Annotated in this window: 104 protein-coding genes, 1 tRNA gene and 1 pseudogene (2 of these 106 cut by a window edge); 64 read left to right on the plus strand and 42 right to left on the minus strand. The window is 59.2% G+C overall.

From position 1 onward, the window contains the following. On the minus strand, positions 1 to 205 hold the 5' portion of the coding sequence (gene hisI / locus ACIQT8_RS01125; RefSeq protein ID WP_400962490.1) for a phosphoribosyl-AMP cyclohydrolase. The gene continues 248 nt to the left of window position 1, outside the view; only the first 205 of its 453 coding nucleotides appear in the window; it begins with the start codon at positions 203 to 205; its stop codon lies beyond the left edge, outside the window. Positions 206 to 242: 37 nt separating this feature from the next. After that, the gene (gene folE / locus ACIQT8_RS01130) at positions 243 to 869 is read right to left on the minus strand and encodes a GTP cyclohydrolase I FolE (RefSeq protein WP_138793805.1); all 627 of its coding nucleotides are present in this window, start codon (positions 867 to 869) and stop codon (positions 243 to 245) included. A 275-nt stretch (positions 870 to 1,144) separates the two neighbouring features. Here folE and ACIQT8_RS01135 point away from each other — a divergent pair, with 275 nt between their 5' ends. Genes ACIQT8_RS01135 through thrS form a run of 5 tightly spaced genes read left to right on the plus strand, consistent with a single transcriptional unit; the run spans position 1,145 to position 4,634 of the window. Next, on the plus strand, positions 1,145 to 1,603 hold the full coding sequence (locus ACIQT8_RS01135) for an iron-sulfur cluster assembly scaffold protein (protein WP_138793804.1): 459 nt from the start codon (positions 1,145 to 1,147) through the stop codon (positions 1,601 to 1,603). 2 nt (positions 1,604 to 1,605) lie between these two features. Further along, positions 1,606 to 1,965 carry a membrane protein insertion efficiency factor YidD gene (yidD, locus tag ACIQT8_RS01140; protein WP_400962494.1) on the plus strand — a complete coding sequence of 120 codons (360 nt, stop codon included), beginning with the start codon at positions 1,606 to 1,608 and terminating at the stop codon, positions 1,963 to 1,965. Continuing rightward, complete coding sequence (locus ACIQT8_RS01145) at positions 1,962 to 2,504, plus strand: DUF1697 domain-containing protein (protein WP_400962497.1); 543 nt, start codon at positions 1,962 to 1,964, stop codon at positions 2,502 to 2,504. The genes yidD and ACIQT8_RS01145 overlap by 4 nt, the downstream gene beginning before the upstream one ends. Next, positions 2,501 to 2,638, plus strand: a complete 138-nt coding sequence (locus ACIQT8_RS01150; RefSeq protein WP_262522635.1) for a hypothetical protein — start codon at positions 2,501 to 2,503, stop codon at positions 2,636 to 2,638. Before ACIQT8_RS01145 ends, ACIQT8_RS01150 begins: the two co-directional genes overlap by 4 nt. Continuing rightward, positions 2,631 to 4,634, plus strand: coding sequence for a threonine--tRNA ligase (gene thrS, locus ACIQT8_RS01155; protein WP_400962500.1), 2,004 nt, complete (start codon positions 2,631 to 2,633; stop codon positions 4,632 to 4,634). The genes ACIQT8_RS01150 and thrS overlap by 8 nt, the downstream gene beginning before the upstream one ends. 113 nt (positions 4,635 to 4,747) lie before the next feature. On the opposite strand, the gene ACIQT8_RS01160 is transcribed toward thrS, so the two are convergent. After that, positions 4,748 to 5,728: a hypothetical protein gene (locus ACIQT8_RS01160; RefSeq protein ID WP_138793800.1), complete on the minus strand. Its 981-nt coding sequence runs from the start codon at positions 5,726 to 5,728 to the stop codon at positions 4,748 to 4,750. 124 nt (positions 5,729 to 5,852) lie between these two features. Here ACIQT8_RS01160 and ACIQT8_RS01165 point away from each other — a divergent pair, with 124 nt between their 5' ends. The 3 genes from ACIQT8_RS01165 to ACIQT8_RS01175 all read left to right on the plus strand — a co-directional run bounded on the left by ACIQT8_RS01165 (position 5,853) and on the right by ACIQT8_RS01175 (position 8,344). Further along, a complete protein-coding gene (locus tag ACIQT8_RS01165) occupies positions 5,853 to 6,449 on the plus strand; it encodes a nitroreductase (RefSeq protein WP_138793799.1) in 597 nt (198 codons plus the stop codon). Continuing rightward, the gene (locus tag ACIQT8_RS01170) at positions 6,449 to 7,060 is read left to right on the plus strand and encodes a flavin reductase family protein (protein WP_400962504.1); all 612 of its coding nucleotides are present in this window, start codon (positions 6,449 to 6,451) and stop codon (positions 7,058 to 7,060) included. The genes ACIQT8_RS01165 and ACIQT8_RS01170 overlap by 1 nt, the downstream gene beginning before the upstream one ends. Positions 7,061 to 7,177: 117 nt before the next feature. Next, positions 7,178 to 8,344, plus strand: a complete 1,167-nt coding sequence (locus ACIQT8_RS01175; protein WP_400964331.1) for a DUF2336 domain-containing protein — start codon at positions 7,178 to 7,180, stop codon at positions 8,342 to 8,344. A gap of 3 nt (positions 8,345 to 8,347) precedes the next feature. On the opposite strand, the gene ACIQT8_RS01180 is transcribed toward ACIQT8_RS01175, so the two are convergent. Next, positions 8,348 to 8,773 (minus strand): hypothetical protein, encoded by a 426-nt coding sequence (locus ACIQT8_RS01180; protein WP_400962507.1) that lies wholly within the window; start codon positions 8,771 to 8,773, stop codon positions 8,348 to 8,350. A 158-nt stretch (positions 8,774 to 8,931) separates the two neighbouring features. Further along, entirely contained in the window at positions 8,932 to 10,158 is a 1,227-nt protein-coding gene (locus tag ACIQT8_RS01185; RefSeq protein WP_262522630.1) for an AI-2E family transporter, read from the minus strand. 240 nt (positions 10,159 to 10,398) lie between these two features. Here ACIQT8_RS01185 and ACIQT8_RS01190 point away from each other — a divergent pair, with 240 nt between their 5' ends. Further along, positions 10,399 to 12,126: an ABC transporter ATP-binding protein gene (locus ACIQT8_RS01190; protein ID WP_138793797.1), complete on the plus strand. Its 1,728-nt coding sequence runs from the start codon at positions 10,399 to 10,401 to the stop codon at positions 12,124 to 12,126. 40 nt (positions 12,127 to 12,166) lie between these two features. On the opposite strand, the gene ACIQT8_RS01195 is transcribed toward ACIQT8_RS01190, so the two are convergent. Together ACIQT8_RS01195 and ACIQT8_RS01200 are read right to left on the minus strand one after the other, a co-directional pair. Next, positions 12,167 to 12,787, minus strand: a complete 621-nt coding sequence (locus tag ACIQT8_RS01195; protein WP_400962511.1) for a response regulator transcription factor — start codon at positions 12,785 to 12,787, stop codon at positions 12,167 to 12,169. Further along, positions 12,777 to 14,705 (minus strand): PAS domain S-box protein, encoded by a 1,929-nt coding sequence (locus ACIQT8_RS01200; RefSeq protein ID WP_400962514.1) that lies wholly within the window; start codon positions 14,703 to 14,705, stop codon positions 12,777 to 12,779. Before ACIQT8_RS01200 ends, ACIQT8_RS01195 begins: the two co-directional genes overlap by 11 nt. A gap of 257 nt (positions 14,706 to 14,962) precedes the next feature. Between ACIQT8_RS01200 and ACIQT8_RS01205 the strand changes: the two genes are divergently transcribed. The 6 genes from ACIQT8_RS01205 (at position 14,963) to ACIQT8_RS01230 (ending at position 21,168) form a co-directional block, all read left to right on the plus strand. Next, a complete protein-coding gene (locus ACIQT8_RS01205) occupies positions 14,963 to 15,688 on the plus strand; it encodes an alpha/beta hydrolase (protein ID WP_400962517.1) in 726 nt (241 codons plus the stop codon). 31 nt (positions 15,689 to 15,719) lie between these two features. Further along, positions 15,720 to 16,694, plus strand: coding sequence for an MBL fold metallo-hydrolase (locus ACIQT8_RS01210; protein ID WP_400962520.1), 975 nt, complete (start codon positions 15,720 to 15,722; stop codon positions 16,692 to 16,694). A gap of 118 nt (positions 16,695 to 16,812) precedes the next feature. Continuing rightward, positions 16,813 to 17,436: a pyridoxamine 5'-phosphate oxidase family protein gene (locus ACIQT8_RS01215; RefSeq protein WP_400962523.1), complete on the plus strand. Its 624-nt coding sequence runs from the start codon at positions 16,813 to 16,815 to the stop codon at positions 17,434 to 17,436. Beyond that, positions 17,433 to 17,906, plus strand: a complete 474-nt coding sequence (locus ACIQT8_RS01220; RefSeq protein WP_262522624.1) for a nuclear transport factor 2 family protein — start codon at positions 17,433 to 17,435, stop codon at positions 17,904 to 17,906. Before ACIQT8_RS01215 ends, ACIQT8_RS01220 begins: the two co-directional genes overlap by 4 nt. A gap of 355 nt (positions 17,907 to 18,261) precedes the next feature. Then, a complete protein-coding gene (locus ACIQT8_RS01225; protein WP_400962526.1) occupies positions 18,262 to 18,777 on the plus strand; it encodes a GNAT family N-acetyltransferase in 516 nt (171 codons plus the stop codon). A gap of 489 nt (positions 18,778 to 19,266) precedes the next feature. Next, positions 19,267 to 21,168: a diguanylate cyclase gene (locus ACIQT8_RS01230; RefSeq protein WP_262522622.1), complete on the plus strand. Its 1,902-nt coding sequence runs from the start codon at positions 19,267 to 19,269 to the stop codon at positions 21,166 to 21,168. A gap of 59 nt (positions 21,169 to 21,227) precedes the next feature. On the opposite strand, the gene ACIQT8_RS01235 is transcribed toward ACIQT8_RS01230, so the two are convergent. The 5 genes from ACIQT8_RS01235 to ACIQT8_RS01255 form a co-directional block, all read right to left on the minus strand. Next, positions 21,228 to 21,455, minus strand: a complete 228-nt coding sequence (locus ACIQT8_RS01235) for a hypothetical protein (RefSeq protein ID WP_400962530.1) — start codon at positions 21,453 to 21,455, stop codon at positions 21,228 to 21,230. Between the two features lie 90 nt (positions 21,456 to 21,545). Further along, positions 21,546 to 22,190, minus strand: a complete 645-nt coding sequence (locus ACIQT8_RS01240) for a hypothetical protein (protein ID WP_400962533.1) — start codon at positions 22,188 to 22,190, stop codon at positions 21,546 to 21,548. A gap of 133 nt (positions 22,191 to 22,323) precedes the next feature. Continuing rightward, positions 22,324 to 22,656, minus strand: a complete 333-nt coding sequence (locus tag ACIQT8_RS01245) for a DNA-binding transcriptional regulator (RefSeq protein WP_178340837.1) — start codon at positions 22,654 to 22,656, stop codon at positions 22,324 to 22,326. Then, positions 22,646 to 22,753 carry a hypothetical protein gene (locus ACIQT8_RS01250; protein ID WP_400962536.1) on the minus strand — a complete coding sequence of 36 codons (108 nt, stop codon included), beginning with the start codon at positions 22,751 to 22,753 and terminating at the stop codon, positions 22,646 to 22,648. The genes ACIQT8_RS01245 and ACIQT8_RS01250 overlap by 11 nt, the downstream gene beginning before the upstream one ends. Next, positions 22,744 to 22,923, minus strand: a complete 180-nt coding sequence (locus tag ACIQT8_RS01255) for a BrnT family toxin (protein WP_400962539.1) — start codon at positions 22,921 to 22,923, stop codon at positions 22,744 to 22,746. Before ACIQT8_RS01255 ends, ACIQT8_RS01250 begins: the two co-directional genes overlap by 10 nt. Positions 22,924 to 23,328: 405 nt before the next feature. Here ACIQT8_RS01255 and ACIQT8_RS01260 point away from each other — a divergent pair, with 405 nt between their 5' ends. Then, the gene (locus ACIQT8_RS01260; RefSeq protein WP_400962542.1) at positions 23,329 to 24,330 is read left to right on the plus strand and encodes a hypothetical protein; all 1,002 of its coding nucleotides are present in this window, start codon (positions 23,329 to 23,331) and stop codon (positions 24,328 to 24,330) included. Positions 24,331 to 24,423: 93 nt separating this feature from the next. On the opposite strand, the gene ACIQT8_RS01265 is transcribed toward ACIQT8_RS01260, so the two are convergent. From ACIQT8_RS01265 to ACIQT8_RS01285, 5 genes are all read right to left on the minus strand, one after another. Further along, positions 24,424 to 26,295, minus strand: coding sequence for a TniQ family protein (locus tag ACIQT8_RS01265; protein ID WP_400962545.1), 1,872 nt, complete (start codon positions 26,293 to 26,295; stop codon positions 24,424 to 24,426). Beyond that, a complete protein-coding gene (locus tag ACIQT8_RS01270; protein ID WP_400962548.1) occupies positions 26,292 to 27,353 on the minus strand; it encodes an ATP-binding protein in 1,062 nt (353 codons plus the stop codon). Before ACIQT8_RS01270 ends, ACIQT8_RS01265 begins: the two co-directional genes overlap by 4 nt. Positions 27,354 to 27,370: 17 nt before the next feature. After that, complete coding sequence (locus tag ACIQT8_RS01275) at positions 27,371 to 29,611, minus strand: Mu transposase C-terminal domain-containing protein (RefSeq protein ID WP_400962551.1); 2,241 nt, start codon at positions 29,609 to 29,611, stop codon at positions 27,371 to 27,373. A 71-nt stretch (positions 29,612 to 29,682) separates the two neighbouring features. Next, positions 29,683 to 30,528: a hypothetical protein gene (locus ACIQT8_RS01280; RefSeq protein WP_400962554.1), complete on the minus strand. Its 846-nt coding sequence runs from the start codon at positions 30,526 to 30,528 to the stop codon at positions 29,683 to 29,685. Positions 30,529 to 30,556: 28 nt separating this feature from the next. Next, positions 30,557 to 30,910 carry a hypothetical protein gene (locus ACIQT8_RS01285; protein WP_400962557.1) on the minus strand — a complete coding sequence of 118 codons (354 nt, stop codon included), beginning with the start codon at positions 30,908 to 30,910 and terminating at the stop codon, positions 30,557 to 30,559. 839 nt (positions 30,911 to 31,749) lie between these two features. Between ACIQT8_RS01285 and ACIQT8_RS01290 the strand changes: the two genes are divergently transcribed. Next, complete coding sequence (locus ACIQT8_RS01290; protein WP_400962560.1) at positions 31,750 to 32,433, plus strand: hypothetical protein; 684 nt, start codon at positions 31,750 to 31,752, stop codon at positions 32,431 to 32,433. On the opposite strand, the gene ACIQT8_RS01295 is transcribed toward ACIQT8_RS01290, so the two are convergent. Beyond that, a complete protein-coding gene (locus ACIQT8_RS01295) occupies positions 32,421 to 34,427 on the minus strand; it encodes a DNA cytosine methyltransferase (protein WP_400962563.1) in 2,007 nt (668 codons plus the stop codon). The genes ACIQT8_RS01290 and ACIQT8_RS01295 overlap by 13 nt on opposite strands. Before the next feature lie 177 nt (positions 34,428 to 34,604). Beyond that, entirely contained in the window at positions 34,605 to 35,234 is a 630-nt protein-coding gene (locus ACIQT8_RS01300; RefSeq protein ID WP_400962566.1) for a type II toxin-antitoxin system VapC family toxin, read from the minus strand. A gap of 108 nt (positions 35,235 to 35,342) precedes the next feature. Between ACIQT8_RS01300 and ACIQT8_RS01305 the strand changes: the two genes are divergently transcribed. The 3 genes from ACIQT8_RS01305 to ACIQT8_RS01315 all read left to right on the plus strand — a co-directional run bounded on the left by ACIQT8_RS01305 (position 35,343) and on the right by ACIQT8_RS01315 (position 38,470). Continuing rightward, positions 35,343 to 35,537 carry a hypothetical protein gene (locus ACIQT8_RS01305; RefSeq protein ID WP_400962568.1) on the plus strand — a complete coding sequence of 65 codons (195 nt, stop codon included), beginning with the start codon at positions 35,343 to 35,345 and terminating at the stop codon, positions 35,535 to 35,537. Positions 35,538 to 35,934: 397 nt separating this feature from the next. Further along, complete coding sequence (locus ACIQT8_RS01310; protein WP_400962571.1) at positions 35,935 to 36,561, plus strand: hypothetical protein; 627 nt, start codon at positions 35,935 to 35,937, stop codon at positions 36,559 to 36,561. A gap of 10 nt (positions 36,562 to 36,571) precedes the next feature. Beyond that, positions 36,572 to 38,470 (plus strand): AAA family ATPase, encoded by a 1,899-nt coding sequence (locus ACIQT8_RS01315; protein ID WP_400962574.1) that lies wholly within the window; start codon positions 36,572 to 36,574, stop codon positions 38,468 to 38,470. Positions 38,471 to 39,076: 606 nt separating this feature from the next. Here ACIQT8_RS01315 and ACIQT8_RS01320 read toward each other — a convergent pair. The 3 genes from ACIQT8_RS01320 to ACIQT8_RS01330 form a co-directional block, all read right to left on the minus strand. After that, complete coding sequence (locus tag ACIQT8_RS01320; protein WP_400962577.1) at positions 39,077 to 39,472, minus strand: hypothetical protein; 396 nt, start codon at positions 39,470 to 39,472, stop codon at positions 39,077 to 39,079. A 45-nt stretch (positions 39,473 to 39,517) separates the two neighbouring features. Next, positions 39,518 to 41,422 carry a DNA cytosine methyltransferase gene (locus tag ACIQT8_RS01325; RefSeq protein ID WP_400962580.1) on the minus strand — a complete coding sequence of 635 codons (1,905 nt, stop codon included), beginning with the start codon at positions 41,420 to 41,422 and terminating at the stop codon, positions 39,518 to 39,520. 206 nt (positions 41,423 to 41,628) lie between these two features. After that, on the minus strand, positions 41,629 to 42,663 hold the full coding sequence (locus tag ACIQT8_RS01330) for a LacI family DNA-binding transcriptional regulator (RefSeq protein ID WP_400962583.1): 1,035 nt from the start codon (positions 42,661 to 42,663) through the stop codon (positions 41,629 to 41,631). A gap of 165 nt (positions 42,664 to 42,828) precedes the next feature. Between ACIQT8_RS01330 and ACIQT8_RS01335 the strand changes: the two genes are divergently transcribed. The 12 genes from ACIQT8_RS01335 (at position 42,829) to ACIQT8_RS01390 (ending at position 56,549) form a co-directional block, all read left to right on the plus strand. After that, entirely contained in the window at positions 42,829 to 44,394 is a 1,566-nt protein-coding gene (locus tag ACIQT8_RS01335) for a sugar ABC transporter ATP-binding protein (RefSeq protein WP_400962586.1), read from the plus strand. Continuing rightward, positions 44,394 to 45,398 carry an ABC transporter permease gene (locus tag ACIQT8_RS01340; RefSeq protein ID WP_400962589.1) on the plus strand — a complete coding sequence of 335 codons (1,005 nt, stop codon included), beginning with the start codon at positions 44,394 to 44,396 and terminating at the stop codon, positions 45,396 to 45,398. The genes ACIQT8_RS01335 and ACIQT8_RS01340 overlap by 1 nt, the downstream gene beginning before the upstream one ends. A 111-nt stretch (positions 45,399 to 45,509) precedes the next feature. After that, entirely contained in the window at positions 45,510 to 46,433 is a 924-nt protein-coding gene (locus tag ACIQT8_RS01345; RefSeq protein ID WP_400962592.1) for a sugar ABC transporter substrate-binding protein, read from the plus strand. Positions 46,434 to 46,510: 77 nt separating this feature from the next. After that, the gene (locus tag ACIQT8_RS01350; protein WP_400962595.1) at positions 46,511 to 47,455 is read left to right on the plus strand and encodes a sugar phosphate isomerase/epimerase family protein; all 945 of its coding nucleotides are present in this window, start codon (positions 46,511 to 46,513) and stop codon (positions 47,453 to 47,455) included. A 24-nt stretch (positions 47,456 to 47,479) separates the two neighbouring features. Further along, complete coding sequence (locus ACIQT8_RS01355; protein ID WP_400962597.1) at positions 47,480 to 48,514, plus strand: Gfo/Idh/MocA family protein; 1,035 nt, start codon at positions 47,480 to 47,482, stop codon at positions 48,512 to 48,514. A 24-nt stretch (positions 48,515 to 48,538) separates the two neighbouring features. Beyond that, positions 48,539 to 49,444 (plus strand): sugar phosphate isomerase/epimerase family protein, encoded by a 906-nt coding sequence (locus ACIQT8_RS01360; protein WP_400962600.1) that lies wholly within the window; start codon positions 48,539 to 48,541, stop codon positions 49,442 to 49,444. Positions 49,445 to 49,455: 11 nt separating this feature from the next. Next, a complete protein-coding gene (locus tag ACIQT8_RS01365; RefSeq protein ID WP_400962603.1) occupies positions 49,456 to 50,481 on the plus strand; it encodes a Gfo/Idh/MocA family protein in 1,026 nt (341 codons plus the stop codon). Beyond that, positions 50,474 to 51,409 carry a DMT family transporter gene (locus ACIQT8_RS01370; protein ID WP_400962606.1) on the plus strand — a complete coding sequence of 312 codons (936 nt, stop codon included), beginning with the start codon at positions 50,474 to 50,476 and terminating at the stop codon, positions 51,407 to 51,409. The genes ACIQT8_RS01365 and ACIQT8_RS01370 overlap by 8 nt, the downstream gene beginning before the upstream one ends. A 141-nt stretch (positions 51,410 to 51,550) precedes the next feature. Then, complete coding sequence (iolC, locus tag ACIQT8_RS01375) at positions 51,551 to 53,458, plus strand: 5-dehydro-2-deoxygluconokinase (RefSeq protein ID WP_400962609.1); 1,908 nt, start codon at positions 51,551 to 51,553, stop codon at positions 53,456 to 53,458. Between the two features lies 1 nt (position 53,459). Then, on the plus strand, positions 53,460 to 55,301 hold the full coding sequence (gene iolD, locus ACIQT8_RS01380) for a 3D-(3,5/4)-trihydroxycyclohexane-1,2-dione acylhydrolase (decyclizing) (RefSeq protein ID WP_400962612.1): 1,842 nt from the start codon (positions 53,460 to 53,462) through the stop codon (positions 55,299 to 55,301). A 9-nt stretch (positions 55,302 to 55,310) separates the two neighbouring features. Further along, entirely contained in the window at positions 55,311 to 56,117 is an 807-nt protein-coding gene (iolB, locus tag ACIQT8_RS01385; RefSeq protein ID WP_400962615.1) for a 5-deoxy-glucuronate isomerase, read from the plus strand. A 21-nt stretch (positions 56,118 to 56,138) separates the two neighbouring features. Then, entirely contained in the window at positions 56,139 to 56,549 is a 411-nt protein-coding gene (locus tag ACIQT8_RS01390) for a tautomerase family protein (RefSeq protein WP_400962618.1), read from the plus strand. A gap of 153 nt (positions 56,550 to 56,702) precedes the next feature. Here the strand turns inward: ACIQT8_RS01390 and ACIQT8_RS01395 are convergent, their stop codons facing one another. Continuing rightward, the gene (locus ACIQT8_RS01395; RefSeq protein ID WP_400962621.1) at positions 56,703 to 57,605 is read right to left on the minus strand and encodes a LysR substrate-binding domain-containing protein; all 903 of its coding nucleotides are present in this window, start codon (positions 57,603 to 57,605) and stop codon (positions 56,703 to 56,705) included. 201 nt (positions 57,606 to 57,806) lie between these two features. Here ACIQT8_RS01395 and ACIQT8_RS01400 point away from each other — a divergent pair, with 201 nt between their 5' ends. From ACIQT8_RS01400 to ACIQT8_RS01440, 9 genes are all read left to right on the plus strand, one after another. Continuing rightward, a complete protein-coding gene (locus tag ACIQT8_RS01400; protein WP_400962624.1) occupies positions 57,807 to 58,919 on the plus strand; it encodes an ABC transporter substrate-binding protein in 1,113 nt (370 codons plus the stop codon). A 76-nt stretch (positions 58,920 to 58,995) separates the two neighbouring features. Continuing rightward, positions 58,996 to 60,738, plus strand: coding sequence for an ABC transporter permease (locus tag ACIQT8_RS01405; protein ID WP_400962626.1), 1,743 nt, complete (start codon positions 58,996 to 58,998; stop codon positions 60,736 to 60,738). Then, the gene (locus ACIQT8_RS01410) at positions 60,731 to 61,822 is read left to right on the plus strand and encodes an ABC transporter ATP-binding protein (protein ID WP_400962629.1); all 1,092 of its coding nucleotides are present in this window, start codon (positions 60,731 to 60,733) and stop codon (positions 61,820 to 61,822) included. Before ACIQT8_RS01405 ends, ACIQT8_RS01410 begins: the two co-directional genes overlap by 8 nt. Positions 61,823 to 61,939: 117 nt before the next feature. Further along, on the plus strand, positions 61,940 to 62,998 hold the full coding sequence (locus ACIQT8_RS01415; RefSeq protein WP_400962632.1) for an Ldh family oxidoreductase: 1,059 nt from the start codon (positions 61,940 to 61,942) through the stop codon (positions 62,996 to 62,998). Continuing rightward, positions 62,998 to 63,867: an oxaloacetate decarboxylase gene (locus ACIQT8_RS01420; RefSeq protein WP_400962635.1), complete on the plus strand. Its 870-nt coding sequence runs from the start codon at positions 62,998 to 63,000 to the stop codon at positions 63,865 to 63,867. The genes ACIQT8_RS01415 and ACIQT8_RS01420 overlap by 1 nt, the downstream gene beginning before the upstream one ends. Further along, complete coding sequence (locus ACIQT8_RS01425; protein WP_400962638.1) at positions 63,864 to 64,664, plus strand: 2-keto-4-pentenoate hydratase; 801 nt, start codon at positions 63,864 to 63,866, stop codon at positions 64,662 to 64,664. Before ACIQT8_RS01420 ends, ACIQT8_RS01425 begins: the two co-directional genes overlap by 4 nt. An 8-nt stretch (positions 64,665 to 64,672) precedes the next feature. Continuing rightward, positions 64,673 to 66,352, plus strand: coding sequence for a thiamine pyrophosphate-binding protein (locus ACIQT8_RS01430; RefSeq protein ID WP_400962641.1), 1,680 nt, complete (start codon positions 64,673 to 64,675; stop codon positions 66,350 to 66,352). Further along, on the plus strand, positions 66,349 to 68,040 hold the full coding sequence (locus tag ACIQT8_RS01435; protein WP_400962644.1) for a thiamine pyrophosphate-binding protein: 1,692 nt from the start codon (positions 66,349 to 66,351) through the stop codon (positions 68,038 to 68,040). Before ACIQT8_RS01430 ends, ACIQT8_RS01435 begins: the two co-directional genes overlap by 4 nt. Positions 68,041 to 68,044: 4 nt before the next feature. Next, entirely contained in the window at positions 68,045 to 69,478 is a 1,434-nt protein-coding gene (locus ACIQT8_RS01440; RefSeq protein ID WP_400962646.1) for an aldehyde dehydrogenase family protein, read from the plus strand. Positions 69,479 to 69,567: 89 nt separating this feature from the next. Here the strand turns inward: ACIQT8_RS01440 and ACIQT8_RS01445 are convergent, their stop codons facing one another. Beyond that, positions 69,568 to 69,957, minus strand: a complete 390-nt coding sequence (locus ACIQT8_RS01445; protein ID WP_400962649.1) for a hypothetical protein — start codon at positions 69,955 to 69,957, stop codon at positions 69,568 to 69,570. A gap of 947 nt (positions 69,958 to 70,904) precedes the next feature. On the opposite strand from ACIQT8_RS01445, the pseudogene ACIQT8_RS01450 reads away from it, so the two are divergent. Continuing rightward, positions 70,905 to 71,087, plus strand: a pseudogene (locus ACIQT8_RS01450) (DUF3606 domain-containing protein). A gap of 433 nt (positions 71,088 to 71,520) precedes the next feature. Here the strand turns inward: ACIQT8_RS01450 and ACIQT8_RS01455 are convergent. From ACIQT8_RS01455 to ACIQT8_RS01505, 11 genes are all read right to left on the minus strand, one after another. Continuing rightward, positions 71,521 to 72,552, minus strand: coding sequence for a serine/threonine-protein kinase (locus tag ACIQT8_RS01455; RefSeq protein WP_400962652.1), 1,032 nt, complete (start codon positions 72,550 to 72,552; stop codon positions 71,521 to 71,523). A 1-nt stretch (position 72,553) separates the two neighbouring features. Beyond that, a complete protein-coding gene (locus ACIQT8_RS01460) occupies positions 72,554 to 73,015 on the minus strand; it encodes a hypothetical protein (protein ID WP_400962655.1) in 462 nt (153 codons plus the stop codon). A gap of 311 nt (positions 73,016 to 73,326) precedes the next feature. After that, entirely contained in the window at positions 73,327 to 73,770 is a 444-nt protein-coding gene (locus ACIQT8_RS01465) for a hypothetical protein (RefSeq protein WP_400962658.1), read from the minus strand. A gap of 90 nt (positions 73,771 to 73,860) precedes the next feature. Then, positions 73,861 to 74,940: an SAVED domain-containing protein gene (locus ACIQT8_RS01470; RefSeq protein ID WP_400962661.1), complete on the minus strand. Its 1,080-nt coding sequence runs from the start codon at positions 74,938 to 74,940 to the stop codon at positions 73,861 to 73,863. 5 nt (positions 74,941 to 74,945) lie between these two features. Then, positions 74,946 to 75,413 carry a Mov34/MPN/PAD-1 family protein gene (locus tag ACIQT8_RS01475; protein ID WP_400962664.1) on the minus strand — a complete coding sequence of 156 codons (468 nt, stop codon included), beginning with the start codon at positions 75,411 to 75,413 and terminating at the stop codon, positions 74,946 to 74,948. Further along, positions 75,410 to 77,119, minus strand: a complete 1,710-nt coding sequence (locus ACIQT8_RS01480) for a ThiF family adenylyltransferase (protein ID WP_400962667.1) — start codon at positions 77,117 to 77,119, stop codon at positions 75,410 to 75,412. Before ACIQT8_RS01480 ends, ACIQT8_RS01475 begins: the two co-directional genes overlap by 4 nt. Then, a complete protein-coding gene (locus tag ACIQT8_RS01485) occupies positions 77,116 to 78,342 on the minus strand; it encodes a nucleotidyltransferase (RefSeq protein ID WP_400962670.1) in 1,227 nt (408 codons plus the stop codon). The genes ACIQT8_RS01480 and ACIQT8_RS01485 overlap by 4 nt, the downstream gene beginning before the upstream one ends. Before the next feature lie 364 nt (positions 78,343 to 78,706). After that, positions 78,707 to 82,516, minus strand: a complete 3,810-nt coding sequence (locus ACIQT8_RS01490; RefSeq protein WP_400962673.1) for a vitamin B12-dependent ribonucleotide reductase — start codon at positions 82,514 to 82,516, stop codon at positions 78,707 to 78,709. Between the two features lie 655 nt (positions 82,517 to 83,171). Further along, positions 83,172 to 83,669, minus strand: a complete 498-nt coding sequence (gene gpt, locus ACIQT8_RS01495; RefSeq protein WP_400962676.1) for a xanthine phosphoribosyltransferase — start codon at positions 83,667 to 83,669, stop codon at positions 83,172 to 83,174. Between the two features lie 206 nt (positions 83,670 to 83,875). Then, the gene (locus tag ACIQT8_RS01500; RefSeq protein ID WP_400962679.1) at positions 83,876 to 84,721 is read right to left on the minus strand and encodes a universal stress protein; all 846 of its coding nucleotides are present in this window, start codon (positions 84,719 to 84,721) and stop codon (positions 83,876 to 83,878) included. Between the two features lie 102 nt (positions 84,722 to 84,823). Continuing rightward, entirely contained in the window at positions 84,824 to 85,615 is a 792-nt protein-coding gene (locus ACIQT8_RS01505; protein ID WP_138793232.1) for a competence/damage-inducible protein A, read from the minus strand. 379 nt (positions 85,616 to 85,994) lie between these two features. On the opposite strand from ACIQT8_RS01505, the gene wrbA reads away from it, so the two are divergent. Next, on the plus strand, positions 85,995 to 86,594 hold the full coding sequence (gene wrbA, locus ACIQT8_RS01510; RefSeq protein WP_400964333.1) for an NAD(P)H:quinone oxidoreductase type IV: 600 nt from the start codon (positions 85,995 to 85,997) through the stop codon (positions 86,592 to 86,594). Between the two features lie 439 nt (positions 86,595 to 87,033). Here the strand turns inward: wrbA and ACIQT8_RS01515 are convergent, their stop codons facing one another. Further along, entirely contained in the window at positions 87,034 to 87,279 is a 246-nt protein-coding gene (locus ACIQT8_RS01515) for a DUF982 domain-containing protein (protein WP_138793211.1), read from the minus strand. A 101-nt stretch (positions 87,280 to 87,380) separates the two neighbouring features. Then, positions 87,381 to 87,671, minus strand: coding sequence for a hypothetical protein (locus ACIQT8_RS01520; protein WP_262522616.1), 291 nt, complete (start codon positions 87,669 to 87,671; stop codon positions 87,381 to 87,383). 566 nt (positions 87,672 to 88,237) lie between these two features. On the opposite strand from ACIQT8_RS01520, the gene ACIQT8_RS01525 reads away from it, so the two are divergent. The 5 genes from ACIQT8_RS01525 (at position 88,238) to ACIQT8_RS01545 (ending at position 93,762) form a co-directional block, all read left to right on the plus strand. Further along, positions 88,238 to 88,390 (plus strand): DUF3309 family protein, encoded by a 153-nt coding sequence (locus ACIQT8_RS01525; RefSeq protein ID WP_138793209.1) that lies wholly within the window; start codon positions 88,238 to 88,240, stop codon positions 88,388 to 88,390. A gap of 218 nt (positions 88,391 to 88,608) precedes the next feature. Then, positions 88,609 to 88,682 (plus strand) — tRNA-Cys (locus ACIQT8_RS01530). 240 nt (positions 88,683 to 88,922) lie between these two features. Further along, positions 88,923 to 89,594: a protein-L-isoaspartate O-methyltransferase gene (locus ACIQT8_RS01535; protein WP_138793208.1), complete on the plus strand. Its 672-nt coding sequence runs from the start codon at positions 88,923 to 88,925 to the stop codon at positions 89,592 to 89,594. A 203-nt stretch (positions 89,595 to 89,797) separates the two neighbouring features. Next, positions 89,798 to 90,763, plus strand: coding sequence for a PopZ family protein (locus tag ACIQT8_RS01540; protein ID WP_400962684.1), 966 nt, complete (start codon positions 89,798 to 89,800; stop codon positions 90,761 to 90,763). Positions 90,764 to 90,918: 155 nt separating this feature from the next. After that, positions 90,919 to 93,762 (plus strand): valine--tRNA ligase, encoded by a 2,844-nt coding sequence (locus ACIQT8_RS01545; protein WP_400962687.1) that lies wholly within the window; start codon positions 90,919 to 90,921, stop codon positions 93,760 to 93,762. Here the strand turns inward: ACIQT8_RS01545 and ACIQT8_RS01550 are convergent. Beyond that, positions 93,746 to 94,000 carry a hypothetical protein gene (locus ACIQT8_RS01550; protein ID WP_400962689.1) on the minus strand — a complete coding sequence of 85 codons (255 nt, stop codon included), beginning with the start codon at positions 93,998 to 94,000 and terminating at the stop codon, positions 93,746 to 93,748. The genes ACIQT8_RS01545 and ACIQT8_RS01550 overlap by 17 nt on opposite strands. A gap of 227 nt (positions 94,001 to 94,227) precedes the next feature. Between ACIQT8_RS01550 and ACIQT8_RS01555 the strand changes: the two genes are divergently transcribed. The 3 genes from ACIQT8_RS01555 (at position 94,228) to exoR (ending at position 96,865) form a co-directional block, all read left to right on the plus strand. Next, on the plus strand, positions 94,228 to 95,508 hold the full coding sequence (locus ACIQT8_RS01555; protein ID WP_400962691.1) for an outer membrane protein transport protein: 1,281 nt from the start codon (positions 94,228 to 94,230) through the stop codon (positions 95,506 to 95,508). A 219-nt stretch (positions 95,509 to 95,727) separates the two neighbouring features. Beyond that, on the plus strand, positions 95,728 to 96,069 hold the full coding sequence (locus tag ACIQT8_RS01560; RefSeq protein WP_246705216.1) for a hypothetical protein: 342 nt from the start codon (positions 95,728 to 95,730) through the stop codon (positions 96,067 to 96,069). 1 nt (position 96,070) lies between these two features. After that, on the plus strand, positions 96,071 to 96,865 hold the full coding sequence (gene exoR, locus ACIQT8_RS01565) for an exopolysaccharide production regulator ExoR (RefSeq protein ID WP_138793203.1): 795 nt from the start codon (positions 96,071 to 96,073) through the stop codon (positions 96,863 to 96,865). Positions 96,866 to 96,939: 74 nt separating this feature from the next. Here exoR and xth read toward each other — a convergent pair whose 3' ends face one another. Further along, on the minus strand, positions 96,940 to 97,737 hold the full coding sequence (xth, locus tag ACIQT8_RS01570) for an exodeoxyribonuclease III (RefSeq protein ID WP_138793202.1): 798 nt from the start codon (positions 97,735 to 97,737) through the stop codon (positions 96,940 to 96,942). A gap of 95 nt (positions 97,738 to 97,832) precedes the next feature. Further along, positions 97,833 to 98,162, minus strand: a complete 330-nt coding sequence (erpA, locus tag ACIQT8_RS01575; protein ID WP_138793201.1) for an iron-sulfur cluster insertion protein ErpA — start codon at positions 98,160 to 98,162, stop codon at positions 97,833 to 97,835. A 177-nt stretch (positions 98,163 to 98,339) separates the two neighbouring features. On the opposite strand from erpA, the gene ACIQT8_RS01580 reads away from it, so the two are divergent. From ACIQT8_RS01580 to ACIQT8_RS01640, 13 genes are all read left to right on the plus strand, one after another. Continuing rightward, positions 98,340 to 99,557: a deoxyguanosinetriphosphate triphosphohydrolase gene (locus ACIQT8_RS01580; RefSeq protein ID WP_400962697.1), complete on the plus strand. Its 1,218-nt coding sequence runs from the start codon at positions 98,340 to 98,342 to the stop codon at positions 99,555 to 99,557. Positions 99,558 to 99,638: 81 nt separating this feature from the next. Next, positions 99,639 to 101,396 (plus strand): arginine--tRNA ligase, encoded by a 1,758-nt coding sequence (gene argS, locus ACIQT8_RS01585; RefSeq protein ID WP_262522611.1) that lies wholly within the window; start codon positions 99,639 to 99,641, stop codon positions 101,394 to 101,396. A gap of 66 nt (positions 101,397 to 101,462) precedes the next feature. Next, positions 101,463 to 104,465: an SPOR domain-containing protein gene (locus ACIQT8_RS01590; protein ID WP_400962700.1), complete on the plus strand. Its 3,003-nt coding sequence runs from the start codon at positions 101,463 to 101,465 to the stop codon at positions 104,463 to 104,465. 96 nt (positions 104,466 to 104,561) lie between these two features. Continuing rightward, entirely contained in the window at positions 104,562 to 105,578 is a 1,017-nt protein-coding gene (gene nagZ, locus ACIQT8_RS01595; protein WP_400962703.1) for a beta-N-acetylhexosaminidase, read from the plus strand. Between the two features lie 58 nt (positions 105,579 to 105,636). Further along, positions 105,637 to 106,485, plus strand: a complete 849-nt coding sequence (locus ACIQT8_RS01600) for a ScpA family protein (protein WP_138793196.1) — start codon at positions 105,637 to 105,639, stop codon at positions 106,483 to 106,485. Further along, positions 106,475 to 107,212: an SMC-Scp complex subunit ScpB gene (gene scpB, locus ACIQT8_RS01605; RefSeq protein WP_400962707.1), complete on the plus strand. Its 738-nt coding sequence runs from the start codon at positions 106,475 to 106,477 to the stop codon at positions 107,210 to 107,212. The genes ACIQT8_RS01600 and scpB overlap by 11 nt, the downstream gene beginning before the upstream one ends. A gap of 134 nt (positions 107,213 to 107,346) precedes the next feature. Continuing rightward, a complete protein-coding gene (locus tag ACIQT8_RS01610) occupies positions 107,347 to 107,556 on the plus strand; it encodes a twin-arginine translocase TatA/TatE family subunit (RefSeq protein WP_138793194.1) in 210 nt (69 codons plus the stop codon). Between the two features lie 55 nt (positions 107,557 to 107,611). Continuing rightward, positions 107,612 to 108,334 carry a Sec-independent protein translocase protein TatB gene (tatB, locus tag ACIQT8_RS01615; RefSeq protein WP_400962710.1) on the plus strand — a complete coding sequence of 241 codons (723 nt, stop codon included), beginning with the start codon at positions 107,612 to 107,614 and terminating at the stop codon, positions 108,332 to 108,334. Continuing rightward, positions 108,331 to 109,134 carry a twin-arginine translocase subunit TatC gene (tatC, locus tag ACIQT8_RS01620; RefSeq protein ID WP_138793192.1) on the plus strand — a complete coding sequence of 268 codons (804 nt, stop codon included), beginning with the start codon at positions 108,331 to 108,333 and terminating at the stop codon, positions 109,132 to 109,134. The genes tatB and tatC overlap by 4 nt, the downstream gene beginning before the upstream one ends. 102 nt (positions 109,135 to 109,236) lie before the next feature. Beyond that, complete coding sequence (serS, locus tag ACIQT8_RS01625) at positions 109,237 to 110,520, plus strand: serine--tRNA ligase (protein WP_400962715.1); 1,284 nt, start codon at positions 109,237 to 109,239, stop codon at positions 110,518 to 110,520. Between the two features lie 147 nt (positions 110,521 to 110,667). Next, positions 110,668 to 111,438, plus strand: a complete 771-nt coding sequence (gene surE, locus ACIQT8_RS01630; protein ID WP_400962718.1) for a 5'/3'-nucleotidase SurE — start codon at positions 110,668 to 110,670, stop codon at positions 111,436 to 111,438. Next, positions 111,435 to 112,088, plus strand: coding sequence for a protein-L-isoaspartate(D-aspartate) O-methyltransferase (locus ACIQT8_RS01635; RefSeq protein WP_262522605.1), 654 nt, complete (start codon positions 111,435 to 111,437; stop codon positions 112,086 to 112,088). Before surE ends, ACIQT8_RS01635 begins: the two co-directional genes overlap by 4 nt. Before the next feature lie 342 nt (positions 112,089 to 112,430). Beyond that, the gene (locus ACIQT8_RS01640) at positions 112,431 to 114,011 is read left to right on the plus strand and encodes a peptidoglycan DD-metalloendopeptidase family protein (protein ID WP_400964334.1); all 1,581 of its coding nucleotides are present in this window, start codon (positions 112,431 to 112,433) and stop codon (positions 114,009 to 114,011) included. A 107-nt stretch (positions 114,012 to 114,118) separates the two neighbouring features. Here the strand turns inward: ACIQT8_RS01640 and mobB are convergent, their stop codons facing one another. Then, positions 114,119 to 114,634 carry a molybdopterin-guanine dinucleotide biosynthesis protein B gene (mobB, locus tag ACIQT8_RS01645; protein WP_138793188.1) on the minus strand — a complete coding sequence of 172 codons (516 nt, stop codon included), beginning with the start codon at positions 114,632 to 114,634 and terminating at the stop codon, positions 114,119 to 114,121. Beyond that, a protein-coding gene (gene mobA / locus ACIQT8_RS01650) for a molybdenum cofactor guanylyltransferase MobA (protein WP_138793187.1) crosses the window boundary here: on the minus strand, positions 114,631 to 114,656 show its 3' portion. It continues 604 nt past the right edge of the window; the window shows 26 of its 630 coding nt (coding positions 605-630); its start codon lies off the right edge, out of view; its stop codon occupies positions 114,631 to 114,633. Before mobA ends, mobB begins: the two co-directional genes overlap by 4 nt.

Here is a 114,656-nt window from a genome sequence, read left to right on the forward strand (position 1 = left end):
AGCGGCTGTAATAATGCGCAATGCCTGTTTCGAGCGTCAGTGCCAGGGCCTCGGCATTCATATGCGCGACCATCAGCAATTCGCCGTCGCGTGAGTCTGTCACCACTGCGGTGACAAGGCCGTTGGCGTCGAATTTTGGCGAGAAGGCGCCGGAATTTTCAAGGACTTCCTTGTCCGCGGATGCGGAGGCAAAGGTCAAGGACATGCTGATGAACCCCAGGGGAAGGGGCGGGAAGTCGCGTTCAGCGGTTCCGCGCCATGGTCATGAAACGTACCTGTTCTGCAGGGTCGGTCTTGAAAGCGCCGGTAAAGCTCGTCGTCAGGGTCGAAGAACCCTGCTTCTGCACACCGCGCATCGACATGCACATATGCTCCGCGTCGATCATAACCGCAACACCGCGTGGCTTCAGCGTGTCTTCCAGCGCATTGGCGATCTGTGCGGTCATGTTCTCCTGCGTCTGCAGGCGACGACCGAAAATCTCGACCAGACGGGCTATCTTGGAAAGACCGAGCACGCGGCCGGACGGCAGATAGGCGACATGCGCCTTGCCGACGATCGGTACGACATGGTGTTCACAGTGCGAGTAGAAAGGGATGTCGCGGACGAGAACGATGTCGTCATAACCGCCGACTTCCTCGAAGGTCGTGCCGAGTACGTCTTCGACGCTCTGTTCATATCCCGAAAACAGCTCTTTATAAGCCTTGGCAACACGCTTCGGCGTGTCCAGCAGTCCCTCACGCTCCGGGTTGTCACCGGCCCAGCGAAGGAGCACGCGTACGGCTTCTTCCGCTTCCGCCTGGGTTGGGCGTGCACCGGCCGCGTCAAGTTTTGCGCCAGCGGCTGGGAAGTTCTTCACGATCGCATCCATTCCGTATCTCCCGATGCGGGTAAAGGCCGCACCTGAAATTAAATCTCTCGGCGGAGCACGTCTTGCCCGCCTTCGTTGCTATCTGGTTGTTTTCCGGCATTTTGGCAAGACCGGCAGCGTTTTTTCGGCTCTGCTGCGGCGAAATTACGCCAACTTGATATCCAGATCAGTGGTTAGCATATAATGATATGCGTGGGCAGAAAAGCTTCACCGCTGTAGACGCAGTGTTTGAAAAAATCGACCTGTCTTACCTTGAGTGCACCGGATGGCTGACGATGGACGACATATATAATAACCGCATTCTCGAATTCGCCGGAAACATTCCGCTGATCGGCGTTCTCGACGATGCGGATGCCAGTGCCGAAAAACACTCCAAGCTCTGCGGATCGAAGCTCAAGGTCTATATCAAGGTCGACAACGACATCGTCACCGGCTTTTCGCATGAGGTGCGTGCCTGTGCACTCGGTCAGGCATCGGCATCCATCATGGCCCATCACGTCATCGGTGCGACCAGCGCCGAGATACGGCAGGCGCGCGAGGATATGCTTGCCATGCTGAAGCAGGGCGGTGAGGGGCCGACAGGTCGTTTCGCGGATATGCGGGTGCTTTCGCCTGTCAGGGACTTCAAGGCGCGCCACGCATCGACGATGCTGACATTCGAGGCCGTGGTCGATGCACTCGATCAGATCGAGGCCCGCGCAGCTGCCGCTCCGGCCATGAACGTCGCGGGCTGACAATGTGCGGTGAACCGGGTTGTCGCCACGATATCCCCAAAGGGAGACATCGGCAATCGCGCAACTGGCAGGGGTCGTTTGCCAAGACGCCCGGACGGCTTTTCGGCATGGGTTTCATCCGGTTTTACCAGCTCACGTTTTCCGGTTTCATCGGCAACTCGTGCCGCCATATCCCGACCTGTTCAGAATTCGGCTACGAGGCCATTGCCCGCCACGGGCTCTGGGCTGGTGGCTGGATGACGCTGTTTCGGGTCGGGCGTTGTGGTCCGGGCGGTACCAGCGGTCTTGATCCGGTGCCGGAGCAACTGTCGTCTCGCCACCATTGGGCTATGCCGTGGCGCTATTGGAGCCGTCACCGATGAGCGATTGCACTTATGTCGCTCTGCTGCACAGCGTCGTGCTGGGTGCTGGCAAGCGGCTCATAATGGCTGATCTGCGGGCGATGGCTGAGGCGCTGGGATTTGCCGAATGCAGAACGCTGGTCGCAACCGGCAATCTGGTGTTCCGCGCGCCTGAAGCTACTGTTCGCAATATCGAGGATATGCTTGAGCAGGCCTTCGAAACGCGGTTCGGAAAACATGTCGATATTCTGGTGCGTTCTGCCCACGACTGGCTGAGGCTTGTGGCGGACAATCCGTTTCCGTATGGCAACCCGCCGGATGTCTCCGTGCGGGTGATGCGGGAACCGCTGGGCAACGATGTTCTCGGATTGCTGGAAAAATATCGCGGGCGGGCAAAGCTCACTGTCGTTGGTGGCGACCTGTGGATCGATTTCTGCGGCAAGGCAAACGAGAGCAGACTTCTGTCGGTCTTGACCACGAAAAAGCTCGGGATCGGAACGACTCGTAATGCCAATACGGTCAATGGAATTTCCGCCATGCTCCGTGGCAGAACCTGTTGAATCGCCCTTCGCCTTTGACTGGAATGGCAAAAGCCTTTATCAGCCAGCGTGCCTGCGTCACGCAGGGCGATTATCATTCCAACACCACCCGCATTCGTTGGCGGGACTGGACAGGAGAAGTCTACAATGTCTGAATCCGTTTCCCTTACATTTCCCGATGGTTCCGTGCGCAGCTACCCAGCTGGCGCGACCGGCCGTGATGTGGCCGAATCCATTTCCAAGTCGCTTGCAAAGAAGGCCGTCGCCATTGCGCTGGACGGCACCGTGCACGACCTTTCCGACACCGTAACGGATGGCAAGATCGAGATCGTCACACGTGAAGACGGCCGTGCGCTCGAACTCATCCGTCACGATGCCGCTCACGTCATGGCCGAGGCCGTGCAGGAACTGTGGCCCGGCACGCAGGTGACGATTGGCCCGGTGATCGAAAACGGCTTCTATTACGACTTCGCCAAGAACGAACCCTTCACGCCCGACGATCTGCCGAAGATCGAAAAGCGGATGAAGGAGATCATTCAGCGCAACAAGCCGTTTACCCGCGAGATCTGGTCGCGTGACAAGGCCAAGGAAGTTTTTGCCGCCAAGGGCGAAAACTACAAGGTCGAACTCGTCGATGCGATCCCGGAAGGGCAGGACCTGAAGATCTATTATCAGGGCGACTGGTTCGATCTTTGCCGCGGTCCACATATGGCCTCGACTGGCCAGATCGGCACGGCGTTCAAGCTGATGAAGGTTGCAGGCGCTTACTGGCGTGGCGACAGCAACAACCCGATGCTGACGCGCATCTACGGTACTGCCTGGGCAACACAGGAAGAACTCGACAACTACCTGCACATTCTTGCCGAGGCCGAAAAGCGCGACCACCGTCGCCTCGGCCGCGAAATGGACCTGTTCCATTTCCAGGAAGAAGGTCCGGGCGTGGTGTTCTGGCACGGCAAGGGCTGGCGCATGTTCCAGACCCTGACGGCCTACATGCGTCGTCGTCTGGCCAACACCTATCAGGAAGTCAACGCGCCGCAGGTGCTCGACAAGTCGCTGTGGGAAACCTCCGGTCACTGGGGCTGGTATCAGGAAAACATGTTCGCGGTAAAATCCGCCCATGCCTTTACCCATCCCGATGACGAGGAAGCCGATCAGCGCGTCTTCGCCCTGAAGCCCATGAACTGCCCTGGCCACGTGCAGATCTTCAAGCACGGCTTGAAATCCTATCGTGAAATGCCGGTCCGTCTGGCGGAGTTTGGCAATGTGCATCGTTACGAAGCATCGGGCGCTCTGCACGGTCTGATGCGCGTGCGTGGCTTCACGCAGGACGACGCGCACGTCTTCTGCACGGAAGAGCAGATGGCGGCTGAATGCCTGCGCATCAACGACCTGATCCTGTCGGTCTACGAGGACTTCGGCTTCAGCGAGGTTGTCGTGAAGCTCTCTACGCGTCCTGAAAAGCGCGTCGGCTCCGATGACCTGTGGGATCGTGCCGAAAGCGTGATGACGGATGTGCTCAAGACCATCGAGGAGCAGTCTGAAGGCCGCATCAAGACCGGCATCCTGCCGGGCGAGGGCGCTTTCTACGGTCCGAAGTTCGAATACACCCTGAAGGATGCCATCGGCCGTGAATGGCAGTGCGGCACGACGCAAGTTGACTTCAACCTGCCGGAACGTTTCGGCGCCTTCTATATCGACCATAACTCCGAAAAGACGCAGCCGGTGATGATCCACCGCGCCATCTGCGGCTCGATGGAGCGTTTCCTCGGCATCCTGATCGAGAATTTCGCCGGCCACATGCCGCTGTGGTTCGCGCCGCTTCAGGTCGTCGTCGCAACGATCACCTCGGATGCGGACGATTACGGTCGTGAAGTCGCCGAAGCTCTGCGTGAGGCAGGCATGGCGGTCGAAACCGACTTCCGCAATGAGAAGATCAACTACAAGATCCGCGAACACTCCGTCACGAAGGTTCCCGTCATCATCGTATGCGGTCGCAAGGAAGCGGAAGAGCGTACGGTCAACATCCGTCGTCTCGGTTCGCAGAACCAGACTTCGATGACGCTGGACGAAGCGATCTCGAGCCTGGTCGAAGAGGCGACACCGCCGGATGTAAAGCGCAAGCGCGCTGCCAGGAAACAGGTAGCCTAATCAGGAACGGCCCCTTCGGGGGCCGTTTTCTTTTGTATTTCGTCTCGAGACAATGCGCTTCCCAAAAGCAGTCACGCTCAGGTTCAAAGCCGAACTGATGGAAATATGAGGGTTTATTCGAAGTCGCCGCTGACGTCTTCCGGCGCCTGGTCCTTCATCAGAACCTCGACATCAACATCGCGGCCAGAGGTGACCTTGAAGTTGCGCTGGTAGACCTTGTCCTTGTTGCGGGCAATGGCGGTATATTCGCCTTCGGCCAGAACCATGGTGGAGAAGGCGCTGACGCTTTCGTTGACGACGTCGCCGCCGCCGCTCAGAACCGACCATGCCGTATCGGCAATGGCTTCGCCGCCTTCTTCAGAGACCAGTTTGAGCGTGATCTGGGCGGCGTGGTGCTGCAAGGTTGCTTCGGTCAGTTTTCCAGCGTCAACCTGGATGTCGGCGCGGACGACGGCGTTGACATTGCCGTATTCGGAAACGACATGGTAGGTGCCGGCGTTGAGACGAACGATCGTGTTCGGCTTGATATCGGACATCACGAGGCCGCGTTCACCATCCGGTTTGACCTCGGAAGAATAGACCGCGAATTTGAGCTGTGTACCGGTGATCTGCTTGTCGGTACCGGCAACGGCGTTCAGCAGAAATCCGCCGGCGTCGAGAATCAGCACCTGTTTGTCGACATTGCCGGAATTCGGCACCTGCAGTTTCTTGGTCACGCCGGCACGTCCGAATGACACGTTGACGAAATATTCGCCGGGCACCAGATGGAAGGCAGCCGAACCGCCTTCGGAGCTCGCCAGCATCGGCAGCTTTCCGTCAGCACCGGGAATAGGGCTGAAAACGCGCCAGGACAGGCCTTCCTTGACCGTGTCGCCATCGTTGGTCAGCTTGGCTTCCATGACGATATCGCGCGTGGTGTTTTCAGGTGCGGCAATGACGGAGGGGGCGGAAAACGCATTGAGCTTCGGCATTTTCGGGGTGCCGCCAAGCTGCTTGAACTCCTTGAATGCGTCTTGCGAGAAGGCGGCTTCAGTGTGAATACCAAACGCGACCAACGCGATTGTGAAGCAGGTCGCGAACTTGATTGCCGTCATTTCTCGTTCCGATTGGCACTTGGCCGATTGACTTCCTGAGTTTCCGGGACCACTTCAAAACCAATGCCGTGGCTATTTCAAGGCCCATCTTTTCCCACGGCCCTAGAATGGAAGATTTTTGACTATGACGACTGACATCAAGCTTCTCGACTACCTCAAGGTCCGCCGCTCTACACCCGCTCTGCAACTGTCGGAGCCCGGCCCCGAAAAGGCCGAGATCGAAGATATTCTGCGACTTGCCGTGCGCGTGCCCGATCATGGCAAACTGGCCCCCTGGCGCTTTATCGTCTATCGCGGCGCCGAGCGCGAGCGTCTCGGTGAAGCGGCGCTGAGGATTGCGCTTGAAAAGAACCCCGAGCTTGGCGAAGAGCAGCAGAATGTGGAGCGCAGCCGCTTTTTGCGTGCGCCCGTCGTGATTGCCATCGTCAGCACGGCGCAGCCACATTTCAAGATTCCGGAATGGGAACAGGTCATGTCCGCCGGTGCCGTGTGCCTTAACCTTCTCATGTCCGCCAACGCGCATGGTTATGCCGCGAACTGGTTGACGGAATGGCTGGCGTTCGACGAAGCGCTTTGGCCGGAACTCGGCATCAAGAGTGGCGAGAAGGTCGCCGGCTTCATGTATATCGGCTCCACGACATTCCCGCCGGTCGAACGTCCCCGCCCGGAACTTGCCGATGTCGTTACCTGGGTTGGTGGTCCTGAAGACGGGAACGCGTGATGTTCTATACCACCGATACCAATAAGCATGGCCTGCCACACGATCCGTTCAAGGCGATTGTGGCGCCACGGCCGATTGGCTGGATAGGTTCGAAAGGCCGTGACGGCCATCTCAACCTTTCGCCTTACTCCTTCTTCAATGCCATATCCGACCGGCCAAAGCTGGTGATGTTTTCCTCAAGCGGCCGCAAGGACAGCTTGCGGAACGTCGAGGAAACGGGCGTTTTCACCGCCAATCTCGTCAGCCGCCACCTGGTCGACAAGATGAACGCGTCGTCCGCGCCCGTTGCCTACGAGGTGGACGAGTTTCAGCTTGCGGGCCTGACGGCCGTGGACGGCCGCGTGGTGGATGCGCCCTATGTCGGGGAGGCCTTTGCCGTGCTCGAGTGCCGGGTGACGGAGATCATGCAGCTCAAGGATGTGGAGGGCGAGCCTTCCGATTCGTGGATGGTGATCGGTCAGGTCATGGCGATCCACATCGATGAGGCTATCATTCGCGATGGCCGGATCGACATGGGTCTGGCGCGGCCTGTCGCCCGCATGGGATACATGGATTATTCCGACGGCGGCAGCGACGTTTTCCAGTTGGAGCGTCCCAAGGCTAAGGCCTGAGATATCAATCATGACCGATGCGTGTGTTATCGGTCATGGTTAAATTTTATGGTGAACCAAACGTAAACCTTTTCTGCCTAGAGTTTATCGACAGGGGCGGCGTTTGTGCTGCCCATTATGGTGGCGCACAGTTACGTCGAGGCTCGGGTGATCGTACAGGCATTTCTTCGCTGGTCTGAAAAAGCCGGTTCGAGCGAGCGGGCGAAAGCTGCCAAGATGCTTGGCCGGGCTTATCTGCAGTCGGAGATGGCACGCGAACAGCGCGACGCCGCCTATATGGCGATGACCTATCTACTTGATGATCCGTCGCCGCGCGTCAGGCTGGCACTGGCTGAAGCTTTGGCCGATGATGCCGATGCGCCGCGCGCCATTCTCGTTTCGCTGGCAGAAGATCAGCCGGAAATTGCCTGCACGGTCATTGCTCGCTCTCCGGTTCTGGGAGACGGCGATCTGGTGGATCTCGCCGGGCGAGGCGACAGCGTGACGCGCTCGTTCATCGCGGCGCGCCCGGAACTGTCGCGCGGTGTCTGTGCGGCTCTTGCCGAAATCGGCGATCTGCCTGAGACGATCATCCTTCTGGAAAATGCCGCGTCGCCCATCACGCCTTTTTCACTGCGCCGCATCGCCGAGCGCCATGGCGATAACGCCGACATACGCGACCTGCTGCTGCAACGGGACAATCTGTCTGCTGATGCCCGTCACCTGTTGATGGAGCGCGTCAGCGAGGCTCTGGCGGGCTCTGCGCTGGTCCACAACTTCATTCCTCGCAGCCGCGTGGAAAACATTCTCCGCGAAGCGGCAGATTCCGGCACGATCCTCATTGCGGCCGCCGTTTCGCCACGCGAATTGCCCGATCTGGTCGAACATCTGCGTTTGAAAGAAGAGCTGACGCCGGCGCTGCTTGTGCACGCGATCTCCTCCGGCAAGCTTGAATTCTTTACCGCGGCCATGGTCAATCTCTCGGGGCTCGATGAGCGCAAGGTCCGCTCGATGCTGGCAACGGCGCGTCCCCATGCGCTGAAGGCACTGTTCCAGTCGGTCGGTCTGTTCGGCGATGTCGCCGCCGTCTTCATCAAGGCGACACTGTTGTGGCGCAGTGCCGCGCAGTCGCATCTGCCCGATGCCGTGATCTCCGTGTCCGGGGAGTTGCTGGCGCATTTCTGTGACGCCGACGGGTCCGAGACGTTCCTTGATCTGCTGCACGCCATTCGCAGGCTGGCCGTTGCCGAGCAGCGCCAGAAGGCCAGACACTACGCGCGCACCGTGACCGTGGAAGCAGCCTGAGATTTATTTCTCGAAGCGCTTGGCGATCCAGGAATAGCTGTTTTCGACCATGCGCACCGGCGTTCCCAGAATATGTTTGACGCCTTCCGTCGAGGGAAGGATCTTGCTGACGCGGGTGATGGCCTTGCGTGTCAGGCTTTCTTCCTGCTGCTGTTCGCTAACTTTGGCGGCCGGTGGAGGGGCCTGGCTCGCATCCGGCTGCGCCGGTGCCGGGTTGCCAGCAGTCTGCGGAGCGGTTTCATCCGGTGTCTGGCACACGGCGACCACCACCGGGTAGGGGGCGTTGGCGTAGCTTTCCAGTTCCTTTTCAGAAACGGCATCGCACAATTCGATACTGGTCCAGCGCTGCTGCGACGTGGCGATGTAATTGCACTGCGTCGCGCTGTCGTCGCAGCCGAGAATGGTCATGAGAACGAGGGCTGTTTTCATGGTCTATCCGATGTCTCACCGATGATTCCGTTGTCAGACTCATCCATGCTGATTGTAGTGAGATTACGGCCTGAATGAAAACGAACGTAAACAGACGTTGCAATGCCGCTCGAAAAGCGGCGGCGGACGCTGTTTTCGCATCCGCCGGTCGTCGATTGTCAGGATGCGGCCTTTCGCAGCGGCGAGGATTCCTTTTCTGTCGCGGCGGGGCGTGTGTCGTCTTCCGTTTCGACCGGGACGGAAAGGGCATCACCTGCCGGGGCTGCGGAGAGTTCGACTTCACGCACCCATTCGCGCCAGATGGCGACAAGGAGGGCCATCAGCACCGGGCCGATGAACAGGCCGAGGAAACCCATGGTCTTCACGCCGCCGACGAGGCCGAAGAAGGTCGGCAGGAAAGGCAGCTTGATTGGACCGCCGACGAGTTTCGGGCGGATCGTCTTGTCGACGATGAAGAGTTCGACCGAACCCCAGACGAACAGGGCAAGACCGTGAGCGGGCGAGCCGCTGGCGACGAGATAGATCGAAACGAGCGTGAAGGAGAGCGGTGCGCCGCCCGGAATGAGCGCCATGACGCCAGTGAGAACACCGAGTGTCACCGGCGAAGGCACGCCAGCAATCCAGTAGGCGATACCGAGAATGATGCCTTCACCGATGGCGATCAGCGTCATGCCCGTGACGGTTGAGCTGATGGTGGCAGGCACGACGCGGGAAATGCGCTCCCAGCGCGTTGGCAGGATGCGCTCGCCGACGAGATCGACCTGGCGGGAAAAGCCCGCGCCGTTGCGGTAGACGAAAAACAGCGCAATCAGCATGAACAGCAGGGTCAGCATCAGATGGAATGCGCCGTTGCCGGCCGCGAGAATGGCGCGATAGATGTTGCCGATATTGGCGCCGCTGACGAGCTGAATGACTTCACCGATGGCACCAGGCGTGCCGACATATCTGACCCATTGTTCGCCGAACCAGGGGCCGACGGCGGGCAGGGCGGCAATCCAGTCCGGAACCGGTGCGCCTGTCTTGTTGACCTCGACGGCCCAGCCGAACCATTCGCGGATTTCACTTGCCGTATAGGAGGCGGCGATAAAAATCGGAACGACGAGGAAGGCGATGATGAGAACGATGGCGACGGTGGCGCCAAGAGTGGTGTTGCCCCCCACATGCCTCAGAAGCCGTGTGTAGACCGGCCAGCTCGCGAAGCCGATGACGAGGGCGGCTAAAACCGGAACGAGAAAACCGTGAAAGAAATAGATCCCGGCCAGAACGATCAGGACAAGCAGCCAGCGTGCCGCCGAAATCGGCGGTATCATCGCGATCCGCGTTGGGCTGGCGGGGCCAAGCCATCTTGGTTCGCCACTCGGCTTACGACTTTCAATGTTACTCACGGCAGGCTTCTTTCTCGCATTCTCCCCCACCAGGCTCCCGTGGGGCGCGTTCACTCTGTCACACGGATACATATAAGTGCAATATGACCCGTTCACATTACCGTTGTGTGTTTATCGCCTAGTCTATTGAACGATTTTGGTAAAAATAGAACATCGGCCTTGGCGGGCGCGCAGAAATATGACAATTGAACTCCGTTTTTATCGCGGTTCGCCTGCCGCCATGTATCCCCAGGTTGTCCCATGCTACGCCGTTTCTTTGCTTATTATCGCCCTTACAGGGGTCTGTTCATCCTCGATTTCTCGTGCGCGGTTCTGTCCGGCGTGCTCGAACTCGGTTTTCCGATGGCCGTGAAAGCGTTCGTCGACGTGCTTTTGCCGGGCGGCGAATGGGGGATCATTATTGCAGCATCGATCGGCCTGCTGATGATCTACGTGCTGAACACCGGCCTGATGGCGACGGTCACCTACTGGGGACACATGCTCGGCATCAATATCGAAACCGATATGCGCCGGCTTGCCTTCGACCATCTGCAAAAACTGTCCTTCCGTTACTTCGATAACCAGAAGACCGGCCATCTCGTCGGGCGCCTGACGAAAGATCTGGAAGAAATCGGCGAGGTGGCGCATCACGGTCCGGAAGACCTGTTCATTGCCATCATGACCTTCATCGGCGCGTTCCTGCTGATGCTGTCGGTCAATGTGCCGCTGGCGCTGATCACGGCTGCCGTGGTGCCTGTAACGGCCTGGGTGACCAGCCGTTACGGTGGTCGCATGACCAACAACTTCCGCCAGCTTTACGGCCGGATCGGTGCCTTCAACGCCCGTATCGAGGAAAATGTCGGCGGCATGCGTGTGGTTCAGGCCTTTGCCAACGAAGATCACGAGCGCGCGCTGTTCGAGAAGGACAACCAGAAATACCGCCAGACGAAGCTCAATGCTTACAAGATCATGGCGGCCAGCACCTCGCTCAGCTACATGAGCATGCGTCTGACGCAGATGATCGTGATGATCTGCGGCGCCTATTTCGTGCTGAACGGCAGCCTGACGGAAGGCGGTTTTGTCGGCTTCCTGCTTCTGGTCGGCGTGTTCTTCCGCCCGGTCGAAAAGATCAACTCGGTCATTGAAACCTATCCCAAGGGCATTGCCGGTTTCCGCCGTTTTACCGAGCTGATGGATACGGCCCCCGATATCGTCGATGCGCCCGGTGCGGTCGAAGCTCCGGCATTCCGCGGCGCGATCGAATATCGCGGCGTCGATTTCGCCTATGCGGAAGGCAAGCAGGTTCTGCGCAATATCGACCTGAAAATCAGGGCCGGCGAGACGGTTGCCTTTGTCGGTCCGTCCGGCGCCGGCAAGACCACGCTCTGCTCGCTGCTGCCACGCTTTTACGATGTTACCGGTGGCGCGATCACCATCGATGGCATCGACATTCGCGAGATGAAGCTTGCTTCGCTGCGCGCCCAGATCGGTATCGTGCAGCAGGATGTTTTCCTGTTTGGTGGCTCTATCCGCGAGAACATCGAATATGGCCGCCTCGGTGCGTCTGATGCTGATATCATGGATGCGGCGCGTCGTGCGCGGCTTGATGGTGTGATCGAGGCGATGCCGAACGGTCTCGACACCATCATTGGCGAACGTGGCGTCAAGCTGTCAGGTGGTCAGAAGCAGCGTCTTGCCATTGCCCGCATGTTCCTGAAAAATCCGCCGATCCTCATCCTCGATGAGGCGACCTCGGCGCTTGATACCGAAACGGAACGGGCAATCCAGCAATCGCTGACGGAACTGGCCAAGGGCCGCACGACGCTCGTCATCGCCCACCGTCTGGCAACGATCCGCGATGCCTCGCGCATTGTGGTGGTGGATCAGACCGGCATTGCCGAGACCGGCGACCACGCCGAACTCCTGGCCGCGAAAGGCCATTACAGCCGTCTGCACGACGCCCAGTTCGGCGCACATCTTCCGGCCTGACAAGACTTCGGCGTTTTTCGCCGAGGTCATCGGATCTGAATTACAAAAGGACGTCGGAAATCTTGACCAGATGAGCGACCGACGTTGCCTTCATCTTCCGCATCATGTGGCCCCTGTGAAGCTTTACCGTCGGCTCTGCAAGCTGTAGCTCTGCCGCAATCTGCTTGTTCAGTTTACCCGCGATAACCAGTTTCATGATCTGTCGTTCACGGTCGGTCAGGGTGAGGTATCTCGCTTGACTGCTGGCTCTCGCGGTTCTTTCCTCTCGGCGAGCGGCGTCACTGGCGATCGCACGGTTGACGGCTTCCAGCAGATCCTGCTCACGGACCGGCTTGCTGAGAACATCGATCGCCCCCGCCTTCATTGCCCGAACCGCCATGGGCACATCGACGTGGGCGCTAATCAATACGACGGAACGAGGAAAATCGCTTTTCGCCAACTCCTCCTGAAACTCCAGTCCGCCTTGGCCGGGAAGGCGGATGTCGAGGACGATACATCCGGCCTTTTCGGGATCGTCTGCAGCAAGGAACTCCTTGACGGAACCGTGGGTCTCGGCGCTAAGCCCAACGGACTCAAACAGTCCCTTTAGTGCTTCACGGACACCATGATCGTCGTCGATGACGACGACGGTGGGCTGCCTGTTCTTCCTTTCATCGATCAACGGCTATTTCCTTAAAGCTAGAGAGCGTGAAGGTGAATGAGCTTCCACCAGCATCACTCGTCGCCCAAATGCGCCCTCCATGAGCTTCGACAATGGAGCGGCAGATGGGCAGGCCCATCCCTATCCCGTCAGACTTCGTGGTATAGAAGGGCTCAAATACCTGGTCGAGCTGATCGGATGGTATTCCTCGTCCCGAATCCGAAACGCTGACCTCGACTTTGCCCTCTGGATACTCGGTGCATCTGATCGTCATCACTGCTTCATGGTCACGAGGCGTCGCTTCAGCGCTGTTCATTATCAGATTGAGCAGGACCTGCTGAAGCTGTGTACGGTCGCCGAGAACTTCGACGGGCTCAGGGGGCAACTCTGCGATGACCTCCAGACCGCGCGAGCGTAGTTCTCCGTGAAGCAGATCCAGAACATCTTTAAGCGAATGACTGAAATCCGTCCGCTGCATGCGAGCAGGCGTTTTCTGCGCCATGGAGCGAATGCTCGTCACGATTTCGCCGGCGCGATGGCCATCATGAACGATCCGCCCGGCGGCCAAACGCGCCTGCTCGACGTCCGTATGTCCCTCCTGCAACCACCGCAGACAGGTCCCAGCATTGGTCACGATCGCCATAAGGGGTTGATTGATCTCATGGGCAATGGAGACTGCAAGTTCGCCGATCGTCGTCATTCGGGTGACTTGGGCGAGTTGGGCCTGGCTTTGGCGCAGTGATTCTTCGGCGCGCTTGCGGTCTTCGATATCGACCACAATTCCGTACCACCGCACGACATTTCCGTCCGGGTCGAGGAGTGGGCTCTGCTGAAGATTGAACCACCTGTATTCGCCATCGAACCGTCTGATCCGTGCATCGACCGGATTTGGCTGTTTGGTCGCAACGATTTCCTCCCAACTCTCACGCATCCGTTCAACGTCCTCGGGATGGAACATGCGGTAGAAGCCGAATCCGACAATCTCTTCGATCGGGAGCCCTACATAATTGGTGAGATGCTGGTTCCAGTATTCGAGCTGCCCGTCGGGCGTGCATGACCAGGCCATGGCAGGGATCGTGTTGATGATGAGTTTCAGCTTGTGTTCGCTCTCCCTCAGCGCCGCTTCACTCTCTCTGAGGGCGAACTCGGCTCTCTGGAGGTTTTCGATGTCGATATTGACGCCAAACCAGCGTACGACGCCATTGGCATCCGTGAGCTTCCGCCCGGAAAAATAGAACCAGCGATACTGCCCATCCGCACCACGAATGCGGCCTCTCAATTGAGTGTAATCTGAATTCTCGAGGTCTCTCTTCCATATCTCGACCATTTCAGGGATATCGTCCGGATGGTAGAGGTCGAGAAAGCCCCATTCGAGAATCTGGTCGGCCGGCAATCCGGCGTAATCGAGCCAGCTCTGGTTCACGAAATCGGCGCTTCCATCCGGGCGTGCTGACCATACCAGCACAGGGAGCGAATTGATGATGAGCCTGAGGTTCTCTTCACTTGCCGCAAGTGCTGATTTTGCCTCTTTGAGCGCGTCTTCGGCGCTTTTGCGATCTTCGATATCAAGAACAACGCCGTACCATTTGACGACATTGCCGTCAGGATCGAGCCGGGGCTTTTGCCGAAGGCTGCACCAGCGATAAACGCCATCGGCGCGCCGAATTCGGCCTTCGACTTCTCGTCCCGCCTTGGAGGCCATGATGCTTCGCCATTCCGATCCTAAATGATCGACGTCATCTGGATGAAAAATCCGGTAGAAATTTTCGCCTGCAATTTCGGCAAGTGGCATGCCGATGTATTCCAGAAAATGCTGATTGGCGAAGTCGAGCATTCCATCGGACGTTGTCGCCCATGCCATTGCCGGAATGAAGTCAATGATCGCGTCGAAGTCCTGATTCTCCAAGTCTATTCCCTTCAGCGCATGGCGTCCCAGCATGGAACTCAAATCTACGCCCTTTCGCGCCTCCGCGTTAGGCATGATTCATAGACGATGGTCTATTTTCGCAGTGCCTTCGTCTAGTTGCATGCGACCTAGATCGCAATTGTGAGGCGACCTGAACCGACCTACACATTGACCCGAAATAACGTCTGAGCGTCAGCGCATGAATATGCGCGAGGACGCCGCCTTCGGCACTGATCAAGCAATTTTTCGAAATGACGAGCCCTTTTGACACAACCGGGTAGGTTAAGCTTATGACCCTTCAGGCACATACTGTTGGAGATACCAGCGACAAATCCATCACAGTCGTTCTCGTGCACGGAGCATTTGTTGATGCGTCCGGATGGCGTCAGGTTTTTGAGATCCTTTCGCGTGAGGGCTACGAAGTTCTTGTCGTTCAGAATTCTTCCGTCAGTTTGAGCGCTGATGTCGAGCGTACGCGGCAGGTGATCGCTGATGCGTCCAATCCGGTTGTTCTCGTCGGTCATTCCTATAGTGGAGCCGTGATCACTGAAGCCGGAACCGATGAAAAGGTACTGTGCCTGGTTTATCTGGCCGCCTTCGTGCCGGAGATCGGGGAGTCGGTATTCGATCTGGCCTCGCAGGCGGCTAATGGGGCGGAGAAAGCTCCCCTCTTGCCGCCGGCTGATGGATTTATCCGGGTGGATAGCGCGAAGTTTCCTGCCGCCTTTGCCGCGGATGTTGAACCCGCTCTGACGCATTTTATGGCCGTCGCCCAGCGACCTTGGGGGCTGGAGGCGGTGCAGGGAAAAATCAGTGCAACGGCTTGGAAAAACAAGCCTTCCTATTACCTGCTCGCCACCGACGATCGAATGATCCCCCCTGAAGCGCAGGAGAAGATGGCCGTGCGGGCAGGTGCGAAAATAGTGGAAGTGCGCAGCAGTCATGCGGTGATGCTGTCGCAGCCTGAAAAGGTCGCAGCCCTAATAACAACCGCGGCTGAAAACCAAGCAACTTAGAACATCATCGTCTGAAACGGAGCAAGACGCCATGCCTCAACTTTCACGCCGTGCCTTCGCCAGCGCTCTTCCTCTTGGCCTTCTTGGCGGAGGGCTGATCGGCAGCGCATTGCCAGGCCTCGTTGCAGCGCAGGAACCCGCCAGGGCACTGGCCAGCGTCACGCCGCTGGCGCAGATCCGCATCGGTCGCTTTACGGTGACAGCACTGACCGACGGTTATGCCGACATGCCCTACAACTTCTTTCCCGGCCGCAGCCCGGCCGATGTGGAGCACGCAGCCGTCGCCCAGTCTACCGCCCGGCCAAGCGGCGTGCGGTTCCTGTTCAACCAGTATCTGATCGATGATGGCCAACGCCGCATCCTGATCGATGCCGGGGCGGCAGGCTCTATCGGTGAGACCGGCAAGTTGCCGCAGGCACTTGCCACACTCGGCCTGAAGCTCGACCAGATCGACGCCGTGATCGTCACGCATATGCACCAGGACCACATGGGCGGTCTGATTGCCGGCGGCAGGAACAACTATCCGAAGGCCGAGCTTTATATCGATCGCCGCGACGTCAAGCACTGGACCGACCCGGCCAAGCGCGCCGGTGCACCGGATTACCTGCAGACCAGCTTCCAGATGGCGGATGAGGTGGTGCGCCTTTACCCCAGGCTGCAGGCGATTGACGGCGAACGTGAAATCGTCCCCGGCGTGTCGATCGTCGACCTGACAGGTCATACGCCCGGCCATATCGGCGTGCGGGTGGAAGACGGCGGCAAGAGCATGATCATGGTGTCGGACATGATTTTCCCGGTGGTGCATCCCGCTGCCACGGACGTATTCTTCCTGTTCGAGCAGGATCGTGACGCCGCCAAGGCGATGCGCGACCGGTTTTTCCCGCGTGCTGCCGCCGAAGGCGCGCTGATTGCCGCCACGCACATGCCTTTCCCGGGCCTCGGTCGCATCGTTTCCGACCGTGGGCAGACCCGCTGGGAAGTGGCAGACTGGGCCTTGCAGGATTAAGGTAAGCGCGCGGTTTGCGGGGTGAAATTTGTCGGCAACTGGTTTCGGCAGATAGAGGCAGGCCCGGGCTTGCGACGTCAGACGACAATACAGGCTCGACCGAGCAGGGAGATCAGATATGCCATATCATTTCCTTGAGGTTGCCGTGACGCCAAGCGTCAGAGCGGCTCAGGCGGACATGGGCGTGGACCAGATCTGGCTGGGCACCCACAACCGCCCGTCGGACGCCTTCACAGACGACGAGATCGCCTTCATTGCCTCACTTGACAGCTTTTACATGGCGTCGGTCTCCGAAACGGGTTGGCCATATGTTCAGCATCGTGGAGGAAAAATCGGCTTCCTCAAGGTGATCGACCGGCAGACAATGGCCTTCGCTGACTATCGGGGTAATCGTCAATACATCAGTGCCGGCAACCTTGCCGCCAACGATCGTGCCTGCCTGTTCCTGATGGATTATGTGCGGCGAGCCCGGCTCAAAATCTATGTGCATGTAGAGCGGCTGGCGCTTGATGCCGATCCGGAACTCACGGAATTGGTGTCCGACCAAACCTACAAGGGGAGGCCGGAACGGGTATTCAAGCTGCGGCTCGAGGCTTTTGACTGGAATTGCCCGCAGCATATAACGCCGCGCTACACGGAACAGCAGGTTGAGCAGGCAGTCGCTCCACTTCGTGAGCGGCTGCAGCGATTGGAAATCGAGAACGCGAACTTACGTGCACGGTTGGAGACCCCAGAGAGATGATCGACGCTGAACGACCGCCTTTTCCCCCTTTCACGTTTGAAAGCGCAGTTGAAAAGGTCAGGCTGGCTGAGGATGGCTGGAACAGTCGCGATCCTGCGAGGGTTGCCTTGGCTTACACCAGGGACAGCCAGTGGCGGAACCGTGCCGAGTTTGTCACGGGGAGGGACGCAATCGTCGCATTTCTTTCAGAAAAATGGCGACGTGAGCTCGATTACCGGTTGATCAAGGAACTCTGGGCGTTTGGCGGCAACCGAATAGCTGTCAGATTTGCTTACGAATGGCATGACGACAGTGGGAACTGGTTCCGGTCGTTCGGAAACGAGAACTGGGAATTCGACGATAGTGGCCTGATGCGAAAGCGGCATGCCTGCATCAACGACCTGCCCATCAAGGCAGAAGACCGGCGTTTCCAGTGGCCGCTCGGCCGCAGGCCGGATGACCATCCCGGTCTCAGCGAATTCGGTTTTTAGTCGACAATCGTCCACCTTTCTTCATTAGGGTTTCAAGGGGGCGGTGGCTCAGGAGCCAATCTTGAATCCTCAGTTTTCAGAACGCTCATTCCCAACGAAAGAAGACGCCATTGAGGCTGAGGCTTTCCTCAGTCTGCACAGGATCTCGGCTAGGGATCTGCGGCCCGAAGAGCATTTCGACTGCATTGCCATCAGCGGAGGGTGCGCGATCTCCCTGCCACGCGCGCCGGCGATCGGCCTAAATCGGGTGCTGTGACTAGGCGCTGTCGAGGATCTCGATCAAGTATATGGCTGGATGCGACGAAGGGCAGGCAACCGGTTCCTCCAACTGAATATGGATACTGCCTCGGATAAGGTGAAAAACTGGATTCAGGGCAGGGATCTGCATGAACACGGTCCCGGCTGGGCAAAGCTTACCTTCACCGCTGCCCAGCGCTTTCGCGCACCAAGTCCTGTCCGTACCCGAAGGGTGCACGTTCACGAGGCGTCGCAGTTCGGATCGATGATGTGTAGTGGCTTCAATTTCCCGCCATCCTTGATCCCTCTTTGGTCAGCCATTGTCGGCAAAGAGGGGTGGGGGTGTTTTTTTGCTCTCGATGGCGAAACGCCAATCGGCACCGGCGCCATTTTCACGTTTGGGAACTATGCGTGGTTGGGTGGCGGTACCACACATCCGGAGTTCCGGAACCGCGGCGTTCAAAAGGCGCTTATCCAGGCTCGCACTGATTACGGCATAGCAGAAGGCATTTCGACATTTGTCGTCGAAACAGAAGTGCCCACAGCTGGCAAACCCAATATTTCCTACGAGAACCTCAGGAAAATGGGGTTTGAGCACGCGTACGACCGTAAAAACTTCAAGTTCCAGCAATGATGTTATGGCGGGCCGTTTGTGGAGTTCGCCTATGAAATCTACAGCATTCTTGGCGATGGACGGTCCGCTTCCATGACAGCGCAACTGGGCCCCAAGAGGCAAGTCTTTTGACTGCGCTCAGAATTGCCATGGCAATAGAATGCCTAATGATTCCAAACTGCTATTAAGTGAGGTGCGTCTTTGCGACGTCAATTTGGCTTCGCCTCAAGTCACTGCTTTCATAACTCAGTAGCATACGTTATCCACGATAACTCATAGCTGCCATCGGCCGTGATACCCGCTAGAAAGTCTGTTCTAAGAAATTGTGAGTTCCTTACGTTTGGTTAGCCTCGGACGACCTGGGTAAGCGATTACGAAACTTCCAGTGTTTACAGTTACCTATAGGCGCATCCTCTGGATCATCAGTTATTGTGATCAAGCTGGCCATGAGCTTGCAAACCATGTCGTCATGCCATCTTGGCATTACGGAGCGAAAATGATGGACTATCGATGAGCCTCTGGCATCAACTCCTTCCGAATCTCGCTGTCGTCGCAATCACCACGTCAATCTGGACACTTGGCCATCGGCACGTCGAACAGCTCAGATGGGCAGCACGGACCACCATCTTCAGCGTCGTGATGGCGGGTGGCGTTCTTGCTACCATGGCACTCCCTTTTGAATGGCTGCCTGGGGTGTTGCTCGATGCGCGGTACACTCTGTTGGCGATATCCGCGTATTTCGGGGGTCCCTTTGCAGCCGTGTTGCCATTCGCAACGGCGGTTATCCGGCGACTGTCGATAGGTGGCACAGGCGTTTACACCGCTATTCCGCAGATCGTCGCTGCCTCCGCAGGTGGTGTCGTCCTGCATTACATGTTCAGAAATCACCTTGCGTCCACGCGCGCGACAGCCATCCTTGCTGTTTGGGCCGGTATAAGTGCGACGGCGGGTTTTTACGTTGTCTACCCGGTCGCCAACTGGCCTTCGCTTACACTCGACGCAACCGGGCCGCTGGCGATCATCGTCGCAGGCGCGACCCTTCTGTCGGGGCTCGCCATTGTGCAGGAACATCGCAGGCACGCGGCCACGGTCGAAAACCGTCGCTATCGGCAAGTGATCGAGGCGCTTCCGGATTGCTTGAACGCAAAGGATGAACACGGGCAGTTCCTTCTGGCAAACCCCGCAACGGCGAAGATGATGGGGACCGGGGTCAATGAACTGATCGGCAAAACCGATGCCGACTACTATCCATCCGAAACTGCGAATATGTTTCGCGAACCGGAAGAACTTGTGCTCAGGTCCGGTCGTCCGGTCACCGTGGAACAACAGTTCATAGGGCTGAACGGGTCGGAGACGTGGCTTTCGACACTCAAGGCGCCACTTCTCGACGTGAGCGGCAATATCATTGGCATCGTTACGCACAATCGTGAGATCACGGATCGGAAACGGCTCGAACAGAGGCTCGCACGCACGCAAACGACCCTAATCGACGCTATTGAAAGCATGGCAGACGGTTTGGCGATGTTTGACGGGAGCGGAATTCTTGTCCTCCACAATCGTCGATATCACGAGCTTTTTCCTTTGACTGCGGATGTTCGGGTGCCTGGCAAGTGTCTCAGGGAAATCATTCGGGCATCACTTGAGCGCGGCGAAGAGCCTGAGGCTGTCGGAAACATTTCTGATCTTGTCGAACGTACTGCCGACGTACTGATGCGCAATGGCGACCGCATCGTGAAACTCGCTGACGGTCGATGGATAGAGGCGAATTCACGCACTACCGAGGGCGGTGGCGTGATGATCGTGTATTCGGACGTTACGGTAAACCGCGACCGTGAGAACCGCCTGAGGGATCTGAATGAAAGACTGACCGCACTGGCGAGCACCGACAGTTTGACAGGGCTGGTCAACCGCCGCGCCTTCGATGACGCCATGCGCTCGGCAGTGTCGCACGCGGTGGCCAAGGTTGTGCCTCTTTCCGTGCTGATGATCGACGTTGATCATTTCAAAGCTTACAACGATGGCTACGGACACGTTGCCGGTGATGAGTGCCTCCAACAAGTCGCTGCGGCGTTGTCCCGTGTTTTCTTGCCGTTCGAAGGTGCGGTGACTGCCAGATACGGCGGTGAGGAGTTTGCCGTTATATTGCCACGTGCTCTCCCGCAGGAAGCGATAGCGATGGGCGCAATGGCCGTGGCCGCCGTTCGGGCTCAGGCAATCGAACACCATTTCAGTGAGAAGGGCGTCGTTACCATCAGCATCGGCATTGCGACGGATCGCGGTTCATCGGAAAAACCAGCCGAACTGCTAAAGTGCGCCGACGCAGCACTTTATGCCGCCAAGGCCGCCGGCAGGGACTGTGCGAGGACTGAAGAAAAGCTATCTCCCATTCTCATAGCCAATGGCGCTATCTGACGATGCTGCGAAAAGCTTTCTGATGGGACATGTTGTGGCGGTCGAAGGGCGTGCCTTGCCTAGCTTCCCTGCTCGATGCGCTGCTCTTCGGCAATACCGGGGTTCGGTTCCGCCTTGCCGGGGTGGCGGGTCACGAGATAGCCCATCGCAATGGCTGTCGAGAGCACGAACAGCAGAACAAGACCGCTGATCGTCAGCAGCCACTCGCGCGGTTTTCGCTCATTCACCGAAAACGGCGGCCATCGCCCCGGCTCCTGCATCAGCTTCAGTCTATCAAACGGCAACATCATCTACCCCAGACCTTGGTCGGTTATCGTCAAGGTCAACGCAGCGATGCGCGGGGATGTTCCTTTGATGACAAAGGCTTGATAAGCGCTCTAGCAGCCATTCTCCGCGCGAATTGACTGAATGAAATCTCTTCCGTCACGTTTCACTGTGGTGATCGCTGCGGAGCCGTCGCATGGCCGCTTTCCACTTGTGAAACGATAGCGAACGGAGAAGTGGGTCTCGTCGAGCCTGTTGATATCGATCAACGAGATTGGCTCGGACAACGATCCGTAGAAGCTGGACAGAGCCTGCGGGCTGAAGGCGCCTTTCCTTGTTTTCTCTGGCACCACGAATGTTGATGCAAGTTTGCCGTCGCCGGAATGCAGAGCCGCATAGAAAGCCTCGATCGTGGTTGCTGCCGTCCCGTAACTTTCGGTGATGTCGCGGGCAGGGGCGATTGCCTTTACCCAGGCGACAAGAGGCCGATGATGGTGTCCCGTCATTGCCGGCATTGGCTTGATGACGTCAACGAAGACATCAGTATCTCTCAGCCGTGCCATGTCCTTCCCGGTCGTTTCGTCGGGAACGAGTTGGACCTCATCAAATGTGCTCTCCGGATCGGCAAAGTCGTCGCCGGTAAGGCAGATCGGCTCATCAAGCTTCAGGACATAGCCGGGTTCCGGCGAGTCACCTTTCTGAACATCCTCGAAATTTGGCGGACCCGCGAAGATACGATGGGTAAGATGGCCGCTCAACGCAGAAGGCTCATTCTTTGAGACGTCGAAGCAGGCTGCCTGCGCAAAGGGTGCCCAGAACAATGAAGCCCCGACTACGCAAATTGAAATATATGGAGTCATCGTCTTAAATGTCGCCATAAACATGACAGGCTCAAGCTGCACCTTTTCTTAGCGCTGCGGCCGTTCCTTCTGGATCGACAGCAATAACTCTAAGATAAGCTCTGGTCGGCTGATCCGGTTCGCTACGGCCCTGTTCCCAGTCGCGAAGCGTTCCAAGCGGAATATGGTATCGGGCCGAAAACTCTTCTTGTGTCAGTTTCAATGCGCGTCGAATGATTTTTATGCGAGGCATTCTTTTTGCAGCGGCAAACTGTTCTGCGGAGAGAGGACGATTGTCGGGGTCGGCCAGAGCATTAATTTCCGCTTCTTCATCGGTCATCGCGTGAAGACGAGCCCAGTCGGTTTGATCTGTTTTACCACCCATCGTATTCATACTCCCTACGCTCTGCCCGCGTTGACTTTCGTGCTGAGATGATGCGGACTTTTTCACTGCGCTCCGTGTAAATGACGGTCAGCAGCAATCCATTGCCAAGTCCCAGGATACGCCTTCTGATTTCGTGGTACTCCTTGAACGTTCTTCAATATCGACTGCAAACGGATCGTTGAAGACATGCGACGCAGTTTCAAAGCTGACGCCATGCTTGGCAAGATTGGCGACTGCCTTCTGTTCATCCCACTCGAAATATAACATGCCGAACTACGGGTTTCCAGTAGATTTGAAATGGTGTGTCCGTCGCCGCTGTCCTGCCGACAATGGTGCGTTTCACGCAGCATTTTTGAGTAACCACGAGGACGCAGGCAGTCCATAGCGATCACCTACGAAAAATCCCCGCAGCGAGGCAAATCGCTGCGGGGATATGTTCAAGTCAACGTAAGTTTGTCGCGTCCAACGAAATGCGAGCCCCAGGCAACCTTTGTTCATTGATTTTTCAATGGGAATTTGAACGAATCCATCTTATTTGAGCGGCGTCCAAATAGGGTGATCGTGGATCTCCTTACCCCTCAGATGAGGCGGATATCATGCACCCTTTAGATGCTTCCGCGTTGACTTATCATGGAACTACTGATTGTGATCGGTGGGTCAGCGGAGGGGCCCATGGACGCGCTTTACTATCCTCGATTGTCATTGCCTTCGCCCTCCTGGACCAATCCCAATCTCCTGTTCTTCGATCGGATCCATGTGATTGCTCCTTCCGGGGGGCATAGGCAGTTGTTCGATCGGCGAACGCGAGCACTAATGGATCAAGACGTGGTTCGACCTATTAATCCGTCAGAGTTCGCGAGAGACGATGCGGCTGATGAGATTGTGTTGGGTTACCTAATCGGTCGAAGCCAGGGCATGCGGCGACGAGCGGAATTGGCGCGCATTCATTTTGGGAAGATCGCGTTCTCAAGGCTCGCGGTGGAGCTCGAGCGCGCTGGTCTTTTGCGGCGACTCCCGCGCGACCAGATCCCTAGACCAGGGGGAGATGGAAGCTGGATGGAGGGGCCAGCCTGGGTCATCGAGTATCTGATGAGCATGCTCGCAACCAGGATCGTCACCCAGATCGATGACCTTCCACTTATCACTGACGAGGAGAACGCGCGTGTTGCCGTGACAGGCGTGCGCAGTGCCGCTCGCAGCAACAACGCGCGCCGTTTGAAGGCCGTGACGACGCTGTTGCCTGCGGGACCGGACATTAGTCTGGACGATATTCTTCGCTTCCGAGAAGAACATCCTGAGGAACTCGCGAATTTCCGGCGGTTTGTCACCGAGCTCACTACCAGGAACTCGGCCGATGAGGATTTCGAGTATAGATTGAGAGCCGCCGAGGAAGTACGAAACCGCTTGGTGGCAAGGCTTGAGCAGGTTCCTTCAAGACTACCAGCAGCGGAGATTGTCCTAAGCGCGTCGGCCTTGGCGGCGCCTCTTGTCGAGAACAGCTACTATTCGGCAGCCGCCGCTGCACTGAGCCTCGGTCACCTCCTTCTACGGACGGCCGAACAAGCTCGGCAAAGTCGTCAGGTGAGACGGGCCGTCATGCAGGACAAACTTGTATTTGCGGCTTTGGCAGCGAAGCGGTTTGCGCCCGGATGGGGCGATGAAGTTTTAAGGTAATGCTGCAGACAATCCGCAATCTGGGGACCGGAACACAATCACGTTGCCAACAAGGGCTTTGAGCTAGTCGCGTCCGTCGCTCAGGCCTTCGCTCTACGCGAAGGCAAAGGAAATGTTCAGTGCCGCGAATTTAAATGCAGCGGCCCGGATGTCCGCCCATCGGTAGAAAGTCGCAGCGACCACCTCTTTCGTCAGCGCAGGGGCGACACCACCTGCCTCCAGGTTCTTTTTCGCCTCCTTGAAATGGATTCCCAGGCGTTTCGCGTAGTTGAATAGCGAAACGTATTCGGACTCGAACCTGTCAATCTCTCGAGGTCGGACGATCCGCTGGGGGCATCGGTTCACTGGATTGATAGCGACTTCTGCGGCGATGTATCCGCGATCGATCAGTTTCTCCAAGACCAGCGACTGCATGCCCATCGATTTGCCGGCGTCCACCAAGCTCAAGCCACCGTGATCCTCCAGCTTGGTCTTCTCCCTTACCTCCGCCAGGTCGACAACAATCGCTTCCAAGCCCGCCTTTTCCGAGTACGCCGAAGCATTCTCGAGTTTTCCGTCCAAAAGAAGCTCGATGATCTCGCCATACCGACAATTTGCCTTCTTGGCAGCGTCGAGGATGGATACCCATCCCGACGCTTCTGCATGGTCTGCCTTTGCTCCAGCACGAAGGCGCTCGAGAAAGTGGTCCAGGTCGGCTCTATGATAAAAAGGAGAGATGCCTTCGCTCCCTTCTGCCGATGAGATCGCGGGGGGGATGAAGCCTTCGTGACTCAAGGTGTTCCAGGCCGCCCGGCTGGCATTCATGTAGGTTCGTGCCTCGCTCCATCCGATGGCATCACGCGTGCTTTCGACGAATGCCTCCAGGTCACTTGCGTCGAAGAGGATCCGTTCCGCGGTAAGGTTCGCCATGTCGGCCGTGATCCAACCCGCACCTTGCAGAAGTTTTCGGAGCGTCTTCGGGTGGACTGACATTTCCTTTGAGACGGATTGGATCGAATGCAGCTTCCGGGTCGTCACTGGTCCGAACATCTCGTCACCGGGACCCATGGGAAGGTGTGCGATCGCGGTCTCGGTCATGATCATCCGGATTTCATCGAAGCCCGCGTCATCGGTTTCGTGCGCTAGCCGCTCGTAGAGCCGGCCGTAGAGCACCCTTCCTCCCACGTGGCTGCGTTTTTCCCAGAAGGTGTCGTGGAGTGATTTCAGGAAATCCACGAAGGAACTACGCCCTTTGCTCACGACGTCGAAGCCCGTCTGTGCCGCCTCCGACCACTGTGCGGGGCTTAGATCCTTGGCAATGAAGCGCTTGCCGAACATGATCGTGGCTCCGACCCACTCGCAAAGCCGTCCGGCAACGTACAGCGGAAGTCCGTCGATCCATGTCCTATCTGCGTTTCGCCGGCCCCAAAGCCGATCCGTGACATAGCGCTCGAACTGGGTGTGCCTTCCTTTGATCGAAGGATTGCGGTACCGGGGTTGGGCTTGCTCCGCCTCGATAAGCTTCGCATAGTCATGATAGATGCCGTCCCCACTGACGCCTTCCTGGAGCATGATGCCGTGCACTGGACAGGAGCGGACGAAGGAAAGAAGCCACTGCATCCGAACGTAGGGGCGTGCTTCTCGACGCTCCTGGCCCAGCCTGATGTCGTCCTCGAGGCAGCAGGGGCAATATCGCAGCCGGGACCGGACAAGGCTTGCCCTGTTCAATGTCTCGCCGTTGATCGTATGGAGCAGACGATCCGTGCTCACCACTCGATCCGCGGCGAGGTCAGGATCAATCCCGGCCATTGTCAGAAGGTGCGCCACCTCAGACCGGTCCCCGGCAACGATCTTCTGAAAGTCCATGCCGAGGAGACTGCAAAACTCGCGAGCGCTGAAGCTGAAGTTGGACATCGACAGGCGGCTTAGAAAGCTGGTCAGAACTTCGTCCGGATGAAATGGAACTCTGTTTCCGATGCCGCTCATCTTGGGCGCTCCCCTGGCTTTACCTTGTTTGCCGGAATTGCGGGCGGCTTGCCGGACTCTTCCTTCCCGATCTTCGCCTTCCCGCCTTCGAGTTCTGTCCAGTTCGCTACCTCAAAAAGGTTTGCCTCAGGTGTACAAGCGGTCCTGTGATGATAGGCCCTGGCAAAATCGGATGCTCTGATCGCCTGGCGGCCATCCAGGATCGCGAAGGTGGCGGCGGAGCGAACCATTAGGATGATTGATCCAACGTTCCCTTCACACGACCTGATGAGGCGTTCAGCATATTCGTGCGTAGGGAGGTCGCCCAGACCTAGCCCCGCGTGCTGAACTACAATCTCCTTCAGCCATTCCTCTACCCGGCCAGCAAGCTCTTCGGGCACAGGTTCGAAGCGCATGATCCGGGACCGGTTGCGCATCTGATTGTCCCTTTTTCTGAGCTGCTCGAGGTCTGGCACGCCGGTGAGGATCATGCGCATGGGCCAATCCTCCATCTCCACAAGGGTAATCAGGGTGTCCGAGACCTTCTGGATCTCGTAGTCGTTGTCGCTCTTCATTGTGCGCTGCGCTTCGTCGAGGACGAGAAAAAGCACGCGGCGTTGCTTGAGTTGCTCTCTCAGGATCGGCCACACGCGGCTCTCCGTGATGTCACCTCTCACCGGAAAGCCTAGATTTCGAAGACATTCCACAGCGATATTCCTGAGGGTGCAGGGCGTCGGCATCTTGAACCAGAGAAGCGGACGCGCCTCCCCGAATTCGTCGGAGTAGGGAGCCAGTCGGGACCTGGAGAGAACGTGCCCGAGGCACTCGGACTTTCCGCTGTCGGATTCACCCACGATGAAGAGAATCCGTCGCTCCTTGTCATTGTCGGAGGTCGCGGAGATCAGACTGCGCTTCATGTCGGCAATATGCTTCGCCAACTGATCGTCGCGCGCCATCACACAGTGTTGCGCCTGCATATGCGCAATGCGGTCAGCGACACCAAGCTCGTCCTCCGACATCGTTGCCCGGAGCCGGGCGATGGAGTCAAGACGTGCGCGGGAAGGATGATTGTCAGTCATGAATTGCTCTCCTGAAGTTAGAACTGGTCATAGAAATCGTCGGGCGCGGGGCGCTGCCCGTCGTCCTTGTCGCCAGTCGGGGAAGGTCCCGCCGGCTTTTTCCTTCGGGTTTTGCGCGCCAGTTCCTCGGCTTGCGCCTTCGCGATCTCGCTTGCGGGCACGTCGAGGTCGTCGGGCTCTGGCTCATCGCTCAGCCCCCAGGCTTCGGCGAGGAAGCTGGAACGGCTGAAGTCCTGGTTCCGAGCAGCGAGGACGTACTCGGTCTCCTCGACGACTTCGAGCGAACGCGTGATCTGCCTGTTGACGGAGTCGAAGTGCTTCGCTGTGGGAATGGGCGACCCCAGGTTCGTTTCCATGCGCGTGGCGTCTCCGGCCGAATCGACCCAGAGCCGTGCCTCGTCCACCTGTTCCTGCGTGCGTTTGGTGTTGGTCGCGTCGACGATTTCGAGGGTCACGGCCATCATCGTCCATGTCCAGTAGTCGCAGTTCTTCAGCCCGCCGATCCTCGCGCCCACGGTGTATGCGTATGGCCCATCGAAGACGGTGATCTCACTCAGGTCATAGAGATTGATGCGGATGCTGACTTCCCGGTCGACGTCGTTGCGACGCATGGCCTGGATCTCTAGGGACTGGTATCTGATTCCAAAGAGCCGGATGCCTTCACGCTGGATGACGCGGATGTAGTTGACACCGAAGACATGTCGCAGCAGTCCGCCGGAGAGCGGCGCGGGGATCTGTCGCTGGAGGCTGAACTGGTTCCATGCCTGCCGCGGCGTCATCCCCCCGAGCTTCCCGTTGTTGCGGGTCTCATGGTAGATGTCCACAAAGACGCGTACGAAGACCTGTGCCAGAAGGTCGATGTCTACCGCTGCTTCCTTGCGGGGATCGCGGTCGCCACGGACTACGACGTTGCTGAACGTTCGCCCGCTGAAGTTCTGCAGCGACAGCGACGAGATCGTGGCAAACATCCTTTCCACGGTCCCTCGCAATGGCGGGTTCGCGGCGGGTGGGTACGCGATCTGTGCTCCGGCATCGTTGATGGTCGCGCCGAAACCATCCGAGGTGTACCACACTGCCGAATCGACCCGGACTTCATTCAATCCGCCGTACTGATCCCAAGGTCGCCTGCACCCGGCCGCAATTGCGAACTTCGTCTTGTCCATGTTGGTCTGAATGAAGGCCGCAAGGGCGGTCTCGACCGAAGGCGCTCGCTCATGAAGCCGGAACCCGATGATGCAGGTGGTGGCGACGTCGGCCACGAGTGAGATCCATACGCGCTTCGATGCCTTGCGGTAGGCTTCCTGCTCCACCGGGTCGAGATCCTCCCAGATCTTGGCCAACTTCAGCAGGACGACCAGGTCGACCTTCCATTCGTCGGCTTCGACCAACTGCATCGGAAAGCCACGCTCCCGCCCGGTCACGATATAGAACCGCATCCGTGCCTGCTTGGCCCCCTCGCGGGCAATGTATTTCTGATCGTCGGGGAGGTTGTTGATGCGGATGTAGAAGGTGCTGCGCTCGCACACCTTGATGAGGTCGGTCCGACCGACAGCCCGGCGTTGGCGGTTGATCCGGCGCTCCATCGCCTTCATGATGCGGAACAGGTAGGCGGCGTTCGGCTTCGTGAAACTCAGGTATCGCTGGACCATGCGGCTCTCCAGCTCGAGGGACTCGTCCGAGAACATGCTCTTCTTCTCGCCCGATCCCCGGCCATCGATCAGCACGCGCCAGTCGTCGCCCGAGCGAGTGTACTCCCGGTGCCATGTTCTAAGGGTGCTCATGCCGATGTTTCGGAGACGGAATTCACCGTCCTCGTAGGTGTAGGCGGCCTTCCTGTTGGAGTTCTGACGGGCGACGGTCAGATCTCGTTCGAACTCATCTCGGATTTCGCGCATGATCGCCATCATCCGATCTTCGGGAATATTCCCCTCGCGGCCGCCCTTCGCACGGAAGCGCATGATCCATTCGAGCTTGAAACGGACCCCTGTCTGTGTCTTCTCGGACAGATCTCGGAGAAAGGGGAAGCGTTCGGTCAGCCGCAGCTTCTTCGGGTTGTACCGGTCCTTATGGATCTCAAGGGATCCATGATGGAGCATCGAAACGATGACCTCGTTGGAATAGAAGTCCGGACGCCCGGATTTATCCAGCGGCTCGAAAACCTTTCCATTCACACCGTCCTCAAGGAGGAGCATCTCCTTGTTGTCGATTGTGATGCGCGCGAAGGGCGGGATCGGGAAGGAAGGGGCGTTGTTAGCCATCGCCGCCCTCCGATCTACGCGCGTCTGCCATCAATCCGTGAAGGACATCGAGATTCTGCACGGCCGCGCCCCTAGTTCTGCCAATGGGCGCTGACGACCGAAGCATCCGTCAGCCTGTTTCCGGGCCGGTGGAGTCGCACGCTGCCGTCATAGATCAGGCACCGGGCGGCATCCATGACAGTCCAGGATCTGGGCATCGAGGCAATGAGCTCCCACAGCGCAACCCCCCGCCGCAGGCCTCGGATTGCATCCAGGAGGTCGTTGCAGTCCTGCTGGTTGCGCGTCTTGCGCGACGCATTGATCTCGACCGCATTCATTCCCTTTGCTCGGGTGATGTTGAGTTCGCTCAGAACGATGATGTTGTCGGCGGCCTTGGGAACGTTCTGCTTCGCGATCGCCATGGCCTTCGCCAGCGTCTGATCGGGACCGAGTTGAGAGGCGGGTTTGACGATGTACCCCTCGCGCCAGCCGTTCCGACTGGTTGCCCGGTAGTCGAGCGTGTGCTCGTGCCACTCACCTTCGAACCTGTAGGGAAGCGGGGATGGCTGGTCTTCCACAAGGGCGATGTCCGGGTTGGCGACCAGCATGTGTGCGAGGAACGCCTCGAGCACGCTTTCGAAGACCAGCACCTGGTTGCGGTTGATGTCGATCATGCTCCCGCGCACCGATCGCATGGACTTCTTGGCGGGCGTCCGGCTGGCCGTGGAACGACGAGGGGCCTCCCAGACAACGTCGGTTCGACCCCAGGCCTCTGCTTCGGTCAGCCCGGGATCATTGGCGGGCGTTACTCCGGGGATGATGAAGCGACCGGAAACAGGTCTGTCGCTCCAGCCGATCATCGGACGTTCGGGCACGGGCAGAGGCGCCAAGCCCCGCTCGCGCCGGATAAGTTGTTCAAGAATTCTTGCATCGCGCATGTCTGGATACCTTGCTGCAGCCCGTGGCTCACCAGTCGAAGTGACTGGACGTGGAGCGGTCGATTTCTCGGACGAAGTGGGAAAGATCGGATCCGCCGAAGCTGCGGGAACGCAGCGCTTTCGGGCCGGAGCGGACCTCAAGGAAATCTCCCGCCACCAGGATGTGCCGCTCGAAGCGGAGAACGCGTACAAGGCGCTGGAAGTCCCTGAGCGTAGGGGCGGGGATTTCCAACTCTGCGCAGTTCGTCTTCATCGCAGTGTAGTGCTGCCAGATCCCCTCGAGGTTTTCCTTCAAGCATTTCACTGCGAAATGCTCAGCTACGCTTTCGGTGGACGAGCCGACGTCGGTGTGATGTGGCTTGTACGTGGCAGTTGAGGGCATGTACGGTCTCCGTTCTTGCTGACTTTCGGACGTGCGCCGTCGCTCCTCGGACGCGGCCGAGGTGGAGGCAGAGCTTCACTGTGAGGATGCCGAGGCTTCGGCGGGGAGCCGGCTACGGCGGCGCTCGGGCTGCCTGGAGCACGATCTTCAAAAGTTGTTCAGGATTGAGTTGGGTCATGACGTATCCGGGAGCAGGGCACGAGTCGGCCTGTCCCCGGCGCACGTCCGTGGTGACAGATCTCGAATTTTGGGAGGAACTACGGGAGGGGGATCAAGCTATCGGCGATGCGGGTGCATGCCGACGCACCACGTCGCTGCCCAGCGGATACCCGCGCGAGCTCGCATTTGCGAATTGGTTGAATTCAGCCATCTGAGCAACTCCATCACCACAGTGGCAACCCATTTAGACCATCTCGAAGGATGATTCAGGTCCCTGTCTGAAAATTTCTGAAGATTCTTTTCCTGACTATCCGGCAGGGGGCGACGACATGGTCGTCAGGCCACGTGAGAGCTCTCTCGACCGCGTCGGTACACGGCTCTCGGGAGATCCTCAGGCCTCGATGGCCAAGGTGCATATGCTCTGGTGACACATCATCTTCGGTGTTCCCCGTGATGTAGGGCACTATGCACGAAGACCGCCGGGCGTCCACAGAAATTTTGTTAAGGCGCTTTCTGATGTAACCGGCGCAAACTTCTGAATCCTGTCGATAATTATGGAGGACCGAATCCTCAATCCTGCTTGCCCTATTCGCTGCTCTCCTCGCTGGATGGATTGAATCCTTCACCAATTGTGGCTTGCACGGCCGCACTCGATCCTTGGGCAATCTGGAGAGGTGACCATGGGCTACTATCGAAGCATTCTCATCGACATCAATAAAAAGCTCGGACCGGTGTTCAAGAAGCAGGGACTCGTCATGAGGGGAGAAGAGCGGCAGGGAGAGCTCCACGTGATCTTTCTCTCGACGGCCGACGAAACCTGGAGATCGCCTATCACCCTCGACATTAGCGGCAGCGGTGGCGAGGAGGCTTCCTGGCGTGACGTGACGATGGACGCTCAGCAATGGCACAAGTGCTCTGTTGGCAGCAGCGGATGGACGGCCTATGTGGACGACCACTACTTCCAGGAGCGCCATACAGGCGACGACGCCGCCTTCATAAAGACGATCAGGTCGTATTTCAGAGACATGGAGCCCGCTCCCTGGGATGAGGTAGAGCGACCCAACATTCTGTCCGGAAGAGCCTCGGATGTTTACGCGGCCATAGTGAACGCGACAGTTGACGAGCGGTACACCGACCAGGAAGTAGAGATAGATTTCTCTCGTGATGCGAGGGGCGAGACCCTGTCCTTCATCGACGGACGCGACAAGGTCCTGTCCTTCCTGGTGAAGCCCGACAGGGACACCATTCTTCATGTCAACGGCACGCCCGTGGAGACATTCCGCGGCGACGAGCGTGATTTCATCGCTGACAGACTGCGCTGCCACTACGCACCGATCGAGCGCAGCCGACGCTATTCGAGGTAGGGATGCCAATCGCCGGGGCTGAACGCACCCGGCTCGTCCGCCCACGTGTGCCTGTTCAAGTTCACCCGGCGGGGGCGTGGCCTGCCAATTAGGTCGTCGCTGATTACCGGCGTCTTCAGGCGTTCGACGACATCTCGCCTCTTTCCATCCAAGACGGTCATGATGCTCAGCCCCATCGCCATAGCCACTTGGGGAGGAAATGCATTCCCTATCTGCTCGAAGATGCTCCTCGGGTTGTCTCCGTGGAAATGCCACGCTTGAGGAAAACCCTGCAATTGACGCGCAACTTCGATCGTAAGGTGGGGCAGAACGTCGGGATCCGATATCTCCTCGGGCGTCAGCGCGGGCTTCATGAGCTTGGCTACGTCGATCTCGAATCCCTTTTCTCTCCAGTCATCTACGATTTTCGGCTGGGCGTCGGGAAGTTTCGCCAGGATGGTGTTCGATGGACGGTTCCCGAACTTCTCGAGCCAAGCCCTTGCCCATCTGTCATATGTTTCGTGACCCTTGTTCAGATGGGGGAAGAGCAAATCCCTCAGGTAGGCGACCCCTGGCTTTTCGGCAGGCAGGCCGATCGGGAGCTGGAAGGCGTTGGGCATGTCATTGCGCACGCCGACAATGACGATCCTCTTTCTCGTCTGTGCGAGTCCGAAATCGTTGGCGTTCAACCCGTGGATTTCGACGCGGTACCCGCTGCGCTGAAGCCGCCTGATGATCTCCGACCTGTACTCTATGAACTTGTTGTGCGTGAAGCCTTCGACGTTCTCGAAGAAAAACGTCTTCGGCTTGACTGCGCGCACGATGCGCACTGCCTCCTCGAACAGGTTCCTGTCATCGGCGGGGCCGCGCTGCCTGCCCACGCGTGAGTACGCCTTGCATTCGATGCCGCCGGCTAGGAGATCAATCCCACGATAGCGCCGAAGTTCTGCGTCCGTGACGTCCTGAAGCTTCTTCTCCCGGACATTCCACCATAGGTTCTTCTTCAGCGTGGCAGCCGCGACTGGAGCGGAGTCGTAGAGAGCAACCACGTCGAAGCCGGCACCAAGCAATCCTATCGCCTGCCCACCGGCCCCCGCGCATAGCTCCATTGCCTTCGGCTGTTGCCGCCGAGGCTCGTCGGTCGCCGGCTGCGGCAGTCCTTCGAAAGCTGGGAGCAGGAACTCGAGGGCGTCCTGAAGCTCGGTCTTCCACAAGTAGCCGGTTTCGAAGCCGAAGCCTCCGTCATAGGCGAAACTGCCTGCGGCGAACCTCTTCAAGGACTCATGCGCCAGCGCAAGCCTGTTTCGAGCGTCAGGGCTGCGCCGTGAACCGGAATCCTGTTTCGCCCCGAACACGTTCTCGAATTTCCTAAGGACATCCCTCGCGATATCCTGGATGCGCGCCTTCTCCGCGAGAAAGGTCTCGCTCAGATTCGGTTCCATGTCGGCCGGATTTCCGGTGGGTTCGTGAAAATACTGCCATGTGAACTCGTCGACGACAGCCAACAGGTCGGCGGCACGATCGGCCAACGCGTCCACGCCCGCACGCGCTCTCGATGACGCCAATGAATTGAGTGCGCGGCAGCGACGACGGTCGTCGAACGCAATGTCGCCCATGGATTCGCGCACGCGCCTGCGGGTCAGCAGCGCGATATCCGGCGTGTCCACGTTATGTCCGGCGGCGATCCGCAGGAGGGCCGCGGTTCTTGTCTCCTTCGAGGTTCTTGTCAGTGTCTTGATGACCGAGAAGGGAATCGCCTTGTCACGTAGAAGTGCCCCGTATTCGCCGAGTGACTCGTGGAAGTCGAGCATCGCCGCGACATCCTGTCTGGCAAGTCCGCATTCGACTGTCAGCAATGCGCGAAGGCTTTCGCGATCCATGCGGGGCTGCAGCTCACCCACAAGGCTGATGAGGTCGAGCTGCGCCTCGGCCACGCGCGACTTTACGGAGAGGATGCGGTCTTTCAGGTAGCCGGCATCATATGCTCCGCTGTACTTTTTTCTGACTTCCTGCATCGCGCTTCCCTCTCGATGCAACCGGTAACAGGCAAGTCCTGATGTCCCGGAAAGGGATTCGCTAAGATTCGAACTACTTCGTTCTGGGTGGGAATTGGTTTTCGGGATTGGGGCGCGTCCCGGACACAGCGGGGCGCAGGAGCCGGGTTGGCAGAAGTTAAGATGCTGAATGGTTTACTAAGGGGAGAGTACCTGATCGGGCTGAGGCGTAGCGCCATCTCCGCGAGGTTCGTGGTCAGCAGGCTCGATCTTCGGCAGCATCGTGTCTGAAGGATCAGGCAGTTCCGGGTCGAATGGTGGGAGAGGAACATCGAATGGCGGCTCGACATGCCAGCGTGCCTCCAAGGGATGATACAGTCCCGGCAGAGGGCAATATTCGTGGATCCTAAGATAGTCCGGGATGTTCGCTGTCAGAATTGGGAGCTGGTAGGTGATGGCAAGAGCAGCGATCATGACATCGTGGCCAAGCCGATTGCTCTTCTGTCGCTTCTGGATAGTCCATAGATGCTTGAGCGCTGGGATCGACGTCATCCGGGCATAGGTCGTGGCAGACGCATGGGACATTTCCGGCATCGGAAAGTTGGTAGCCAGGATGCGGTCGACCCATAGCGAAATTCTTGCAGCTCTTTCCGGATTGTGGCGCTCCTGCAGATGGGCGCCGCGCATAAGTTCTGCTACAACAGGATAGCTGAGACCCAGTCTGTTGATACCTACCCGGACAAGCCAAGGGCGCAAACCGGGAGGAGGCTTTTTCCGGCCCATGTAGCTGACGATGTCAGTATCCATAAGAAGCAGAATATCAGACACCGCGACTATCCTGTGAGTTCAGAAGCGTCTATCTCGTTTTCCAGTTCGCAATCCCAATGAGACCGCTATGTTATCGTTGGCCGTGATGCCGCCCTACAGAGGTTGCAAATGACTTATCAATGGCAGAGACACGACGCGGAAGTCCGCATCCGCGAACTGCTGGATGCGGCCAAGACCCGTGGCCCTCAGACCGTCCAGGACAAGGACGGAACTTTCAATATTGTCTACACGCCGAACAAGATGGGCTTAGAGCAACTGTTCTCGCAGCCGGGACCTTTGCGGGACGACGATCTCGATTTTTGAAATTGTATTCCGCCTAGCAGAAACGGACCGTAGCCGGTGATCGCGAGCGCAACAAGATAGTGCGGTAGAGAATCTCCAGGTGCTCTAGCTATCGATTTGAAGCTGCTTGCACAAAGTTGCACGCGGACCCGCGATCGACTGTTGCTTGTGGGCCTGCAGCATGTCGCACACACAGCTCCGATGCCTGCAGTGTCATCCGGGCCGACGTTGTGCCAAGCGATTGCTCAATCGCTCTTGAGCAGGATCCGGAATCATCGAAAGTGCTTGACGCCCGAAAGAGTGTTCTCTAATTGTTCCGGCATGAGCAACTCCAGAGCCCTCACTTTCCGAATAGGTTGACCGACTCCCGGGACGGATCCCGGAGCCGCCACTTTGCCTATTCTTTGGAGGGAAGGTCATGATGACCTTTACTGCTCTTGCCGCAGGCGATGAAGCTTGCGATCCCCCACGTCCCTATAAATCCCGCTTTCCCAGCGCCACGACGAAGTGCATCGGGCGCGCGGTGTACCGGTCGAAGGAAGCCGGCGACTACGCCTGCATTCTCGAGCTGGATCCCGAAGTGCTTTGCTGGCGCTGCGTGACGCAACCACTCGTCAATGACTCGGCGGCAAGGAAACCACGCCATCGCCACGTCGACTTCGCGGTTCAGACCGCCGACGAAAGCCTCCTCGTGGATGTCTGGCGAGGGGCTCCAGAAGTCATCGCCTGGATGCCGAGCGTGGCCGAACGGCTCGGCTACCGATATCAGGCGATCTCGATCTCCGAGGTGAACCCTATCCGTCTTCAGAACGCTCGGGATCTAGTGAGGTACGCGGGAAGGGATGCTGCGCTGGGCGATCGCATCCGCATCCTGGCAGGTCTCGATGAGATGGGTTCGCTGTCCCTGGCCGAGTGCCTGGGCGTCGTGCGGGAGGACGCTCCGATGAGAACGGTCGCCAGCATGATCCTGAAGGGCCATATCGAAGTCGATCTCGACGAGGCTCTGCTTGCTCCGGACACGGTCGTCCGGCGCGCGAAGTCGTAGGAGGCTCGCCATGGGATCTGCTTCTATCGACGAGCGCAGGAATGTGCTCGAGGTGGCGATGTATGCCAACTCCATGCGCGTTGCGCTGCGACGATCTGGAATTTTCCGAAAAGCTACGACCGACAGGGCCGTAGGTCTCATTCTTCCTCGCGATGCAGACTTCGAGGTGTACCGCGCCGCGGTAGTCATGGTCCTCAGGGATTCGGGGATTCTGCGCTACTCGGTGTCCAGTGTCCACGCCAACCCGAAAGGCGCGGCCGACTACAGCGACGCCCTTAAGACCTTGTCCCAGAATTCGTCCGTCGTCGTCCTGATTGAGCGTGATGCCGGGGTTCCAGATGAACTGAGGGTCTCCCTCGATCATCTGGTCGAGGTGGGCGGCGTCAAGCCGTATCATCTAGTGCTTGCCGCAAAGACCGTCCTCGGCATGATGATCACCCAAGAGGAGGTCGCAAAGCTCTTCCAGCATCCGTTGCCAATCATCCTTGCTGCCTTCAGGGCGAAGCGGCCGCTTGAAGTTACGATGCAGAAGCTAACCGAGGTTTCGCGTCAGACGAAGGGGGTCAAATGGGAGCCTCGGATCGAAAACCTTGCCGGCTATGGCAGAGCGGCAGACTGGGCGCAGGAACTGATTGAGGATATCACTGCGTGGAGACAAGGCTCGATCGATTGGAGTGACGTCGATTCCGGCCTGCTGCTAAGCGGGCCTCCGGGGTGTGGCAAGACGCTCTTCGCGAGCGCCGTCGCCCGATCCTGCGGTGCGGCATTCTTTGCCGCCTCGAGTGGCCAATGGCAGGCGGAGGGACACCTCGGCGATATGCTGCGCGCGATGAGAAAGAGCTTCCGCGACGCCATCGCAAACGCGCCTTCGATCCTATTCATCGACGAGTTCGATTCATTCGGATCGAGGACGAGCCTCCGCGGTGACAACGCCGCCTACGGATTGCAGGTCATCAATGCCTTGCTGGAGCTTTTGGATGGCGCAGTCGGACGCGAGGGCGTCGTGGTGATTGCGGCGACCAACCGTCCGGGCGACATCGACGAGGCCCTGCTGCGCCCCGGCCGTCTCGACAGGCACATTCAAATCCCACTACCGGATCTGGCTGCGCGGGCGCAGATCCTCCTGGCGCACTCGAGGTCTGACTTGCCCCAGGACGAGCTTCAGACTATCGCCTCCGCCACCAGCGGATACTCCGGCGCGGCGCTACGTCAGCTTGCCAGGGATGCCCGCCGCATTGCCCGGACGGAGAGGAGGGAGCTCCGCTGTTCGGATTTCATGACGATCGTGCCGCCCATCGCCTCGCTTACGCGCCGCGAGCGCTGGATTGCGAGCATCCACGAAGCCGGTCACGCAGTCGTCGGGCTTGAACTCGGCGTTGGGGAAATCGAGGCGCTCGTCGTAGCGCGGCAAGCCGCGCATCGGGATGACAGCTTCGCGCACGTGGAGTGGAGGCGTCCCCGCATGCGCAACCGGACCCTTCAGTCGTACCGCGACGAAATCGCGATGCTGCTGGGTGGGGTGGCCGCTGAGAGCGTAGTCCTAGGGGACATCCATGACGGCTGGTGTGGCGTCGAAGGATCCGACCTCCACCGTGCGACGGACATCGCGACCATTCTGGTTGCCAGCCACGGAGCAGGGGAACTCTGCTACTACAATGTCACCGGTCTGCGTAACCTGGAGGGGCTCAGGCGCAGCGACTCTTCGGTGCGGGAGCACGTGGCCGGAATGCTACTGGAAGAGCTGAACCGCTCAAAGGATATCGCACGTGCTAGGAGAAATGACTTGCTACTCCTAGCAAAGGCCGTCTTGCGCCGGGAGGTGCTGGATGGGGAGGAGATTGCCAGGCTTCTTCCCGGGCGAGCAAGTTCGTCCCGCTCACGGAAAGGACGCGCGGTCGGTTCGGAATAAATTCTGCGAAGCACCATCGTCGTTGGAGGCGGGTATGTCACGCAACAAAAAGGGAAATGCGGGGGACGCCACCGGATCTGGCTCGAACAGCGAAAGAGGAAGCAAGGCGGAGACGTTTGGCGAAGCTATGGGAAAGGTTGGATTCGAGCCGTCGAAGACGGGGCGAAAGCTCTTGGGGCAGGGAAAGTCCAGGGAAACGCTTAAGAAGTGGTCTCTCAAGGCTCCGGACAAATAGGCCGCCCGCGGGTCAACTGCTTGCGCCGGCAACTGATGCGCGCCACGCTTTACTGGATCGGGAGGCGCAGATGGAAGGGAAACATTCGGAACTCGTGGAAGCAAGCATCGAAAGAATGCTCCTGGCGCGAGATGCAGGCGATGCGAAGGCGTTCGAGGCGTGGATGCGGAAGACATCGTCATACGCGCAGAGTCGGGCTTCACCGAAGCAACTCGATGAGGTGAGGGCGCTCCAGCATCAGCTTGATGAAATTCGAGCGTTCGAGTCACGTCACGGGCCAGGGAGTGCACTCAACGTCTCGCATCCATCGGTGAAACGACTGATCAAGCGAGGCCACTACAGTGAGAGCGAAGTTCGCAATGCTCAGGCAGTCAGATCCTTGAAGTGTCCTCTGCAGGGAAACGCCTGAGCAGGAAATCCGAGGCATATTCGAAGGCGTCGACACCTAGCCTGTCATAGTCTGGGCCTTCGCAGAGCATCAGCCCAGCCTTTCCAGAATTGGCAAGGAACACGGCTTCTCCTCCATCCGCGTTCAATCGGAAGATGGCATCAGCCAATTTTTTGAGGAGTTCGCGGTCCATGATGACCCTCAATCCGGCGAGAGCTTTGTCAAGGGCGTCACGGCCGGTCCCATTGCCGATACACATGCCGCCAAGGTAAACCTCGAACTCGATGTCGGGGTTCTCGTTCTCGACATCGATCAAGATCCCGTCGAAGTTGATTGTAACAAACCTGTCGTCCCGGTCCGCGCGTATCACTACCGTCATCTCACTGCCTTTTCGGTTTTTTCGGGGATGTGAGAACTGCAGGCCTCAAGTCGCCGCAGATACAAAAGACTTAGCCGTGACTTCTTCGAACTCCAGCGGTGGCGCCGTCACACGCACTCGACGGCTTCTCTCGGGCCAAAGCATAGCCTCCCAGTCCCATGCCACATCCTTCATGGCGGCGAAGAGTGCTAGTCCGACGGATTGCGCCAGCCTCGGCGGAACAGCGTTGCCAATCTGATCGGCAACTGCCTGCTTACCCCCTGTGAACTGCCAGTCGTCGTCGAAGTCCTGAAGGCGAGCACGCATGCGCGCGGTCAGTGCGGGCATGAACCCCGGTTTCGAAGCCTGTTCCTGCGTCGGCGCCGAGTCGGGCAGGCCGGCGATGTCGACGCATTTCGCGCCCCAGCGAGCAGCTTCCTTCTCCCTTGGCAGGCCACGTCTCGTGACGATCGTGGAGGCGAGCGCGCCGTGAGCAACCACGTTGCCTTCGCGGTCCAGAATACGTTGTTCGCGTCGTGCTCGAGCCCACTCGTGGGCTCCCGTCCATCCGTTTGCAGCCATCAGATCAACGAGCGCGGTGCCTATGTCGAGGCGGCGCCCGGGGAAAGTTGGCGGCATCCTGAAGGCCCCTTCGAGATCGTTCCGCACGCCAATGATCAGCACGCGGCTGCGCTCCTGGGCGATGCCATAGTCTTCGGCTTTCATCCTGTGGATCTCCACGTGATAGCCGGCCTTTCTGAAGCCTCGCAGGAAGTTTGCGACATGATCGGCATGTCGCGCGTGCAGCAATCCATCCACGTTCTCGAACAGAAATGCGCGAGGCGAGACCTCGGATACGATCCTGACTGCGTCGGGAAGCAAATCCCGGGGATCATCCCTGCCCAGGCCGTATCCGTCGGAGGAGTAGGGCTGGCAGGGGACCCCTCCGGCCAGCAGATCAATGTCCATGTGCCGATAGGGTTTGAAGTCGACCTCGCGGATGTCAGCCTTGACCACGTTCCAGTCCGGCCTGTTCAACCTGAGTGTCGCGGCAGCGTTTCTCTCATACTCGAACAGGGCAACATGATCGAAGCCGGCCCTGTCCAGCCCGATCGCCATACCTCCGGCCCCGGCACATATTTCAATGGCCTTCAGCCTATGATGTGCGGGCGGCGGCGTGCGAACATTACGCAGTTCCCACTTGTAGGCGCTGGGCGAGCGTCCCGTGAATGTTTGCAGGGCGAGGAGGCCGGGATGACGATGCGCCTTGTTTCTCGGGGCGGCCAGGGTCCCATTTTCGAGGCTCTTCAGCGTTTCGCGCGCCACGGCGAATTCTACTGCCAGATTGCCGGGCTTGCTCGGGGCGACCACATCGTCACGCACACCAAACAAGGATTCGAATGCTTTCCGTATCTGCGCTGCCCCTTGGCGGACATCATCCGATACCATCGCCTTAGGATCGTTCATGAGTCCTTCGGAGAAGGCGTAGAGAACTTCCTTGAAGTTGTCGACGGCCTCGGTGGTATTCTTGCGCGCCGCAGTCGCCAGTTTTCTTCCATTCCGCTCCGCCAAAAGCTGATGCGGCGTGAGGGCTGCCTCCCTGAGGCGCTTGCGGATGCGAGATATCTCGTTGGTGTCGATCCGGGCGCCGATCTCCATTCGCTCCAGAACTTCCTTGCGTGTATCGTCGTCGGCCGCGACCAGCGCCTTCACGACGGGAAATGACGCACGTGAGTTCTCGAGCAGTTGCTCTCTGCCCTTCAGCGTGGTCCGGAACCGCGCGTAGGTCGACAATTCGGCGGCAGGCATATTACAGGTGACGCGCAGGAACTCGCGGGCTTCGCGTTCGGTTGTTGCCATGGCGAGCTTCTCAACTTCCGCTGCCATGTCCAGGATTCGTGCCGTCATCTGCTTCTGCAGCGCGATGATCCGCTTCTTCGCCGCTGCCAGTGCTTCTGCCTTGAGATTCATGATGTCCCGCAACGCTCATACTACCTGCGGTGTCTCGTACCGGTACAGGTCTTAAGAGCCCGGGAAGGGATTCATTCAAATTCGCTCGAAATGCACTTTCGGCCGACTCAGCCCAAGCCGGGCGACATTGCCGCTAGGGAACCTCGGCACCAGGGGGACACGGCTACCCCGTTCCACCAGGGAATATCCTCAGGGATTCCACACCTTCAGATATTGGCTGCAGTATAGATCTCGAACGGCAGCGTGTGCTGCGAGACAATGGGCGTGCGGTGAGTGTCCAGCGCCTCGGCCATTGCCTTCACAAGGGTGTCTGCCAGCAAGCGGGCGGGGTGGGAGAGGACGACCTTGATGATCCCCTCTGCCAGCCCGGCTCGCGTCTCATTCGTAAGTTCATGGGCGACGACCACAAGCCGCTTCGCCGCAGGACCTCCATCCTCGCGCAGCGCCCGCATTACTCCCGTTATCCCGCCGCCAGCCACGTAGAGACCCACCCAGTTGTCTTCAGATTTGAGCAGCCCCCGCGTCAGCTCGTACGCGATGTCTGGTTCCTCCTGAGTGCCGAGCGTCTCCATCATAAGGAATTCCCGCTGACTCTCGCGAAAGTAGGAGCGGAACCCCATTTCCCCTAGCTCCTGAGAAAGATACCGATGGCTGCCGACGAAGACGGCCACCTTGCCGGGTGCGGGATTCATGTTGTCTACGAACCAGGCCGCAGTCCGGCCCTTCTTCACGCAGTCATTTCCGACATATCCGGCTCGGCCGCGGGCGGTCAGGTCGGAAATCATGGTGAAGACTGGGATGCCCTCGGCCTCCAATCCATCCACCGCGTGGTTGATCTGGGGGTGATCCGACGTGATGATCCCGATTGCATCCGCGTCACGGCTTATGGCCAGCAACGCGTCGGCGGTGTTCTCCGGAGCGAGCTCGTCGACGAATCTCACGATCGCCCTGCCGTGTGCGTCGGGATAGGCCTCGACAGCTTTCGTCAGCACCTCCGACCACATTTGATAGAGCTTCCGATGGGACTGCTTCAGCAGGAAGCCGAACTTGATGACCGGCTTGTCGCCCTCAAGTCGTCGCTTGATCGCGGTGACACCGTGAAATCCTATTCGCTCTGCCGCCTCCAGGACGCGCTCCGCCGTCTGCGCTCGCACGGGATCTCTGCCGTTCAAGACCCTGTCCACAGTGGAAATCCCGACATTTGCGGCCTTTGCGAGGTCTGCGATCGTAGGTCTGCTCATCGTGATAGGCTCCCAGAAAATGAGAGACATTGTGGGAGAATTTGAGAGAAACGTCCAGCGTTAAATTGACAGGAACGGTCGAGATGTGGTGATTTCCATGCCGCTGGAGGAAACAGCTACACACGACAATTCGTCGGAAGCGACGCACTTGGGAGGAGAGGCGAAATGCCTGCGGCCAACGATACGGCGCGCCTGTTGGAGCGCGACGACCCCATTCACAAAGAGGGTTCCGAGCTCGTCCTCGAGATGCGGAACATCACCAAGGCATTTCCCGGTGTCCTGGCTTTGGACGGCATGAACCTCAAGGTCCGTGCGGGATCCGTCCACGTCCTGGTTGGTGAAAACGGTGCGGGGAAGTCGACGCTCATGAAGATATTGAGCGGCACCTACTCGATCGATGGCGGTGAGATACTCTTCAAGGGAGAGGTCCTTGGGGGGCAGGATACGTCGGCGGCACTGGAACGCGGCATATCCATGATCCACCAGGAACTGAGCCCGGTCCTCGACATGACGATCGCCGAGAACATCTTCCTCGGCCGGGAGCCTGCTCTGTCGGAGACAGGCGTGATGTCGCGCTTCGTCGATTTCGGAAGAATGAACTCCGAAACACAGGCGCTGCTCGACAGGCTCGGCCTGAAATACGGCCCTGAAACCAAGATGAGGGACCTTTCAATCGCCGCGATGCAGCTCGTCGAGATCGTCAAGGCGATCTCGCGCCAGGCGTCGCTGGTGATCATGGACGAGCCCACATCTGCGATCAGCGACACCGAGGTTGCGATGCTCTTCCGGCAGATCGCCGATCTCAAGGCCAATGGTGTGGCCATCATCTACATCACTCACAAGATGGACGAAATCTTTCAGATCGCCGATGACATCACCGTCATGCGCGACGGACAGTTTATCGCGGCAGCGCCTGCTAGTGAGTACGACGAGACGAAGCTCATCTCACAGATGGTCGGCCGGACGATCTCCAGCATCTTCCCAAAAGAGGATGTGCCGATCGGCGAGGTCGTGCTTTCGGTGGAGAATCTCACCCGCGAAGGTACCTTCGAAAACGTCAGCTTCAACGTGCGCGCCGGTGAAATCGTGGGACTCTCAGGTCTCATCGGGGCGGGCCGCACCGAGGTCGCGCGGGTGATCTTCGGCCTCGACGCCGCGACTGGCGGTCACGTCAGGCTGAACGGGCAGGTCCTCAGTCTAAGGTCGCCGAAGGATGCGATCTCCCATGGCATCGCGATGGTCTCCGAGGACCGGAAGGCGGAGGGCCTCGTGCTCTGCCGGTCCGTTGGCGAGAATATCTCGCTGGCCAACCTGAAGAAGTTCACTGCCGGGCTGTTTGTCAGCGAGCGGCAGGAAGAAACCGCCGCGCAGCGGATGATCAAGATGCTGCAGATCAAGACTCCGAACACCGCGATGATCGTCGAGAACCTCAGCGGCGGCAACCAGCAGAAGATCGTCATCGCCAAATGGCTGCTTGGGGATCTCAAGCTTCTCATCCTCGACGAGCCGACACGCGGCATCGACGTTGGATCAAAATCCGAAATCCATCGCCTGATGACCGACTTCGCCCGCCAGGGCCTGGCGATCATCATGATCTCGTCCGAGCTTCCGGAAATCCTCGGCATGAGCGACCGCGTGGTCGTGATGGCCGAGGGGCAAGTCGCGGGCGAACTGACAAGAAGCGAGGCCAATCAGGAAACCATCATGCGCCTTGCAACGGGAGGACACTAATGAACACCGAACCCCTGGCCGCGGGCGCTCCCGCCAAGGTAGCCTCGAAATCAGTTGGCGTGGACTTTGCTGCGATCTATCGCAAGTACGGAACCATCCTGATCTTCGTCGGAATCTGCATCCTGGCGTCGCTTCTGAGTCCGACCTTCCTGACTGAAGCCAACCTCACGAACGTCCTGCGCCAGGTCGTGGTCGTCAGCCTTCTTGCCTGTGGCGTGACTTTCATTATCATCCTCGGGCACATCGACGTGTCTCTGGGCTCCGTTCTGGCACTGTGCGGCGTCATCGCGGCGAGCGTGATGTCGATGACGGGCAGCATCACACTGGCGGTGGTTGCGGGTGTGGCGGTCGGGATCGCCACCGGGATCATCAACGGCTTCGTCATCACGTTCTTTCGTATTCCATCGTTCATCATGACGCTCGCGATGACGACTGTGGCGCGCGGCGCGGTGCTTCTCTACACGGGCGGCTCTCCGGTCACTGGCCTCGGCGACTTCAAGGTGATTGGCCAGGGCTCGCTCGGTCCGGTGCCGATTTCCGTCCTGATCCTTGCCGTCTTCGTCGTGATCTCCTGGATCCTGCTCAACAAGACGAAGTTCGGTCGCTACGTATATGCCGTCGGTGGCAACGAGCGTGCGGCACGCGCCTCGGGCATCAATCCGGACAGCATCATCGTCAAGGCGTTCATCTTCAACGGCATCCTCTGCGCGGTGGCTGGCATCGTCCTCATGTCGCGCATCAACTCCGGCCAGCCAGCGGGTGGCGTCGGCTATGAGTTCGACGCGATCACCGCGGTGGTCGTCGGTGGCACCAGCCTCATGGGCGGGACGGGGACGATCACCGGAACCATCATCGGGGCGATGATCATCGGCGTCATCAACAACATCCTCAACCTCATGAACGTCAGCTCGTACTGGCAGCAGATCATCAAGGGACTGATCATCGCGGTCGCCGTCATCCTTGATGTTTGGACGAAATCGGCCCGCAGCAAGAAGAAGGCCTGATCGAAACGTTCCCGCGCGATGCGAACGCGCTCGCGCGAAGGACCACCTGTGTGTCGACGCCTGTGCGTCGGATTGAAGACAACCTTGCATTTCCAACGGGAGGAGACCCCAATGAAACTTATCGCAAAGCTTGCACTCGCCTGCGCCGTATCCACCGCCGCACTTTCCGCCTCCGCCGCGTTCGCCGCTGACAAGTTCGTCGTAGGCTACGCAAACATGGCCGACACGGATGTCTTCGTGATGGCCCGAAAGAACGCCTTCATCGAGGCTGCGAAGTCCGATCCCGACGTCGAGATCAAGTTCACCGACGCCAACAACGACGCGAGCAAGCAGCTCGACCAGATCGACAACCTGATCGCCCAGAAGGTCAATGCGATCCTCGTTGTCCCGGTCGACTATGAAGGCATCGTGCCTGGCGTGGAGAAGGCGAACGAGGCAGGTATTCCGGTGATCGCGCTGGGCATCCAGTCGGCTGGCGGCAAATACACCTTCGTCGGCTCGAAGAACATCGATGCCGGCAAGATGCAGGCCGAGTACATGAAAGCCAATCTGCCGAAGGATGCGCAGATCCTCTACCTGCAGGGCACGCCCGGCCTTTACCACTCGCAGGAACGTCTCAAGGGCTTCGAAGAGAACCTCGGCCGTCCCGACGTAAAGATCATCGCGAACCTCTCCGGCAACTATGATCGCGCCGAAGGCATGAAGGTGACGGAGGACTGGATCCAGAGCTTCCCGAAGTTCGACGCCATCATTGCTGCCAATGACCAGATGGCCCTTGGTGCCCGTGAAGCCCTTCAGGGCGCCGATCGCCTGAAAGGCGTGATGATCTCCGGCGTCGATGGCGTTCCGGATGCGCTCAACGCGATCAAGGCGGGCGAGATGTCGCAGACCATCTTCCAGAATGCCGCCGGCCAGGCGAAGGCGGCCTTCGAGGTCGTCGAAGGCATCAAGAAGGGTGAGACGCCTCCGGCCGAGAAGCTTGTGCCGTTCGAGTCCATCACCAAGGACAATGTCGACCAGTACATGAAGAAGTAATTCCTCCCGAGATGCGTGTCGGGGCTGCGGTCCCGGCACGCGCACCCAATGCCACTGAATATCCTGGAGCTCATGAGATGATGCGCTTAAGTCTGGTAACCGACATCCTCGGATACCTTCCCTTTGAAGAGATGCTCGACACGGTGTCCAAGCTCGGTTTTGAATCCGTCGAGCTGGGCTGCGGAAACTGGTCGAAGGCTCCACACCTGCGTCTCGACGAGCTCCTCGGCAGCGCGCAAGCACGCACCGACTTCCTCGCCGCCCTTGAGCGCCGCGGCCTGACGATCTCGGCCCTCAATTGCTCCGGCAACCAGCTTCATCCGGGCGAGAGCGGCGCCGAGCATCGAGCCGTCGTCGAGAAGACCTTCCGGCTCGCAGAGAAGCTCGGCGTGAAAACTGTCGTCATGATGTCCGGCTGCCCCGGCGGAACGCCGAAGGACGAACTGCCAAACTGGATCACCCATGTCATCCTGCCGGAGCAGGTGGACGCGCTAGACTACCAGTGGAACGGTGTCCTCATTCCCTACTTCCAGAAGGCCGGGCAACACGCCAAGGATTGCGGCATCCGCGTCGCGATCGAGAACCTCGGCGCCACGATGATCCATAATCCAGCGAACATGCTGCGGCTGCGCGAGCATGTCGATCCCGTCATCGGGATGAACTTCGACCCCAGCCATCACATGTGGATGGGCGGCGATCCGATCGCGGCCGTGCGCCTGCTCGGCGACGCCATCCACTACATGCACGCCAAGGACGTCCGGCTGGAGCGCACGCTCGCGGATGCCAATGGTCTGATCGACACCTACTGGATCAACGACATCGCCAGGCGCTCGTGGAACTACGTGGCGCTCGGACATGGCCACGACGTCCAGTGGTGGAAGGAGTTCTTCGCGGTTGCCAGGATGGTTGGCTACGACGGCCCGGTCAGCCTCGAAATGGAAGATGCGGGGATGGATCCGCTTCTTGGCGTCAAGAAATCCCTCACAACCCTGAAGCTCGCTCTCCCACGCGACTTCGACTGACAAGCCCCATCAGGAACACGAAATATGACCCTCAAGATCGGTGTTATCGGAACTGGCGCGATTGGCCAGGAGCATATCCAACGCCTCCACAACAAGCTCGTCGGCTCGACCGTCGTCGCTGTCAACGATATCAATAAATCTCAGGCCGAGGAAGTCGCGCAACGTCTGACTCCTGCCGCGAAGGTGTTCGAGAACGGTCACGATCTCATCACCGACCCGAACGTGGACGCAATCGTTGTCACCTCGTGGGGACCGACCCATGAGGAGTTCGTTCTCTCGTCAATCGCCGCAGGCAAGCCGGTGTTCTGCGAGAAGCCGCTCGCGACCACCGCAGAGGCGTGCCTGAATATCGTCAATGCCGAAATCGCCAGCGGGCGCCAGCTCGTCCAGGTCGGCTTCATGCGCCGCTACGACAAGAGCTACCGTCTCCTCAAGGAGCAGATCACAAACGGCAATCTCGGCCAACCGATGATGGTTCACTGCGCCCACCGTAACCCGAGCGTTCCTGAGGTTTATGCGGGCGACATGGCGATCACGGATTCCTTCCCGCACGAGATCGACGTGCTGCGCTGGCTGCTCGATGACGACTACGTCTCCGCGCAGGTTATCATGCCAAGGAAGACGAAGCACACGCGCAAGGATCTCGACGACCCCCACATGATCCTTCTCGAGACGAAGAAGGGCATCCGGATCGACGTCGAGGTCTTCGTCAATTGCCCCTATGGCTACGACATCCAGTGCCAGGTCGTTGGCGAGGACGGGATCGGCTATCTGCCGGAGCCGATGAGCGTGCTGCTTCGCAAGGACGCCAAGCTCAGCCACGAGATCCTGCAGGATTGGAAGCTTCGCTTCATCGACAGCTACGATGTCGAACTCCAGGAGTGGATCGAGTCCGTCAAGGCTGGCGTCGTGCGCGGCCCGACAGCGTGGGACGGCTACTTTGCTTCCGTCACCGCAGACGCATGCGTCGAGGCGAAGCATTCCGGCAAGATCGTCCCGATCCAAATCGGGGAGCGGCCGTCGTTCTATGCGCCGACCGCGCTGAAGCCAGCCGCCTAACGGAAAATCGAGGAGGAGGAAGCCATGAAGATCGCTCTCGACCCGCATATGCATCGGCATCTGCCACTGAACGAGCTTTGCCGAAAGGCTGCCGAGCTCGGCTACGAACACATCGAGGTCTCGCCGCGCGACGACCTGCTTCCCTGGTGGGTTCGCCCGCGTGCCCACAAGGAACGCGTCGCGGAATTCAAGAAGGCGCTCAAGGACCACGGCGTCCAAGTGGCCTCCCTGCTGCCCATGTATCGCTGGGCAAGTCCGCATGAGGACGAGCGTAAAGCCGCGGTCGGCTATTGGAAGGAAGCCATCCAGCTCGCGGTCGACCTCGGCGTCGGCACGATGAACTCTGAATTCGGCCGCGGACCATCTCCCGACCGGGGTCATCGGTCGAACTGCTGCGGTGGCCATTTCACCCACGAGCACAGCGAAGCTGCATGGTGGCGTTCCATCGAGGAGTTGGTGCCCGTCTTCGAGAAGGAGGGTGTCACCCTCAACATGGAGCCGCATCCGGAAGACTGGTGCGAGACGTTGCATCCGGCGATCGACATGCTGAAGACGATCGGCTCCAAGAACGTCAAGTTCCTCTACTGCGCACCGCACACCTTCTACTTCGGTGACGACATGGCGAAGATGATCCGGGACGCAGGACCGCTGATCAACCATGTCCACGTTGCCGACACCTATAACCACAGGGCGTCGTCGGGTCTGCGCTACATCATCAACCCGCCCGGTGCGAAGGTGACGATCCACCAGCACATGGACATGGGGCAGGGCGAGATCAACTGGGATGTCTTCTTCTCCTCGCTCGCCGAGGTCGGCTTCGACGGCATCGTCACAGCCTGCGTCTTCGGCTGGGAGGATCGAGCCGATGCATCCGGACGCTTCATGCGGTCGGAGATCCAGAAGTATGTCGACAAGTACTGGAAGAAATAGGCGGTCGGGCTATGCGGTTGGGACTTGTTGGTTATGGCACCGGGGGCAGGCACTTTCACGCCCCTTATATCGCTGCCGCTAAAGGGATCGAGCTGGTCGGCGTCGTGGCACGGGCGCCGCAGACTGTCGCTCGTGTCCAGGAGGACATGCCGGGCATGCCTGTCTATGCAAGTCTGGCGGACTTGATCAAAGCAGGCGGCATCGATGCTGTGACGATCACGACGCCGCCGCAGACACGGCGCGAGCTCGTGCTCGAAGCTGTCGCGGCCGGACTGCACGTCGTAGCAGACAAGCCCTTTGCGCCGAGCGCGGCGGTCGCCCGAGAACTGGGTGAGGCCGCAAGGCGCGCAGGTGTCGTTCTTGCTGTCTATCACAACAGGCGTTTCGACGCCGATGTCCTCACCTTGAAGAAGGTCATCGACTCCGGAGAGCTCGGCAAGTTATGGCGTGTCCATTCCCGCATGGAGTTCGACGATCCGGCAACGCTCGAGGGCGGCGCCACCGGAGGCCTGCTTCGCGATCTTGGAAGCCATCTCGTCGATCAGATGCTTTGGCTGCTCGGCCCCATCAGGAGTGTAGCCGCCTACTGGGACATGGTCGAAACGTCCGATGGGAGGACTGATGCAGGCTTCGTCCTGAACTTGCAGCACGTCTCCGGCGTACATTCCCATCTCTCCGCTAGCAAGCTGAATAGGCTCACGGTCCGGGAATTCCGCGCCTACGGGGAGCACGGCAGCTATGTCTCGTCCGGCACCGATGTCCAGACGCAGGCGATCTTTGCGGGGATCCGCCCGGCCGACGACCTCCAGGGATGGGGATATGAGAAGCCGGACCTCTGGGGGACGCTCCGCACGCGGACGCGCGACGAGCGCATCCCCTCCGAGCAGGGACGCTATCATTCCTACTACGAGAGCTTCCTGCGCGCGGTGAATGGACAAGGCCCAGCTCCCGTGACTGCGGAAGAGGCCACGGCGACATTGGCCGTGTTGGATGCCGCAAGGATTTCGGCGCAGGAAGGACAGACGGTCGATGTGTGACCGGGTCGAGACGATGTCACCACACCAGTCGATCCGGGGAGCACTGAGCGCCGTGATCGGACGAGTGCCGGCATCTGGTGAGGTGCAACTCCTCCTCGCGTCAATCCTGGCGGGAAGCGGGTGGCTATTCTCCGTCAATGCTTTGAACGGCTTGCCACCGCTGTCGTTCATCGGCAGCCGTTTCATGCTTGCAGGGCTTATGATCTATCTGGTGATGGGGCTGCCCTCCCTGAGGGCGCTGCGGAGCGTATGGAAGAACCTTCTCCTTTCCTCCGTCGCGATGGCAGCCGCCATGACCCTCTGGATTGTCGGGTTGAAACACACCAGCCATATCGGCGTCGCTGCTTTCATAACGGCAACCGGCAATCTGATGGTGCCCCTCGCTGGTGTCGCCATGTTTCGCTGGCGGCTTGCCCGGCGTTCGCTGATCTCGCTCGCAGTGTCTGGATGCGGACTCGCGCTTCTTTTTCTCAACGCCGACGCCAGCTTCGCGGCTCCGGACGTCCTGTTCCTGATTTCGGCTGTCCTGTGGGCCGTTAGTCTGGTGCTTGTCAGAGAGAAAACCCGCGGCGTGAGTGCCGCCGCTACTTCCGCCGTGCAGCTCTTCTGCACAGGGGGCATCGTGTCGATCGGCGCTGCATTCCTTGAAGATCTGCCAACCGCGATCCCCACTGCCTCAACGCTTGGGTGGTTTCTAGCGAGCGTCGTTCTCTCCACCTGCCTTCGCTTCGTGCTGCAGTTCCAAGGCCAGAGCCGGACGGTGCCTGCCAAGGCGGGTATGATGATGATCTTCGAGCCTGTCTGGGCGATGGTGTTCGCATTCCTCTTCGTCGGGACGCCACTGTCCCCGGTTCAGGCCGTTGGATGCGCCATCATCTTCGCCGCTGTCGCACGCGAGGCGCTGGCGAAGAGCGCACCAGGCGGATGAAGCCATAGGGCCGGGCCGTGATTTGGGAGCGGATGGTCCACGTACAAACTGAATTTGGATGCTGATCCGTTCGCTGCGGCAACGGACGAGGGGCAAGCCGTGTCTCCATGATGGCGCGGCCCCCCATGGAAGGACAAAGGAATGAATAGGAAATTGGATGTCATCACCATCGGCCGCTCAAGCGTCGATCTGTACGGGGCGCAAATTGGCGGACGCCTGGAGGATATGGGATCGTTCCGGAAGTACGTCGGCGGCAGTCCCACGAACATCGCATGCGGCGCGGCGCGTCTCGGTCTGAAGAGCGCTGTGATCACTCGCGTCGGCGACGAGCACATGGGACGCTTCATCCGCGAGCAATTGGAACGGGAAGGGGTCGTGACCGATGGCGTCACGACGGATCCGGAGCGGCTGACCGCTCTGGTCATTCTCGGCATCCGGGACGAAGACCAATTTCCGCTGATTTTCTACCGGGAGAACTGCGCCGACATGGCACTCTCGGAAGCCGATATCGACGAATCCTTCATTCGTAGCGCGAAGGCCATAGTGGTCACGGGCACTCATCTATCGAACGCCCGCACCGAAGCTGCGGTCATGAAGGCCCTCAAGCTCGCCCGCGAGCACGATGTCAAAACCGCTCTGGATATCGACTACCGCCCGAACCTGTGGGGCGTCGCAGGCCACGGCGAAGGCGAGAGCAGGTTCGTGGAGAGTCGTGCCGTCACCGAGAAGCTCCAGTCGACGTTGAACCTGTTCGACCTGATCGTTGGTACGGAGGAGGAGTTCCATATCGCGGGCGGATCCACGAATACGATCGACGCATTGCGGGCCGTTCGCAACGCTTCGGACGCGGTCCTGGTTTGCAAGCGGGGCGCAGAAGGCGCCGTGGCGATCACCGACTGGGTTCCGAACAACCTGGATGCCGCAGAGAAGGGGCCGGGCTTCCCCATCGAGGTCTTCAACGTCCTCGGCGCCGGCGACGGATTCTTCGCTGGGCTGCTTAAGGGCTGGCTGGACGGCGAGCCGTGGCCCAAAGCACTCGAATACGCGAATGCCTGCGGTGCGTTTGCCGTGAGCCGTCACGGATGCACGCCCGCCTATCCGAGTCTCGAGGAACTGCAGTTCTTCCTGACGAGGGGAGTGAAGCGGCCAGATCTGCGAAACGACCAGGAACTGGAACAGATCCACTGGGCCACCAACCGCAGTGGCGACTGGTCGACCATGCGCGTCTTCGCGTTCGATCACCGCGTTCAACTCGAGCAGATGGAGGGGTTCACCCCCGGAAAGGGCGGTGCTTTCAAGGAGCTGTGCCTGAAGGCGGCGCTGCAGGTGCAGGACGGTCGGCCGGGCTACGGAATCCTTTGCGACAACCGCATCGGGCGTTCTGCTCTTCATGCGGCTTCGGGATCGGGGCTCTGGATCGGCCGGCCGTGCGAATGGCCGGCATCTCGTCCACTGACGCTGGAACCGGAACTCGGGCTGGACTGCGGCGGCTTGGAGGAATGGGCTCGTGAGAACGTCGTCAAGGTACTGTGCTTCTGCCATCCTTCCGATCCGCAGGACTTGCGTGCCAAGCAAGAGGAAACGGTGAAGCGCCTCTTCGAGGCTTCGCGCCGGAACGGGCTTGAGTTTCTGCTCGAAATCATTCCGTCCAAGGTAGGACCAGTCGATGACGATACGAACGCGATCCTGATCCGACAGTTTTACGAGATCGGCGTCTATCCTGACTGGTGGAAGCTGGAGCCGATGACCAACGCGTCGGCTTGGCAGATGGCCATCGCAGCGATCGAGGAAAACGATCCCAATACCAGAGGCATCGTCGTGCTCGGCCTCGACGCGCCAGAGGCAGAGCTCGCAGCGTCGTTCCGCGTCGCCGCAGCCTTCGATCTTGTGAGGGGTTTCGCAGTAGGCCGAACAATTTTTGGCGACGTCGCACGCAGATGGATGAAGGGAGAACTCGACGATGGTCGCGCGATCTCCGAAATGGCAGGCCGCTTCGAAAGCCTGTGCCGCATCTGGGACGAAGCGCGCCGGACGGCACAGGAGAAGTGAGATGTCTACAATTCGTTTGACCGCCGCCCAGGCGATGGTGCGCTGGCTGTCCGTGCAGATGACTGAAGAGGGCGAGAGATTCATCGAGGGGGTCTGGGCGATCTTCGGGCATGGCAACGTCGCGGGCCTCGGTGAGGCGCTTCATGGCATCGGTGAGGCGCTGCCTACGTGGCGAGGACAGAACGAGCAGAGTATGGCTCATACTGCCATTGCCTACGCCAAGGCCATGAAGAGGCGTCGTGTGCACGCGATCACCTCGTCGATTGGTCCCGGTGCCACGAACATGGTGACGGCCGCGGCGCTCGCCCATGTGAACCGCCTTCCAGTCCTTCTTATTCCTGGCGACGTGTTCGCGAACCGCCGCCCGGATCCGGTTCTGCAGCAGATCGAGGACTTTGAGGACGGAAGCATGTCGGTGAACGACTGCTTCCGCCCGGTCAGCAAGTATTTCGATCGCATAGTTCGGCCCGAGCAACTTCTCACCGCGCTGCCACGTGCCATGAGAACCCTGACCGACCCTGCATCCTGCGGACCTGTGACACTCGCGTTCTGCCAGGACGTGCAGGCCGAGGCATATGATTATCCTGAATCCTTCTTCGAGCCGACGACTTGGTACATCCGGCGTCCGGAGCCGGACCAGCGCGAAGTCGCCCGCGTCGTCGAGATGATCAGAAAGGCGCAGAACCCTGTGCTGATCTGCGGTGGTGGCGTGATCTATTCCGAGGCCGAGGAAGCGCTCGCGCAATTCGCGACAAAGCACGGAATTCCGGTCGTTGAGACGCAGGCCGGAAAGTCGGCTTTGCCCCAGGCGCACCCGATGAACTTTGGAGCGGCGGGCGTGGACGGATCCGCTGCCGCCAACCAGGTCTGCGAGGCCGCCGATCTGGTGCTGGGTGTAGGCACGAGATTTCAGGATTTCACGACGGGCTCATGGGCTTTGTTCCGCAATCCGTCGAGATCCCTCGTATCCATCAACATCCAATCCTACGACGCCCACAAGCATGGCGCGGCCAGCCTCGTCGGCGATGCCAAATCGTCTCTGGAGCGGATCTCCTCGGCGTTGGGCGAGTACCGGTCGGCATCATTCGATCCTAAATCACGCACCGAGTGGCTGGCGCGTGTGGACGCTCATTGTGCCGCTCCCGAAGTCGATGGCGGAAACGTGCTGCCAACCGACGCCCAGGTGATCGGCGCAGTACAGCGCGTCTCGACTGAGCGTACGATCGCGATGTGTGCAGCCGGAACGATGCCGGGCGCGCTGAAGCTGCTCTGGCAGCCCGCGCAGGGCGGATACCACATGGAATACGGATATTCCTGCATGGGCTACGAGCTGGCTGGCGCGATGGGGATCAAGCTCGCACTGCCCGATCGCGAGGTCGTGTGCTTCGTCGGCGACGGCAGCTACATGATGATGAATTCGGAACTGGCGACGGCGGCAATGAGGCGGATCCCTTTCACCGTCGTTCTGACCGACAACCGCGGCTACGGCTGCATCAACCGTCTGCAGATCGCCTGCGGGGGCGAAGAGTTCAACAACATGTACAAGGACTGCAACGTCGAGGAGCAGCCCGAGATCGACTTCGTCGCTCATGCGTCCGCGATGGGCGTCCACGCGGTTAAGGCGAAGGGCATATCCGATCTCGAAGCGCAGATCATCGCCGCCAGAGGCCGCGACCGACCGTCGGTCATCGTCATCGACACGGATGCCGTGCCGGGGCCGGGCGAAGGTGGCGGGGGCTTCTGGTGGGACGTTGCGGTTCCGGAGGTTGGGACCTCCGATAGGCTCAATGCCGCGAGGACGGAGTATGTCCGAAATCGCGATTTCCAGAAACTGGTGAACTGAGGATCTGAGATGTCACGTCTTCAAAGGAAGCCATTCGGAAGCCATGGGAAGGTGCATGAGATCACGCCACAGTCCGCTGGGTGGCGCTTTGTGGGATTCTCGCTCTACCGTATCCGCGAGGGCGAGCGGATATCGGAGGAGACCGGGGATCGCGAGGTCATCCTGGTCATGGTCGAAGGGAAGGCATCGTTCGTTGCTGCCGAGAAGAACTGGGGCGTGCTTGGCGAACGGATGAGCGTCTTCGAGAAGACACCGCCCCACTGCCTTTATGTTCCCAACGCCAGCTCGTGGGAGGCGGTCGCCGCGACCGACTGCGTCATTGCTGTCTGCTCGGCCCCGGGAAGGGGCGGGCATGCCGCCCGCCGCATCGGTCCGGACGGGATCTCGCTCGCAGAGCGGGGTAAGGGCACCAATACGCGATATGTGAACAACATCGCCATGGAGAACGAGGATTACTGCGACTCGCTGCTCGTAACCGAGGTGTTCACTCCTGCAGGCCATTGGTCGAGCTATCCATCGCACCGCCATGACGAGGATGACTTTCCACGGATTACCTATCTGGAGGAGACCTACTATCACCGGCTGAATCCTGCGGAAGGATTCGGGATTCAGCGCGTCTATACCGATGATGGTCAGCTCGACGAGACCATGGCCGTAGCCGACGGGGATGTAGTGCTCGTTCCTCGCGGACACCATCCCTGCGGAGCCCCTTATGGGTTCGAAATGTACTATCTCAACGTCATGGCGGGACCACTGAGAAAGTGGCGTTTCGTTCCAGCTCCCGAAGTGGAGTGCATTATGAAGCGGGACGCGTGACTGGACGACGGGAGAGACCATATGCCACTGATCAAAATCCATGTCCTCAAGGGACGAGAGAGCAACGAGATCGAAAAACTCCTCGGGGCGGTTCACGATGCGATGGTGCAGGCGTTCAATGTGCCGCAGAGGGATCTCTATCAGATCCTGACGGAACACGAACCGACGCACCTTCGCGCGCTGGATACTGGGCTCGATATTCCGAGAACGCGCGGGTTCGTGATGGTGGAAGTGGTCACACGCCCGCGATCGCGGGACGAAAAGACCGCGTTCTACAGCGGTCTGTGCCATATGCTTGCCGATCGATGCGGCATCCAGGCATCGGATGTCATGGTATCGATGACAGAGAATACGGACGATGACTGGTCGTTCGGTCTGGGTCGAGCGCAGTTTCTGACCGGGGAGCTCGCGTCGCATCGACCCGGCGGATAGCCGCGTGGCGAATGCAGGACCGCTTTGCTGAGGTCCCGTGATCGTCCGATGTGCGTCAGGCGCTGTCGTGAACGGCTTCGTTCAAGAGGACGGCCGGATCGACACTGATGACGGCGACGCCATCTCTTCGTCCGCACGGAGCCATTCCGAAACCTACACTCGTTCACTGCCCTGGATCTGCTCCAGGATCCATCGGCGAAACTGTAGTAGGCGGCCAGGAAGGGGGTCCCGATCATGATAGACAAGATAGAATGCGCCTTCAGCTTTCATGCTGAATTTGAGTGGTGTGGTGAGGCGGCCCGCCTCGATGTCTCGCTCGATGAAGCCCTTCCTGCCGAGTGCAACACCCAAGCCTTCGATCGCGGAATTGTACGCAACGTCCGCACTCGTGCACACGATGCGCCTCTTCAATTCCCTCGGCTGCGCGCCCGATGCCTGGTACCAAAGGCGCCAGTGATCCGAGCCCACGATGTTGTGCAGTAAGGCGTGATTGGCCAGATCTTCCGGTGCGTGAAGCGGGGCACTACGCGAGAGATATTCGGGGCTGCACACCGGGATGAGGTCGAGCCCGGTCAGATAGTGCGCGCGCATTCCGGGCCAGACACCGTTGCCGAAACGAAACCCCACATCGACCTCTGGCGGCATCGGTTCGCTCGACAACAACGAGGTGATCTCCACTTCCTGATCAGGATAGTCGGCATAGTAGAGCGACAGGCGTGGAATGAGCCAAAGTTGGATGAAGAATCGAGACCCCCAGATCCGCAGAGGCTGGGCGGCTGTCTGAACGATGATCTCCTGGGTGCTTGCTTCAAGGCGGGCGAGCGCTTCCTGCACGGAGAGCAGGTACAGTTGGCCGTGGCGGGTTATGCGGACATCCGACGGCGTGCGCACAAAGAGGCTGATTCCCAGGTGGTCTTCGAGCACCTTGATTTGCCGGCTGACGGCGCCAGGTGTCACGTTCAACTCTGCCGCTGCCTTGCTGAAGTTGCCATGCCGGCCGGCCGCCTCGAAGGTTCGGATCGCGTTGAGCGGCGGGAGACGGAGTCGGTTGGTCACTTTGAGTTTTTCTCAATACCTTTGGAACATTAGTCGTTTGCACGAAGGACGGCCGCTCCATAAATTGTCAGACATCGCAGGCAGACTTATGGAAATATCTCACAGATCTGAGGAGATTCAACGAGATATTTGCGCCGCGAATGGGAGCTGGCGAGTATTGGCGATCACCGCCACGAACCTCGCACATTGGGAGAGAACCACATGAAAAGACGTGATTTCGTCGTGCTGGCGAGCGCAGTTTCAATGCTCGCAGTAACAGGCGCGATTTCCTCCGCGGTTGCCGCAGACACCACTTATCCCGCTGATTATAAAAGCATTGTTGATGCTGCGAACGCGGAAGGCAGCGTTCTGATCTATCAGAACATGAACTCGGACGTGTGGGCGCAGGTCAAAGCTGGGTTTGAGGCAAAGTATCCCTCGGTCAAGGTTCAGACCCTAGATCTCGAAGCCAACGAAGTAATCGAGCGCTACCTCAGCGAAAAGGGTTCCGGCCGTCCGACGGGCGACCTGCTGGTAACGACCGGCCCCGATGTCTGGATCGGCCTCGAGAAGAAGGGCGAAGTCCTTCCCTATGAATCTCCGGAGGCCGTGGCCTACGAGAATTGGAGCAAGCCGTTCAAGGGCGTCTACACGATGACCGCGGATCCGATCATCTTCCTCTACAACAAGCTGCTGCTGAAGCCCGAACTCGTACCGACGAGCATGGCCGACCTCGTCGCCAAGGCACAGGCGAACCCCGACGTCTTCAAGGGCAAGCTGACGACCTACGCCGCGAACCTGAACACCTACGGCTACACCGTCCAGTATGCGATGGTGAAGGGGCAGGGCGACAAGATCTGGGATTGGTACAAGGCGCTTGCGCCGTTCACTCAGCCGGAGACGGGCGCTGGACCGATGACCGAAAAGGTCGCGTCTGGCCAGTATGTTCTCGCTTTCCTTACCGGTTCGGCCACGTCCTGGGTCGCGACGCGTGCACCCGGCGGCGACCAACTGCTCGGCTGGAGCTTCATCAATGATGGCACTCCGATGGTGCCGCGTTCGATGGCGGTCCCGAAGGGCGCTTCGCATCCCAATGCCGCGAAGCTCATGCTCGACTACATCCTGTCGCGTGAAGGCCAGCTCGCGTTTGCTGCGACCCACCGCACGATCATCCGTCCCGACATCACCCGCGAGGACGCGAAGGGCGAGTACACCTACGCCACCGTCGCCAAGGAAGTCGGCGCGGACAAGGTGCTCAACGTGCCGTACGATGACGATGTCATCAGCGGGTACGACGAGTTCGTGAAGAAGTGGAAGGCGACTTTCGGCGGCTGATCCTCCTAGCCACGCCTGAGGGATCCTCGCGCTACGGTGCGGGGATCCCGGCAAGAACTGAATTACCGAGGAAGAAATGTCAGACCTTTCAATCGTCAGCTATGCTGGCGCACCCGCGGCGCGAGGGACGCTGGGATCGCGGATCAACCGCTCCCTGCTTATCCAGATCGCAATCGCAGTCGTGACCATCGTCGTGGTGTTCGCTCCGATCATACCGTTGCTCTACCAGTCGTTCATCGACCGTCCACTGTACGAAAACGATGCGGTCCTCACCGGGAAGAACTACGTCAATCTCCTGTCGAGCCCGACGATTCTCGAAGTGTTCTGGAACACCACCCTCGTTGTTGTGCTGACAACCGTGATCGCGCAGGTGATCGGCACTGTTCTCGCCATCCTGATCGGCCGGACCGACCTGCCTGGCAGAAGCTTCCTGGGTGACCTTATCCTCCTGCCGATGTATCTGTCTTCGCTCGTGCTCGCATTCGGCTGGTTCATCGCCTATGGCCCCTCCGGCTACATTACGGCCTGGTTCGCGAGCAGCTTCGGCGGTGCTCCGTGGAACCTCTACTCCGTAGCCGGGATGGCATTGATCGGCGGCATCTCGCAGGCACCGCTTGCTTTCCTATACTGTCAGGCATCGACGGCGCTATCCGATCCGAGCCTCGAGCAGGCTGCCAGAAGCTGTGGTGCCGGACCGATGCGGACGCTGTGGAGCGTGACGATGCCGATGCTTCTTCCTGCGATCGTATCGAGCGGCATTCTCAATGCAACTTCGGCCCTGGAAGGTCTAGCGATCCCATTGATCTTCGGGCAGCCGGCAGGCATCACCGTCTTCACCACTTTCCTCTATGAGCAGGGCATCGTATCGCCTCGGCCGGACTACGGTCTTGTCGCAACGGCCGCGACGTTCATGCTTATCCTCGTCGTCGCGCTTGTGTTCCTGCAGAACCGCATCCTGCGTAATTCCTCCCGCTACATCAGCGTGACGGGAAAGGTGAACAAGCCGAAGATGTTCGAACTCGGGCCGTATCGCTGGCTGGTGTTCGCAGTCGTCGCAGGATATGCGCTGCTGTTCTGCGTGGCGCCGATGCTCTTCCTGGTCTTGCGTTCGCTGGTGCCCGTACTCTCGCCACTGATGCCAGTCTGGAAGTTTCTCACGCTGCAGTATCTCGTCGAGGTCTTCACCGTCGAGAACTACCAGCGCTCGATCGTCAACACGCTGCTCATCTCGTTCTTCGGCGGTGTTTTCGGCACGCTCTATGTTGCCCTGGTGGCACTGGTGAGCGAGCGCTCGGGCTTCCGCCTCGGCGGCCCCCTGAAGTACATCGCGCTGTTTCCGCGTGCTGTTCCAGGGCTGATCGCAGGCATGGGCTTCTTCTATGCTATGACGTTCCTGCCGGGCATGAGCCTCCTCCAGAATTCGATCTGGCTTTTGGCCATTGCCTATGTGATGCGCTACATCCCGACCGGGTACGGCTCGATCTCGCCCAGCCTCATGCAGATCGGTCCGGGCATCGATCGTGCCGCCAAGGTATCCGGTGCGGACTGGTGGACGACCACCCATGCCATACTGCTGCCGATTATGCGGCCAGCGCTGTTCGCATGCTTCTCACTGCTCTTCATCCAGTTCCTTAAGGAATACACCGTGGCGCTGTTCCTTTTCAGCCCGGATACCGAGGTGATGGGCGTCACTCTTCTACGCAGATGGGGGCAAGGCGAAGTCGCGCGTGTCGCTGCACTCTCGACCGTGCAGATGTTCATCACGATATCCGTCATCTACCTGATGCGCCGCATTTTTGGAGTTAAGTTCTATGGTTGATCTCGTTGTCGACAAGTTGATCCGGCGCTATGGCGCGCTCCAGGCGATCGACAATGTCAGCTTCACTGTCAAAAGCGGCGAGTTCCTCACGCTTCTCGGTCCGAGCGGCTGCGGCAAGTCGACCACGCTCGGCGCACTCGCGGGGCTCGACAAGCCAACCGAAGGGCTGATCAAGTTCGGCGACCGCACGATCTTCGACAGTGAGAAGAACATCTATGTCTCCGCGGAGGCGCGCAACTGCGGTCTCGTGTTCCAGAGCTACGCATTGTGGCCTCACATGACGATCGAGCAGAATCTGGCGTTCCCGCTGAAACTCCGCAAGGTCGGAAGTGCCGAGAGGGCGAGACGCATCCGGGAAGTCCTGACGCTCGTCGAGATGGAGGATTATGCCCAGCGCTACCCGAACCAGCTCAGTGGCGGCCAGCAGCAGCGCGTCGCGCTTGCCAGAACGCTGGTCTATCAGCCCTCAATCCTGCTGCTGGACGAGCCCTTGTCAAACCTCGACGCGAAGCTCCGTGACAAGGCCCGTATCTGGCTCAGCGAGCTGCAGGCCCAGGTTAAGCTGACCACGATCTATGTCACTCACGACCAGTCCGAGGCGCTCGCCCTCAGCGACCGGATTGCGGTCATGAACAAGGGCAAGATCGTCCAGCTCGGGACTCCACACGAGATCTACTCGCGTCCGGCCGATCCCTTCGTCGCTGACTTCATTGGCACCAGCACCTTCTTTCCGGGCCGCGTGCAGAACGCGTCGGGCGAATGCGCCACGATTTCTCTCACAAGCGGCAAGACCATCGCTGCCAAGAGCGTCAAGGCTCTGCGCGCCGGAGCAGACGTTGTCGTTGCCGTCCGTCCGGAAAACCTCAGGCTCTCGGCCGGGGAGGGTGCACGCACGGGCGATCGGGGAACGCTGCTCAACGGACGCATCGTGTCGCGCAGCTACCTCGGCGCAACCAACCAGTATCTGGTCAATATCGACGGTGTCGTAGCCAAGACCGAAACACCGGAAGATTTCTCTGTCGACACTGAGGTCAGTGTCTGGATCCCGGCGAGCGGCTCCGTCGTCTTCGCCAAGGACTGCTAAACGAAACATCCGCGCTCGGCGGTCAGTCCGCCGACACGACCGAACAAGAACGAACTGGGCGAGCCTACGTCCCCGGTAGCGGGATCGCTTTGCCTCCAATTACTTAGGAGCGAACACATGTCGACCAACGGTACTATCCCTGTCTCAGTGCTGCAGAAGCTTGGCACGGCGATCTTCGAGGCCAACGGCCTCCCGAAGGAAGATGCGGCCTACATCACGGAATGCCTGCTCTATGCGGATCTTCGAGGCGTTCAGTCACACGGGATCAACCGTGTCTCCAACTACACGCTGCGACTGAAGAAGAAGCTGATCAATCCTCATCCGTCGCTGGCCGTCGATGACGTGATGCCTGCGCTCGCACGCGTTGATGGCGACGACGGGATGGGTTTTCTGGTCGGCCGCAAAGCCATGCAGGAAGCCATCGACCGTGCTTCCAAGTTCGGCGTCGGCATGGCGCTCGCCTACAAGAGCAGTCACTTCGGCATGTCGGCGATCTATCTGCAGCAGGCAGTCGACGCGGGCATGGCCGCCATGGTGATGACGAATGCATCATCTGCGATGCCGATCTGGGGTGGCCGCTCGCCGTTCCTCGGAACCAGCCCGTTCGGTCTGGCGGCGCCCGGCGCCGACGTCCCGCTGATCCTCGACATGGCGACCTCCGTCGCGGCTCGCGGCAAGATCCGCCGTGCGTCGAAGCGCGGCGAGCAGATTCCGGAAGGCTGGGCGCTGGACGAGCAGGGCAAGCCGACAACGGATCCGGACGCAGCGCTGAAGGGTATCGTCCTGCCTCTCGGCGGACCGAAGGGCTCCGGTCTTTCGATGCTGATGGAAGCCATGGCGGGCGTTGCCTCGGGCGCGGCCTTCGGCGGCGAAGTCGGCAATCCTTACCTCGACCTCGATCGTCCGCAGTCGACGGGCCACCTTTTCATGGCCTTCAAACCAGACGCCTTCCTCGGCGCCGATGCCTATCGCGAGCGGATGAACGATCTCGTCGGGCGTGCCAAGTCCTCGGAACTGGCTGATGGGTTCAAGGAAATCCTGATGCCGGGCGAGATTGAGGCCCGCTTGGCGGCTGAGCGTGCCGTCGCTGGCTTGGTGGTTCCGCCCGAGGACGTCGCGATGTTGAATGCAGAAGCTGCCGCCGTCGGCCTCGAAGGACTGAAGGAGTTTGCCTGATGACCGTTACGATCCAACGTCAGAAATTTCGAGAATACCTGAAGGGTTCCCGCTGCTTCATCCCGGCGTCGGTCTATGATCCGATGTCGGCGCGTCTTGCGGAAAACCTTGGTTTCGAGGTCGGCATGTTCGCTGGCTCCGTCGCGTCGCTGGCCGTTCTCGGCGCACCCGACCTGATCGTGCTGACGCTGACCGAACTTGCGGAGCAGGCGCGACGTATCACCCGCGCGTCGAACCTTCCGATCCTTGTGGACGCTGACCACGGTTTCGGAAACGCTTTGAACGTGAAGCGAACTGTCGAGGAACTGGAAGCTGCCGGCGTCGCTGCCCTCACCATTGAGGACACGAACCTTCCGCAGCCGTTTGGCGATAACGGCAAGCAGAGCCTGATCAGCATCGAAGAGGGTGTCGGCAAAATGCGCGCTGCTCTCGCCGGGCGGTCTGATCCCTCGCTTGTGGTTATCGGTCGCACCAGCGCGGTGTCGATCTCCGACCTCGATGATGCGATTGCCCGGTGCAAGGCTTATGAGACAGCGGGCGTCGATGCCGTGTTCCTGACAGGTATCAAGACCCGTGCCGAGCTCGAAGCGGTCTGCAGTGCGGTGAGGATCCCGGTGATGCTTGGCCTTATCGGCAAGGAGATCAACGATCTCGAATACCTCGGCCGGACAGGCGTTCGCATCGGTCTGCAGGGACACCTGCCAATCATGGCGGCGATCCAGGCGACTCACGACACGTACGTCGCGCTTCGCAACGGCGCCGCCCCTGAAGCCGTTTCCGGCGTGAAGCCCGACGTTCTGAAGGTTGCGACGATCGAAGAAGCTTACAAGCTCTGGACCAAGGACTTCCTCGGTGGAGAGAAGTCATGATCGCCGCGAATGAAATCGCCCGTACCTTCGCATCGGCTCGCAAGTCTGGTCGATCGCTGCAGGACTTTCCGGTGACACAGCCGACTTCGCTCGCCGAAGCCTACGATGTGCAGGAGGCACAGATCCGGCTCTCTGGCGCTCCCGACGGCTGGAAGGTCGCCGCGATAAAGCCGGAACTGCGAGAACAGCTTGGGGCGGCGCGACTCGCAGGGCCGATCATGAAGCTCGTGGACGCGAGGACTGGCGTTAGCAGCGAGATCGATGTTGCGGTGGTGTCAGGTGGGTTCGCCGCAGTCGAAGCGGAGTTCGTGCTCAGAATTCGGAAGGATCTCCCGATCTCGAAGGAGTTCTATTCCGAGGCCGAACTGCTCCAGGCAATATCGTCAGTCCATATCGGATCGGAGATCGCCGGCAGCCCGCTGGCGTCGCTCAGTGATCGCGGTCCGACCGCTGTCATCTCCGACCACGGGAACAATGCGGCGGTAGTCGTGGGTCCGGAAGTCACTGACTGGCGCGACAGATCGCCTGAGAAGCTTTCGTCGAAGACAGTGATCAACGGCGACGTGGTCGGCGAAGGAGGGGCTTCCCGCCTGCCGACGGGCGGCATCCTGGGCTCGCTGGCATTTCTGGTCGAGAACCTCGCTCAGCGCGGCCGATTTCTGAAAGCCGGAGACTGGGTTGCGACAGGAGCAACGACGGGCGTCCACAAGGTAGAGCCCGGTGACAAAGCCCATCTAACGTTCGGCGCCGACGGCGAATTGGCGCTCAACATCATCGCACAGCAAATAATCGACTGAGGTTTCCCATGAACGCCGATCAACAAACGAAATCAGGTGCCGAGCACCTTGTGGACTGCCTGGTTGCACAGGGCGTGGACCGCGTGTTCTGCGTTCCGGGGGAGAGCTACCTTGCCGTTCTCGATGCGTTGTCGGACGTTCGTGAAAAGGTCGAGACGATAACGTGCCGCCACGAGGGCGGTGCCGCCATGATGGCCGAGGCCGACGGAAAACTGACCGGGCGGCCTGGCATCTGCATGGTGACCCGTGGCCCCGGCGCTACGAACGCCAGCGCTGGCGTCCATGTAGCCTTCCAGGATTCAACGCCGATGATCCTGTTCATCGGACAGGTCGGTCGCGATGCCATGGAGCGCGAGGCTTTCCAGGAGATCGACTACCGCCGTATGTTTGGCCAGATGGCGAAGTGGGTTGCCCAGATCGATGACCCGGCCCGGGTCCACGAGTTCGTCTCGAGAGCCTTTGCTGTCGCCACATCCGGGCGGCCGGGGCCTGTCGTCCTTGCACTTCCGGAAGACATGCTGGTCGAGAAAGCGTCCCTCGCAACTCCGAAGGTCGTGAAGCCGTTCGAGATATCTCCTTCGGACGCTCAAATGCAGGAGTTTGCGGCAATGTTGTCGGCCGCCGAACGGCCAGTGATTGTTGTCGGCGGTAGCCGATGGGACGAAGCCTCGAAGGCGGCAGTCGAGAAATTCGCTGCTGAGAACAGGCTACCTGTTATCGCCGCGTTTCGGCGGCAGGATAAGTTCGACAACGGTCATCCCGGCTATGTTGGTGAAATCGGCCTTGGGGTCAATCCAACACTCACCCGCCTGATGAAGGACGCCGATCTTGTTGTCCTCCTCGGCACGCGTCTCGGCGAGGTCGCGTCGAGCAGCTATCAGTTCCTCGCTGTTCCGGCGCCTTTGCAGAAGCTTGTCCATATCCACGCCGATGCTCAGGAACTCGGACGGGTCTATATCCCCGATCTTTCCATCAATGCCACACCACAGGGCTTTTCCTCGATGCTCCCGAACGTCTCCGTCGAGCGCAGCGAGACGTGGCAGGCGCGTACCGAGCAGGCGCGCGCGGACTATGAAGCCTGGCAGAAGCCGCGCCCGGTCCCCGGCGATGTGAACATGGGTGGCGTGATTGTCTGGCTCCGCGACAATCTCCCCGATGACGCGATCCTAACGAATGGGGCCGGGAACTTCTCTGCCTGGCTGCACCGGTTCTACCGTCATCGGAAGCTCAATACCCAGTTGGCCCCGACCAGTGGCTCTATGGGCTACGGCGTTCCGGCCGCTGTCGGTGCCAAGCTGCGCTTCCCGGAGCGCCCGGTTGTCTGCATCGCTGGCGATGGCGACTTCATGATGACCTGCCAAGAGATGGCGACCGCTGTCCAGTACGGTGCCTCGCCAATCTTCGTCGTCGTCGACAACGGCATGCTTGGCACGATCCGCATGCACCAGGAGACCCATTTCCCGGCTCGTCCCTTTGCGACGGAACTGGTCAACCCGGACTTTTGCGCGATGGCGGCGGCCTTTGGCGCGCATACCGAATTCGTCTCGAAGACCGAAGAGTTCGCGGCAGCCTTCGAAAGGGCATCCGGCTCGGGCAAGTTGGCGCTCATCCACGTGAAGGTCGATGCCGATGCGCTCACTGCAAACCGGTCCCTCACGCAGATCAGGGAGGCGGCGCTCGCGAAATGAACAATGACACCGTCAGCGGAGCAGAAGCGCTCGTCGAAATGCTTGCGGCGAATGGGGTCCGGCATGTCTTCGGTCTGTGCGGGGACACCAGCCTGCCGTTCTATGACGCGCTGCACAGGCTCGATCATGGCATGACGCACATTCTCGCCCGTGACGAGCGCAGTGCCGGCTACATGGCGGAGGCCTATGCGAAGGTCTCCGGCAAGGTTGGTGTTTGCGAAGGGCCGAGCGGAGGAGGGGCGACCTATTTGCTTCCCGCCGTCGTCGAGGCCAACGAGTCCTCGGTGCCCGTTCTCGGGATCACCTCCGACGTGCCCGTCACGTCGCGCGGCCGCTATCCGTTGACGGAACTCGATCAGCAACGCCTGTACGGTTCTCTGACCAAATGGAATGGAACCGCCGACCTGCCGAGCCAGGTCCCCGGCCTGGTCAGGGCGGCGTTCAGGGCGATGACCACGGGACGGGCAGGGGCGACCCATATCTGCATGCCCTATGACATCCAGAAGCAGAGGCTGGACGCTTCGGCACTCTGGGTTCAGCCCGGGCATGACAGCTATCCCGCATCCCGCTCGGTGCCTGCGCGCGCGGAAATCGTGGCGGCAGCGCAGATGCTTCGGAAAGCTGACAACCCGGTTCTGATCTGCGGTGGTGGCGTGATGCTATCCGGTGGCACGGCAGAGCTTGCGGCGCTTGCCGAGCTTCTCGACGCGCCCGTCTGTACGACGGTAACGGGCAAGGGCACGATCGCGGAGAGCCATCCGCTGGCTGGCGGTGTCGTTGGGGCGAACGGCGGTACTCCAGAAAGCCGCGCGATCGTCGAAGCAGCCGATCTCGTGATGTTCGTCGGTTGCCGTGCAGGCTCGACAACCACCGAGAACTGGCGCGTTCCCTCGAACAACATCCCGATCATTCACCTCGACATAGACGCTTCGGTGATCGGAGCGAACTACAAGGTGGCATCAATCCTCGTGGGCGACGCCAAGGCAAGTTTGAGCGAGCTGACCAATGCGCTCACGGATCACCGGAAACGGCACGGAAACACTGCCAAGGAGCGTGTGGCCGCTGCCCAGGCCGCAAAACGCAACCGTCTGGCCGCTCTGGCTGCAGACGAAACGAAACCGCTTGTACCAGAACGAATCCTTCAAGCGCTCAATCGGATTGCCACTCCGGAGACGATCGTCGTCGCTGATCCGGGAACGCCCTGTCCCTACGTTTCCTGCTACTTCGAGATACAGAAGGCAGGTCGCAGCTTTCTGACGAACCGTGCCCACGGAGCTCTTGGCTATTCGCTCTCCGCCGCCATCGGCGCATGGTATGCGAAGCCCGACAGCAAGGTCGTTGCTATCATGGGCGACGGCAGCTTCGGGTTCACGGTCGGCGAATTGGAAACGGTGGCTCGCCTCGGGATTCCGCTAGTGATCATCGTTGTCTCCAACGCGACGTTCGGATGGATCAAAGCGAGCCAGAAATCCGGATACGACGAACGGTACTTCTCTGTCGACTTCACCCTGACGGACCATGCCCGCATTGCGGCAGGCAACGGTATCGAGTCCTATACTGTCGCCGACCCCCTCGACCTGGAACCTCGGCTGCGAGAGGCGTTTGCGTCGGACCGTGCCGTCCTTATCGACATTTTAACTCAGCCGCTTCAGGACGCCGCGGCGCCTGTAAGCCAGTGGATGGGATGATCTCATGACCATATTCCAGAATTTGATCGCCGGAGAGTGGGTAGGTGCCCAGGCTTCCGAGAATATCAATCCGTCCGATACGAACGAAGTCGTCGGTCTCTACGCTCAGGCGAGCGCCGAGGATGCCAAGGCGGCAATTGCTGCTGCCAAGGCTGCGTTCCCGGCATGGTCGCTTTCCGGCATCTGGGAACGCCACGTCATCTTGAAGAAGGCCGGTGACGAGATCATGGCCCGAAAGGATGAGCTTGGCGCGCTTCTCGCTCGCGAGGAAGGCAAGACGCTTCCCGAAGCGATCGGCGAAACGATCCGCGCATCGCAGATCTTCGAATTCTTCGCTGGCGAAGCGCTGCGCCTTGCCGGCGAAGTGGTTCCCTCGGTGCGCCCGAACATTGGCGTCGAGATCACCCGCGAGCCGCTCGGTGTAATCGGCATCATCACGCCCTGGAACTTTCCGATCGCCATTCCGGCCTGGAAGATAGCGCCGGCGCTTTGTTACGGTAACACCGTCGTCTTCAAGCCGGCCGATCTCGTTCCCGGTTGTTCCTGGGCGATTGCCGATATCCTGCATCGTGCAGGCCTGCCGAAGGGCGTTCTGAACCTCGTCATGGGCAAGGGCTCGGTCGTGGGCCAGGCCATGCTCGACAGCCCCGACATCTCCGGCATCACCTTCACCGGCTCCACCGGCACGGGCAAGCGCGTCGCGACGTCCTCCATCGAGCATAACCGCAAGTTCCAGCTCGAAATGGGCGGCAAGAACCCGATGGTCGTTCTCGATGACGCGGATCTCACCGTTGCCGTCGAGGCTGCCGTCAATTCCGGCTTCTTCTCCACCGGCCAGCGCTGCACCGCCTCCTCGCGCCTGATCGTCACCGAAGGCATTCACGACAAATTCGTCGGCGCGCTCACCGAAAAGCTGAAGACCATCGTCGTCGACAATGCCATGAAGCCCGGCACCCATATCGGCCCGGTCGTCGATGCCCGCCAGCTCCAGACCGATACTGATTATATCAAGATCGGCAAGGAAGAGGGCGCCAAGCTTGCCTTCGGCGGCGAGCTCATCTCGCGCGACACGCCCGGCTTCTACCTGCAGCCGACGCTCTTTACCGAAGCGACGAACCAGATGCGCATCTCGCGCGAAGAGATCTTCGGGCCTGTCGTTTCCCTGATCCGCGTCAAGGATTACGAAGAGGCGCTGGCGACTGCCAACGACACGCCGTTCGGCCTGTCCTCCGGCATCGCCACCACCAGCCTGAAGCATGCGACGCATTTCAAGCGCAATGCCGAGGCCGGCATGGTGATGGTCAACCTGCCGACCGCAGGCGTCGACTTCCACGTTCCCTTCGGCGGCCGCAAGGGCTCGTCCTACGGCCCGCGCGAGCAGGGCAAGTACGCCGCCGAATTCTACACAACCGTCAAAACCGCCTATACGCTGGCTTGACGGAGCAGCGCTTCATCTACTGAATTGGAAGGTGACGGGGCATACGGTCGTCCGTCTCCTCTATCTTGAGCAAGAAAGACTTAAGACCGTTAGGCGGATTCCACTTGAAGGCCCTTCCGAGGCTCTTCATCGAACCTGATAGGTAGCCACATCCAGTTCCCTAGGCCTGGGGAGACGGGTAGCGGTGAGACACCGAGGTGTCGTTCATAGTGCTTCGTCATCGCCCTCAGTCGACGTTCGAAAGCATCCTTGTCGGGAGCTGCAGGATCATTGAACCTGTTCTCCCACTCAAGCGGGAAGGCCTTCAAGATCATCATTGCGGCGCGTCGATGGAACTCTCGCTGAATTGCTGATCTCATCGTCGGCCAGAAGCCGGGAATAGGCTTGAGGATAATGAGCCGATGGAAAACCACGATTGACCCGTAGTCGAGCGGGTGATCCCAGTCTTCGGACCAGCACTCGCCGACTACGGCAGCCATCTCGTAGTCTTCCTGGCTGTTGCTGTCCGCGGCGTCGAAGAAATCTGCGGCCTCCACGAAGCCGGGGCCGTCCCATTCGAAAAAGGATGCGTGCGCGGCAGGCGCTCCCTCACGGGAGAACTTGAGGGAAACATATCGCTTCTTGAACTCGGTCTCATCTATCCGGAAGGGTCGCCGCCGATCGCAGGATACGGTGACTCCATGCCCGAAGTCCTTGACCCATGCATATTGGGTCTCTCGTGCTTGAGAGTTTTCCGTCTTGCCGGGGAGCTGCGACCGCCGTTCTTCAAGCCACCTCCTGCGCCTTGTCCAAAGACTCCCTCCCGCTCACTCTCGAATGTCGTCGGTCAGACATGGAAACCTCGTTCCACATGTGTCGCCCTCGGTCCCAGCCCTGGCCTGGGTACCATCTATACTTTCCGAGCCGGAGGCAGGCGTCGCCCGCCCTGGTCGCGTTGGTGAGCATGCTCCGCTGTCGCTTGTAGGCTGCAGGACTCGAAACACTGAATCCTTTCGGGGGCGGGCCTGCGCCCTCGGCCTCAAGGTGAATCTCTCAGATCGCGGTCCGCGGCCAGACTTGCCCTGATTTTACACGAGCTTGGGACCAACGCGACGAAGTATGGGGCGCTCAGTGCGGATGTCGGCAGGGTGGACGTTACTTGCTCGATGGGCGTCGAAAACTTGATTATCGACTGGACGGAGAGGGGCGGCCCCATGGTGAACCCTACACCAGCCCGGAAAGGCTTCGGCACGCGCCTCCTGACCAGCTCACTCTCACGCGGGACGGGAACCGTCGAGGTTAACTTCGTGCCTTCCGGGCTGACGGCCCGCGTAACCCTCAATAGAAACCACCTCATCTGACTTCGAGTGATCTCCATCATCGACATCGGGAACCACCAGAATCCCTGCAAGTTTCTCCTGCGATATCCATTCAAGGGAGAAATACGATGGTAGAGAAGCAGACATCCCGAGGCCGTGCCCAAGACCGCGCCCGCGTCGCAGGCGGCCGGGATCACTAGGTCAAGTACGAAGCGACGAAGGAAGGCGTCTCGAAGGATACCGTTAAGAAGGCGGTCAAGAGCGCCGGGAACTCTCGCAAGAAGGTCGAGGCGGAAATCGGTCGTTACTGAATCCCTGTGCGCAATGGCCAAGGAAAACCACATTTTGTCTCGGGCGGTTGTTGCATGGTACCGGCATTACGGGGGCGAATGGGACGACTGCGCATCGTCGGTCCTATGCGAGGCCCATTGGTCGAAGCGAGTTGATTGATTCCGCAGTCATCTAGCTCGCCTTCGGCGATCTTGATTGACTGTTTACCTGTTCCCATTATGTTCGGAAATGCAACCGGAAGAAAATGATGGCGATCGCGATTCTATTCAAGACCTGCGAGCACTGCGGCTGCCCCCACGAGTGCGAGGGGGAAGATTTTTCGGCTGGCAGGTTCTGCAATACCTGTAGCGGCGACAGGAGAGCGATTGCCGCTGCGGTCCTGAAGACACGTCCGGTGACAAGGTTGGAAATCCTGGCTTCTGGGAGATATCTCAAGCGGTCGTCGCGCCGCGCCTAGCCGCCGAAATATTTTCGGAGCTGGCTGTCGGCCAGGCTCCTTGCCACGGGCCCGCCTGAACTTCCCAAAGTTTTCTTCGCCCCTTTGCCGAGCGGATGGCTCACTGCCGTCCAGCTCCAAAGCTTGCCGTGCCTAACAAGATCGACCTCAATCCTGCGGCGCTTGATCTCCCGGGTCCAGCGCACGCCGTCTTCATTGAGGGCGCAGTCCCATGTGGCTTCTCCTGCGATATCGGCGAGCGCATCGAGCGCTCGCCGACTTGTCGCCAAACGCGTTGCGGTATCGTCTGCAAGCATTGCTCGGATGAGGCGGCGCCATCTGCCGGAGATGTGGGGAAGCCACGTCAGCCTGTCGGCATAGCCGCCGTCCGCCACGCTGAAACGGGGAAGAGGACTCTGCCTGTACCAGTCGTCTCCGTGAAGAAGGCGGTACAGCGTCATCCCGAGAGCCCAGAAGTCGGACTTCTTGCTGGACAGCCCCGTTTCATGGGATTCCGGAGCAAGGTGGTCGGTGTAAGAGTAGCCGAGTTCGGCGTAACCCAGCACCATCTCGTCGGTCACGAGGCCGAAGTCGCCGAGCTTCACGGTGCCATCCTTGGTGACCAGGATGTTTCCAGGCTTAAGGTCGCGGTGGAGCATGTCCCGATCGTGCAGGGATCCGAGGCCATGGCAGATGTGCGTCGCTATACGGTGGACCTCGTTGGAGGGCATCGGACCGGCCTCGTACGGCTTCTGAAGCGAACCGCGCTCGCACAGTTCCATCGCGAGGTAGATCGCGTCCTCGGTCGTCGAGCGGTTCACGTAGTAGACCTGGACGATGTTGTCGTGGGTCGCTTTCTTGAGATTGGTGCCCTCCTTCACGAGGTTCTCTTTGCGCTCCTCCCACTTCTCGGGAGTATCGTCGTCCTTGGGGCGAATGACCTTGATGGCGAGCTGCTCGTGGATGTCGTCGCTTCCGAGGTGAACGTCGCCAAAATGACCATTGCCCAGCTTGAGCCCGATCTTAAGGTTGGAGGAGAACTCGTTCATGTCAGCGGGTCGCCAGTATCAGGAGGGCCGCCTCGCGGCTGCCGCTGCGCATGGCGACACCGTCGAGGTTTTCCTTCCAGAAGTCATTGTCCTTGAGATAGTCGTCGGCCTTGCGCTTGCCGAAACCCTTGCTGATGCGGGCCTTAGAGACCTGCTCGACCGAACAACCACAGGCGAGCGCGCAGATAGCCACGCCGCGTAGTTCCGCTGCCTGGAGATGCGCGAGGCCCATGCCGCGGGCGTTGGCAGCGCTCTCCTTGATCACGGCCTTCGCTATGCCCTTGTCGCGCACGTAGTCGGACAGGCGCTTGTAGATCGTCTGAAAGGCCTTGGGGCGATCACCCTTCTCGAGCTTCCAGGATTCGTCGGCAACGATGACTATAGGCCCGTCATCAGGAACCTCGGCATCGACTATGATCAGTCCGTCACCCGAGACATGCACACCGAGCCATCTGTCCGTCACTGCTTTCCGAGTCCTTCATCGCACCCGGATATCGAACGATGTCGGCAAACGCATGGGTGCTCTAGTTGATTGAAACTAGCGGAATAGTTGATGACGGGGATGATTCGGTCAAGGAGCGAGTAGCAAGGAACCGGCGAGGCGATAGGAACTACCGCGTAAGGCGACGATCGGCTTTGGCCGACATTTTCTCCATGACCAAATTCGGAATGTCATGCTCACCAGGAAGTGGGAGGTCGCGGGAGCTTCTCCTTGCCTCCGCAAACTTCGCACCTAGTGGATATCCGGCTCTTAAACCAAGCGGAATGCGGGGCCTATCCCAGCAAGTGATCGAGGACGATTGTTGCGTCTTCAAGCTTCGTTACACCGAGCCTCACAATCGCCTTGCTCGCAAACTGAGGATAGGCCGAGAGATTGCTATTGGCGCCGTCCCCCCTGTCATCAGTCCAGCCGCGCCCACGCGGCTCCTTGTCCGCTCGGCTGATTGTGTCCGGAAGAGAACGGGGCATTCCGAGAGTCGTCAGCCATAGATTCACTCGGTCCGCATGATCGAACTCAACGCCAATCGCGCGGCGGCCTCTCTTCGTTTCCCAGACCTCAAGGTGAGTCTTCAGGCTGCCCTCGCGTGCGGCTGGAACCGCCACGAAGTCTCGACGAAGTCGAACTCGGATCGCCCCTTTAAGATTTTCGATTTCCGACGAGGTCATGGCGTTGGCGTTCCTTTGCAAGTGATTGGCGATGGCGTTTTGCTCCTGCACGCCGCCCTTCGAATCGTCAACAGTGAGGCTTCCAAGAAGCTGCCGGAGCCGCCAGGCATCTTACTCGGTCTACCCGGTCGTGAATGGCCTTTATGTTCTGACGATCGACGGCACCGAAATGCCCGCGACGGGCATGCGCACGCCCCACGGAAACTTCTTCTCGCCGTTCGCCTCGTACTGATAGACGACGACACTGGGCAGATTGCGCTTGTCGTATCTCCGGCCCAGGGTGAATGCCACGCTGTTCTGGCATGCCAGAAGGAGATGGATGGTGCTGACGCCCCTTGCCTCAAGAAGCTTTGCAGTATCGAAAAGCTGCTGAGCCAGTGCGTTCTGCTTCACCTGCGACCAATGAGACGAGTTTAGGGCGGGCAGCGACATTCGGACTAGCGGGAGGTCAAACGTGGTACTGATATTCTCGTCCCTGACCTGATAGGACGCGGAAACAGCCAGCACGACGTCCTTCGAATCCTTCATCGTATCGAGGCCGTCGACGATAAAGCGTTCCCCGTCGTCATGACTGTCGAGGCTTCGCCAGACCTCGCGAGACCTGTCCCAGTCCATCACCACGATGCTTCCTTCGTCATCGAAGACGACGCCCGTCAGGAAGGTCATCGGAACCGACGTAAGGCCGCCATAGACCAGAGTGACGTCTTGCCGATCGTTTTGTTGCGCATACTGCTGAACAATGAGCCGTGTCGTCTCGACGTTTGGTAGGAGGCGATCCGGGTCTATGATCGCGCCATCCCTTTTTTGTCGGAGATCCAACGATACGCCGATCCTATGGCCGACGATCTCGGAAGGCACCGCCGCAGCGAGCGGAGAGCCGTCGTCGTCGCGAAGACCGCGGCCCTCGATCACGATCACCTTCTTCCTGTTGCGTAGCTCGTTCTCGCGGGTGAACCGCTTCCAGCCGATGACGAAGCATGAAACGAAGACCACGACGAAGATCGTCACCAAGGACCATTGAGCCGAGTCAGGAATGATATTGGTAGACCCGAATTCCACGGAGTAGTCGCCGTCGATGGTCGCCTTCACGAGCCAGTTCCCACCGAGTAGCGCTACGAGAACCGGGATGCACAAGGCCGCGACCTTGACCTCGAATCCCTTCGGCCTGAACAGGTATTTGATGAACTCGCGAAAGGCCCAATCGGCGGTATCTCGATACATTTCGGTCAAATCTCCGCTCTGATGTGGGCTGGCTCCGGGGGGGCTCCGCGTTGGTGGAAGGTGGATGTCGCAATAAACTCGGACGGCGTGTCGGAGCGAACGACGAGAAGGACAGCGAAAGGAATGTCGCGCTCTCCGTTGACGAGCTCTTCCATGGATTCGAGATCTGTGACGCTCGGAAGGATTGGGAGACGGGGGTGCGAGTGCCATTCGCCCACGTAGTTGAAATTCTCGTAGTCTCGTCCAGTCTTCTCGAAAAACGCATCGAGGAACTTGTTGTGGTAGACGTGATCGCGAACGAAATGAGCCCGCTCTCCAGAGATTTCATCTATCGAGAAATCCACGATCTCGAAGGTGCCGGCCACGATCTGCCGAGCCATCAAGACGCCCCCAATCTCCCGTTCGCCGGCTCGAGCGAGGACGCTCATCATCTTTTCGCGGACCTGTCGGGGCAGCACCAACTGAACCGTCACGAGGCGTTCTCGTCCGTAAGTTCGGCCATCAGATCAACGATCACGTCGCTGGACGCCGCTTCTGCCGAAGAATCCCAGGGCACCGAGGCGCGCAGCTCGATCGGCCAGGTATCGAAAGGTGCGTCGAAGATCCATGCCTTCTTCAGTCCGATCGCATAGGCGGAGAACGGGAAGGCCTGCCCGCCTTCAAGAATATCGATCGCAAAGCGCGTTGCATGGGCGGCGATGACAGTCACGTCGGCATCGTCGGCTACGAACGGCTCGCCCTCGTCAGGACCGGCCTCGTAGCGCCCTCGTGGCCTAGTCTCCCAAGGCTTCTCGTGGTCCTCGCACCAGGTCGTGATCTGGTTCCTGGATTCGAGGGGTGGCGGCTCGGCTTCGGGCCGGACCCTCGCCACGATTCCCCCGATGCCGCCGCCGAAGATTTCGGCCCAAACCATCGGTATTCGATTGCGCTTCGATACGCCGGCACAAAGATTGAACGACGTCGAATTCGCCGTCGCGTCAATGATGAGGTCGTATTCTCCCATCATCTCGAGAATGGAATCCATCGTCACCGCCGACGTCTGGCCGCCGAGCGCAACCTTCCGTGTGACGACGTCGGCGCTCCCAACGATCTGCGTGATCCTGTCGGAGAGTGCGTCGACCTTGTGCCAGCCGATGGCGCGCGCATCCAGATCGTTGCGAACGAGATTGCCTGTGAGGAAAACATCCTCGTCGATGAGGAGGAACTTCGAGACACCGGACCGTGCAAGTGACACCGCTATCTTGGAACCGATAGAGCCGCACCCGACGAGAGCCACACGCGCCTTCGACAGCGCATACCTGTTCGAGGCAGACCGTTTCGCCAGCTCGCCCTCCTCTACTATTCGATAGGGGATAAGAAGCGGAAGAACGTTCCTGCTCCACTGGACGTCGAAGGCGGTCCTACGTCCGCTCTTTTCCATGACGATAAGGAAGGGAAGCTCTTGCTTGCCAAGCAATGGTGCCAGTTCGGGAACCCGTTCCGCGATGTCCGGGAATTCTCCGCCGCGATGCTCAGCGAGCACGCTGAAGTCCTGCTGGGTTCGCAGGAGAAATCCAGTCCGCAACGCCGTTTTTGGAAAGGGCTGCGCCGACGTCCAAAGCTCGCTCCCATGCCCGCCGATCGCCGTTAGGTGCGCCACGCGATTGAGATTGCGCGCGGTCATCGCCAAAGATACCTCCACCACGATTTCCGGGAGGTGCCCGTCGAGCGAATCCCAAGCGCCTTCAGGAATCATGAGCCGCCACGTCTCGAACCGCAGCTCCGCAGCGAGCGACGTCAGATGGTCCGAGGGCACTGCGCCGGTCCTTCCGTCTGGCGGACGTTCGGTCGAGATGAGGCCGTAGGCACTCTCGACCATCATCGCACCCGTGACGGTGGTGTCCCAGTTGTCGGGCCGCCACTGAAGGCAAAGCTCTCCGCCTGCACCGTACTGGTGCTCCGAGAGCCGCCGCTCGCCATACGGCATGACGATCGGGGGAGTGTCCGGAAAGGTCGTGGGATAGATAACGGCAAGGGCGAATTTCTCGCCGCCGTGCATTACGTCGACATCTATGCATAGCTGGAGGTTGTCGAGGAACCGTATGCGCACGCTCGTCAGCCAATCGTGCTCCTCCTGGAGCGCGACGAGCGCCGACTTCTCGGCGCGCGCCCTTTCTTCGTCGGCCAGCCACCAGATCATGCGTAACCCTGTGGCTTGGTAGGCTGCCGCGCTGCGTTAGCGAAACTCGGCGCCGAAGCAGCACTCGCAGCGCCAGCCGAAGCCCCGCTTGCCGCGCGAAGAAGGCGGTTGCCACCCGTAAGGCGGTCTGCGGCCTTCGTGGCAAGCCTATAGCCCATCCTCGGAGTCAGGGCGTCCGCCATTTCCTGGACGGACACAGCCTGAGCAGCCGCTTGGAAATCGGCACGGGCGGTGCGAAGCCATCTGAAAAATGCATCGGCCTTCGCCGGTTCCGCCTGCCATTTGTCCGCAAAATTCTCGTAGGGGTCGGTTGGGTTCGCGATGACGTACTTCTGGCCGGCGTGCTGGATGAACTGATCCATCCGCTGCAGGATCGCGAACAGCGCGCCCGAAATGGTCTCCTGTCCCTCATAGGCGTGTGCAGCCAACGTGGTGATGATCACCGAGATCGGCCGAACGTCTGGCTCTCTCACGAACATGTTGTCTCGATGCCGCTTGAGGATCATGATCGCCGACTGCAGGGGCGTCTTCACCTTGAAATCGGGCATGTCCTCCACGCTTGCGCGGAAGCCTTGCCGATTGAGAGCTTCGACCTTCGCGCGCTTGCGGCGGACCAGGATTTCCGCCTGACGGGAGGCAAACCAGTGAGAATAGCCTTTCGGGTTCGAACGCGGCCAAAACGCCGTTCTCTCTCTATAGTTCGGCAGACGTCTGTCTGTGATTGCGATGGCCGTTTCTGACCAGCGGGCATCGTGCATGACCGCGGTGAGCAGACGCTTCTGCTCTGCCGCATTCGGTAGGGCAGGGACGATGTCCATGTGGAATTGGGCGCCGTCGGCATAGTCGAGAATCCAGCAACGGTTTCCTTCGCGCACCGGCTTCGTCATGTTCTGAGCGTCGTGGTACAGCTTGACCTCTGCGCCGAGCAGTTGCTTCAGATCGAACTGCGACAAGTGATCCTTGGTGAGTAGGCGGAGTTCGCACACCGAGTCAACGTCGTATTCTTCGTCTTCCGTGAGCGGCCGGATAGCGGTCCCAAGCCGGAAGGAACCCTGGCAGTAAACCTGCGGATCGAGGTGCCGAACCGAACTCTCTTCGCGATGGAGCCAGTCGCCGAACGACTTGAAGCTGCGATCTGCTTGCTCGTACCGATGCTCGGGGATTTCGAGTTCGGCGATCATCGCTTCCAGGAGTGCTTCGATCGTATTGACATGCACGTTCATGACTTCGACCTCGCTCGTACGCGGGAATTTCTAAGTGATTCCAACCCGCGCGCTTGTTTCGTGTTTTGTTCCTCTGACTACTTTCAGGCGGACTGGTCCGCCTGAAAGTAATCCTGTCCCAGTCTGAGAGGCGCTTTAGGTGGAGAACCCAGCCATACGCTTCCGGGAGACTGTTTCAATGGACGCGCTACTTGTTCCTTCCTGCACTTTCCGAGCACCTGTTGGTGCCGGGAAACGATCGCCGGGTCGACTGGCCCGAGAGGAGCCGCTCGACTATGATGGAAAATCCAGTCTAGTTGAGCGGTCGCTCACGTTTGGTTGGATGCGACAGACAAAGTGGCTTCACCACTTATCCCTGTATTTCTCAAGAGCAACCGCTCGTCGCGCCGCATGTGTCGCACTTCTCGCAGGTGCCGTTGCGCACCATGGTGAAGTTCTGGCACTCGGAGCACATGTTGCCCGTGTAGCCCTGTGCGATGGAGCGCATCCGGCGTTCGTTTTCGACCTTCTTGGCTTCCGTCTTGGCAGATGCGGCGTCGGCTGCTGCCTTGTCGGAGAAGAGGGCTGTTGCTGCCTGTTCGGTCTCGGTTGCCAAAGCTTCTTCGGCAATCTCTTCCGCCAGTTCCTTGGCGCGTTCCTCGTAGTCGCGCTTGAAGGCGACGATTTCGGAAGCCGAGGCTGCGATGACCGGTTCCAGCTTGCGGGCTGCATTGCCGGAAATCGAGGTTACGCTGGCCGAAGCGCGGGCAGGTGCTGCGGTTGCGGAACCTTTCGGCTCGGAAGACGAACGCTCGCTGCCGTTGCTGGAAACCAGCGTCGGCTTGTAACCACGGGTCCAGCCGGTGGAAACGAGGTTGGTCTTGCCTTCCTGGATGCCCTTGCCGAGTGCCGTGTTCGAGAAGTCCGACGTATCGACATGTGCGAGGTCGTGACGGCCGAGGTAGGAAACGGCGAGTTCACGGAACACGTAGTCGAGGATCGACGTGGCGTTCTTGATTGCGTCGTTGCCGATGACCATGCCAGCCGGTTCGAACTTGGTGAAGGTGAAGGCCTCCACATATTCTTCCAGCGGCACGCCGTATTGCAGGCCAAGCGAGATGGCGATGGCGAAGTTGTTCATCATCGCACGGAAAGCAGCGCCTTCCTTATGCATGTCGATGAAGATTTCGCCGAGACGGCCATCACCGAATTCACCGGTGCGCAGGTAGACCTTGTGTCCACCGACAGCAGCCTTCTGGGTGTAACCCTGGCGGCGGTTCGGCAGCTTTTCACGCTCACGGGTCACACGCTCGACAACACGCTCGATGATCTTTTCCGTGATGGTCACGGCCTGGGCTGCCTGTGGCTGAGCGATCAGCTCTTCCAGTGCATCCTCGTCCTCTTCATCTTCAACCAGCGAGGCATTGAGCGGCTGCGAGAGCTTGGAACCATCGCGGTAAAGGGCGTTGGCCTTCAGCGCCAGCTTCCAGGACAGCATGTAGGCTGCGCCGCAATCTTCAACGGTTGCGTCGTTCGGCATGTTGATCGTCTTGGAGATCGCACCCGAGATGAACGGCTGGGCAGCAGCCATCATGCGGATGTGGGATTCCACCGAGAGATAACGCTTGCCGATCTTGCCGCAGGGGTTGGCGCAATCGAAAACAGGCAGATGCTCGTTCTTCAGGAACGGTGCGCCTTCCAGCGTCATCGCGCCGCAAACGTGCACGTTGGCCGCTTCAATGTCCTTCTTGCCGAAACCGAGATGGTCCAGCAGGTTGAAGGTCATGTCGGACAGTTGCTCGTCGGAAACCTTCAGCGTGTCCTTGAGGAAGTCTGCGCCAAGCGTCCACTGGTTGAAGACGAACTTGATGTCGAAGGCGCTCTTGAGAGCAGCGTTGACAGCTTCGATCTTCTCGTCGGTGAAGCCCTTTGCCTTCAGCGTACCGGGGTTGACGCCCGGAGCCTGGTTCAGGTTACCGTGGCCAACTGCGTAAGCCTCGATCTCGGCGATCTGGCTTTCGGAGTAGCCAAGCGAACGCAGTGCATCGGGAACAGCGCGGTTGATGATCTTGAAGTAACCGCCACCGGCGAGCTTCTTGAACTTTACCAGCGCGAAATCAGGCTCGATGCCGGTCGTGTCGCAATCCATGACGAGGCCGATCGTGCCGGTCGGCGCGATAACGGTGGTCTGGGCGTTGCGGTAGCCGTGCTGTTCGCCAAGCTCGAGGGCGTTGTCCCAGGCAGCGGTTGCATGGGTGATGAGGTCTTGGTCCGGGCAATCAGCGTGGATCAGCGCAACCGGGTTCACCGACAGGCCTTCATAACCGTAAGCCAGGCCCTGCGCTGCACGGCGGTGGTTACGGATGACGCGCAGCATGTTGTCGCGGTTCGGTGCAAAGCCCGGGAACGGACCAAGCTCACCCGCCATTTCAGCCGAGGTCGCATAGGAAACGCCGGTCATGATCGCGGTCAGAGCACCGGCAATCGCGCGGCCCTCGTTGCTGTCATAAGGAATGCCCGACGACATCAGCAGGCCGCCGATGTTGGCGTAGCCGAGGCCGAGTGTGCGGTATTCGTAGGAGAGTTCGGCAATCTGGCGGGACGGGAACTGCGCCATCATGACCGAAACTTCGAGAACGATCGTCCACAGACGAACCGCATGTTCGTAATCGGCAATGTTGATGTTCTTGGTCGCGGCATCCTTGAACTGAATGAGGTTCAGCGAAGCAAGGTTGCAGGCCGTATCGTCGAGGAACATGTATTCCGAGCACGGGTTGGATGCACGGATCGGGCCGGCAGCCGGGCTGGTGTGCCAGTCGTTCATGGTCGTGTTGAAATGCAGGCCGGGATCTGCCGATGCCCATGCGGCATGCGAAATCTTTTCCCACAGGTCGCGCGCCTTCAGGGTCTTCATGACCTTGCCGTCGCGGCGTGCCGTCAGGTTCCAGTCGCCGTCGTTTTCGACCGCGCGCAGGAAGTCATCCTTCAGTGACACGGAGTTGTTGGAGTTCTGGCCGGATACCGTGAGGTAGGCTTCGGAATCCCAGTCAGTGTCATAGGTCTTGAACTGGATGTCCTTGTAACCCTGTTCGGCGAACTGGATGACGCGCTTGATGTAGTTTTCCGGAACCTGGTCCTTCTTGGCGGCGCGGATTTCGCGCTTCAGGGCAGGGTTCTTGGTCGGGTCAAAGCAATCGCCATTGTCGGCTTCGCAATTGACGCAGGCCTTCATGATCGCCTTCAGGTGACGGGCGACGATCTTGGAGCCGGTCACGAGAGCCGCAACCTTCTGCTCTTCGTTCACCTTCCAGTCGATGTAGGCTTCGATATCCGGGTGGTCGGCGTCGACAACAACCATCTTTGCGGCGCGGCGGGTCGTGCCGCCAGACTTGATGGCGCCAGCGGCGCGGTCGCCGATCTTGAGGAAGCTCATCAGGCCGGAGGACTTGCCGCCGCCCGAAAGCTTTTCGCCTTCGCCACGCAGGTAGGAGAAGTTGGAGCCGGTGCCGGAACCGTACTTGAACAGGCGCGCTTCACGCACCCACAGGTCCATGATGCCGCCTTCGTTGACCAGATCGTCCTCGACGGACTGGATGAAGCAGGCATGCGGCTGGGGATGTTCGTAAGCGGACTTGGACTTGGTCAGCTTGCCGGTGAAGGGGTCGACATAGAAATGGCCCTGGCCAGGACCGTCGATGCCATAGGCCCAGTGTAGGCCGGTGTTGAACCATTGCGGAGAGTTCGGCGCAACGCGCTGGGTGGCCAGCATGTAGGCAAGCTCATCACGGAAGGCGAGGGCATCTTCTTCGGACGAGAAATATTTGCCCTTCCAGCCCCAATAGGTCCAGGTGCCGGCAAGACGGTCAAAAACCTGACGAGCGTCGGTTTCAGAGCCGTAACGCTCACCTTCCGGAAGATCCTTCATGGCCTTTTCGTCGGCAACCGAACGCCACAGGAAGGATGGAACGTCGTTCTCTTCAACCTTTTTCAGGATCTTCGGAACGCCCGCCTTGCGGAAGTATTTCTGCGCGAGAACGTCGGTCGCAACCTGGCTGAACTGCGCGGGAACGTCGATATCCGCCAGACGGAACACGATGGAACCATCCGGGTTCTTGATTTCACTGACGGCCTTGCGGAAATCGATCTCCGCGTAAGGCGACTGGCCGGGCTTCGTGAAGCGACGTTCAATGCGCATTGGTTCCTGTCCTCGTCCATTGGGCGCCCGCAAAAGGGCGCAAAAGTTCGTTCCAGCGACGCGCAGTCTGCGTGCAGCCGGTTGTTGCCGATATGAATGGGATGTTCATCCGTAGATGTCATCCCTGTATCTCGTGGCGAATTTGGCTGCAAGCGAATTCAGCTACTAAATATAGTATCCACAGCTTGTCAGCGCCAGTCCCCGTATCATGTTTTTGGCGACAAAATCAGCGCGCGAAAACAGCTCGACGTTCCACCCCTCATGGCCGAAACGCAGGCAAACGCATCAACTGAAACTGGAAAGAACCGATGATCAGGACACCCGATTCCGTTGCCGCCGCAACATGACTGCCACTTTCCCCACACAGCACAGATTCGTCAAGCCATAGATTGAAAGGGTTTTTTAACCACAAGATATTGTGTGTAGGGCCTGTGGAAAACGGGGAAAGGAAAAGCTCTTAGAAAAATCAGTGACTTGGCGCATAAATTTGAAGCTTGCGCGAGGCTGGCTTTCCTAGCGGAATGCTGATTTTGCGGCTTTTGGGGTGCGACATATTCGTGACGCAATCATTTTTTCGGCCTTTTTTGCCGGATTGGAAAAGAACCTTTTCCCCAAAAAAAACCGCCCGTAACAGGCGGTTTTTGCTTGCGTGTGCTCAGCCGCGCGAACCCTTGGCGATCGGCTCCTGGTAGGTGAAGCCCATATCCCAGGGGAAGTAGATCCAGGTGTCCTGGCTCACTTCGGTCACGAAGGTGTCGATGGTCGGCACGCCCTTCGGCTTTGCGTAGACGCAGGCAAAGTGTGCCTTCGGCAGCATTTCGCGCACTTCAACGGCAGTTTTGCCGGTGTCCGTCAGGTCGTCCACAACCAGAACGCCTTCACCGCCATCGGCCGCAAGTTCCGGAGCAATGCCCTTCAGCAATACCGTCTCGCCCTGGTTCACATAATCGTGACGTGTGGCGATGCAGACGGTGTCGATCAGACGAATGTTCAGCTCGCGGGAAATGATGGCAGCCGGTACGAGGCCGCCGCGGGTAATACAGACAATGGCCTTGAACTCGCGGTCGAGGCCGGCAAGACGCCAGGCGAGTGCACGGGCGTCGCGGTGGAACTGATCCCAGGAAACGGGAAAGGCTTTATCGGGCAGGGACATCGTTTACCGTCCGGTCAAATTGGTGATGGGTTGGGCTAATAGCCGCAAGTCCAGCAAAAAGGCAAGCTTTGCGCTGCTGCGGCCACCATTTCACGGCAGTTCTGCAATGTTTGGGGCTGTGGACGATCCAAAACCGGAAAGAAAGGACGCCCCGGCTGAGAGTGACGGGGCGTCTGACTGTTGCCTGACGAGATGCGCGGCGACGATCAGCGCGACAGCAGCGTCATCGCCGTCATGGAATCGAGCAGCGTGCGCGTCACGCCGCCAAACAGCATTTCCCACCAGCGCGAGTGGCCGTAAGCGCCCATCACGAGCAGATCGATGCTGTTGTCGGACAGGCGGTTCTCGATTGCCGCCTGCGGCGAGATGCCGGCGATCTTTTCCTGCGAGGTGACGGTGACGTTGACACCATGGCGCGCAAGGGTCGCGGCAAGTTCCGCCCCGGCCATGGTGGAAGATTGCGTTTCGCTTTCAACCGGATCGACGGAGAAGATTTCGACACTTTCCGCTTCTTTCAGGAACGGCAGGGCGTCGAAGGTTGCGCGCGTTGCTTCGCGTGATCCGTTCCAGGCAATCAGCACTTTGCGGATCGGCTTCGGTTCGGTCAGGACATGCGGAACGAGAAGAACGGGGCGGCCGCTTTCATAAAGAAAACTGTCGATATCCGAGCGGCTGTCGGACAGTGCCGAGGTGCTGCTCTGGCGTGCAACGACCAGGTCGGCGCACCGCGCGCTGTCGATTGCTGCGGCGGAGGCGTAACCCACCGAGGTCACGAAGCTGCGCCACTCATGCGAAATGCCATTCGCCGAAAGCGTGCGTTCGAAAATCGAACCGATCTCCGTCGTTTCCTTGTGCGCCACATCCTGAATGGCCTGCACGGTTGCAGGATCTGGAATTTCCATTGGCGCCACGAGTGGAACCGCAGCAAGGGTTTCCATGTGCAAGCCGATCACATGGGCAGAAAACTGGTTGGCAAGGCTGACGACGAAATCGTCGAGCTTTTGCGTGTTCGCAACATTGTCGACAACGGCAAGTATTGTCTTGTAACCCATGCTATTCTCCTCGTTGGCCGACATGATATCGGCATTTTCGATGGTGAAGCGTGGTCCGGTTTTGCGGACATCACCTTGATATTGGTCAAACCGTTTTGCTGTTCAGGCGGTTGCATCGCCCTTGCTGGCAGCGAGCCTTTTCTCGCGACCGATGGCTTCGATCATTTCCGAAACGGCATCCGCCGCTGCCTTCAGAACCTGGGGGTCGCGGGCACGCACGACGATCTCCGTCGAGAAACGCTGGCCGTCATATTTCGGGTAGGAGCCGATGCTGGTTTCGGGGTGTGCTTTCTGGATCGCAGTCAGCGGCGTGCCGATATCGCCCTCGCCATAGGGGGAGCGCACCGCCTGCGACATGACCTTCGATCCCGTGCGCAATGTCGGCATCACGTTGTCGAGCATGGCCTGAAATACCTGCGGCACACCCGCCATCACATAGACGTTGCCGATGACGAAACCGGGCGCAACGGAGACCGGATTGGCGATATGGGCCGCACCTTTGGGCATGCGGGCCATGCGCTTGCGCGCCTCGGTAAATTCCATCTCGCGAACGCGGTACATGTCACCCAGGATGCGCAGCGCTTCCGCATCGTGTTCGCATGGCAGGCCAAAGGCTGCGGAGACGGCATCGGCAGTGATATCGTCATGGGTCGGCCCAATGCCACCCGAGGTAAAAACATAGTCGTAACGTGCGCGCAGCGCATTGAGCGCCTCGACGATCGAGGCTTCTTCATCGGCGACGATACGAACTTCCTTGAGGTCGATACCGGACATGGTCAGCACATCGGCGAGATGACCGATGTTCTTGTCCTTGGTGCGTCCCGAGAGAAGTTCGTCGCCGATTGCGAGCATGGCTGCGGTTACGACGGATTGGGTGGAGGAGGGGCTGGACATGGTTGTACTCGTCATCTGTTTCGCCCGACGTTAGCGCTCTGCCGTCGGAATGCAAAGCGCTTTTGGCTGAACTTATGGATAGGATTGATTGACGCTGGCGTTTCTCGTTCAATCATCGTGAACAGTGCGTTTGTCGAAGTCTGGCTGGTCGAGGGCCGGGCTCTTGGCTACCTTCCGTTCCATGCTTTCCAGGCAAGACGTGCAAAACTGTTGCACGGTTTTGCGATAACGGCAGGCGGCGAACAAGGATTGGAAGTGCCGTGCGCTCCCTTGAGAGATCGCAGCTTGCTTTCAGGGATATTCGCTTATGATTATCGAGTTTTTGAAACGGTTCCTGGCCGGCACGCCGGAAACCCTCACAGCAAAGGAAACAAAGAGAATGACCAAGGTTCTGGTGCTCTACTATTCGTCCTACGGCCATATCGAAAAAATGGCTTATGCCGTGGCGGAAGGCGTGAAATCGACCGGTGCGGAAGCCGTCGTCAAGCGGGTTCCGGAACTGGTTCCGGAAGACGTCGCCAAGTCTTCGCATTTCAAGCTGGACCAGGCTGCTCCTGTGGCGACCGTGGACGAACTGGCAGAATATGACGCAATCATCGTTGGCGCCGGCACGCGCTTTGGCACGGTCGCGTCGCAGATGCGCAATTTCTGGGATCAGACCGGTGGCCTGTGGTTCACCGGCAAGCTGGTCGGCAAGGTCGGCTCGGCTTTCACGTCGTCTGCCACCCAGCATGGCGGCCAGGAATCCACCATTCTCGGTTTCCTGCCTACCTTCCTGCATCATGGCATGGTCGTTGCCGGTCTTCCCTATGCATTTCAGGGACAGATGGGCGTTGACGAAATCAAGGGTGGTTCGCCTTATGGTGCGTCGACCATTACCGATGGTGACGGTTCGCGCCAGCCTTCCGAGATCGAACTGGAAGGCGCCCGTTTCCAGGGTGCACATGTGGCGAAAATCGCCGCCAAGGTTTCGGCCTGATCCTAGCCTCCTTCCAGAAAAGAAAATGCGGCCCGAAAGGCCGCATTTTTTCTACCGGGTTTACCGGTCCGAGACTGGGTAACGGATGAGGTGAGGAGCCGTCAGATCGGCAGGCTGACCATCATCAGGCAGCTCGCAATAACCACGCCAATCAATGAGATTTCCAGAACACCATTCAATCCGTCTCGCATGTCTCTTCCTCCTTGCATCGCGTGGAGAATGAACGAGAAATCCGTGTTGTGGTTCCGTTCGGGAATGCAAAATTTCCGTCAGGAACCGACAGCGTTATTCAGGTCGTCAACCGGAGATCACGAAAGCGACGACGAGGTGGCCGACGATACCGATGACGAGGCAGGAGAGAAGGGTAATGAACAGGGCTTTTTTCATGTGTCGGAAATCCTGTTTTCGCTGTGCAATAGAGCCGTAAAGTCGCTGCGCGTCACGCCTTGAAGTCCAGTCCAGCTTCGATCGCTGCGGCGACAAAGGCTTTTCTTGCATCTTCGGGTTTCTTTTTACCCGCATCGACGGCGGCGCAGACCAGCAGCGCTTTGTCCAGCGCATCGCCGTCTTCCACGGGCCAGTCCTCGATCAGCGCCCAGGAGGCTGCCTGTGTAGTGTCAATGGTCGTGTACTCGCCCGGCGTTTCAAACGCGATCAGGACGGGTTTTTGCCAGCGCGTGTTCATCGCTCATCCATGTCAAAATCTTGTGTCGGGCTCTAACCCAAGCGGCCGGGATGCGCAATCCCGTTCCGCGCCTCACGATGTCGCACGCAACCCTGCAGCCTTTAGTCGTCGCGTCCAAACATCGGCCAGTCGCGCACGATGCGGCGATTGATGAGTTGCAGCGAGCGATCCGGCGCGATGCGATAGGTCTCGATCGCCTTCGTGCTGCTGTCGATCCGGAACTCATGGCTGAACGTGCTGCCGATTGGCGACTTCGTCAACTTGGTGCGCGGTTGCCCATTATAGATGATGCTGCCGGGAATCGGTTCCACTTCATAGGCAGGCGCTGCGACGGTGCAGCCTGTCAGCCCAAGGCTCAGGACGATTGCTGCATAAGGCGCGATCTTGTTCATCATATCCTCCGAAGTGCGTCGTGGAAAACGCCGTGCGGGCAAACAGGTTCCCGATGCCCGGTGTCCAGCGCGAGCACTGGTTTGTCAACGAGGATAACGCCGCAGGACGGCTATTTCTTTTTTGGAGTCTGGATGTCCTTTGCGACCCAGCGGAAGAAGACATAGATGAACAGCGCGCAGATGAAGAGCGGAATGAGGTTCGCGAAACCGGACATGGAATTCTCGTTTTTTCTCCGGTCCGGATTTTTCAATCCGCGGGAGAAGGGGTGGTCAAGACGCGATCTGGCCGGTGCCGTTTACAGCGATACAAAACGCCGGTGTGACAGATGCGAGGCCCGAAAAAGGGCCGGTGGATTAAAAGAGACCCGGCGCACTGCCAGTGTTACCGGGTCTCTTCGCCTCCCGCCAGTTTCAGGGGACGGGCGACTTGATTTGAGTATGTACCATGCAGGCATCCCACATATAGGCCGAGAAATTACCTTGCAGAATCAGCATTGCCCCGCGGAACCTTTATCGCGCTCGACCATTTGAATCCGCAGGACAAATGCAACTCCAGGAGGGTCCAAATGCTCGGCACAATCCTCGTCATTCTTCTTATTCTTTTCCTCATCGGCGCTCTGCCGAGCTGGGGATACCACAATTACGGCTACGGCCCCTCGGGCGGCCTCGGTCTGGTTCTGGTGATCGTGCTGATACTCGTGCTCCTGGGCCGAGTTTAACCGATGGCACCACAGGCGTGTCTCTATGATGCAGCCTGTGGTGCCGTTTCGTTGCTTATCCAGAAATTGGGTCGTGGGCTTCCATCACAAAATGCAAAGAGTTCCGTGAATGACGTTGAGATGTTCACGGAAAAAATTGGCATTCTACTTTAACCCCCTTGCACCCAAAATGGATTCGTTCTAAATGCCCGCCATCGCTCGAAACGAAGAGCGTGTGAGGCCTCGTGGCGGAGTGGTGACGCAGAGGACTGCAAATCCTTGTACCCCGGTTCAATTCCGGGCGAGGCCTCCAAAAAAATTCAACCACACAGTGATGAATAGACAGCGCGCCTTTCAGTTGGTGCGGTCGTTTTCTGTTGTTCTCCCAAAATCCTCCTGCTCTTTTTCCTCGTTAGGCCTCATCGCGTGCTTGAAAGCACGGGCGCGGGCAATTATGAGATTATCGAAAGGCGAGGGGGAGCCCTGTGCCGCTTGAGAGCTTTGGAGCCGTGGCGTTTTTGCCCTGCATCCGTGAAATTGAGGCGATAACGATATGATGGATTTCGAAACCGCGCGCGCGAAGATGGTCGACAGCCAGTTGCGTACGACCGACGTGACGTCGCATTCCGTGCTTACGGCGTTTGCGAACGTTCCGCGCGAAGCTTTCGTGCCGGCTGGCGTCAAGCAGATTGCCTATGTGGACGAGGATCTGCAGGTCTGTCCCGCAAAGGACGGTCGTCCTGCGCGTTACGTCATGAAGGCCTCGCCGCTTGCAAAGCTTCTTCAGCTTGCTGCCGTGACGAAGGACGACGTGGTTCTGGAGATCGGCGGCGGTTCCGGTTATGCGGCTGCTATCCTGTCGCAGCTTGCAGGTTCGGTCGTTTCGCTGGAAAGCGACGAGCAGCTCGCTGCTGAAGCAACCGAAACTCTCGCTTCGCTTGGCTACGACAATGTTGCCGTTGTGACCGGGGACCTTGAAAAGGGTTATGCGGGCGAAGCTCCTTACGATCTGATCTTCATCAACGGCTCTGTCGAAGACGTGCCGGCTGGACTGCTCGGTCAGCTTCGCGACGGCGGACGACTGGTCGTCGTCGTCGGCTACGGCAATGCTGCCAAGGCAACCGTTTACCGCCGTGACGGCAACGGCACGTCCTCGGTCACGCTGTTCAACGCGTCGATCAAGCCGGTTCCGGGCTTTGCCAAGGCCAAGGATTTCGTTTTCTGACGAAAACCACATTTTTTTCATGAAAGCCGGGATGGTTCTTCCATTCCGGCTTTTTTGTTGGCGTAACAAAGCTGTGTACCGCTGCGAAAGTCGCTCAATCGGCGATTTAGTTCCTGAGTCGGCTGGCCTAAACTAGGGGTGATTCGGGGCGCGTGTGTATTTTGCCGCCCCGCATGGCCTTTAAGTGGAACTCGGGGATAGAAATGGCTCAGCCAAGCGTAGCGCGTGAACCGTCCATGGAAGAAATTCTGGCGTCGATCCGCCGGATCATCGAAAGTAACGAGCCTGGTCCTGCCGGCGCGTTTTCGGGGCAGTTGCCGCCGGTCTATGACGATGAAGACGAAATGGTTGCGGAAACATCCTTCGCGGCCGATACGTCCAGCCTTCCGACACGTGTTCCACCTGCGGCCAACCAGGCTTACGGCCAGCGCCCCGCACAGGATTTTGCCTCTATGTCCGAACAGCAGGAGAGTGCCGGCGAAAAGACCATGTCGCTTGCCGATGTGGCCGCACGCGTCAGAGCTGCTGCCGATCGCAATGCGGCCATGGGACCGCAGGCATTCGCCGCGCAGGCGCAGCAGCGCCGTGCAGAAGAACTGGCGCAGGCAGCAAGCCCGGTTGCACCCGCTCCGATCGAGCGTCCGGTCGCGCAGCGTCCGACCGACGTGCGTCCTTTGATGGTTGCCGCACAGCAGGAAAGCCGCGAGCAGCCGACCTTCGGTGCGGTCGAGGATCGCGCTGCCGCTGCCGCTATCGAAAACATTACAGTCGCCGAACCGCGTTTCGAAAATGTCGCCCTGCGTGGTGCTATCGAGACGCCTGTTGTCGAAGAACGTTTTGAGGCGCCGTCTCTGATTTTGCCGGAAATCGAGGAAGCACCGCAGTTTGAAGCTCAGATCGAGCCCATCCAGCAGCCGGAGGAGCCGCAGGCTGAGGGCATCTCCTCGCTCAACAGCCTGATTTCCGCTGCCGCTGGCGAGCAGATTGCCCGTTCCTTCGGTGAACTTGCCGAGGTTTTTGACGGCGTGGAGCGCCGTTCGCTTGAAGACATGGCGCAGGAAATGCTGCGGCCGATGCTGCAGGACTGGCTGGAAGACAATCTTCCGACGCTGGTGGAACGTCTCGTGCGCGAGGAAATCGAGCGCGTGGCGCGCGGTTCGCGCCGCTGATCAACGGATAAGGTTAGGTACAAAGGCCGCTCCGTTCCGGGGGCGGCTTTTTTGTTTGATAACCTTTGCCGTCGAAATGTCCGGTTTCTGTTGACTCTCAACCGGCCATCCTTATTTAAAAAATCAACATAGAACTCTAAAATTCAGGTCAGGAAATGCTCGAAAAGACCTACGATTCCGCATCCGTCGAACCGAAGATCGCCGCAGCCTGGGACGAGGCCAATGCCTTCCGTGCCGGCGCCAACGCCAAGCCGGGCGCGGAAACCTTCACCATCGTGATCCCGCCGCCGAACGTGACGGGCTCCCTGCACATGGGCCACGCGCTCAACAACACGCTGCAGGACATCATGATCCGTTTCGAGCGCATGCGCGGCAAGGACGTGTTGTGGCAGCCAGGCATGGACCATGCCGGTATTGCCACGCAGATGGTTGTCGAGCGCAAGCTGATGGAACAGCAGTTGCCGGGCCGTCGCGACATGGGCCGCGAGGCTTTCGTCGAAAAGGTCTGGGAATGGAAGGCCGAGTCCGGCGGGTTGATCTTCAACCAGTTGAAGCGCCTTGGCGCGTCCTGCGACTGGTCGCGTGAACGCTTCACCATGGACGAGGGGCTTTCCGAAGCCGTTCTCGAAGTTTTCGTATCGCTTTACAAGGATGGCCTGATCTACAAGGACAAGCGCCTTGTGAACTGGGACCCGAAGCTTCTGACCGCCATTTCCGACATGGAAGTGGAGCAGCTGGACGTGAAGGGGAACCTCTGGCATTTCCGCTACCCGCTGGAAAAGGGCGTTACCTACCAGTATCCGATTGCTTTCGACGAAGAGGGCAAGCCCACCGAGTTCGAAACGCGCGATTACATCGTTGTTGCGACGACGCGTCCTGAGACCATGCTCGGTGACACTGGTATTGCGGTCAACCCCGATGACGAGCGTTACAAGAGCATCGTCGGCAAGCACGTCATTCTGCCGATCGTCGGTCGCAAGATCCCGATCGTCGCGGACAGCTATGCCGATCCGGCTGCCGGAACCGGTGCCGTCAAGATCACGCCAGCGCATGATTTCAACGACTTCGAAGTCGGCAAGCGCGCCGGTCTGCGCGCCATCAATGTCATGAACATCGATGCGACGATCTCGATCAAGGACAATGAGGACTTCCTCGAAGGACTGAGCAACCCGGCCGCCCTGCATGGCGCGTGGGATCGTCTGGAAGGGCAGGACCGCTTCACAGCCCGCAAGATCATCGTTGAAATCTTCGAAGAAGCCGGTCTTCTCGACAAGATCGAGCCGCACAAGCACGTGGTTCCGCATGGCGACCGTGGTGGTGTGCCGATCGAGCCGCGTTTGACCGACCAGTGGTGGGTCGACAACAAGACGCTGGCCAAGCCGGCGATTGCTTCGGTTCGCGAAGGCCGCACCAATTTCGTTCCGAAGAACTGGGAAAACACCTACTTCCAGTGGATGGAAAACATTCAGCCCTGGTGCATTTCGCGTCAGCTCTGGTGGGGTCACCAGATTCCGGCCTGGTACGGCCCGGATGGTCAGGTCTTCGTTGAAAAGACCGAAGAAGAGGCTTTGGAAGCGGCTATCCAGCACTACATCGCCCACGAAGGTCCGTGGAAGGCATGGGTCGAGGAAAAGCTCGAGAACTTCAAGCCGGGCGAAATCCTGACACGTGACGAGGACGTTCTCGACACCTGGTTCTCGTCGGCACTCTGGCCGTTTTCGACGCTCGGCTGGCCGGAAAAGACGCCGGAACTGGCGCGCTATTATCCGACCAACGTGCTTGTGACCGGTTTCGATATCATTCCGTTCTGGGTCGTTCGCATGATGCAGATGGGTCTGCACTTCATGAAGGACGATGCCGGCAATCCGGTCGAGCCGTTCAGCACGGTCTACATTCACGCTCTGGTCCGCGACAAGAACGGCCAGAAGATGTCGAAGTCCAAGGGTAACGTCATCGATCCGCTCGACCTGATCGACGAGTACGGTGCGGATGCGTTGCGCTTCACGCTTGCCATCATGGCGGCGCAGGGACGCGACGTGAAGCTCGATCCGGCGCGTATCGCCGGTTATCGCAACTTCGGTACGAAGCTATGGAACGCGACCCGCTTTGCCGAAATGAACGGTGTGAAGCGCGATCCGCATTTCCTGCCGGAAACCGCTTCGCTGACGATCAACCGCTGGATTCTGACCGAGCTTGCCAACACCACGAGAGATCTGACCGGTGCGATCGAGAACTTCCGCTTCAACGATGCGGCAGGAACGATCTACCGCTTCGTCTGGAACCAGTTCTGCGACTGGTATCTGGAACTGCTGAAGCCGGTGTTCAGCGGCGAAGATGAAGCCGCAAAGAAGGAATCGCAGGCATGCGCTGCCTACGTTCTGGAAGAAATCTACAAGCTGCTGCATCCCTTCATGCCGTTCATGACGGAAGAGCTGTGGGCGCATACGGCAGGCGAGGGTGAAGAGCGCACCGATCTTCTTTGCCACACCGACTGGCCGACGCCGGAATTCCGCGACGATGCTGCGGCTGCAGAAATCAACTGGCTGATCGATCTCGTTTCCGGCATTCGTTCGGCTCGCGCTGAAATGAATGTGCCGCCGGGTGCGACGGCAGCGCTCGTCGTCGTCGGTGCCAACACGTCGACCGAAGCACGGCTTGATCGCCATGCGGCTGCGATCCGTCGTCTTGCGCGTGCGGACGAAATCCGCGGTGCGGATGTTGCGCCGAAGGGGTCCGCGCAGATCATCATCGGCGAAGCGACCATCTGCCTGCCGCTTGGCAACCTGATCGATCTCTCGGCTGAGGAGGCACGTCTTGAAAAGGCGATTGGCAAGGTCGAAGCCGAAATGGAACGTATCGACAAGAAGCTTGGCAACGAGAAGTTCGTTGCCAATGCCGATCCGGAAGTCGTGGCGGCAGACCGCGAGCGCAAGGCGGAGCTGGATGTTCAGCTTGTCAGCCTGAAGACCGCGTTGCAGCGGGTCAGCGAAGCCGGATAAACCGGCCTCCGACTACTGTGGCAATAAAAAAGCGCTCCTTGAAAAAGGGGCGCTTTTTTTGTGTTTTGCAAAGTTTCTTTTCCGGCCTTTGCTGCGCTGCAGCGACGAATCGTCCATGATCGCAAAGTGAAATGTTTCGTTGCCGTCGACACGGCGCGAAGGGGACGAAAACAGCGAAATATCCAATGAAAACGGCCTGATAACGGACTTTCTTTTGGAAAGTTTTCAGTGTTGTCATTCGGCGACATTTCCCATCCGGAGTGGGAATTTGTTTCGTTTTATGTCTGGTTTTTGCTGTGGGGTTAGAAAAATAGCCTAAAATGATTAGGCGAGAGGGCGAACATGAAAATCTTACGTAAAAAAATGGGACATTGTCGCAGAACTGCGCCAACTCGCGGCAGATTGTCATTTCCCGCGAACCACTTCAGTCTGTTGACGATCACATTGCCTTGATTGGGGAGAGAGATGGCAAAAACTGCAATTTTTCGCGGCGCGGTATGTTTTGCGGTCAGCATCGCAGCGGTAACGCCTTCGCTGGCTGGCGGCCTTGAGCGTGGCGGCTACAATATCGACCTGCTGTTCGATCCGTCCGACTATGTTCTGGATAGCTCTGCAACCTTCGTTGCGCCTCAGCGCGAAGTGAAGAACGCACGGGACAATCCGGTAAAGAGCGGTGGTCTATTGCCATCCTCCTGGTCCACAAGCGCGGACGATTCCGAAAATTACTGGTCGACCCGCGTTGGCGCCAAGGCAGCCATTGGCGATTTCGGCGACTGCATGTTCGACTATTCGGAGCCATGGGGTGCCCACCTCAAGCCAGGCATCTGGCAGGGCTCGAGCTACAACATCGAAACCAAGGTCAAGTCGCATAACTATGCCACGACCTGCCGCGTGAAGTTCGATCTCGGCAAGGGTGACTTCTCGATCATCGGTGGCGGCTTCTATCAGGAGCTTAGCGGTTACAAATATCGTCAGGTTGTTTCTCCGACCGCACTTGGCCCGGCATACCCTTCGCTCTACTCGGGCATCGGAAAGCTGGAGATGGAAGGTGACGGCTGGGGCTGGCGTGCGGGTGTCGCATACGAAATTCCTGAAATCGCGTTCCGTACCAGCCTGGTTTACAACAGTGCAGTCGATCACGATCTGAGCGGTACTGTCAGCCTGACCAGCGTTCCACCTGTTCCTGGCACTCCCTTGGCCGTTTACGGTGGGAAGAATACGCCGGTTTACGGTTCGGTTTCCATGCCTGACAGCCTTGAGCTCAAGGTTCAGTCCGGTATCGCGCCCGACTGGCTTGCGTTCGGCTCTGTGAAGTGGACCGACTGGAGCCAGATCCAGGTTGTGCCTTTCTGCCCGGTTGGCGTGTCTCCCTGCGTTCCGGGTGCAAGCTCGCTCAACACGCTTGATCTGTTCTACCGCGATGGCTGGACGATTTCCGGCGGTGTCGGTCACAAGTTCAACAATCAGTGGAGCGGTGCTGTCAGCCTGACCTGGGATCGTGGCACCTCGACCGTTATCGGCACGCAGACCGACACCTGGATGCTCGGCACCCAGTTGATCTACTCGCCGAACAAGAACATCGAGTTCAAGATTGCTGGCGCTCTGGGTCTCCTGACCTCGGGTAGCTCTTCGATCGCTGGCGCACGCTGTGGCTCTGGCCCCGCAACTTGCGGCGACGAAGCTGGCTACGATTTCGGCAACGATCTCGTTGCTGCGATCTCGACCGGTGTGAAGGTCAAGTTCTGAGGCGATCTGCCTAGGGTGACGTTTGGAAAGGTCCGGTTTACCAACCGGGCCTTTTTTCTTTTGTGACTGTGATTCCTGACAGACAAAATTTTTGGGCCTGTCTGTTTTGTGACGATTTCGCAACACTTTTCTGCAAGCTTCTAGTCGCGTTGGAATGTGGGCAGATTTGTCCATTTCCCGCCACAAACAAGGTGCTTGGCTTTGTTTACGGACGCGGGAATGGAAGAATATGCAGGCGTTTTTTATGGTCCTGTGGAATTGCGGAAAGTGAAAACGGATTTGGATTCAGGGTTTAAGCAAGTAACGAGGGAATTGTGCTCCCCGCACTTGTTTGGACCTGGCAAAAGAGCGGTGGGGCGCCGCGATATTGCCGGAAATTATGTCTATATCTGTCTCACTGAAAAACTTGAGCAGTTACCGCAACAGACCATCGGTGGTGCGCTGGAAAGTGCTGCCGGAAAGACGCAGTGTATTCGAAAAATCGCGACCCGGCGGAGTTTGGCTTTGCAGTATTCCGCAAGTATTGGCTATACGCCGGGTAGAGTGAGAGAAGTTCGCTGAAATGCTGAAATGTGAAGCCAACGTTATAAAGCCGCTCTTCCTGGGCATGTTGCTTGCGTCGCTCGCAATGCCTGCTGCGGCTTTTGATATCAATGCAGGCGTGACAAAGGAATCCGGCCCCTTTGATCTGTTCAAGTTTGGCTTCAAGGCCTACAAGAACGGCAACAAGGATGAGGCTGTCGAGGCCTACCGTTACGCTGCAGAAAAAGGTCACACCGGTTCCCGTTGGGCGCTGGCCAACATGTATGCCTATGGCGATGGCGTCGCCCAGAACGACTTCGAAGCTTTCAAGATCTACAGCGAAATCGCCAACCAGGGTGTCGAACCTGGCTCGGAAGATACCGGTTTTTTCGTCAACGCTCTCCTGTCTCTCGCCAATTATTACCGCCACGGCATTCCCGGCAGTCCGGTGAAGATGGACATGTCGCAGGCGCGTCAACTCTATTTCCAGGTGGCCTCCACCTTTGGTGTTGCGGAAGCACAGTTCAAGCTGGCGGAGATGATCCTGGCCGGCGAGGGCGGCCGCGCTGATGTGCAACAGGCGAAGAAGTGGCTCAACCAGGCGCGTCGACACGGCCATGCGGGCGCGATGTCGATCTTCGGCAATCTCCTGTTCCAGGAAGGCCAGACGACGCGTGGACTGGCGTTCATGACGGCGGCACTGGACAAGTGCGCGGCAGCCGATTGCACCTGGATTCAGAACATTCAGGAGCAGGCTTTCTCGCTTGCCACCGAGAACGATCGCCGCGCCGCCATTTCGCTCGCACAGAGCATGCGTGGCGAGGATCTGGACTGATCCGTTCGGACTTCATGACATCCTGAACATACCGGTTCGTTGCACTCGAACATGTCTGTTCGAGCGCTTATGCGTCAGTTGACCGGCGAGAAATCGAAGTAACCGCAGACGGGCACGTGGTCTGAAGGTTTTTCCCAGGCGCGAACGTGTTTTTCGATCATGACCGATTGCAGCCGGTCGGACGCTTCCGCCGAAAGCATCAGATGATCGATGCGAATGCCGTTGTTCTTCGGCCAGGCGCCAGCCTGGTAGTCCCAGAAGGTATAAAGACCCGCTGCATCGGTGGTCGCGCGTGCTGCGTCGGTGAGGCCCAGATGCTCCAGCTTGCGGAACGCGGTGCGGGTCTGCGGCAGAAACAGTGCATCGCCTTCCCAAACGCGCGGGTCATGGCAGTCGAACGGTTCGGGGATGACGTTGTAGTCGCCGGCCAGAATGAGCGGCTCTTCCAGTGCAAGACGATCTTCGGCGAAACGACGAAGACGCTCCATCCATGCCAGCTTGTAGGGGTATTTGACCGGATCGTCCGGCGGGTTGCCGTTCGGCAGATAAAGCGAGCAGACACGGATCACGCCGCCTTCGACCGAGAATACACCCTCGATGAAGCGGGCCTGTTCGTCGGCGTCGTCTCCCGGCAGGCCGCGATTGACCTCGTCGGGTTTCACCTTGGAGAGCAGAGCGACGCCGTTGAAGCCTTTCTGGCCGTGGGTCTCGACATGATAACCCAGCGCCTCAATCTCAAGGCGCGGGAAACCCTCGTCGACCGATTTGATTTCCTGGAGGCAAACGATATCGGGCGCGGAATCCTTCAGCCACTGGCAAAGGTTTTCGATACGCGCCTTAACGCCATTGATGTTCCAGGTGGCAATCTTCATCGGTAATTCCTTTTTACAGGAATCCTTTTACCCGATGCGGCAGTGATTGCCACCGTTTTCCCCCGGCGAGGGCGTGGTAGCGGTGGAAAGAAGGGTCAGATCGAGAAGCTGGTGCCGCAGCCGCAGCTTGCGACGGCGTTCGGGTTCTTGATCTGGAACGACTGGCCAAGCAGATTGTCGACGAAGTCGATTTCCGAGCCCGCCATATAGACCACGGACATGCTGTCGATCAGCACCTTGGCGTCGCCGCGGGCGATGACGATATCGTCGTCGGTCGGTTCGCCGTCGAGGTCGAACTTGTAGGAAAAGCCGGAACAGCCGCCACCTTCGACAGAGACGCGAAGAGCCTGTTTTCCAGCCTCGGCAGAGACAATCTGGGCGATTCGTTTTGCGGCGGATTCCGATAGTGTGATGTCAGTCGTCATGTGTTTTCTCCAACCGGGGTCAAGAACCGGCGAGTAAAGTTCTGTGCAAGACCGATTATAAACCAGTCAAATTGGCCGTCTATAGCGTTACCACACAGCGAACGTGCTTTGCGGCAACCTTCGCGATAGGTATGAAGGGTAGATGAAAAGGTCAATGGCCATATGGCAGGACAAGGCATGATAATCGATCAGCGTGCACTGGGGTTTGGAAGCGGAGAGCGTGCGGTTTTCGCCGCCGATCCATGGACGACGCGTGGGCGTCTGTTCCCGGAACCATCCAGTCTGACGCGATCCGAATTCCAGCGCGACCGCGATCGTATCGTCCACACCACGGCGTTTCGCCGGCTCAAGCACAAGACGCAGGTGTTCATCAGCCCGGATGGAGACCACTACCGCACACGCCTGACCCACACCATCGAGGTGGCGCAGATTGCGCGTGCGCTGGCGCGTGCACTGAAACTGGATGAGGATCTGGCCGAGGGCGTCGCACTCGTCCACGATTTTGGCCACACGCCTTTCGGTCATACCGGCGAGGATGCTCTGGATGAAGTGCTGAAGCCCTATGGCGGGTTCGATCATAACGCCCAGTCGCTGCGCATCGTCACCAAGCTGGAGCGCCGCTACGCTGAATATGACGGGATCAATCTCACCTGGGAAACGCTGGAAGGGCTGGTCAAGCATAATGGACCGCTGCTCGACGCCAGGGGCGAGGGCACGCATGGGCCGGTGCCTCTGCCGATCCTCGAATATTGCCAGCTACAGGATCTCGAGATCGGCACCTATGCAAGCCTTGAAGCGCAGGTCGCGGCCATTGCCGATGACATCGCCTACAACACGCACGACATCGATGATGGTCTGCGGGCCGGTTATCTGACCTTCGAGATGCTGGAGGAGGTGCCTTTCCTCAGCGGCCTGATGGCCGAGGTTCGGGAGAAATACCCGAAGCTGGATGAGGACCGTTTTGCCCATGAAATCATGCGCCGGCAAATCACCCGCATGGTGGAAGATGTCATCGGCGTTGCGCAGCATAATCTTGCCAGGCTGAAGCCGAAGAGCGCGGCCGATATTCGCGCCGCCGATCTGACGGTCGCAACCTTCTCGCCGGCGATGGCCGAAACCGACAAGCAGATCAAGAAGCTGCTGTTCGGCCATATCTACCGGCATCCGGAAATCATGCGCATCCGCGCAGGCGCAACACAGATCGTCACCGATCTTTTCCACCGTTATATGGAAACACCTGCCGAAATGCAGAGCCACTACTGGGTGGACAGTATTTCCGGCATGAGTGTCGCGGCCAAGGCCCGCCACGTCGGCGACTATTTGGCTGGGATGACCGACAGTTATGCACTGCGCACCCACCAGCGGCTGTTTGACCATACACCGGATTTACGATAGGGCAGCGGGCGATCGCGAACCCCCGACCGGTGACATATTGCCGGATATCAGAACAGAAAACGCTTCGCGCAGGTTGGAACGATGAATATTTTTGCCGATTTCGATACCAGGATCAAAAACGCGCTCGAGACAGTCGATCTCGTGAAACAGAACCGCGAAAATATCGATTTTGGACGAGTCACCGTCGAAGCGCCGCGTGATGCGAGCCACGGTGATGTGGCGACCAACGCCGCCATGGTGCTGGCAAAGCCGCTTGGCACCAATCCGCGCGCACTGGCGGAACTGATCGTGCCTGCGCTGCAGCAGGACCCGGATGTCGACAGCGTCAATGTTGCCGGTCCCGGCTTCATCAACCTCAAGGTGTCCGTTGGCTACTGGCAGCGCCTGCTGTCGGGCATGATCTCCGAGGGCACCGATTTCGGTCGCTCGAAGGTTGGTGTCGGTCAGAAGATCAACGTTGAATATGTGTCGGCAAACCCGACGGGACCGATGCATGTCGGCCATTGCCGTGGCGCCGTTGTTGGCGACACGCTGGCGAACCTGCTGTCCTTCGCCGGTTATGACGTTACCAAGGAATATTACATCAACGACGCCGGCTCGCAGATCGATGTTCTGGCGCGTTCTGTGTTCCTGCGTTACCGCGAAGCGCTGGGTGAGGATGTCGGCGTCATTCCTCCCGGTCTTTATCCGGGCGACTATCTCGTTCCGGTCGGCCAGGCGCTGGCGGACGAGTACGGCATCAAGCTGCGCACCATGCCGGAAGAAAAGTGGATGCCGATCGTCAAGGACAAGGCGATCGATGCGATGATGGTGATGATCCGTGAGGATCTGGCGGCCCTCAACGTCAAGCATGACGTGTTCTTCTCGGAGCGCACGCTGCATGCGGGCAATGGCGGCCCCATTCTGTCGGCCATCAACGATCTTACTTTCAAGGGCCATGTCTACAAGGGCACGCTGCCGCCGCCGAAGGGAGAGTTGCCGGACGATTGGGAAGACCGCGAACAGACGCTGTTCCGTTCTACAGAGGTCGGCGACGACATGGACCGCGCGCTGATGAAGTCTGACGGCTCCTATACCTACTTCGCGGCTGACGTGGCCTACTTCAAGAACAAGTACGATCGTGGCTTCAACGAGATGATCTACGTGCTCGGCGCCGATCATGGCGGTTACGTCAAGCGTCTCGAGGCGGTGGCGAGAGCTGTCTCCGAAGGCAAGTCGAAACTGACCGTTCTGTTGTGCCAGCTCGTGAAGCTGTTCCGCGACGGTGAGCCGGTGAAGATGTCGAAGCGCTCCGGTGATTTCGTCACTTTGCGCGATGTTGTGGATGAAGTCGGTCGTGATCCGGTGCGATTCATGATGCTCTATCGGAAGAATTCCGAGCCGCTCGACTTCGATTTTGCGAAAGTAACGGAACAATCGAAGGATAATCCGGTCTTTTACGTGCAGTATGCGCATGCGCGTTGCATGTCCGTGTTCCGGCAGGCGAAAGAAGCGTTTCCGGGGCTTGCTCCGACGCAGGAAGAGCTGGCTGCCTCTGCATCATTGATTAGTGATATCAATGAGTTGCAGCTTGTTGCTAAGCTTGCGGAATATCCGCGCCTGATCGAGTCTGCAGCGCTGACGCATGAGCCTCATCGCCTCGCATTTTACCTTTATGACCTGGCAAGTTTCTTCCACGGACACTGGAATAAAGGTAAAGACCAGCCGGAATTACGTTTTGTTAACGATAAAAACCGAGAATTGAGCATTGCCAGACTCGGGCTGGTGAATGCTGTCGCGAATGTTTTGAAGTCCGGACTTGCTCTTTTGGGAGCGGACGCACCTGACGAAATGCGATAACATATCACCATTATTTGCTCACAATACGCTGGCAAGAGCTGCAATGCGTAGATGGTGGAACACGTAATGGTCGAAAAAAATGTCGCGTATAACCGGGGCAACCGGTCCGAGGAATTCGCTGACAATGATCCTTTGGCAGAGCTGGCGCGTATCGTCGGCTTCGAGGATCGTCCTTCGCATGTGACGTCCCAGGCTACGCAGTCCGCTGCGTCGCCCGATGTCCGGCGCGAACCCGAATTCAATCTTGAAGACGAACTTCTGCGCGAGTTCGAGGTCTATGACGCGCCAAGCGCCGATCCGGTCGTTCTCGATCCGGCCAACGACGTGCGCGGCGGCATTCATGCCGGCGATTTCATGCAGCGCGTCGAATCCGTTTTCGCACGTCGCGAGCCGGAATTTGCGCCGGTCGAAGAGCCGCAGGTCAGGGAAGAGCCGCTTCCCGGCGCGGAGTTCGCCTATGCGCAGCAGGATGAGGGCGCACACGCCTTCGATATCCGCAATGATTTCCGTGATGATGCAGGCGCTGTCGCCGAAGTGTTCGACGTACAGCCTCGCGAGCCACAGCCGGTAGCTTACGAAGAGCCGGTTTACGAACAGGCCGCATGGCAGCCGGAGCCATCCTTCGAGCCGCAGCAGGCCGAATGGCATGAAATGCCTGCGCTGCCTGCCGATATTTCCTCGAGCGCACAGCCCTATGCACATGCCGAGGTCGCACAGGTTCCGACGTTCGATCTCGCCGACGAGGTCGAGCAGGCGGTTGCTGCAGAAGCGCCGGTGACGCCAGCGCCCGTTCAGCCGCATGTCGCTCCTTCCGTCCGCGCCCCGTCGCAGGTTGGCCGTTCGTCGTTGGAGTTCTCCGGCCTTCGTCTGCCGCTTGCCAATTTCGGCGCCCGCCGGGATGTGCCGGCTGCCGAACCGCGCCGTGTCGAGGCCCGTGTCGAGCCGACACCGGTTACAGTTCAGGCACAGGATGCTGCAGCCACCTTCGCGCCTGTCGCCGAGGTTGCGGCCACGCCTTCCGCAGACCAGCTTTCGCCAATGGACGAGCTGATCTACGACGTTGCCAAATACTCCATTCCGACCCGCGCGCCGGAAGCTCCCGCCGCGCAGGAGCCTGTTGCTGCCGCTCCCGTTCGCAGGGAACCGGTTGTTGAAGCCGTTGCTCCGAAGCCCGTCGAAGCGCCTGTGATGGCCGATTTTGACGGTTTCAACGACGACGATTTCGAACTGGCTCTCGATGATCTCGATCTGGATCTCGACCTGTCGGAAATCGCTTCCATCGATGTTGTCTCCGAGCCGCAGCCTGTCGCAGCCGCACCGGCACCAGTCGTTGCTGCGCAGCCGAAGCCTGCGCCTGTCGCGCCGCCGATCCCTGTTCGGGTCGCCACGCCGCCGGCACAGCGTCCTGCGACTGTCACGGTTGCTGCCGCACCTGTTGTTGCTGCTGCAAGCCGCGTTTCTGCCCCGGCTCCTGTTGTTGCGGCGCCTGCGCCCGTTGCCGTAGTACCGGCTCCGCGTCCGGCAGCGCCTGTTGCCGCAGCGCCGGCACCGCAAGTGGCCGAGCCCGCCTCGCTTGAAAGCCTGCCGTTCGATCCTTCGCAGATCGGCGAAACCGAGGAGCATCCGGAAACCATCACCGAGATGGATGTTCCGGAACTGCCGGTTGCCGCTTTCGAACCGAAGCCTGTTCGCCGTCAGGAAGAAGACCTCGACATCGACACTGAACTCGCGGCCCTGTTTGCGCCCGCAGTGACGGGTGGTCTTGATCGCCATAAACATGCCGAAGCCCGCGGAAACGCCCAGCAGGCACGTCCTGCCGCGCCGGCGCCGCAGGATGTCGACGAGTTCGAGCGCGCACTGGAAGAGGACTTCCGTCGCTCCATGCAGGAAGCCTCGGTGTCTCGCGGCAACCAGATGCAGGACGATGGTTATGCCGACCATCAGGCAGCTTATCGTGGTGAAGAAGAACGTTCCGGTCGCCGCTGGCTGATGCCGGTTGCGGCAGCCGTTGGCCTAGTGCTGATCGGTGGTGGTGTCTACGCTCTGATGTTCGGCGGTTCGTCGAGCACGGGCTCCGGCGGCGCGCCGGTCATCATTTCCGCCGACAACGATCCGACCAAAGTCGTTCCGGAAAATCCGGGCGGTCGTGTTGTCCCGAACCAGGACAAGGCCGTTTATGATCGCGTTGCCGGTGGCAGCGCTGCAGATCCGAAGCAGCCGTCGCTGATTTCCAGCAGCGAAGAGCCTGTCGATGTGGTTCAGCGTACGCTGATCCCCGAGCAGCTTCCGCTGGAAGGTGAAAACGACGGTGAAATGGAAGCCGCAGGTACGCCTGTTGGTGAAACCGAAGATCCGCGCCTCCTGTCTCCGCAGGAAAAGGCCGCACAGACGGAAACGGCTGCGACCCCAGGCGTTTCGCCGCGCAAGGTCCGCACGATGATCGTCAAGCCCGACGGCACGCTCGTTGCGCAGGAAATCGATGCTCCGGCAGCACCACAGCCGGCGGCTGACAAGGTTGCCGAGCTGGCGGCGCCGCCGGTGAACAATGCGGGTGAGGGTGCTCCGGCCGTGATCGCCGCATCGCGTGTTGCCGTCACGCCTGAACCGGCGCAGCCACACACGCCTGCTGCAACGACGGCTCCGGCTGCCAACCAGAACGGCGCTCCTGTTCCGTCGGCTCGTCCGTCCGCTCAGCCTGCCAACGTGGTTGCGACCGTGACCAATCAGGGCAATGTTCGCCCGACGACGCCGGCAACGCCTGCGCAGCCGCAGGCCACGCAGCAGACGGCTGCGGCGGCCCCGGCTGTCACGAACACGGCGTCTTCCGGTGGTTATTACGTTCAGGTTGCCTCCTTGCCGAGCCAGGCTGAAGCGCAGAAGTCCTACCAGAGCCTGTCCGCCAAGTTCGGTTCCGTCATCGGCGGCCGCGGCGTGGACATCAAGGCAGCCGAAATTGCCGGCAAGGGCACGTTCTACCGCGTCCGCATCCCGGCCGGTGACAAGAACGAAGCTGTAGCGTTGTGCGAACGCTACCGCGCTGCCGGCGGAAGCTGCCTCGTCGCACGCTGATACCAGACCCTTTCAAGACAAAAGCCGGGACCGACCACGCTCCCGGCTTTTTTGTGGCCTTCCTTCCCTTTCTGTTTCTTTTGCGGGCATGACATCATGACAGTTTCCAAAGCTATGATCCTTGGGTGCAGCGGTCTTGAACTGACGGCGGACGAAATCTCCCTTTATCGCGATGAGCGCCCCTGGGGCTTCATTTTGTTCGGTCGCAATATCGGCGAGCCGCAGCAGATTACCGATCTGGTCGCATCGATGCGTGACGCTATCGGCCGCCCGAATGCGCCGGTGCTGATCGATCAGGAAGGCGGACGTGTGCAGCGCATCAAGCCGCCGATCCTTCAGGCCTATCCGAACGCCCGCATTCTCGGCGAGATCTATGAGCGCGATCGCGAGGCGGGATTGCGTGCGGCCTGGCTGATGTCGCGCCTGCATGCCTTCGATCTGATGAGGTTCGGCATCAATGTCGATTGCCTGCCGGTGCTTGACGTGCCGGTGGAAGGCGCCAGCAACGTCATCGGCAACCGCGCCTATGGTTACGCGCCTGAGATGGTTGCGGAGATGGGGCAGGCGGCCGCCAATGGCCTGAAGGCTGGCGGCATGCTGCCGGTGATGAAGCATATGCCCGGCCATGGTCGCGGCATGGTGGATTCGCATCACGAGTTGCCTGTGGTCGATGTTCCTCTCGATGAACTGGATCGTCACGACTTCGTGCCGTTCCGCGCCCTCCGACACGAATTGATGGCGATGAGCGCGCATCTCGTTTTCAATGCCGTCGATCGCGAACGCCCGGCCACCACTTCTGCCAAGGTCATCGATGAGATCATCCGTGGCCGTATCGGCTTCGACGGTCTGCTGATGTCGGACGACAGCTCGATGAATGCGCTCAAGGGCACGCTTGGCGAGCGGGCGGCGAATATTGTTGAGGGCGGCTGTGATATAGTCTTGCATTGCAACGGCGTGATGGGTGAAATGCTTCAGGTCGTGAAGGAAGTTCCCGTCCTTTCCGGCCGCGCCCTGGAGCGCGCACGCGCCGTCGAGATCGGCTTTACGGTCGCGGATGCAGCCGATGAGGCGGAACTGAGAGCCGAATTCAACGCCATGTGGGCCGTTTCCTGAAAAACAGTCGGCGCCATCTGGGTAGGGACGACAGGCCGGAAACCCGGCGGATGGAGCAATGGCGGCAGACAAGTCTCGCAATTCGACACCGATGGAGAAGCTCTGGCAGGATGTGACGCCAGAGCGGCTGACCGGCGAAGCTGCGTTTGTCATCGACGTGGCCGGCTTCGAAGGTCCACTCGATCTGCTGTTGCATCTTGCCCGGACCCAGAAGGTCGATCTGTCCCGCATCTCGGTGCTGGCGCTGGCCGAACAATATCTGCAGTTTGTAGAAAGCGCGCGTCGGGTGCGCATCGAGCTTGCCGCCGACTATCTGGTGATGGCGGCGTGGCTTGCCTTCCTCAAATCCAAGCTTCTCATTCCCCAGCAGGCCAAGGACGACGGTCCCTCGGGTGAAGAAATGGCCGCGACGCTGGCTTTCCGGCTGAAACGTCTGGAGGCGATGCGCGATGCGGCGGAGAAGCTCGTCAATCGCGACCAGCTGGGCCGCGATGTGTTTGCCCGCGGCGCCCCCGAACATATCCCGCATGTCAGCCGCTCCTCTTATGATGCAAGTCTCTACGACCTGCTCAGTGCTTACGCCAATCTCCGGCAACGTCAGGCCATCACGCAGGTCACGATTGAAAAACGCCAGGTCTGGTCCCTTGTGGAGGCCCGTGAGCTTCTGACCAGCCTTCTGGGCGATGTTGGTGAATGGACGGCCCTCGATCATTATCTGCTGCGTTATGTGCCGGACCCGGCAATGCGCGTAACGGCGATTGCCAGCGCTTTTGCGGCCTCTCTGGAGCTGGTGCGTGAAGGTTCGCTGCAGATCCGGCAGGAGGGGGCGTTCCAGCCCATCTACGTGCGCAAGGGCGAGCGAGGCGGCGAGGCTGATGCAGCCGAAAGGACCAGGAATGACGTCTGAGCACAATACTGGCGATGAAGCCGTTTTGATGACGGACACGGTCGGCGACGACCCGGCGGTGTTTTCCGAGCGCCAGCTAAAAGAGGCCGAACGGATTGCCGAGGCGCTGGTGTTCGCCTCTGCCGAGCCGGTTTCGGAAGCCTTCATTGCCGAGCGCCTGCCGCGTGGCATGGACGTGGCGGCGCTGATGTGGAAGCTCAAGGTGTTCTACAATGGCCGTGGGGTCGGTCTCATTCAGGTGGGCGGCAACTGGGCGTTCCGCACGGCGGGCGATTTGTCCTTCGTGATCCGCACCGACGAGAAGGAACCGAAGAAGCTGTCGCGTGCAGCGCTGGAGGTTCTTGCCATCATCGCCTACCACCAGCCGGTGACCCGCGCCGAGATCGAAGAGATTCGCGGTGTGCAGACCTCACGCGGCACGCTCGACGTGTTGATGGAGGCGGGCTGGGTGCGGTTTCGCGGGCGCAGGCGCACCCCCGGCCGCCCGGTCACGATCGGAACGACGGTCGAATTTCTCGATCATTTCGGGCTTGAGGAGCTGCGCGATCTTCCAGGTCTCGAAGAGCTGAAGGGGGCAGGGCTGCTCTCCGGCCGCATCCCCTCCAATTTCGGCGTCCCGTTGCCGATGATGAGCGACGACCTGCGTGAAGACGAGGACCCGATCACCCAGCTCGATCTGGAAGAGCTCGGATTGCTGGCACCAAGCGGTGGCGACGGCGACGATTGATCGACTTGTGCTTCTGCACGGAAATTGTGCGGAAAAAGATTCTGCGCACTCATTGTTGAAGAGGCGATTTGCTGTTTGAAAAACCACGTCAAACATCTTACATCGTCTGAAAGCGAAATTCAGGAGTTTCAGTTATGGGTTCTTTTAGTGTGTGGCATTGGCTAATCGTGCTGGTGATCGTTCTCGTCCTCTTCGGACGTGGCAAGATCCCGGAACTGATGGGCGATGTTGCAAAGGGCATCAAGAGCTTCAAGAAGGGTATCGCTGACGAAGATCAGACGCCGCCGCAGTCTACCGATGCAAATTCGAAGACTGTCGAGCACAAGGCTGACGAGATCAAGTAAGCAGGGTTTTCCCTGTTTGCTTTGAGATTGCCGAACCGGTTTCGGGAGCGTTTTGATGTTAGATATCGGCTGGAGCGAGCTTCTGGTGATTGCGGTCGTGTTGATCGTGGTCGTCGGACCCAAAGACTTGCCGCCCATGATCCGCGCCTTCGGCAAGACGATGGCGGGTCTTCGAAAGATGGCGGGTGATTTCCGCACCCAGTTTGATGAGGCCTTGAAAGAGGCCGACATGGACGACGTGCGCCAGACCATATCCGACGTCCGCAATCTCAATCCGACAAACTCGTTGCGCGACGCGATGAACCCGCTGCGCCAGCTTGGCAACGACATCAAGTCGGACCTGCAGAAAGCGGCGACGCCTGCCGCAACCTCTGCACCCGCGACGAGCGAGCCTGTTGCACCGCTCGTCAGCGTGCCAGAACCGGACATGAAGCTGCCGGATACGCCTCCGGTCGAGGCTGTCGGCCCGGCCACGTCGGCTCCTGCCGTTGCAACGGCATCTGAAGCTGGCGAGACCAAGCCGAAGCGCAGCCGCGCCAAGAAGGTACTGGCTGCCGACACTGTCGCGACAGCAGATGTTCCGGCACCAGCGGCTCCGGTTGCTGCAAAGCCGAAGCGCGTTGCGGCAAAGAAAGTGCCGGCAAGTGCAGAGACCGTTGCGGCCGCACCGAAGAAGGCCGCAGTCAAGAAGCCGGCTGCGCCAAAGGACGGCGTCAAGGCGGCCGCGGCAAAGACGGCAAAACCAAAGGCTGCAAAGGCCAAGAAGGATGAAGCATGAGTGAGGAAATCGAGGATAAGCCCCAGCCGCTTATCGAACACCTCATGGAACTGCGCACGCGACTGATGTGGTCGCTCGGTGCGTTCTTCGTTGCCTTCATCGCCTGTTTTGCCGTTGCCAAGCATCTCTTCAACCTGCTTGTCATTCCCTATAAGTGGGCGGTTCTGTGGGCTGGCCTGGACGTGACGAAATCGTCGCTGATCTACACGGCGCCGCAGGAATTCTTCTTCACGCAGATCAAGGTCGCCATGTTCGGCGCCATGGTCATCGCGTTTCCGGTTATCGCCTCGCAGCTTTACAAGTTCGTGGCGCCCGGCCTTTACAAGAACGAGCGTGCAGCATTCCTGCCGTTTCTGGTCGCATCGCCGATCCTGTTCCTGATTGGTGCGGCGCTCGTCTACTTCTTCTTCACACCCATGGTGATGTGGTTCTTCCTGGCCATGCAGCAATTGCCTGAGGACGGTGAAGTCGCAATTTCGCTGATGCCGAAGGTTTCGGAATATCTCAGCCTCATCATGACGCTGGTGCTGTCTTTCGGTCTGGTTTTTCAGTTGCCTGTCGTAACGACCCTGCTTGCCCGTGTCGGCATTCTGACGAGCGACTGGCTGCGGGAAAAGCGCAAATTCGCCATCGTGCTGGCCTTCGTGGTTGCCGCGGTGCTGACGCCCCCCGATCCGATGTCCCAGATCGGTCTTGCGCTGCCTGCGATCATTCTCTACGAGATTTCCATCTACATGGCTCGACTCGTGGAGAAGAAGCGCGCTGCGGAATCCGCAACCACGGAGCTGGAAGAAACCTGACGTTCAAGGCTCTTTCCGCTTCAACGACTTCTACACGCCGGGTCTTCGCCCGGCGTTTTGCTGACATATTGCCGGCGACGCAAACAACGGTCTGGAACGACGATGCACGACATTAAATGGATACGTGAAAACCCTGAAGCTTTCGATGCGGGCCTTGCTCGCCGTGGCGCCGAGCCTGCAGCCGCAGGCCTGATCGCTCTCGATGAGAAACGCCGTTCCGTCATCCAGTCCCTGCAGGACATGCAGTCGCGCCGCAACGCGGCGTCGAAGGAAATCGGCGCTGCGATGGCGCAGAAGAATGCCGAACTGGCCGAGAAGCTGAAGGCGGAAGTTGCCGCCATCAAGGAAAACATGCCGCGCGCCGAGGAGGAGGACCGTCAGGTCACCGCCGAGCTCAACGATGCCCTGTCGCGCCTGCCGAACATTCCGCTTGAGGATGTTCCCGAAGGCAAGGATGAGCATGACAACGTCGTTGCCCGCGTTGTTGGCCAGAAGCCTGGCTGGAACCACGAAGCCAAGGAACACTTCGACATCGGCGAAGCGCTTGGTTACATGGATTTCGAGCGTGCCGCGAAGCTTTCGGGTTCGCGCTTTACCGTTCTGACCAGCCAGCTCGCCCGTCTGGAGCGTGCGCTCGGTCAGTTCATGATCGACCTGCACACCGGTGAGCACGGTTATACGGAGGTGTCGTCGCCGCTTCTGGTGCGTGACGAGGCGATGTTCGGTACCGGCCAGCTTCCGAAGTTCTCGGAAGACCTGTTCAGGACAACCGACGGTCGCTGGTTGATCCCGACGGCTGAGGTGACGCTGACCAACCTGGTTGCCGCCGAAATTCTCGACGGTGAAAAGCTGCCGCTGCGCTTTACCGCGCTGACGCCGTCCTTCCGTTCGGAAGCGGGCTCTGCAGGGCGCGATACGCGCGGCATGCTGCGCCAGCACCAGTTCTGGAAGTGTGAACTTGTTTCGATCACCGATGCGGAAAGCTCGATTGCCGAGCACGAGCGCATGACGGCCTGCGCCGAGGAAGTTCTGAAGCGTCTTGGCCTGCATTTCCGCACCATGACGCTGTGCACCGGCGACATGGGCTTCGGCGCCCGCAAGACCTATGACCTTGAGGTCTGGCTGCCGGGACAGAACACCTACCGCGAAATCTCGTCCTGCTCGGTCTGCGGTGATTTCCAGGGCCGTCGCATGAATGCGCGTTATCGCAGCAAGAACGACAAGGCCACGAAGTTCGTTCACACGCTGAACGGTTCGGGCACCGCTGTCGGCCGCTGCCTGATCGCCGTTCTCGAAAATTATCTGAACGAAGACGGTTCTGTCACAATTCCTGACGTGCTGCTCCCCTATATGGGCGGCCTAAAGCGGATCGAAAAAGCGGCCTGAGTTTCACGGTCAGTTTCCGATTTCGTCATTCCGGCGTCGAGCCGGACCTGTCAGCCCAGGAATTTGGGCTGACAAAGGGCATTCCCGCCGCGGTAAGGCTGGCGGAGAGGTTCGAAGCGCGAATGAAACGGGTTGCGGGGGATTGATATGCGGATTCTGTTGACGAATGACGATGGCATTCATGCCGAGGGTCTGGCGGTGCTGGAGCGGATCGCCCGCACGCTGTCCGACGATGTCTGGATCGTTGCGCCTGAAACCGATCAGAGCGGTCTGGCGCATTCGCTGACACTGTCCGAGCCGCTGCGGCTGCGCAAGGTTTCCGACAAGCATTATGCGCTACGCGGCACACCGACCGATTGCGTCATCATGGGCATTCGCGAAGTCCTGCCGGAAAAGCCTGACCTCGTTCTGTCCGGCGTCAATGCCGGTGCCAACATGGCCGATGACGTGACCTATTCAGGCACGATCGCCGGTGCCATCGAAGGCACGTTGCAGGGCGTTCGCTCCTTCGCGCTCAGCCAGGCGTTCAACCATGCTGAAGGCAGTGTCACGCCTTGGGAGGTCGCCGAGACCTATGCGCCGGATCTCATCCGCAAGCTGATGAATGTCGACCTGCCTGACGGGACATTCCTCAACCTCAATTTCCCGAATTGTGCACCGAAAGATGTGCAGGGCGTTTCCGTAACCGGGCAGGGTAAGCTCGATTTCGGTCTGACAGTGGAAGAGCGCAAGGACGGCCGTGGTTTTCCTTATTACTGGCTGCGCTTCGGCGAGCGTCTCGGCACGTTCCGCGAAGGCACGGATATCCACGCTTTGAAACACGGCAAGATTTCGGTCACACCGTTGAAGCTTGACCTGACGGACTACACGGTCAAGGATCGTGTTGCACAGGCACTGGGATTCGGAGTCGCCGATTGAAATCTGCAATGGTCGAAAAGGAAGGTTTTGCTGCTCTCGTGCTTCGGCTGAGGGGCGAGGGGATTTCCGACCTCGATCTCCTGACGGCTGTGGAACAGACCCCGCGTTCCAAATTCGTGCCGGCACAATTCGCCGCCGACGCCTATTCCACCCGCACGATCCCGCTTGACTGCGGTTCCTTCATGGAAGGGGCTGACATGGCAGTCAAGATTCTTGCCCGCCTGCAATTGAAGCCGGGACAGCGCGTTCTGGAAATCGGCACGGGCAGCGGCTTCATGACGGCGATCATGGCGCGGCGTGTCGAGCGGGTTTTCTCGCTCGAGCGTTTCAAGACGCTGGTTCAGGCGGCGCAGAACAATCTCGACGACCTCTCGATTCGCAATGTCGTCATCCGCCAGGCGGATGGCAGCAATGGGCTCGTGGGTGAGGGTACGTTCGATCGAATCGTTTCGACGGCGGCGTTCACCACCATGCCCCGGTTTTTCGCGGAACAGATCGTCTCCGGCGGCATGATGATTGCGCCCGTCATCACCGAAGACGAGCGCTGTGTCATGACGCGCTTTTCCAAGACCGGCAGCCGATTCGAGCGGGAAGAGCTGTTCGAGACGCCATATCTGCCTCTGGCAACCCACATTGCGCGTCATTTGTGACAAAATGAAATTTTCGAAGACGGTCCATGTCTGTCTTCGAATGTGCTGATTTACCGCAAGCTTCTGATTTTCAATCATATTGTTGTTTCTTCGTGGCACATGTCGTGTTCGACATGGTTATCGAAGTGTCAAAAAAGCGCCAAACGGCTTAACGTTTTAACGGCGTGGTAACACTAACGCGCTTTAATCATCTCCATAGACGCATGGCTTTCCTGTTCAGGAAAGATGCCTTGCAAAGAATGAAGTTGCGCCGGATCGATCGTGATGCGGCGGGTTGGCGTCAGTGTAGATCGAGTCATGCGTATGAGTAATTCGTCTCAAATCGGAAAATCAGTCGCAAAAATGTTCGCAGCGGCATTGCTGGCAAGCGTCGCAACGGGCTGTAGCTCGGATGCATCGCGGTTCAGCGGCCTCTTCTCCAGTGGACCGGACCAGATGACGACGGCATCTATCCCTAACCGACAAGGCGCAGGTGCGTACGGGCAGGTTCCCGTGCCGCAGGGCGACATGAATGGCGGTTATGCTTCGGCTCCGCAGGGTGGTTATGCCAACCAGAACATGGCCTCCAATTCGGGCATGGGTGGTCAGGCCTATCCGCAGTCCGGCGGTTATGGTGGTGGCGTTCAGCCGTCGATGGCCCGTTCGGCCTCCGCATCGCCGGTCCAGCGTTCGGAACTCTCCGCGCCTGGTGCTCCTGCGAGCCGCGAACCTTCAACCCGCAGCGAAGCGATGGCGCAGCCGTTCCCGTCGGCTGCTCCCAAGGCCGCCCAAACTCTGGCGCCGCCAACCCAGCAGGCTGCGGTACGTCCCGATAACATCACCACGTCCACCATCAAGGCGGACAATAACGGCTGGCACACGGATGGTGCATCGTCGGTGACCCTGCGTGCCGGTGAAAACATCAAGACGCTTTCCAACCGCTACGGCGTTCCGGAAAAGGAACTGCTGCGCGTCAACGGTCTGAAGAGCGCTTCGGCAGTACAGCCTGGTCAGTCGATCCTCATTCCGAAGTTCGGCCAGTCCCGCAATCCGGCCAAGGCCGCTGCTGACAACATCGCGCTGAACGGTAATGGCGATCAGCCGACGCCGCTTCGTACGCCGGATCAGAACGTTGCCGTTCTGCCGTCGCAGGGCGCCGCCCGTGACAAGGTTTCTGCTGAAAACGGCAAGCTGACACCTCCGGGTGGCAAGCCGCTGCCTCCAACTGGCGGCTACAAGGTTCAGCCGGGCGACAGCCTCGCCAAGATCGCCCGTGAAAACGGTGTTTCGGTTGCAGCGCTCAAGGCTGCTAACGGCATTTCGAATGAAAACATCCGCGTCGGACAGACCTTGACCATGCCGGGTGCCGCGACTGACTCGATCAAGACGGCATCGGTTCCTGCCAAGGAAGCCGCACCTGCCAAGCCGGTCGAAACCGCATCTGCCAAGCCTGAGCCCTACAAGGCACCGGCTGCTGCTGCCGCACCTTCGGCTCCGGCTGCTTCGGCAAGTGTCGCCGACATTGAGAAGAAAACCGACGTTGCCTCCATCGCTCCGGAATCCACCGGCATCGGCAAGTATCGCTGGCCCGTCCGTGGCGCCGTCATCAACAGCTTCGGCGACAACGTCGATGGCAGCCGCAACGATGGTATCAATATCTCGGTTCCCGAGGGTACGCCGATCAAGGCAGCCGAAAACGGTGTGGTTATCTACGCTGGGAACGGTCTGAAACAGCTCGGCAACACCGTTCTGGTTCGCCATGACGACGGTAAGGTCACCGTTTACGGCAATGCCGCCAATCTGGACGTTCAGCGCGGTCAGAAGGTCCAGCGTGGCCAGACAATCGCCACCTCCGGCATGACCGGCAGTGCAAAGCGTCCGCAGGTTCACTTCGAGGTTCGCAAGGATGCGACGCCTGTGAACCCATCAGGTTTCCTTGAATAGGTATTGCGTCTCAAGGAATGAAGAAGCCGGGTCAAAAGCCCGGCTTTTTCATTTTGTGGCATCTTGTTTTGTCGAATGGCGGGTGGCGGAAATCGTCCGAACCAAGTTCATGGCCTGACAAGGCCGACCGTCTTTTCGATGAAGTCGGCTATCGTGTTCGTGTCGTCGAGATCGAAGGCGGGAAGCGCGCTATCGGTGACCGGATGGTCGGCGGCAATGGCGATGATGTGCGGATCGGTCGGTGCCAAAGGCTCAGACTTGGCCGCTTCCAGACGCCGGGCCTCGATCTTGGGCACCGGCTCGTATTTGTATCCTTCGATCAACACCAGATCGCATGGCTCGATCCGTGCGAGTATGTCTTCGAAAGAGGGTTCTGGCCCACCGCGCAGCTCATGCATGATGGCGAAACGCGTGCCGGAGACGATGGTGACCTCATGCGCCCCGGCCTGCCGGTGTCGCCAGCTATCGGCACCGACCTTATCGATATCGAAATCATGATGGGCGTGCTTGATCGTCGAAACCTTGTAGCCTCGGGCGGTGAGTTCGCTGACAATGCGCACTGCAAGTCCGGTTTTTCCGGAGTTCTTCCAGCCGGCGATGCCGAAGACTTTTTGTCCGCTCACTGTTCCATGCTCTCGAGATAGG

Source organism: Agrobacterium sp. NPDC090273 (assembly GCF_044772305.1).
In the GTDB taxonomy this organism is placed as follows: Bacteria; Pseudomonadota; Alphaproteobacteria; order Rhizobiales; family Rhizobiaceae; genus Agrobacterium.

Bases quoted from the DNA above. Each gene is read 5' to 3' on its own strand.
- ACIQT8_RS01320 (WP_400962577.1), bottom strand. From the start codon at position 39,472: ATGACGGTAGTGATACGCGCGGACCGGGACGACAGGTTTGTTACAATC.
- ACIQT8_RS01325 (WP_400962580.1), bottom strand. From the start codon at position 41,422: ATGAATCTCAAGGCAGAAGCACTGGCAGCGGCGAAGAAGCGGATCATC.
- ACIQT8_RS01255 (WP_400962539.1), bottom strand. From the start codon at position 22,923: ATGTTATATTTCGAGTGGGATGAACAGAAGGCAGTCGCCAATCTTGCC.
- serS (WP_400962715.1), top strand. From the start codon at position 109,237: ATGCACGACATTAAATGGATACGTGAAAACCCTGAAGCTTTCGATGCG.
- folE (WP_138793805.1), bottom strand. From the start codon at position 869: ATGGATGCGATCGTGAAGAACTTCCCAGCCGCTGGCGCAAAACTTGAC.
- ACIQT8_RS01400 (WP_400962624.1), top strand. From the start codon at position 57,807: ATGAAAAGACGTGATTTCGTCGTGCTGGCGAGCGCAGTTTCAATGCTC.
- ACIQT8_RS01335 (WP_400962586.1), top strand. From the start codon at position 42,829: ATGCCTGCGGCCAACGATACGGCGCGCCTGTTGGAGCGCGACGACCCC.
- ACIQT8_RS01445 (WP_400962649.1), bottom strand. From the start codon at position 69,957: ATGGCTGCCGTAGTCGGCGAGTGCTGGTCCGAAGACTGGGATCACCCG.
- ACIQT8_RS01470 (WP_400962661.1), bottom strand. From the start codon at position 74,940: ATGTATCGAGATACCGCCGATTGGGCCTTTCGCGAGTTCATCAAATAC.
- ACIQT8_RS01215 (WP_400962523.1), top strand. From the start codon at position 16,813: ATGCCATATCATTTCCTTGAGGTTGCCGTGACGCCAAGCGTCAGAGCG.
- xth (WP_138793202.1), bottom strand. From the start codon at position 97,737: ATGAAGATTGCCACCTGGAACATCAATGGCGTTAAGGCGCGTATCGAA.
- ACIQT8_RS01550 (WP_400962689.1), bottom strand. From the start codon at position 94,000: ATGACAACACTGAAAACTTTCCAAAAGAAAGTCCGTTATCAGGCCGTT.
- yidD (WP_400962494.1), top strand. From the start codon at position 1,606: ATGTGCGGTGAACCGGGTTGTCGCCACGATATCCCCAAAGGGAGACAT.
- nagZ (WP_400962703.1), top strand. From the start codon at position 104,562: ATGACAGTTTCCAAAGCTATGATCCTTGGGTGCAGCGGTCTTGAACTG.
- ACIQT8_RS01490 (WP_400962673.1), bottom strand. From the start codon at position 82,516: ATGCGCATTGAACGTCGCTTCACGAAGCCCGGCCAGTCGCCTTACGCG.
- ACIQT8_RS01520 (WP_262522616.1), bottom strand. From the start codon at position 87,671: ATGAACAAGATCGCGCCTTATGCAGCAATCGTCCTGAGCCTTGGGCTG.
- ACIQT8_RS01500 (WP_400962679.1), bottom strand. From the start codon at position 84,721: ATGGGTTACAAGACAATACTTGCCGTTGTCGACAATGTTGCGAACACG.
- exoR (WP_138793203.1), top strand. From the start codon at position 96,071: ATGCTGAAATGTGAAGCCAACGTTATAAAGCCGCTCTTCCTGGGCATG.
- ACIQT8_RS01365 (WP_400962603.1), top strand. From the start codon at position 49,456: ATGCGGTTGGGACTTGTTGGTTATGGCACCGGGGGCAGGCACTTTCAC.
- ACIQT8_RS01205 (WP_400962517.1), top strand. From the start codon at position 14,963: ATGACCCTTCAGGCACATACTGTTGGAGATACCAGCGACAAATCCATC.
- ACIQT8_RS01390 (WP_400962618.1), top strand. From the start codon at position 56,139: ATGCCACTGATCAAAATCCATGTCCTCAAGGGACGAGAGAGCAACGAG.
- ACIQT8_RS01515 (WP_138793211.1), bottom strand. From the start codon at position 87,279: ATGAACACGCGCTGGCAAAAACCCGTCCTGATCGCGTTTGAAACGCCG.
- erpA (WP_138793201.1), bottom strand. From the start codon at position 98,162: ATGACGACTGACATCACACTATCGGAATCCGCCGCAAAACGAATCGCC.
- ACIQT8_RS01230 (WP_262522622.1), top strand. From the start codon at position 19,267: ATGAGCCTCTGGCATCAACTCCTTCCGAATCTCGCTGTCGTCGCAATC.
- ACIQT8_RS01275 (WP_400962551.1), bottom strand. From the start codon at position 29,611: ATGGCTAACAACGCCCCTTCCTTCCCGATCCCGCCCTTCGCGCGCATC.
- ACIQT8_RS01540 (WP_400962684.1), top strand. From the start codon at position 89,798: ATGGCTCAGCCAAGCGTAGCGCGTGAACCGTCCATGGAAGAAATTCTG.
- ACIQT8_RS01535 (WP_138793208.1), top strand. From the start codon at position 88,923: ATGATGGATTTCGAAACCGCGCGCGCGAAGATGGTCGACAGCCAGTTG.
- ACIQT8_RS01485 (WP_400962670.1), bottom strand. From the start codon at position 78,342: ATGAACGTGCATGTCAATACGATCGAAGCACTCCTGGAAGCGATGATC.
- ACIQT8_RS01440 (WP_400962646.1), top strand. From the start codon at position 68,045: ATGACCATATTCCAGAATTTGATCGCCGGAGAGTGGGTAGGTGCCCAG.
- ACIQT8_RS01425 (WP_400962638.1), top strand. From the start codon at position 63,864: ATGATCGCCGCGAATGAAATCGCCCGTACCTTCGCATCGGCTCGCAAG.
- ACIQT8_RS01285 (WP_400962557.1), bottom strand. From the start codon at position 30,910: ATGCCCTCAACTGCCACGTACAAGCCACATCACACCGACGTCGGCTCG.
- ACIQT8_RS01505 (WP_138793232.1), bottom strand. From the start codon at position 85,615: ATGTCCAGCCCCTCCTCCACCCAATCCGTCGTAACCGCAGCCATGCTC.
- ACIQT8_RS01235 (WP_400962530.1), bottom strand. From the start codon at position 21,455: ATGTTGCCGTTTGATAGACTGAAGCTGATGCAGGAGCCGGGGCGATGG.
- wrbA (WP_400964333.1), top strand. From the start codon at position 85,995: ATGACCAAGGTTCTGGTGCTCTACTATTCGTCCTACGGCCATATCGAA.
- argS (WP_262522611.1), top strand. From the start codon at position 99,639: ATGAATATTTTTGCCGATTTCGATACCAGGATCAAAAACGCGCTCGAG.
- scpB (WP_400962707.1), top strand. From the start codon at position 106,475: ATGACGTCTGAGCACAATACTGGCGATGAAGCCGTTTTGATGACGGAC.
- gpt (WP_400962676.1), bottom strand. From the start codon at position 83,669: ATGTCCCTGCCCGATAAAGCCTTTCCCGTTTCCTGGGATCAGTTCCAC.
- iolB (WP_400962615.1), top strand. From the start codon at position 55,311: ATGTCACGTCTTCAAAGGAAGCCATTCGGAAGCCATGGGAAGGTGCAT.
- ACIQT8_RS01455 (WP_400962652.1), bottom strand. From the start codon at position 72,552: ATGAACGAGTTCTCCTCCAACCTTAAGATCGGGCTCAAGCTGGGCAAT.
- tatB (WP_400962710.1), top strand. From the start codon at position 107,612: ATGTTAGATATCGGCTGGAGCGAGCTTCTGGTGATTGCGGTCGTGTTG.
- ACIQT8_RS01310 (WP_400962571.1), top strand. From the start codon at position 35,935: ATGATGACCTTTACTGCTCTTGCCGCAGGCGATGAAGCTTGCGATCCC.
- ACIQT8_RS01415 (WP_400962632.1), top strand. From the start codon at position 61,940: ATGTCGACCAACGGTACTATCCCTGTCTCAGTGCTGCAGAAGCTTGGC.
- ACIQT8_RS01295 (WP_400962563.1), bottom strand. From the start codon at position 34,427: ATGCAGGAAGTCAGAAAAAAGTACAGCGGAGCATATGATGCCGGCTAC.
- ACIQT8_RS01405 (WP_400962626.1), top strand. From the start codon at position 58,996: ATGTCAGACCTTTCAATCGTCAGCTATGCTGGCGCACCCGCGGCGCGA.
- tatC (WP_138793192.1), top strand. From the start codon at position 108,331: ATGAGTGAGGAAATCGAGGATAAGCCCCAGCCGCTTATCGAACACCTC.
- ACIQT8_RS01560 (WP_246705216.1), top strand. From the start codon at position 95,728: ATGGAAGAATATGCAGGCGTTTTTTATGGTCCTGTGGAATTGCGGAAA.
- ACIQT8_RS01245 (WP_178340837.1), bottom strand. From the start codon at position 22,656: ATGGGTGGTAAAACAGATCAAACCGACTGGGCTCGTCTTCACGCGATG.
- ACIQT8_RS01590 (WP_400962700.1), top strand. From the start codon at position 101,463: ATGGTCGAAAAAAATGTCGCGTATAACCGGGGCAACCGGTCCGAGGAA.
- ACIQT8_RS01345 (WP_400962592.1), top strand. From the start codon at position 45,510: ATGAAACTTATCGCAAAGCTTGCACTCGCCTGCGCCGTATCCACCGCC.
- ACIQT8_RS01545 (WP_400962687.1), top strand. From the start codon at position 90,919: ATGCTCGAAAAGACCTACGATTCCGCATCCGTCGAACCGAAGATCGCC.
- ACIQT8_RS01410 (WP_400962629.1), top strand. From the start codon at position 60,731: ATGGTTGATCTCGTTGTCGACAAGTTGATCCGGCGCTATGGCGCGCTC.
- ACIQT8_RS01330 (WP_400962583.1), bottom strand. From the start codon at position 42,663: ATGAGCAGACCTACGATCGCAGACCTCGCAAAGGCCGCAAATGTCGGG.
- ACIQT8_RS01265 (WP_400962545.1), bottom strand. From the start codon at position 26,295: ATGAGCGGCATCGGAAACAGAGTTCCATTTCATCCGGACGAAGTTCTG.
- ACIQT8_RS01315 (WP_400962574.1), top strand. From the start codon at position 36,572: ATGGGATCTGCTTCTATCGACGAGCGCAGGAATGTGCTCGAGGTGGCG.
- ACIQT8_RS01420 (WP_400962635.1), top strand. From the start codon at position 62,998: ATGACCGTTACGATCCAACGTCAGAAATTTCGAGAATACCTGAAGGGT.
- ACIQT8_RS01350 (WP_400962595.1), top strand. From the start codon at position 46,511: ATGATGCGCTTAAGTCTGGTAACCGACATCCTCGGATACCTTCCCTTT.
- ACIQT8_RS01290 (WP_400962560.1), top strand. From the start codon at position 31,750: ATGGGCTACTATCGAAGCATTCTCATCGACATCAATAAAAAGCTCGGA.
- ACIQT8_RS01165 (WP_138793799.1), top strand. From the start codon at position 5,853: ATGACGACTGACATCAAGCTTCTCGACTACCTCAAGGTCCGCCGCTCT.
- ACIQT8_RS01170 (WP_400962504.1), top strand. From the start codon at position 6,449: ATGTTCTATACCACCGATACCAATAAGCATGGCCTGCCACACGATCCG.
- iolC (WP_400962609.1), top strand. From the start codon at position 51,551: ATGAATAGGAAATTGGATGTCATCACCATCGGCCGCTCAAGCGTCGAT.
- ACIQT8_RS01210 (WP_400962520.1), top strand. From the start codon at position 15,720: ATGCCTCAACTTTCACGCCGTGCCTTCGCCAGCGCTCTTCCTCTTGGC.
- ACIQT8_RS01525 (WP_138793209.1), top strand. From the start codon at position 88,238: ATGCTCGGCACAATCCTCGTCATTCTTCTTATTCTTTTCCTCATCGGC.
- ACIQT8_RS01610 (WP_138793194.1), top strand. From the start codon at position 107,347: ATGGGTTCTTTTAGTGTGTGGCATTGGCTAATCGTGCTGGTGATCGTT.
- ACIQT8_RS01160 (WP_138793800.1), bottom strand. From the start codon at position 5,728: ATGACGGCAATCAAGTTCGCGACCTGCTTCACAATCGCGTTGGTCGCG.
- ACIQT8_RS01200 (WP_400962514.1), bottom strand. From the start codon at position 14,705: ATGCTGGGACGCCATGCGCTGAAGGGAATAGACTTGGAGAATCAGGAC.
- ACIQT8_RS01135 (WP_138793804.1), top strand. From the start codon at position 1,145: ATGGACGACATATATAATAACCGCATTCTCGAATTCGCCGGAAACATT.
- ACIQT8_RS01435 (WP_400962644.1), top strand. From the start codon at position 66,349: ATGAACAATGACACCGTCAGCGGAGCAGAAGCGCTCGTCGAAATGCTT.
- ACIQT8_RS01180 (WP_400962507.1), bottom strand. From the start codon at position 8,773: ATGAAAACAGCCCTCGTTCTCATGACCATTCTCGGCTGCGACGACAGC.
- ACIQT8_RS01640 (WP_400964334.1), top strand. From the start codon at position 112,431: ATGTTCGCAGCGGCATTGCTGGCAAGCGTCGCAACGGGCTGTAGCTCG.
- ACIQT8_RS01145 (WP_400962497.1), top strand. From the start codon at position 1,962: ATGAGCGATTGCACTTATGTCGCTCTGCTGCACAGCGTCGTGCTGGGT.
- ACIQT8_RS01355 (WP_400962597.1), top strand. From the start codon at position 47,480: ATGACCCTCAAGATCGGTGTTATCGGAACTGGCGCGATTGGCCAGGAG.
- ACIQT8_RS01370 (WP_400962606.1), top strand. From the start codon at position 50,474: ATGTGTGACCGGGTCGAGACGATGTCACCACACCAGTCGATCCGGGGA.
- ACIQT8_RS01580 (WP_400962697.1), top strand. From the start codon at position 98,340: ATGATAATCGATCAGCGTGCACTGGGGTTTGGAAGCGGAGAGCGTGCG.
- ACIQT8_RS01360 (WP_400962600.1), top strand. From the start codon at position 48,539: ATGAAGATCGCTCTCGACCCGCATATGCATCGGCATCTGCCACTGAAC.
- ACIQT8_RS01175 (WP_400964331.1), top strand. From the start codon at position 7,178: ATGGTGGCGCACAGTTACGTCGAGGCTCGGGTGATCGTACAGGCATTT.
- thrS (WP_400962500.1), top strand. From the start codon at position 2,631: ATGTCTGAATCCGTTTCCCTTACATTTCCCGATGGTTCCGTGCGCAGC.
- surE (WP_400962718.1), top strand. From the start codon at position 110,668: ATGCGGATTCTGTTGACGAATGACGATGGCATTCATGCCGAGGGTCTG.
- ACIQT8_RS01190 (WP_138793797.1), top strand. From the start codon at position 10,399: ATGCTACGCCGTTTCTTTGCTTATTATCGCCCTTACAGGGGTCTGTTC.
- ACIQT8_RS01220 (WP_262522624.1), top strand. From the start codon at position 17,433: ATGATCGACGCTGAACGACCGCCTTTTCCCCCTTTCACGTTTGAAAGC.
- ACIQT8_RS01280 (WP_400962554.1), bottom strand. From the start codon at position 30,528: ATGCGCGATGCAAGAATTCTTGAACAACTTATCCGGCGCGAGCGGGGC.
- ACIQT8_RS01340 (WP_400962589.1), top strand. From the start codon at position 44,394: ATGAACACCGAACCCCTGGCCGCGGGCGCTCCCGCCAAGGTAGCCTCG.
- ACIQT8_RS01430 (WP_400962641.1), top strand. From the start codon at position 64,673: ATGAACGCCGATCAACAAACGAAATCAGGTGCCGAGCACCTTGTGGAC.
- ACIQT8_RS01260 (WP_400962542.1), top strand. From the start codon at position 23,329: ATGGACGCGCTTTACTATCCTCGATTGTCATTGCCTTCGCCCTCCTGG.
- ACIQT8_RS01305 (WP_400962568.1), top strand. From the start codon at position 35,343: ATGACTTATCAATGGCAGAGACACGACGCGGAAGTCCGCATCCGCGAA.
- ACIQT8_RS01270 (WP_400962548.1), bottom strand. From the start codon at position 27,353: ATGACTGACAATCATCCTTCCCGCGCACGTCTTGACTCCATCGCCCGG.
- ACIQT8_RS01600 (WP_138793196.1), top strand. From the start codon at position 105,637: ATGGCGGCAGACAAGTCTCGCAATTCGACACCGATGGAGAAGCTCTGG.
- ACIQT8_RS01480 (WP_400962667.1), bottom strand. From the start codon at position 77,119: ATGATCTGGTGGCTGGCCGACGAAGAAAGGGCGCGCGCCGAGAAGTCG.
- ACIQT8_RS01555 (WP_400962691.1), top strand. From the start codon at position 94,228: ATGGCAAAAACTGCAATTTTTCGCGGCGCGGTATGTTTTGCGGTCAGC.
- iolD (WP_400962612.1), top strand. From the start codon at position 53,460: ATGTCTACAATTCGTTTGACCGCCGCCCAGGCGATGGTGCGCTGGCTG.